Below are 107,399 nucleotides of genomic sequence, written 5' to 3'. Positions count from 1 at the left end.
CGGTCGACGGCGGTGACCGCGGTGCCGAACTGGATGCCGCCGGCGACGACGTCGGCGGGCAGCAGGTTCATCGCGGGGGAGCCGATGAAGCCGGCGACGAAGACGTTCTGCGGCTTCTCGTACAGGTCGCGGGGGGTGCCGACCTGCTGGAGGACGCCGTCCTTGAGGACCGCGATGCGGTCGCCCATGGTCAGGGCCTCGGTCTGGTCGTGCGTGACGTAGACCGTGGTGACGCCGAGACGACGCTGGAGCGAGGCGATCTGGGTGCGGGTCTGCACGCGCAGCTTGGCGTCGAGGTTCGACAGCGGCTCGTCCATGAGGAACACCTGCGGCTGGCGCACGATGGCGCGGCCCATGGCGACGCGCTGACGCTGACCACCGGAGAGGGCCTTGGGCTTGCGCGAGAGGTAGGGCTCGAGGTCGAGCAGCTTGGCCGCCTCGAGGACGCGGGTGGCGCGCTCCTCCTTGCCGACGCCGGCGATCTTGAGCGCGAAGCCCATGTTCTCGGCGACGGTCATGTGCGGGTACAGCGCGTAGTTCTGGAACACCATGGCGATGTCCCTGTCCTTCGGGGGCACGTCGGTGACGTTGCGGTCGCCGATGAAGATGTCGCCGCTGTTGACCTCTTCGAGGCCGGCGAGCATGCGCAGGGTGGTGGACTTGCCGCAGCCCGAGGGGCCCACGAGGACGAGGAACTCGCCGTCGGCGACCTCGAGGTCGATCGCGTCGACCGCGGGACGGGTCGAGCCGGGGTAGAGACGGGTTGCCTTGCTGAACGTCACGGACGCCATGATTCATTTCTCCTTCACCGGCAGGTACGTGCCGGACGATCCTTCGTGAACGGATTGGTGATCACCCTGGGTCAGCGGTGACCACTCCCCCCAGCATGCCACAGGAGGTGACTCATCCCCACCTCTCCGGGGGCCACGGAGTCACGATCCGGCCACGGGTTGTTTGGACTTTTCCCAGTCCGCGCTCGTACCATCGACCGGGCCCTCCACCTCCCCGGGCCCGTTCAGCCCCCTACGACGCGACCGCGACCTCGTCGCGCATCGGAGAACCGTTCCATGACTGACACCGGCCCCTCAGGCTCCGAGCCGCTGAGCAAGAACGCGACCAAGAACCAGCGCCGCGCAGCCGCCCGCGAGCGCGCCCAGCTCGCCCGCAAGAAGCAGAAGCGCCGCCAGAAGACGAGCCGCTGGCTGCTGCAGGGCGGCCTCGTCGTCGTGGTGCTCGCCATCGTCGTGGCCGTCGTCGTCGTGATCACCAACAGCATCCGTCCCGCTGGCCCCGGCCCCGCCAACATGGCCAGCGACGGCATCCGCATCGGCCAGGACTTCGTGGCCGAGACGACCCCGGCCCTCGGCGCCGACGACGAGCCCACGGCGACCGAGACGACCGCGTCGTCCGACACCGTCGACATCGTCATCTACCTCGACTACCTGTGCCCGATCTGCGGCGGCTTCGAGGAGGCGAACAACGAGTACATCGCCGGCCTCGTCTCGTCGGGCGCGGCCACGGTCGAGTATCACCCGGTGGCGATCCTCACGAACAGCTCGCTCGGCACGAAGTACTCGAACCGAGCCGCCAACGCGGCGGCGTGCGTCGCGAACTACTCGCCGAACTCGTTCTTCGACTTCAACACCGCCATGTTCGAGAACCAGCCCGAAGAAGGCACGCGCGGTCTCGACGACGCCCGCCTCGCCGAGATCGCGACCGGCGTCGACGGGGTCACGTCGGCGTCGCAGATCACGCAGTGCATCGACGACCAGGAGTTCGCGTCGTGGGTGGGCGCCGCCACCGAGCGCGCGCTCGACGGCCCGCTGCCCAACAGCAACGTCCAGTCGTTCCGCGGCACCCCTACCGTGCTCGTCAACGGCCAGCAGTACGAGTTCAGCCAGCCGTTCACGAACGAGGAGTTCCGCAACTTCGTCGTGACCGCCGCCGGCAACAGCTACGCGGACGCCGCGACCGCGACGCCCACGCCCGCGCCGACCGAGGCACCCGCCGAGGTGGCGCCGGCCGAGACACCCGCCGGCTAGGTCGTCATGCGGGGGTGCGGCAGCACCCCGTCGAGCGCGTCGGTGCGCAGCGGCAGCTCGTGCAGCGCGACGTCCCGCACCGCGCCGGCGTCGAGCACGAGCGTCAGGTAGGTGGCCCGCGGCTGGCGCCGACGGTCGGTCGGCGAGCCGGGGTTCAGCAGCCGCAGGCCGGCCGGGGTGGTCGTGTCCCACGGGATGTGGCTGTGGCCGAAGAGGAGCAGGTCGGTCTCGGGGAAGGCGCGGTCCATCCGGGTCTCGCGCCCCTCCTTCTGTCCCGTCTCGTGGACGACGGCGAGGCGGACGCCGTCGATCGTCGTGCGGGCCACCTCGGGCAGGCGGGCGCGCAGGTCGTCGCCGTCGTTGTTGCCCCAGACGGCCACGAGGAGGCGCGCCCTGGCCTCGAGCTCGTCGAGCAGCGGCACGCCGGTCCAGTCGCCCGCGTGGACGACGACGTCGGCCCTCTCGACCGCGCTCCACACGGCCACGGGCACGGCCTTCGCCTTCTGCGGGACGTGGGTGTCGGACACGACGACGACGGAGGTGCTCATGGCGCCCAGGGTAGGCGGGCAGGATGGGGGCGTGCGTGTCTCCGTCGTGATCCCGGTCCGTGACGACGCGCGTCACCTCGAGGTCTGCCTGCGGTCGCTGGCACGCCAGACCGTGCTGCCCGACGAGGTCGTCGTCGTCGACAACGGCAGCTCGGACGACAGCGTCGCCGTCGCGCTGGCCGCGGGCGCCCGCGTGCTGCACCAGCCCGTCGTCGGCATCGCCGCCGCGGCCTCGACCGGCTACGACGGTGCGCTGGGCGACCTCGTCGGGCGCTGCGACGCCGACAGCGTGCTGCCGCGCACCTGGGTCGCCGAGCTGTCGCGCACCTTCGACGAGCGACCCGAGGCCGTCGCGGTGAGCACCGGAGCCCGCTTCTACGACGCCCCCGTGGGCCTGCAGCGGATCCTCTCGATCGGCTACGTCGGGGCGTACCACGTCCTCGTCGGGGCCGGCCTCGCGCACTGGCCCCTCTTCGGCTCGACGATGATGATGCGGCGCTCGGCCTGGGTGGCGGTGCGGGACGAGGTGCACCGGCGCGACGCCGGGCTGCACGACGACATGGACCTCGCGGTGCACCTGGGCGACCTCGTGCTCGGGCAGCCGGGGCGCATCGTGTGGCGCCGCGACGTCGTCGCGGCGATCTCGGCCCGCCCCTTCGCGCGCGGCGGCCGGCAGTGGCTCCGCAGCACGCGTGCCGTCCGGTCGTTCGCGGTGCACGGGCGGGACGGGATCCCGTTCGTCCGCTGGTGGCGCCGCGACCCGTTCTCGCTGCGCGCGGGGCTGACGGGCGGCGGGTCGGCCGGGGCACGCCGGGCGAGATCCGGCCCTCGGGCACGCTGACGCGGTTCGATGGGTCCTGTCGGCCGACCGGTCCGGCGATCCGTGCCGCCCCGATCGGCCCCCGAGACGAACAGGACACCACGTGGCCCTCTTCCGCAGCCGCGCGAGCGACGCGACGGCCGACGCCGCCGAGGCCGTCGCCACCCAGGCGAACCAGTGGGGCGACCCGTTCGGCCGCCTCGCCACGCGCTCGATCCAGATCATCGTCGTCGTGGTGGTCGCCGCCGGCCTCATCTACTCGTTCAGGACCCTGAGCCTCGTCACCATCCCGGTGCTGCTCGCCCTCATCTTCGCGTCGGCCATGCACCCGGTGGTGTCGTGGCTGCGGCACCACCGCGTGCCCTCGCTGCTCGCCACGTTGATCGCCCTCGTCGGCATCCTCGGCGTGCTCGGACTCGTCGGCTGGCTCGTCGTCTGGGCCGTCGAGAACCAGGCCTCGTCGCTCGTCTCGTCCGCGCAGAAGGGCATCGGTCAGCTGCAGGACTTCATCACGACGCTGCCGTTCTCGATCACCGACGAGCAGGTCGAGAACGTCCGCGACACGGTCGTCGACTTCCTGACGAGCGCCTCCTTCGGCTCGGGCGCTCTCGCCGGCGCGAGCGCGGTGGGCAGCTTCGCCACGGGCCTCGTGCTGATGATCGTGGTGCTGTTCTTCTTCCTGAAGGACGGGCCGGCCATCTGGGAGTTCATGCTCCGCCCGTTCCGCGGCCAGCAGTACGCCCGTGCCCGCCGCATCGGCGACAAGACCGTGCAGACGCTCGGCGGCTACGTGCGCGGCACGGCCACCGTCGCTGCCGTCGACGCGATCGGGATCGGTGTCGGCCTCTGGATCATCGGCGTGCCCCTCGCGCTGCCGCTCGCCGTCGTCGTGTTCCTCACCGCGTTCATCCCGCTCGTCGGCGCGACCGCGGCCGGCATCCTCGCCGCGCTCGTGGCCCTCGTCGCCAACGGGCCGATCGACGCCATCTGGGTCATCGCCGTCGTGGTGCTCGTCAACCAGCTCGAGGGCAACCTGCTGCAGCCCGTGCTGATGGGCCACACGCTGCGCCTGCACGGCCTCGTCATCCTCGTCGCGCTGACCGCGGGCACCGTGCTCGGCGGCATCGTCGGCGCCGTGATCGCCGTGCCGCTGACGGCCGTCGCCTGGGGCATCGTCGGCGTCTGGAAGGGCCCGGACCAGCCGGCCGAGATGTTCCGGCAGAAGCGGCCCGAAGAGGTCCGCTAGCCCACCGCTGATGAGCGCAGGAGGCGCGGTGTCCGTTCGTCGGGCACCGCGCCTCCTTCATGTGGCCGCTCGGAAAGAAAAGTGCGTGATCTGCACGGAAATGGTTGCGGATCGTCAACTGAGGCGTATGGTTGTGGTTCTACAACTACCTGGCCGACGACGTCCGGGCCCCCATCTCAGAGTCACCACGGAGCCGACCTTGTCGCAGACCACCACCACCGCCGCCGCGGGCGCGGGCACGACGCCCACAGTGCCGCACGAGCCGGGCGAAGCGCCCGGCATGAGCCACCGCGAAGTCCTGACGGCCCTGTCGGGCCTGCTGATGGGCATGCTCGTGGCGATCCTCTCGTCGACCGTCGTGTCGACCTCGCTGCCGCGCATCGTCAGCGACCTGAACGGCAGCCAGACCTCGTACACCTGGGTCATCACGGCGACGCTGCTCGCGACCACCGTGAGCACGCCGCTGTGGGGCAAGTTCTCCGACCTCACGAACCGCAAGGTGCTGCTGCAGGTGGCGCTCGTGCTCTTCGTGCTCGCCTCCGTCGCGGCCGGCTTCTCGCAGAACACCGCGACGCTGATCACGTTCCGCGTGTTCCAGGGCCTCGGCGCCGGCGGCCTCACGGCCCTGGTGCAGGTCGTCATGAGCGACATCATCAGCCCGCGTGAGCGCGGCCGGTATATGGGCTACCTCGGCGCCGTGATGAGCGTCGGCACCATCGGCGGCCCGCTGCTCGGCGGCGTCCTGACCGACTCGATCGGCTGGCGCTGGAACTTCTTCGTCGGCGTGCCCGTCGGCGTCGCCGCGCTCATCGTCATCCAGCGCACCCTGCACCTGCCCCCGAAGCCCAAGAAGGCCGTCGTCGTCGACTACTGGGGCGCCGGCCTGATCGCCGGCGGCGTCTCGCTGCTGCTCGTCTGGGTGTCGCTCGGCGGCAAGCAGTTCGAGTGGGCCTCGACCACCAGCTGGCTGATGGGCGTCGGCGCGGCCGTGCTGCTCGCGCTGGCCGTCGTCGTGGAGTTCCGCTCGAAGGAGCCGATCATCCCCCTGACGCTCTTCAAGAACCGCACCTTCACCTTCGCGGTCGTCGCCTCGCTCAGCGTGGGCGTCGCGATGTTCGGCACCAGCGTGTTCCTCGGCCAGTACATGCAGCTGGCCCGCGGCCAGTCGCCCACCATGGCGGGCATCCTGACCCTGCCGATGGTGCTCGGCCTGCTCATCTCGTCGATGGTCGCCGGTGCGCTCATCTCGAAGTACGGCAAGTGGAAGCCCTACATGATCGTCGGCTCGATCCTGCTGGCGGCCGGCCTGTTCCTCATGTCGACCATCGAGTACGACACGAACTTCGCGATCGTCTCCGTCTTCATGGCGATGATGGGCCTCGGCATCGGCATGGTGATGCAGAACCTCGTGCTCGTCGTGCAGAACTCGGTCGACGTCAGCGTCGTGGGCGCCGCCTCCTCGAGCGTCGCGTTCTTCCGCAGCCTCGGCGGCACCATCGGCGTCTCGGTGATGGGGGCCGTGCTCGGCACCAAGGTCTCCGGCTACATCACGGACGGCCTCACCGACGCGGGCGTCGACCCCAGCGCCCTCGGCAGCGGCGGCTCGACGAGCATCCCCGACCTCAGCACCGTTCCCGGCCCGATCCGGACCATCATCGAGTCGGCCTACGGCCAGGGCGTCGCCGACGTGTTCCTCATCGCGGCACCGCTCGCGGTCATCACCATCGTGTTCGTCTGCCTGCTGCCGAACGTCGAGCTCGGGACGAAGACGGGCATCCAGCGGGCTGCCGCGTCGGGTGACGGATCGGGTGCTGGTGCTGCTGGCGCCGGTGCGGCTGCTGCCGCGCCTGACGACGCCTCGGCGGTCGAGAAGGGCGTCGCGGCCACGGCAGGGCTCGCCCCGTCCGTGTCGAGTGCGCCCGCCACCACGACCGACGGCGCCTCGACGCCTGCCCCCACGTCGCCTGTCGACCAGGGCGACGACGAGCCCGTGGTCGACCCGGCGGACACGAAGGCGGACACGCCTGCTGCAGCGACCGCGGCCGGGCGACGCCACCACTCCCACGCCACGACGGGCACCGGTACCATCGACACGATCATCGCCACCGGTGCCGCCGAGGTGGCAGGCCACCCCGTGTCGGACGACGAACTGGCCGAGAGCCCGGTGTTCTCGTCCCTGGTCGAGGAGAAAGATGTCGCAGCCGACCGATGACGGCACGCCCGCGGGCGCGGTGCTCGACTCACCGCGCCCGGTCGGGCCGCGAGCGCCGGCGGGCTCGCCCGCTGCTCCGCCCGCTCCGGCTGCCCCAGCCGCATCTGCTGCCCCGGCTGCGCCGCCCGCTCCGGCTGCCCAGGCCGGCCCGAGCGGCGGACTGGACGCACCGCGGCTGGCCAGCCCGGACGACGACGGCCGTGAGGGCCTCATGGCGAGCGTCGTCGACGAGATCGGCTCGATGATGGTCGAGGCCAAGCGCACCATCGCCGCGGCGGCCTCTCGGTTCGACCCGGACGTGCCGCCCACCGCGTTCTACGTGCTCCGCTACGTGATGAAGCACCAGCCCTGCACCGCCGGCGACATCGTCAAGGCGATGGCCCTCGACAAGAGCGCCGTCAGCCGCCAGGTCGCGCTGCTGCGCGAGGCAGGGTTCGTCGACGTCGTCCCCGACGCCGCCGACGGCCGCGTGATGACGCTCGGCAGCACCGACCGGGCCGAGGCGCGGATGCTGGAGGTGCGGCACGAGAACCGCGCCGTGTTCCGCAGCCACGTCGAGGGCTGGACCGACGACGAGCTCGCCGAGTTCGCCGGCTGGCTGCACCGCTTCAACACGCCCGCCGACCCGCGGTAGGCGACCCGCGCCTCCTCGGGGCTGCTCTACGGGCGAGTTCGTCCGAGACGGGCGGTCGTGGCCGCCCGCATGCGACGAACTCGCCCGTCCGCGTGCCCGGGGTCGCTGCAGGCGACGACGAAGGCCCCCTCCCGGTGCGGGAGGGGGCCTTCGTCGTGCAGGCGCTAGATCGTGGCTGTGTCGATCACGAAGCGGTAGCGGACCTTGCTGCCGACGACGCGCTCGTAGGCGTCGTCGATGTCGTCGGCGCTGATCGTCTCGATCTCGGCGCCGATGTGGTGCTCGGCGCAGAAGTCGAGCATCTCCTGCGTCTCGGGGATGCCGCCGATGTTCGAGCCGGCGAGGCTGCGGCGACCGCCGATGAGCGAGCCGGCCCCGAACGACTGCGGGTTCTCGGGCAGTCCGACGAACACCATCGTGCCGTTGAGACGGAGGGTGCGGGCGTAGGCGTCGATGTCCATGTCGGCCGAGATCGTGTTGATGATCAGGTCGAACGAGCTGCGAAGCTCCTTGAACGTGGCCGGGTCGCTCGACGCGTAGTAGTGGTCGGCACCGAGCTTCAGGCCGTCCTCCTGCTTGGAGAGCGTCTGGCTGATGACGGTGACCTCGGCGCCCATGGCGTGCGCGATCTTCACGGCCATGTGGCCGAGTCCGCCCATGCCGACGACGGCGACCTTCTTGCCGGGGCCGGCACCCCAGTGCTTCAGGGGCGAGTAGGTCGTGATGCCGGCGCAGAGCAGCGGCGCGGCCTCGTCGAGCGCGATGCCCTCGGGGATCGACAGCACGTAGTTCTCGTCGGCGACGATCTGCTTGGCGTAGCCGCCGTAGGTCTCTTCGCCCGAGTACTGGCGGCCGTTGTAGGTGGGCACGTTGCCCTTGACGCAGAACTGCTGCTCGCCCGCGAGGCAGTTCTCGCACTCGCGGCAGCTGTCGACGAAGCAGCCGATGCCGACGCGGTCGCCGACCTCGTGCTTCGACACGTCGGAGCCGACCTGGGTGACGACGCCGGCGATCTCGTGGCCGGGGACCATCGGGAAGATGGCCTTGCCCCACTCTTCGCGGGCCTGGTGGATGTCGCTGTGGCAGACGCCGGCGAAGGCGATGTCGATCTGGACGTCGTTCGGGCCGACGTCGCGCAGCTGGATGGTCGAGCGCTCGAAGGGCGCGCCGGCCGAGGGGGTCTGGATGACGGGGACGGTGGTGGGCATGGAGATACCTCCGTGTGGTGGCGGGTCGTGCGCACCCGGGTGCGGGCGCGCGGGATCCCGACGTCGTCGTGGGGATGCCTCCAGCCTATGCACGGCCGCCGACACCGGCTCCTGACGGGAACCGTTCTCAGCGCGGCGACGAGGGGGCGCCGTGGGGTGCGGCGGGTTCCTGTGTGATGCGGCGGGTCCGTGCCCCAGGCGGCGGGCGGGCGCCGGCCCGCCGCGGGCGACGGCGACCCGCCGTGGGCGGCGGCGGCCCGCCGCGGGCGACGGCGACCCGCCGTGGGCGGCGCCGGCCCGCCGCGGGCGACGGCGACCCGCCGACTCCCGGACGGACTTGCAGGAGGCGCGGGCTCAGCCGAGCAGGTCGGCCTGCCAGACGAGGGCGGCGGCCCCGACGAGGGGGCTCTCGTCGCTGAGACCGGAGCGGACGACGCGGACGCGACGGGCGTAGCCGTTGACGGGCGCCTCCTCGACGGTGGCCCTGACGAGGTCGAGGTAGTCGTCGCTCACGCGCGAGAAGCCCCCGCCGATCGCGGCGACGTCGAGGTCGAGCAGGGTCGTCACGGACGAGATGGCCTCCCCGACGGCGTTGGCCGAGCGGCGCACGGCTGCGACGGCGATCTCGTCGCCGGCGACGTAGCCGGCTGCCAGGTCTTCGCCGCGCTCGCCCTGCCAGCCCTGCTGCTGCGCCCAGCGCACGACGTTCGGGCCGGAGGCGATGACCTCGAGGGTGGCCGCCCAGGCGCTCTCGCCCGCGGGGCGGTCGGCGATCTGGATCTGCCCGATGTGGCCGGCGTTGCCGGTGCCTCCGGAGAGGAGGCGGCCGTTCACGATCAGGCCGCCCCCGACGCCCGTCGAGACGGTGATCGCGACGGCGTTGTCGACGCCCTGGGTGGCGCCGACCCAGTGCTCGGCGAGGGCGAGGCTCACGCCGTCGAGACGCAGGGTCACGGGCAGGTCGGCGGTGTCTGCGTCGGCGCGGGTCTCGGTGCCGAGGCTCTCGCTCGCCTCCGCCAGCAGCTCGAGGACGAGCGTGCGCAGCGGGAAGCCGCGCCAGGCCGGCAGGTTGATCGGCGAGACGGTGCCCTCGACGAGGTCGACCGGGCCCGCGCTGCCGATGCCGGCACCGACGAGGACGTCGTCGTCGCCGAGCGCCGCGAGGGCGTGGCGGACGACGTCGCGGACGGCGTCGGCCAGCTGGTCGCTCGTCGAGTCGTGGCCGGTCGGACGGCGGTCGCGGCTGCCGGGGGAGAGGACGCCGTCGGCCGCGACGAGCGCGGCCTCGACCTTGGTGCCGCCGACGTCGACGGCCAGAGCGTAGTCAGTCACCGCGCCAGCGTAGTGCGGCGCCCGGCCCGGGTGAGCGAGGGGCGGGGGCCGGCACGACGGGAGGCCGGTGCGGCGACGACGCGCGCCCGGCCGGTGCGGCGACGGCCCGTGCCCGCCCGAGCCGCCCGTAGGGTGTCGACATGGACCAGTCTGCACGCCGCGTCGTCGTCATCGGCGACGCCCTCATCGACGAGCTGCGCACCCCCTCCGGATCGGACGACCACGTCGGCGGCGCCGGCCTCAACGTCGCCGTCGGGCTCGCCCGGCTCGGCGTCGCCACCACGCTGCTCGCCTCGGTCGGCGACGACGCCGACGGGGCGTCGATCCGCTCGTACCTGGCCGAGCACGGCGTCGAGCTCGTCGCCACGACCAACCCGCTCGGAACCGGCCGCGCGGTGAGCGAGCGCGTCGACGGCGAGCCGACCTACGCCTTCAGCGACGCGGCCGTCGCCCGGGCCCTCGACTTCGGCGAGGCCCAGCTCGCCGCGATCGCGGCCGCGCCGCTCGTCGCAGTCAGCTCGTACCCCTTCGACGACGCCCGCCTGACCGAGCGACTGCTCGACGCCGTGGGTGCGGAGCCGCCGCGGCTCGTCGTCGACCCGAACCCGCGCCCCGGGTTCCTGCGCGACCCCGAGGCCTTCGCGACCGGCTTCGCCCGCGCCGCCGCCGCCTCCTTGCTGGTCAAGATCGGCGAGGACGACGCGGCGCTGGTCGCCGGCGGCACGCTCGACGAGTGGCAGGAGGCGCTGCTCGCATCGGGCGCCGGGGCAGTGCTCGCGACCCGCGGCTCCGACGGGGCGAGCCTCACGCGCGCCGGGCACACGCCGCTGCGGCAGGGCATCGCGTCGCTGGACGGCGACGTCGTCGACACGATGGGCGCGGGCGACGCGACCTTCGCCTCCGTGGTGGCGTCGTCGCTGGCGCGGTCGACGGACCCGGGCAGCGTCGACTGGGAGGCGGCGCTCACGGACGCGATGCGGGTCGCGGCCGCGACGGTGCGTGCGCCGGGCGCGCTGCTTCGCCGTCCCTAGCCGCAGGCTCTCCGGCCCTCTCCTCCCCGGCCCCGGCTCGACTCTCAGGCTGCCGCGCCGGCGTCGAGTGGTCAGTTGTCGTCCCTCCCAGCCCGGTGGAGGACCAGAACTGACCACTCGACGGCGGTGAACCGGCCCTAGCCGCGTTGCTCGGCGAGCGTGCGGGCCTTCGCCGACAGGTACCAGTGCGAGCGGGCGCCGGTCTCGACGGGCTGCATGCCGACGACGACCTTGCCGCGGGAGTGGTGCTCGGCCAGGTCCTCGTAGGCCTGCGCGATGTTGTCGAACGGGTAGAAGCCCGAGATCAGGACCCGCACCTTGTTGTCGGCGATCAGCTTCGCGAGCGCCGCCAGGATCATCGACGGCTCCGTGTCGCCGCGCTCCGCGGTGATGAACCGGATCTCGACGTCGAGGCGGTGCTCGCTCGAGCTGAAGCGCGACTCGGGCACGCCGAGCGCGGTGCTGAGCGCGGGGTTGTCGCCGCCGAAGTTGTCGATGAACGCCGTGACCGGGCGGCCCGCGGCCTTCTCGATGCGCTCTTGCAGACCCTCGCCGTAGTCGACGGGAGTGACGCCGATCTGGCGCAGGTAGTCGTGGTTGCCGGGGCTGCAGGTGCCGATCACCTTGGCTCCGGCGGCCAGCGCGAGCTGGCACTCGATGTGGCCCACGCCGCCCGCCGCGGCCGTGATGACGACGACGTCGCCTTCGCCGAGGTGCAGCGAGCGGACGATGTCGTAGGCGGTGGCGCCGGCGAGGTAGAGCCCGCCCGCGACCTCCCACGAGACGCTGCTCGGCTTGCGGACGACCGCGGTCGCCGGGACGGTGACCCACGTGGCGTGCGCGCCTCCGCCCACGGCGTGGCCGATGACCTCGGCGCCGACCGCGAGGTCGCGCACCGCGGAGCCGCGCTTCTTGACGATGCCCGCGAAGCACGAGCCCTGGTGGGCCGGGAACGTCTGCGGGAGGCGGTCCTGGAAGTCGCCCGCGCGGGTGAAGTTCTCGATGTGGTTCAGCCCGGCGCACACGACCTCGACGACGACCTCGTCGTCGGCCGGGACCGGCAGCTGCTGCGGGACGAAGTGCAGCTCGTCGATCTCCCCGTACCGGTCGTACTCCACTGCTCTGCCTGTCTTGACCATGGCGTGCCTCCTCGCGACGTGAGCCGAGTCTGCTCCTGCCGAGGCGCGACGGGTCGTGAACGGGCTGGGAATCCTGCCGCGCGCTCGCGCGGCGGCCCGGCCGCTCGGCGGCCCGGCCGCTCGGCGGCCCGGCAGCCCGGCAGCCCGGCAGCCCGGCAGCCCGGCAGCCCGGCAGCGCGGCGGCCCGGCGGCCCGGCGGCCCGGCAGCCCGGCAGCCCGGCAGCCCGGCAGCGCGGCGGCCCGGCGGCCCGGCAGCCCGGCAGCGCGGCGGCCCGGCGGCCCGGCGGCCCGGCGGCCCGGCGGCGCCGAGCGACCCCCGGTGCGGCTAGAGCTCGCTCGTCGGCACGCTGAACGTGTCGCAGGCCGTCGGGCCCCCGGCGCGACCGGCCTCGAACCACCTCGTGCGCTGCTCGGCCGAGCCGTGGGTCCAGGTGTCCGGGTCCACCCGGCCGCCCGCCGCCTCCTGGATCCGGTCGTCGCCGACGGCCGCGGCGGCGTCGAGCGCATCGGCGACCTGCTCGCGGGTCACGGGCTCGAGGAACGTCTCGCCGTACTCGTTCTGGATCGTCGTCGCGGAGCCCACCCAGGCGCCGGCGTAGCAGTCGGCCTGCACCTCGAGGCGGATCGTGTCGGAGCCGGGGCCCGTCTGGCTGCGGTCGGCGCGGTCGAAGGCGCCGCTGAGCTGCTGGACGTGGTGGCCCCACTCGTGCCCGACGACGTACATCTGGGCGAGGGGCCCGGCCGAGGCGCCGAACTGCTCGCGCAGCTGGTCGAAGAAGTCGGTGTCGACGTAGAGCGCGCGGTCGGGCGGGCAGTAGAAGGGGCCGGTCGCGCTGGTGGCGCCGCCGCAGCCCGTGTCGACGGAGGAGGTGAAGAGGAAGAACTCGGGGCTCGCGTAGCCCTGGATGCCGACCTCGGGCGCAGCGGTCGCCCAGTAGGTGTCGAGCGAGTCGGCGGCCCCCGCCATGCGGCAGTCGATGCTCGCGTTCGCGTCGGCGCCCGTCGAGCAGCCCTCGAGCGATTCGCCCTCGATCTGCTGTGCGGGGCCGACCTGCGCACCGCCGACGAGGCCGGAGAGGTCGACGCCGGTGAACTGGCTGATCAGCGCGACGACGATGACGCCCACGATGCCGACCCCGCCCGCGGCGATGCCGGTCGTGCGGCCGCGGCCCGAGCGCTTGACCTTGCTGCTGTCGATGCGGGTGTCGTCGTTGAAGGACATGGAGCAGACGTTACTGCCCCGGCGGGACCGGGGACCGGAGCAGACGGTGCGGCCCGGGCCGGGACCGGGGCCCGCAGGCGGCTAGAGGCCGCGGCGCTCCTGCTCGGCCTGCTCGGCGGCCTCGCGCTCGGCGCGCAGCACGGCACGGCCGGCGTCGCGTTCCTTGACGCGCAGCTCTTCGTCGCGCACCTCGGTGAGGTTGGCGCGCTCGGTGACCAGCCACTGCGGCATCTCCTCGAGGAGGGCGTGGATCTGGTCGGTGGTGAGCGCGTCGTCGACGCCGGCACGGGCGAGGCCCGAGATCGTGACGCCGAGCTTCTGCGCGACGACGGGCCTCGGGTGCGGGCCGGTGCGACGCAGCTCGGCGAGCCACTCGGGCGGGTTCGCGGTCAGCTCGGCGAACTCCTCGCGGGTGACGGGGCTGGCCTGGAACGACTCGGGGGTCGCCGGCAGGTGCACCCCGAGCTTCTTCGCGGCCGTGAAGGGCTTGAGGGTCTGCGGGCTCTTGCCGCTGGGGGTCTCCGAGGTCATCCCGCAAGGGTACCGCCCGGGCGGGCCGGAGCCGGGGCGTCGCCCACGCCTGTGGACGAGCGACGCGGGCGCCTGACACGGGAGGAGGCGCCGGCCACGGGCCGGGGGACGCAGGCCGCCCGGTAGCCTGGCGCGATGACGACCGAGCCGAGCCGCGCCTCCTTCCGCATCGGCTTCGTGCCCGGCGTGACCCTCTCGAAGTGGTCGCGGCTGTGGGAGGAGCGGCGGGACGACCTGCCCCTCGACGTCGTGGAGGTGACGGGCGACGCGACCGAGGTGCTCGACGTGCTCCGCGGCGACGACCGCGTCGACATGGTGCTGGCGCGGCTGCCGCTGGCGCTCGGCGACGACTTCTCGTCCATCGCGCTCTACGAGGAGCGCGCCGTGGTCTGCTTCGGCAAGGAGCACCCGCTGGCTGCCGCGGGCAAGGACGACGAGCTCTCGCTGGCCGACCTCGCCGGCGAGGTACGGCACGATCTCGACCCGGTCCTCGACGAGGCGCAGGCGATCGAGGTGGTGGCGACCGGCTCCGGCGTCGCCGTGATGCCGCAGTCGCTGGCCCGGCTGCACGGACGCTCGGGCGTGACGCACCGCTTCCTCTCCGACGTGCCGCCGACGACGATCGCGCTCGTCTGGCCGATCGGCGAGCTCGACGACGACATCGACGACTTCATCGGGGTCGTCCGCGGGCGCACCCGCAACAGCAGCCGGTCCAGGAGGCGCGACGACGACGCGCAGGAGGCGCCCGCCGCCAAGGCGAAGGGCCCCGGCAAGGGCGTCGGCACGGGCGGCAAGGGCGCGGCCGGCGGTCGCGGCTCGGGGCCCGGCCAGAAGAAGACGCCGCCCGGCGGTCGCGGCGGGCCGCAGCGGGGCACCGGCCGCAGCCGCCCGCGCCGCGGCCGCTGACCCCCGCCTCCTGCGCTCCCGCACCGCGCCTCCTGCTGCTCTCCTCATTCAGGAAGACGAGTCCTGATCCTCGCGAGAGGGGGACTGGTTCTCCTGATCCGTGCACGGATCAGGACCGGAGCGCCGCAGCTTCCTGAAAGACGAGGAGGCTCGGCCACGAACCCCGAGGGCTGCTCCACCAGCCCGACCGGCCTGGCATGCTGGCGCACATGAGCGAGAGCACCGACGGTGAGAAGCCGGTCCCGAGGCGCTTCAGGCGTCTGCGGTCCAACCCTCTGCGAGACTCCCTGCCGTGGGTGGCGGTGGTGGTCGGCCTTCTCCTGGTCGTCCGGGCGATGCTCGGGCGCAGCCCGGGCGACGACCCCGTCTGGCTCGTGATGGGCATCGTGCTGGCGGTCCTCGGCGTCGTGGTCTTCTTCGTCAACCGCTGGCAGGCGCGACGCGGGCACTAGGGGAGGACGTCGACGACATGAGAGAAGGTGCCCGCCGCCACCGGCAGACCGTCGCGGCGGTCCTGGCCGTCCTCACCGCGGTCGACCCGTGCGGTCTCGAGCCCGGCACGCCGGAGGGGCCTCCGGCAGACGAGTACGAGCCGGAGGCCCTCGACCTGGCCCGTGTGCTCCTCGCAGAGGGGGCCGTGACCGTGCGTGACGTCGAGGACGTCTGGGCGCACTGGTTCTCGGAGTCCCTCGTGCTCAGGCTCGGAGTCGACCGGACGGCCTGGCTGGTCGACGAGCTCAACGCGCTGGTGCCCGCCGCAGCGGCGAGTGGCTTGCCGCTTCGCGGGGCCTGACGGGGTCCAGAGGCCCACGAAGTGGCAACTCGATCGTCGTGGCGGAGCGACGGGCGCGCTGGTACCGTCCCCGCATGACCTGGCCCGCCGTGCACGTCTCCCGTCCGATCGAGCACGACGTCGCCGCCGTGTCGCGGGTCGCGGGCGACCCGGCTCAGCTGCCGTCGTGGGCGGCCGGCCTCAGCAGCGGCGTCCGGCACGAGGCCGGACGGTGGCTCGCCGACTCGCCGATGGGCGTCGTCGAGGTGGCGTTCACCGGGCCCGTGGAGCTCGGCGTCCTCGACCACGACGTGACGCTCCCCGACGGCACCGTCGTGCACAACCCCCTCCGCGTGCTGGCCAACGACCAGGGCAGCGAAGTGGTCTTCACCCTCTTCAGGCGGCCGGGCACCTCCGACGCCGACTTCACGGCCGACGTCGCGGCCGTCGAGCGTGACCTCGACCGGCTCGCCGCCGTGCTCGACGACCTCGCGCCTTGACCTCGGGCGACGAGCCCCCGCGCTGACTTCGCTCGACGAGCCGGGCGACTTGCCCCTTCATGCTGCCTCGCGCGGCGTGAGGCAGCAGAAAGAGGCAACTCGATCGTGGATCACAGCAAGCGAGCGCGAGGGCGAAGGAGGACGTGAACGTCGCGCGAGGCAGCCAGCCCCCTACGCTGGCCCCATGTCGATGAAGACCTGCCTCCTGACCGGCGCCGGACGGCGCGAGAGCATCGGGCGGGCCGTCGCCCGCGACCTCGCGGCCGACGGCTGGGACCTCGCCCTCGCGACCTGGGACCCGTACGACGACTCCATGAGCTGGGGCGCCCGCCCGGGCGACCTCTCCGAGCTGGTCGCCGAGGTCGAGGGCCTCGGGCAGAGGGCCCGCGTCTACCAGGCCGACCTCTCCGACGCGGCGACCCCCGCCCATCTCTTCGCGCAGGTGAACGCCGACCTCGGGCCCGTCTCCGGCCTGGTCCTGTCGCACTCGCAGAGCGTCGACTCGTCGATCCTCGACACCTCGGTCGAGGCCTTCGACCTGCACTTCGCCGTCAACACCCGCGCCGCCTGGCTGAGCATCAAGGGGCTGGCCGAGCAGCTGCCTCCCCTCGACGAGCTGCCCGACGGGGCCCGCGTCGTGGCGCTCACGAGCGACCACACCGTGCACAACCTTCCCTACGGCGCGAGCAAGGGGGCCCTCGACCGCATCGTGATCGCGGCCGCCCGCGAGCTGGCGCACCTCGGCATCTCGTCGAACGCCGTCAACCCCGGACCGGTCGACACGGGCTGGATGGACGACGACACCCGCCGCACGCTGACCGCGATGCAGCCGACGGGCCGCCTCGGCACCCCCGAGGACGTCTCGCGCACCGTCCGGTTCCTCATGTCGCCCGAGGGTCGCTGGGTCACCGGCCAGCTGATCACGACCGACGGCGGCATCTCCGTCTGAGCCGCCCTGCCTGTGCCCCGCCCGGGAAGGCCCGAGGAGGCGCGGGTACCGTCCAGCGCATCCGACAGCCTGAGGAGGCACGATGACGTTCAGCAAGGGCGACCACGTGACGTGGAACACGCCGCAGGGAGAGACCCACGGCACCGTGGTGGACAAGCGCGTGAAGGAGTTCCAGTTCGACGGCCAGAAGTTCAAGGCCTCCGACGACGAGCCGTACTTCATCGTGAAGAGCGACAAGACCGACGCGGAGGCGGCTCACAAGGAGTCGGCCCTCTCGAAGAAGAAGTAGGGGACAGCACCATGGCAGATCTGACCGACGTGACCTGGAACCAGGAAGCTCGCGACAAGATGCTCACCGACGCCGACCGCGTGCTGCAGGACGCCGTCCGCGAGGTCGCGGCCGAGCACGAGGGCGACGACTGGGAGCCCGCCTTCGCCGCGCTGAACGAGCGTCTCAAGGGCCGCTTCATCGACTACGAGCCCGGCCCGGACGTGCGCAAGTACGCCGAGGCGATCGCACGCGGCGACTACCGCTGATCGAACGGCTCCTGACCGACCCGCTCGTCCGCTGACAGGACCGCGGGTGCGTCGATCCGGCGCACCCGCGGACTGACGGCCACCGCGACGGCCACGACGGCGATCAGGCCGGCCAGCACCAGCAGGGCCGTCGGCGTGCCGAAGCGGCCGGCCAGGGGTCCGACCACGAGTTCCCCCACCGGGATGCCGGCCAGCGTCGCGAGCGTCAGGGCCCCGAAGACCCGGCCGAGGTAGGCGCGCGGCACGAGGGTCTGGATCGCCACGTCGAGCGGGACCGTGAACAGCTCGAGGCCGACGCTCGACACGAAGAGGCCGAGGCAGAGCCAGAACGCCCAGTGCAGCGGGTCCACGTACGGCGCGTCCAGCACCTCCGGCTGGTCGACGTGCGCACCGGCGAGCAGCACCAGGGGCAGCACCAGCGCCGACGTCGCCAGGCACGCGACCGCGAGGCGCAGCCGCCCGCGCAGCCGGCCCGCCCAGACGGCCCCGACGACGAGGCCGAGGGTCTGCACCGCCCCGGCGAAGCCCCAGAGCACGCGGCCGAACGACTCGTCCGCCACGAGCGGCCCGATCACCTGCACGCCGCCCGCGAAGCTGAGCTGGTGCACGAACGCCAGCGCCAGGGTCGCTCGGAGCCACGGCGACCGAGCGACGAAGCCGATCCCCGAGCCCAGGTCGCGCAGCAGCGACCCCGAGCCGGAGGCGCCGGTCACCGACCGCGGGACGCGCCCAAACGCCAGCGCCGCCGCCACCGACAGCCCGGCGCCGACGAGCAGCGCGCTGCCCGTCCCCGCGACGCCCACGAGCGCGCCGCCGAGGGCCGTGCCGACGATCAGGCCGACGTTCATGCTGATCCGTGCGAGCACGGTGCCGTCGCGCACGAGGGGCTCGACGAGCACGTCGCGGAGCATCGCGCTCGAGGCAGGGCCGAAGAACGCCGCGGCCGCGCCCGTCAGGGCAGCCGCGACGGCCAGCGTCACGAGGGTCTCGTTCCCCGTCAGCAGGAGCACCCCCGCAGCGACCAGGGAGGCGGCCGAGACCACCGAGGAGGCGGTGGCCACCAGGCGCCGCGGCAGCCGGTCCGCGAGGGCGCCGCCCACGAGGACGAGCACGACGTTCGGCACCGCACGGGCCGCCACGACGAGGCCGAGCTGCGTCGCGTCCGCGCCGAGGTCGACGGCCGCGAAGACCAGTGAGAGGGGAGCCAGCCCGCCGACCACCCACGACAGCAGACGTCCGACCCACAGGGCGCGGAACGCCGGGATGCGCAGCAGCGACCACCTCACGCGGCGAGCCTACGCTCGGCGCATGGGGGACCAGGAGGCGGTGCGATCGTCCGCCGCCCGCCTTAGGCTGGCCCCGATGTCCGCACTCGACGAGCCCGCCGCCCCGCCCGGCCGCTACCGCAAGGGCGTCGCCAAGCGCGAGGCGATCCTCGAGGCGGCCCTGCCCGTCTTCGGCAAGGTCGGCTTCCACGGGGCCTCGCTGCGCGAGATCGCCCGCAGCTGCGGAGTCTCGCACCAGTCGCTGATGCACTACTTCGCGACCAAGGACGAGCTCCTCATGGCCGTCCTCCGTCGACGCGACGAGCGCCTGCGACAGCACTTCGACGACGAGGGCGGCATGCGCCTGGCCGAGCTGGTCGCGCTCGCCGAGTACAACGTCGACGTGCCCGCCGTCATCTCGCTGTTCATCACGGCGTCGGCCGAGGCGACGTCGAGCGACCACCCGGCCCACGACTACTACGCCGACCACTACGACCGCATCATCGGCTCGACCTCGGCGTACCTCGCGGTCGCGCAGGCGCGCGGCTGGCTGCGGGAGGGGTTCACCGCCGAGTCGGCGGCCCGCGTCGTGCTGGCCGTGCAGGACGGCCTGCAGCTGCAGTGGCTGTACCGACGCGACGAGGTGCAGGTGGCCGACCTGATGCGGCTCGTCATCGGCACGGTCGTGACCGTGCCGACCGAGCAGCTCGACGACGCCGTGCGCGACGAGGTGGCGGCTACTTCGAGCTGATCCGCTGGAACTTGCGGATGCTCAGCGGCACGAACACGACGAGCATGACCGCGAGGCCGACGAGCACGGTGACGTACGGGTGCTGCAGCGTCCAGATGTCGGGCACGGGGGTCTCGCCGAGGTTGCCGAACGACGTGCGGGCGGCCTGCACGAGCGACGACACCGGGTTCCACTCGGCGAAGACGCGCAGCACCGTCGGCAGGGTGTCGCTCGGCACGAAGGCGTTCGAGATGAACGTCAGGGGGAACAGGATCATGAACGAGGCGTTGTTGATCGTCTCGGGCGTCTTCACGCTCATGCCGAGCAGCGCCATCACCCAGCTGAACGAGTAGCTGAACAGCAGCAGCAGCGCGATGCCCCCGAGGAACATCAGCGGCGGCGTGTTCACCCGCCAGCCGACGGCGAGCCCGGTGAGCATCATGATCACCATCGAGATCGAGTTGAGCACCAGGTCGCTGTTCGTCCGGCCGATCAGCACCGCCGACGGGCTCATCGGCAAGGTGCGGAACCGGTCGATGATGCCCTCCTTCAGATCTTGCGCCATGGCGGCGCCCGAGAAGGTGGACCCGAAGACGACGGTCTGGGCGAAGATGCCGGCCATCAGGAACTGCGTGTAGTCGGTGCCCTGCACGGCGATCGCGCCGCCGTAGACCTGGCTGAAGAGCAGCACGAACATGATCGGCTGCAGCACCGCGAAGATCAGCATGTCGGGCGAGCGCTTGACCTTGATCAGGTTGCGCTTCGTCACGGTCCAGCCGTCGGAGGCCCAGGTGCCGACCCCCGAGGGGCCCAGGGGCGTGAGGGTCTGCGCGAGCGCGCTCGTCGTCGTGGTCATCGCCGCGCCTCCTTCTTCTCGTCGGGCTTCTTCTCGTCACGACGGGCGGCGCGGCCTGCCCGGCCCCCGGTGGGCACGGAGCCCGTGTCGGGATCGGCGTCGTCGTCAGGGCCCGCCTTGCGCCCGGTGAGCTGCAGGAACACGTCGTCGAGGGTGGGGCGGCGCATGCCGGCGTCGTGCAGCTCGATGCCCGCGGCGCCGAGGTCGGCCAGGGTGCGCTGGAGCGCGGTCGGGCCGTCCGTGACGGCGACCTCGACCTGACGGCCGTCGCTGCCGAGCGACGGCTCGGCGTCGCCGTGCCGTCGCAGCACCTCGAGCGCCTGGGCCGCGCGGGCCTCGTCGACGAGCGCGACGACGAGACGGTGCCCGCCCACCTGCGCCTTGAGGTGGTCGGCGGTGCCCTCGGCGATGACGCGCCCGCCGTCGATGACGGCGATGTCGTCGGCCAGCCGGTCCGCCTCCTCCAGGTACTGGGTCGTCAGCAGCACCGTGGTGCCGCCGGCGACGAGGGAGGTGATGATGTCCCACAGGGCGAGGCGGCTGCGGGGGTCGAGCCCGGTCGTCGGCTCGTCGAGGAACAGCACGCGGGGGTTCGTCACGAGGGCGCCCGCGAGGTCGATGCGTCGGCGCATGCCGCCCGAGAAGCCCTTGACCGGGCGGTCGCCGGCGGCCGAGAGGTCGAACACGTCGATCAGCTCACGGGCTCGCTCGCGCGACACCTTGGCGCCGAGGTGGTAGAGCCGGCCGATCATGTCGAGGTTCTCGAAGCCCGTGAGGTTCTCGTCGACCGCCGCGTACTGGCCCGAGACGCCGATGGTGCGCCGCGTGGACTGCGGGTCGGCGACGACGTCGATCCCGGCGATGTGCGCCGTGCCCGAGTCGGGCACCTCGAGCGTCGTCAGCATCTTGACCACGGTCGTCTTGCCGGCGCCGTTGGGCCCGAGCAGCGCCTTGACGGTGCCCTCGGGCACGGTCAGGTCGAAGCCCGTCAGCGCGTGCACCGGGCCCGACTTCGAGCGGTACGTCTTCGTCAGGCCCGAGGCCTCGATCATCGCCATCTGCGCGCCTCCGACGTGGGGTGAGGTCACCGGACCCCTTGGTTCGGCGACGAGGTGAAAATACCAGCCGGGAGGGCCGCCCACCAGAGGACGGGTCGGTCCCGGTCGGGGCCGAGGAGGCGCCGGTCGCCTGGGCAGGAGGCGCCGGCCGACCGCCACGTTACGGTCGTGTGTCAAACCTTGCCACCTGGCAAGTTCCGGTCTTATCGTGACCGCATGACCACCATCGACCAGCCGGCCCGGCCGGCAGCTGCAGCCCTCCCCGAGTCGATCGGCGACGACGCCGTCGCCTTGGCCCGTCGCTGGGCGCACGAGGCGTCGTCGGCGCCCAGCACCGACTCGGCCCACCTGCTCGCCCAGGTGCTCAAGGACGAGTCGGGCCTCGCCTTCACGATCGGGTTCGTGGACCGCGTCGTCCGCCCCGAGGACCTCAGCGTCGCCGCCCGCAACCTGTCGCGCCTGGCCTCGCAGGTGCCCGCGTTCTTGCCCTGGTACATGCGGGGAGCCGTCCGGGTCGGCGGCGTCGTCGCCCCCGTGCTGCCCGGCGTCGTCGTGCCCGTCGCCCGACGCGTGCTGCGCGGCATGGTCGGCCACCTCATCGCCGACGCCCGGCCCGCGAAGCTCGGCGCGGCCATCAGCAGCATCAAGGCGGAGGGCACGCGCCTCAACCTCAACCTGCTCGGCGAGGCCGTGCTCGGAGACGCCGAGGCCGAGCACCGCCTCGCGGGCACCCGGGCGCTGCTCGAGCGCGATGACGTCGACTACGTGTCGATCAAGGTGTCGTCGATCGTCAGCCAGCTGTCGATGTGGGCCTTCGACGAGACCGTCGAGCGCGTCGTCGAGAAGCTCACGCCCCTCTACGAGCTCGCCGCCCGCTCGCGGGAGCCGAAGTTCATCAACCTCGACATGGAGGAGTACCGCGACCTCGACCTGACGATCGCGGTCTTCACGCGCCTCCTCGACCAGCCCCAGCTGCAGGGCCTCGAGGCCGGCATCGTGCTGCAGACGTACCTGCCCGACGCCCTCGGCGCCCTGCAGGGGCTGACCGAGTGGGCGACCCGACGGGTCGACGCGGGCGGTGCGTCGATCAAGGTCCGCGTGGTCAAGGGCGCGAACCTCGCCATGGAGACCGTCGACGCCGTCGTGCACGAGTGGCCGCTCGCCACCTACGACACGAAGCAGGCCAGCGACACGAACTACAAGCGCGTGCTCGCCTGGGCCCTGACGCCCGAGCGCACGCGTGCGGTCAAGATCGGCGTCGCGGGCCACAACCTCTTCGACATCGCCTTCGCGCACCTCCTCGCCGAGGCGCGCGGCGTCGGCGGCCGCGTCGAGTTCGAGATGCTGCTCGGCATGGCCGAGGGCCAGGCCGAGCTCGTCAAGGCCGACGTCGGCGGGCTGCTGCTCTACACGCCGGTCGTGCACCCACGCGAGTTCGACGTCGCCATCAGCTACCTGATCCGCCGCCTCGAGGAGAACGCCTCGAGCGAGAACTTCATGTCGGCCGTCTTCGAGCTCGCCTCGAACGAGGCGATGTTCGAGCGCGAGAAGGGCCGGTTCCTCGCCTCGCTCGCCGACGTCGACGTCGAGGCGCCCGCCCCGCACCGCGTGCAGAGCCGGCTCGACGACGCCCAGGCACTCCGGCCGCGCGAGGCCGGCAGCGGCTTCGACAACGAGCCCGACACCGATCCCGCCAAGGCCGACAACCGCGCCTGGGGCCGCGAGATCCAGCGTCGCTCGGCCGACTCGGTGCTCGGCGTCGACCTCATCGAGCAGGCGCGGGTGACCGACGCCTCCGTGCTCGACGAGATCGTCGCCGGCGCGGTCGCGGCACAGCCCGCGTGGGCGGCACGAGGAGGCGCGGGCCGGGCCGAGGTGCTCCGTGCCGCCGCCGTCACGCTGGCCGCCCGACGGGCCGACCTGATGGAGGTCGCCGCGAGCGAGACCGGCAAGACCGTCGCCGAGGGCGACGTCGAGGTCAGCGAGGCGATCGACTTCGCCAACTGGTACGCCCACCTCGCCGAGGAGCTCGACGTCGTCGACGGCGCCGACTTCGTGCCCGAGCGCCTGACGCTCGTGACCCCGCCGTGGAACTTCCCCGTCGCGATCCCCGCCGGCTCGACGCTCGCGGCGCTCGCCGCGGGCAGCAGCGTCGTCGTCAAGCCGGCCGGCCAGGCGAAGCGCTGCGGCGCCGTCATGGTCGAGGCGCTGTGGGAGGCCGGCGTGCCCCGCGACGTCCTCCGGCTCGTCGACGTGGACGAGGGCGACCTCGGCCGCCACCTCGTCTCGCACCCCTCCGTCGACCGCGTGATCCTCACCGGTGCCTTCGAGACGGCCGCGCTGTTCACGAGCTGGCGCACCGACCTGCCGCTGCTCGCCGAGACGAGCGGCAAGAACGCCATCATCGTCACGCCGAGCGCCGACCTCGACCTCGCGGCCGCCGACGTGATCAAGTCGGCGTTCGGCCACGCCGGGCAGAAGTGCTCGGCCGCGAGCCTCGTGATCCTGGTCGGCTCGGTCGGCCGCTCCGAGCGGTTCCGCCGCCAGCTGGTCGATGCGGCGTCCACCATGCGCGTCGGGTGGCCGTCCGAGCCCACGACGCAGATGGGCCCGATCATCGAGCCGGCCTCGGGCAAGCTCGAGCGCGCGCTCACGACGCTGGGCACCGGGGAGTCGTGGCTGGTCGAGCCCCGTCAGCTCGACGACACCGGCCGCCTCTGGTCGCCCGGCGTGCGCGCGGGCGTGGCCGCGGGGAGCGAGTTCCACCTGACCGAGTACTTCGGGCCGGTGCTCGGCGTCATGACGGCCGCGACCCTCGACGAGGCGATCGCCCTGCAGAACGCCACCGACTACGGCCTCACCGCCGGGCTGCACACCCTCGACCCGGCCGAGCTGTCGACCTGGCTCGACGGCGTCGAGGCCGGCAACCTCTACGTCAACCGCGGCATCACCGGCGCGGTCGTCCGGCGTCAGCCGTTCGGCGGCTGGAAGAAGTCGTCGGTCGGCGCCGGAGCCAAGGCCGGCGGCCCGAACTACCTCGTGCACCTCGGGTCGTGGACGCCCACGACCCTCGTCGGTGCTGCGGCGAAGGAGGCGCGGCCCTCGGAGGCCGTCGCCGCCGCCCTCCGCGCCGCGACCCCGTCGCTCGGAGCCGACGCCGACCTGGTCGCCGCGGCCGTCGCCACCGACGAGCACTTCTGGGCCTCCGAGTTCGGCGTCGCCCGCGACGTCAGCCAGCTCGGCCTCGAGCGCGACCTGCTGCGCTACCGCCCGCTCGCGGTGACGGTGCGCGCCGCCGAGGGCGCCTCCCTCGCCGACGTGGTGCGCGTGCTGCTCGCCGCCCTCCGCTCGGGCTCGCCCTTCACGGCCTCCGTCGCCTCCGCCCTGCCCGAGCCGTTCGTCGCGGGCCTCGGCCTCGGCGTGGGCGCGATCCGGGTCGAGAGCGACGACGCCTGGCACGACCGCGTCCGGGCGGGCGGGCTGCGGACCGAGCGCGTGCGCCTCGTGACCGCTGCTGACGACGGGGGTGCCGCCTCCTCGGCCCTCGCCGACGCGCTCGGCGGCGACCCGGCCGTCGCGGTCTTCGCCGCGCCGGTCACGCCGACCGGACGTCTCGAGCTGCTGCCGTTCCTGCGCGAGCAGGCCGTGTCGATCACGGCGCACCGCTTCGGCAACCCCGACGGCTGGAGCAACGCGGTCATCTAGCCCGTCGACACCCGTGAGTTGCCCTTTCGCGGGGCTCGCGAACGCGCATGGCCCCGCGAACCGGCAACTCGTGCAGAGTCGGGCCCGACCCCGGCTCAGACGGCGGGGCTGCCCGCGTCGTACCAGGCGGCCAGGCGGCGGAGGCCCTCTTCGACCGAGACCTCGGGCGTCCACCGGAGGTCGTGCTGCGTGCGTCGCTGATCGAACCAGTGCGCCGTCGAGAGCTGCTCCGCGAGGAACCGCGTCATGGGCGGCTCGTCGGCGCCGGGCCGCACGGTCCAGACGCGCTCGACGAGCGATCCCGCGACGCGGGCGAGCCCGGCGGGCACGCGGAGGCGCGGCACCGGCGCGCCGCCCGCGGCGCAGATCCCCGCCATCAGGTCGGCGACCGTGCGGGGCTCCCCGTTGGTGATCACGTAGGCGCGGCCCGAGAGGGCGTCGACCCGCTCGAGCGCGGCGGCGATGCCCGAGGCGGCGTTGTCGACGTAGGTCGAGTCGATCAGGGCGGCCCCGTGGTCGAGCAGCGGCAGCCGCCCCTGTCGGGCCCGCTCGACGATGCGCTCGACGAGCTGCGTGTCGCCGGGGCCCCAGACCAGGTGCGGGCGCACGGCGACGACGCGCAGGTCGTCCGTCGCGGCGGCGAGGGCGAGCAGCTCGGCCGCGGCCTTCGTGCGGGCGTAGTCGCCGCGTGCCCGCGAGGGGGCCGCCGACGCGGCGTCCTCGCCGACGATCGAGGCGCCTCCGTGGGCCACCGAGGGCGACGAGACGAAGACGAGGCGGGCCACGCCGGAGGCGCGCATCGCGTCGAGCAGGGAGCTCGTGCCCCCGACGTTGACCGCCTCGAAGTCGGCCGGGTCGCCGGCCAGCGAGACCTTGGCGGCCAGGTGGACCACCGCCTCCTGCCCGTCCACCGCCGCCGCGACGGCCGCGGCGTCGGTCATCGATCCGGCGACGTCGCGCACCCCGGCGACGCCCGACGGTCGACGCTGGAACGTCGTGACCTCGTGCCCCGCGGCCGCGACGGCCCGGGCGACCGCACCGCCGAGCAGGCCGCTCGCGCCCGTGACGAGCACCCTCACGGGCGCGCCTCCCCGGCAGGTGCTGCAGGTGCGGAGGCTGCGTGCACGGGCGTGTTCGTCGAGCACGGGCGGCGGCGACGGCCCGCCGACGACGAACCCGCCCGCCCGACGTGTGCGGGTGCGGCGGGCGCGGAGGCGGGCGCGAGCACCCTCACGGGCGGCGCATCCGTCCGCCCGAGAGCACGGACGCCGCCCACGTCGCGAGGCGCGCGCGGTCGATCTTGCTGTTGTGGCGCACGTCGGTCGGCAGCACCGGCACGACGAGCACGGCGGCGACGCGGTGGCCGACGGCGCCGAGCACGGCCGCGCGCACGTCGGCGGCGAGGTCGCCGGCCGCGAGTCCGGGACGCCGCACGGCGGGGGACCCCTCGCAGACGACGACGACCTGCTGCGTGCCGGCCGGTCCGACGCCGACGACGGCCGCCCGGGCCACGCCGGCGAGCGACTCGACGGCCTGTTCGGCGGCCACCGGGGTCAGGGGTCCGGAGGCGGTGGTCACGACGTGCGGCAGGCGCCCCTCGACCCAGAGCCGGCCCTGCTCGTCGAGGTGCCCGACGTCGCCGGTGCGGTGCCACCGACCGGACGACCCGGCCGAGGAGGCGTCGCTGTCGACGGGAGCACCGCCCACGCCGGTCGTGTCGCCCACGCCGCGCACGCTGGCCCGGTCGGTCAGCCACAGCCGGTCGTACCCGTGCTTGAGGTGCGGCGCGGACACGACGATCTCGCCCGTGACGCCGGCGGCGTCGGAGAAGGCGTCGGAGGCGCGCCCCGCCTCGTCGAGCGGAGCGACGCGCACCTGCACGGTCGGCGCAGGTCGTCCCACGCAGACCCCGTTCGCCGACGGGTCGCTCGCGGCCTCGCGGACCTCGTCGAGCGTGACGTCTGTCATCAGCAGACCCTCGGTCATGCCGTAGGGGGTGTGCGGCACCGCCCCGGGCATCAGGTCGCCCGCGGCGGCGAGCAGCGTCGCCGAGACGGGGGCGCCGGCCGACAGGAACGTCGACACGCCGGCGAGTGCCCGGCGACCGGCGTCGTCGAGCTCGTCCGCGGTCGCGACCACGTTCGTCAGCGCGGCGGGGGAGAGGAACACGACCGTCGCGTCGACCGCCCCGGCCGCCGCCGCGACGGCGCGAGCGGTCAGCGTGCGGGGCGAGGTGACGTCCATATCGGGCGTCACGCTCGTCGAGCCGAGCGCGGGGCCGAGCAGCGCGAAGGGGGCGAAGCCGGCGACCAGGCCGGTGCCGGGCCCGACGCCGTACCGGTCCGCGAGTGCGTCGCGCAGCGCGGTCAGCTGGCCGTGCCGGTAGACGACGCCCTTGGCGGGCCCGGTCGAGCCTGACGTGAAGAGGATCGCGGCGGGCGCCTCGGCCACGGGCGGCTCCGGCAGCTCGGCCATCGCGTCGTGCGCACGACGGCCGAGGGCGGCGATCTCGGGCAGCGAGGTCTCGACGCCGAGCGAGCGCGCCAGCACGGGCGAGAGGCGCTGGGTCGAGACGACGCGTCCCGGCCAGCCGAGGGCACGCGCCGCCGTCAGGCCGGGCAGCTGGCCGATGACGTGGTCGGGCCAGGCGCCGCGCACGGCGCGGGTGAGCCCGCGGACGCCGAGCCCGGCGTCGGCGACGACGACCACGGCCCCGATCCGAACGCAGGCGTAGAGCACGGCGGTGAGGTCGGCCCCGGGCTGCACGAGCAGCGACACCCGGTCGCCCGGGCGCACGCCGTGCTTGCGGAGGCCGAGCGCGATCTCGTGCACGCGTCGGCTGAGCAGCTGCCAGCTGACCCGGCGGGGGCCGGAGCCGCGCGCGGCGCCGTGCGGCACCATCTCGATCAGGGCGGCCTCCGGGCTGTCGGCCAGGGAGTCGAGGTACGACCAGAGCGGGCGGTCCTGGACGGTGCCCCGCACCTCCTCGGCGGTCGTCGCCGCCGTCCCCGTCAGGTCTGCGGCTGACGACGCGGCACCGCCGCCGGTCGAGGAGGCACGGCCGTCAGCGGACGAGGAGGCGCGCGTCGGCCCCTCGGGGAACCGGTCGCCCAGCCAGGTCAGCACGGCGGCCGCGTAGTCGACGTCCTCGGCGATCATGTGCCCGGCGCCCTCGAAGCGGTGAACGTCGGCGTGCGGGAGGCGGTCGGCGAGGTCGTCGAGGTAGCGGTCGCCGAAGATCGGGTCGCGCGGGCCCCAGAGCATCAGGCTCGACACGGTGAGGTCGCGCAGGGCGGCCGCTATCCGGTCGAGCTCGGCACGGCTCGGGTGCTGCTGGTCGACGGGGATGTCGGCCACGAACCCGCCGACGCCGCCGCGTCGCGCCGCCGACAGGTAGGGCGCGCGGTAACCGGCACGGACGGTGTCCATGAGCCGCGGGTGGGCGAGTCCCAGCGTCACGTCGATGAACCCGGACGTCGCGACGGTCGCGCGTCCGAGGACGCCGCGGGCGAGCGTCAGGCGGAGGGGCGCCGGGATCGGCTCGTCGGCCGGCTGGTGGATCGCCGTGTTGAGCATCGTGACCGCGGCGAGCTGGCCTGGGTGGTCGACCGCCCAGCCCATCGAGACCACTCCGCCCCAGTCGTGGCCGAGCGTGACGACGGGGCCGTCGAGGCCGAGCTCGTCGGTGAGCGCGGCGAGGTCGGCGACCCGCTGCGGCAGGCCCCGCTCGACGCCGGTCCGCTCGGAGAAGCCCATGTCGAGCTGGTCGACGGCGACGACGCGCCACGCAGGCCGGCCAGCTGAGGCGGCCTCGGTGGACTGCGCCACGAGGCGTCGCCAGAGGTAGGACCACGTCGGGTTGCCGTGCACGCAGAGGACGGTCCCGACGGGCTCCGCCCCGAGTGCCTCGAGAGCGGCGGCGTTGTCGAGGAGGTGCCAGGTGCGCTCGACGCGCTCGGCGCCTCCTGCGGGCACGGTCACCAGCCGCGACCACGACGGGTCGAGGCCGTCGAGCCCGGCCGGGGGGAGCGTCGCGGGCGACGTCGCCCGCGCGGCCGAGGGCAGGCGACTCACCAGGCGAGCTCCATCATCGCGGTGTTGATGCCCGAGCCGACGCCCATCAGCAGCACGCGGTCGCCCTTGGTGAGGGTCCGCGACTCCTCGACGAGGGTGATCGGGATCGACGCCGGGCCGACGTTGCCGAGGGTGGGGTAGGTGAGCGGGACGCGCTTGCGGTCGATGCCCGCGGCCTTGACGAAGGCGCCGGTGTGGACGTCGCTGACCTGGTGCATGATGTAGCGGTCCATGCGCTGCCAGTTCCAGTCGCGGGCCGCCTCCTTCCAGGCCGACACGACGAGCTCCATGCCGCGCTTGAGCAGGGCCTTCGCGTCGGTGAACATGCCGTCGACGCTGCCGACGCAGAGGTCGTAGTTCTCTGTCGCCGCTCGGGTGACGCCGCCGAGGATGCGGTGCCCCTCGGGGTGGCGGTCGGCGCGGCCGATCACGGCCGCCGCGGCGCCGGAGCCGAGCGTCAGGCTCGCGAACTCGCTCATGAAGTCGTCGCGCTCGTAGCCCTTGGTCAGGAGGCGGTCGATCGTGTTGACCTGGACGTCGTCCGCGTCCTCGCCGTCGATGATCACGGCGTAGTCGATCTGGCCGGCGTCGATCAGCTGCGCTGCCAGGGTCATGCCGTTGACGAAGCCCAGGCACGCGTTCGCGATGTCGAAGTTCGTGGCGGACGAGGGCAGCCCCAGGCCGTGGTGCAGCCGGACGGCCACCGAGGGCTCGAGGTGCGGCCGCGTCACGGACGTGTTGATGAGCAGGCCGACCTGGTCGGGTCGGACGCCGGCCTCGGCCAGCGCCCGCTTGCCGGCGTCGATCGCGGCCTCGTCGAAGCTCTGGCCCTCGGCCCAGTTGCGGCGCTCGTCGACGCCGGCGACGCGCTGCAGCAGGCCGGTCGGCAGCTTGAGGCGCTTGAGCACCGGGCGCAGCTTCTCGTCGATGCTGGCGGACGTGGTGACGCGGGTCGCCATGGTGCTCGCGACGCTGAGCAGCGCGACGTTGCGGTGGCGCGTGGTGGCGTTGCCTGCCCCGACCGCGGGGACCGCGGCGTCGTCGTCGCGGGCGGCCGCGGAGGCGGCTCCCGCCTCGCGCTCGGCGGCGTCGGCCTCGAGGGTCGCGGCGTCGGCTCCGAAGAAGGCGGCGTCGGTGGGCGCCGCGCCTGTCGTGGCGTGTCCTGTCAACGGGACTCCCTGTCGAATTGTCTCGGGCGTGTGCACCGGCTCGGGCGACGAACGGTGGTCGTCGGCAGCCGGAGAGATCGTGAGCACCGGTCGGGTGCATCGGTCGAGTTTACGGCGCAGTTCTCTGTGCGGTTGCCAGGATCGCGGGGCACGAACATGCCCTCGGCAGCATGTGTCGTCGGGCGGAGAGGCCTCAGCTGCCCGGGTCGCGCGGCAGGCGGACGATGCGGCGACGGCCGCCGAGGGTCCACCAGACGACGTCGATGACGGCCCAGGCCGTCGCCGCGACGGCGACGACGAGCAGCAGCACGGCGACGAGGGTGAGGCTGCCGCCCCCGACGAGCAGGCTCGTGAGGATGCTGGCCGCGAGCAGCCCGGCGGAGAGGACGGTCACGACCGGCCGCACGAGGCCGCCGTCCTTCGTCAGCAGCCAGTTCGGGACGTCGGGGTCGACGCGCACCTGCCTGGTCCTCACGATGGCCTCCTGTGTCGTGCCGCGCGGCGGCGGCGTGCCGTGTCGCCGTCCGGGGCGCCCCGGACGAGGATACGTCCTCCCTAGACTCGGGCCATGAGCGAACTCCGCCGCCCCTGGTTCACGCTGACGAAGACCGGCACCGTCCTGCCTCCCGTCTTCGAGATCGTCCTCGGCGTGCTCGGACTCGTCGTGCAGCTGTTGACCCTCACCTCCGGCGGGCCGGTCGAGACGATCACGCTGATCGTGTCCGTCGTCGCCGTGCTGCTGATCGCGCAGGGCGTCGCGGACCTCGTCTGGTGGTCCCGGGGCGACCGTCGGGCGCGCGCGCAGGCCGACGCCTCCTAGGCGACCCGGGCCCGCCCGGCCCGGTCTCACGCGGGCGCGCTGCGCAGCCGGTGCGTGGCGAGGAGCACCAGCACGACGACGCCCACCCCGATCGCGGTGTCGGCGCCGCGGGCCGCGATCAGGGCCCCGACGTCGACGGGGCCGCCCCCGATCGCGGGCATGCCGAGCGCCATCGGCGTGATGAACACGAGCGCCAGGCCGTAGTTCCGCGCGACGACGAGCTCGGTGGCGAACTGCAGCACCCCGAAGGCGACGACGAGCGCGACGGCGCTCGGCTGCAGCACCAGCAGCAGGGCCGCGAGGCCCAGCCCCACGACCGTGCCGAGGAGGCGGTGGCCGGCTCGCAGCAACTGGCCCGACGTCGCGCGCCCCACGACGGGCACCACGGCGGAGACCATCGCCCAGTACGGGTTCTGCAGCCCGAGCCCGACGCTGACGAGACCGGCCGCGAGCGAGGCCACCAGGCAGACGCCGGCGTGCAGGAGGACGCGGCGCAGGTCGACGGGGACGACCGGACGACCGACGACCCGGGCGCCGGGCTCGGCGAGGGCCCGACGCCCGGAGCGGCGGACCAGGCCGACGAGCGAGGTCGCGAGGGCGAGCAGCACGCTCAGCGACGACACGACGGCCGCGACCCCGATGCTCGCCGGCACCGCCGGCACGAAGGCGCAGACGCCGAGCCCGAAGACCGGGAAGAGGGGGCCGGGCGGGTTCCAGCCGCGCACGTCCGCGACCACGGAGGCCGCCCCCGCCACGAGCGCCACGACCGGCACCAGGGCCACGGCGGGCAGCGACGCCGCCGAGAGCACCGTGCCGAGCACGACGACCACGACCAGCAGCGCGCCCGCCTCGAGCTGCATGCCGAGTCGCTGCACGCGTCCGAGTCCTCGGCCGAACGCCGACGCGAACGCGCCGAACGTCGCGTAGGGCGCCCACTCGGCGTGCCCGATCGCGACGAGCACGGCGAGCGGCAGCACGACCGAGACGGCCACGCGCAGCGCGGGCAGGTGGGCACCGTCGTGCGGCCCTACGCGCAGCAGGTCTCGGGGCCGGGGAAGGGGCTGCCGGAGGCGGCGGGCGGGCGGGACGGCACGGTCGAGAGGTCCTCTCGTCGGGAGCGCACGTCGTCGGGTGCTGCGGGGCGGGGCGGGGCGGTGTGGCGGGGGCAGGGCTGCGGCCGACACGGGGAAGGCCCCGCCTCGCCGAGGGGCGGGACGGGGCCGGGGGAGCCGCCTGTCGGATTCGAACCGACGACCTTCGCTTTACAAGAGCACTGCGCTACCGGACTGCGCCAAGGCGGCGGGCAGGACCATCTTACCGACCCGACGTCGCACGGACGACGGGCAGGTGAGGAGGGCGACGGGCACGGGCGGGGGTGCGGCTGACGGCCTGCACGCCACGCAGGATTGGCGCAGACCCGGCGCAAGTGGTGAAGTAGGAGCTGCAGCGACCCGTGCGGTCGCGCCCGGTCGCCCCGGGCACCGACCACGAGGAGCTCCCATGACCAACGTCCTGACCGCCATCGGCTCGATCATCCTGCTGCTCGCGAGCTTCGCGCTCTTCGCGTACTCGTTCGGCCAGGACGAGCCCAACGCCTTCGTCTTCTTCGCGGGAATCGTGCTGATGACCGGCTCCTTCTGGCTGCCGATCACCGTCGTGGGGCAGAGCCGCAAGTCCTGGTAGTGGCGGCCTGGTAGCCGCGGCCTGGGAGGCACGGCCTGCCAGGCGCAGCCTCCCCGCCGAGGCCGAGGCCGAGGCTCAGGCCTAGGCCTAGGCCTAGGCCTTCGCCGAGCCCGGTGCGCTGACGAAGCGCCCGGGCTCGAGCAGCTTGCGGGGCTTCTCGTCGCGCTCGGTCCGCCCGCCGACGTAGAGCCAGCCGAGCAGCTTCTCGTGCGACGCCAGCCCGTGGGCCCGGTGCACAGCCTCGTGGCGCGTGTCGGTGCCCGTGCGCCAGAACACGCCCCAGCCCTCGTCGTCGAGCACGAGCGACAGCAGGTGGGCGACGCCCGAGGCGACGCTCTCCTGTTCCCACTCGGGCACCTTGCGGCTCTCGACCGGCGAGAGCACGACGGCGAGGACGAGCGGCGCCCGGAGCGACTTCTGCTCGAGCTTCTCGGCCGACTTCCCGTCGGCACCGCTCGCCTCGGCGAGCCCTCGACCGATCAGCAGCCGGTCGTCGCCGCGCAGCTCGATCAGGCGCCACGGCCGCAGCGACGAGTGGTCGGCCACCGTCGCGGCCGCCTGCACGAGCTCGAGGAGCTGCTCGTGCCCGGGCGCCTCGTCGGTCACCTTCGAGCGGGACCGTCGCCGGCGGGCAGCGTCGGCGACGGTGCCCATCAGGCCCGGGCCTGGTCGCCGGTCGAGGTGCCCTCGGCCTTGAAGTCGAGCGAGATCGAGTTCATGCAGTAGCGGTCGCCGGTCGGGGTGCCGAAGCCGTCGGGGAACACGTGGCCGAGGTGCGACCCGCAGGTGGCACAGCGGACCTCGGTGCGGACCATGCCGAGCGAGTCGTCCTCGATCAGCTGGACGGCCTCCGGGTCGACCGACTCGTAGAAGCTCGGCCAGCCGCAGCCGCTGTCGAACTTGGTGCCGCTCTTGAAGAGCTCGGCGCCGCAGGCGGCGCAGGCGTAGATGCCGGCACGGCTCTCGTCGAGCAGCTCGCCCGTCCACGGGCGCTCGGTCGCCGCCTGGCGGAGCACCTGGTAGGCCTGGGGGTCGAGCTCACGACGCCACTCTTCGTCGGACTTCTCGACCTGGTACGACACGGGCTCGTTCGCCATGGTGCACTCCTCTGCGTCAGGGGGACTCGCAGGCGTCGGGGCCTGCTCGTCGGGGACTCTCCATTGAACACCGCGCCGCCGACGCCCATTCCGCGCCGCCGCCTCCTCGGGGCTGCCTCCCAGGGGTGCGAGACTCGGCCGGTGACACCGCCGCCGACCCTCTCCGACCGCTTCGCCGCCTACGCGGACGCCGTCCTGCTCGAGGGCTCGCCGACCTGGGCCGCCGCCGCCCGGGGCGTCGCCGCCGACGCCGAGGTGCTCGCGCTGGTCGAGCGAGCCGAGGAGGCGCGGCGCCAGCCGGTGCTCGTGCTCGCCGTCGCGAGGTGGCTGGGTGCGCCCCTCGGCCCCTGGCCCGAGCTGCGTCGCTGGCTGCTCGACCACCCCGACCGGTTCCTCGACGAGCTCGGCCGGCGGCTCACGCAGACCAACGACGTGCGGCGCACCAGCCCCGTGTCGCTCGCCCTCGCCCGGGTGGAGGGGCCGGTGGCCCTGCTCGAGGTCGGCGCCTCGGCCGGCCTCGGCCTGCTGCCCGACCGCTACGGGCACCGTGCGGGCGACGACCGCTGGGGCGCACCGGACAGCGCCGTCCAGCTCGAGGTCGTCGTGCACGGCGACCTGGGCGAGGTGCGGCTGCCCGAGGTCGTCTGGCGCGCGGGACTCGACCTCGACCCGCTCGACGTGCTCTCCGCCGCGGACGTGGGCTGGCTCGAGGCGCTGCTCCCGCCCGGGGCGACGGGGCGGGCCGCGCTGCTGTCGCAGGCCGTCTCGGTGGCCGCCGCCGCGCCTCCTCGGGTCGAGCGGGGCGACGCCGTCGACGACCTCGCGCGGCTCGCGGCCGAGGCGCCCCCGGACGCGACCCTCGTCGTCGTCTCGACCGGCACGCTCGTCTACCTGCCCGGACGCCGTCGGCAGGAGTTCGTCGACCTGGTGCGCGGCCTGGGCGCGCGGTGGATCTCGTACGAGCGGCGGGGCCTGCTGCACGAGGTGCCGGTCGTCGTGCCCGACGGCGTGCCCCCGGACGAGTCGTTCGCCGTGCTCGCCCTCGACGGGCGTGCGCTGGCGGTGGGGGACGCCCACGGCACCCGCCTGTGGACGACCGGCTGACGGCGACGAGCCGACCGGCCGAACCGCCCCGCGCCTCCCCGGCTGCTCCGCCGCCCGCCCCTAAGCTGGCCGGGACCGAGAGGGCGGGCAGTGAGCGACGAGGGCAGCGGCAGCGGGGACGTGCGCACGAGCGCGCTGTCCGAGCGCGACCGTGCCCTGCTCGACTTCGAGCAGCGTGCCCCGTCCTCGCCCGGACAGAAGGAGGCGGCGCTGCGTCGCGAGCTCGGCCTCACGACCGCGCGCTATCAGCAGATGCTCGGCTCCCTCCTCGACAGACCTGCTGCACTTGCCTACTCGCCCATGCTCGTGGGGAGGCTCCTGCGACTGCGCGAGGAGCGCTCGCGGGCGAGGGCCGCCCGCTCGTTCGGGCCGACCGACCGCTGACCCACACGGAAGACCGACACCACACCATGGCGAAACACCCCCGCGACCGATTCGACGAGGTGCCCGGCGACCTGCAGAGGGTCGGGGCCCACCGAGCCGTGGCGCGGCGAGGTCGCGGCTGGGTCGTCTTCGCGTGGTGCGCCCTCGCGGTCGGCGTCTTCGTCGGCGCGGGCGTCGTGTACCTCGGCGTCGCGAACGACAGCTTCCAGTTCGTCTCGCCGACCTCCGACGAGACGGCCGAGGCCGGGTCGGAGACGCCGGCCGACGACGCGACGGACGGGACCGCCGCCCCGACGACGCCGGCCGAGACCGTCGCCCCCGCCGACCCGGCGTCCGTCGACCCCGACGTCACCACGATCACCGTGCTCAACGGCACGACGACGAGCGGGCTCGCGAGCCGCGCGTCGCTGGCCCTCGCCGAGACCGGCTGGACCGTGGCCGGTCAGGGCAACGCCGACGGCACCGTGCCCACGACGATCGTCTACTACGCCGACGCGGCCGACGAGGCCGTGGCCCTCGGCGTGGCCCGCGACCTCGGCACGACCACGGTCGAGCTGAGCGACGCGTTCCCCGACTCGTCGGTGACCGCGGTGCTGGGGGCGGACTACACGCCCTGAGGCGCGCCTCCTCGTTGCCGTCCCGTTGCGGTCGTGTTGCCGCCCCGTTGCGGAACGTGTGAATTCGTCACTTCTGGCGGGTTAACCCTGCGCCGAGGCCTTCTGCGGGCCGGTGCGCCCTGGCTAGCATCTGGTCCCGGCACTGGCACCACCGCACGCGCCGCACGAGAGCACAGCAAGGGGAACGACACCATGGCACAGGGCACCGTCAAGTGGTTCAACGCGGAGAAGGGCTACGGCTTCATCACCGTGACGGACGGCGGACAGGACGTCTTCGTCCACTACTCCGCCATCGACATGAACGGCTACAAGGTCCTCGAGGAGGGCCAGGCGGTCGTCTTCGAGGTCGGCACGGGCGACAAGGGGCCGCAGGCGGAGAGCGTCCGTCCGGCCTGACCCCTGCAGGGCGTCACGAGGTGCGGGGCTCACTTGCACTCCATAGGTGAGAGTGCCAGAATCGTCCTTGGCACTCGCCGTTGGTGAGTGCCAATGCTTCTGCTTCATGACGTCCGGGAGGGACGAGGAAACACATGGCTAAGATCATTGCTTTTGACGAAGAGGCCCGTCGTGGCCTCGAGCGCGGCCTGAACATCCTGGCCGACGCGGTGAAGGTCACGCTCGGCCCGCGCGGCCGCAACGTCGTGCTCGAGAAGAAGTGGGGCGCCCCCACCATCACGAACGACGGCGTCTCCATCGCCAAGGAGATCGAGCTCGACGACCCGTTCGAGAAGATCGGTGCCGAGCTCGTCAAGGAGGTCGCCAAGAAGACGGACGACGTCGCCGGCGACGGCACCACCACCGCCACCGTGCTCGCCCAGGCGCTCGTCCGTGAGGGCCTCCGCAACGTCGCCGCAGGCGCCGACCCCATCTCGCTGAAGCGCGGCATCGAGAAGGCCGCCGCCGCCGTCTCGGCCCAGCTCCTCGCCGACGCGAAGGACATCGAGACCAAGGAGCAGATTGCGGCCACCGCCTCGATCTCCGCCGCCGACCCCACCATCGGCGCGCTCATCGCCGAGGCCATCGACAAGGTCGGCAAGGAGGGCGTCGTCACCGTTGAGGAGTCGAACACCTTCGGCACCGAGCTCGAGCTGACCGAGGGCATGCGCTTCGACAAGGGCTACCTGTCGCAGTACTTCGTGACCGACCCCGAGCGCCAGGAGGCCGTCTTCGAGGACGCCTACGTGCTCATCGTCAACTCGAAGATCTCGAACATCAAGGACCTCCTCCCCGTCGTCGACAAGGTGATCCAGAGCGGCAAGCAGCTGCTCATCATCGCCGAGGACGTCGACGGCGAGGCGCTGGCGACCCTGGTCGTCAACAAGATCCGCGGCATCTTCAAGTCGGTCGCCGTCAAGGCCCCCGGCTTCGGCGACCGTCGCAAGGCCCAGCTGCAGGACATCGCCATCCTCACCGGTGGCCAGGTCATCGCCGAGGAGGTCGGCCTCAAGCTCGAGAACGCGACGCTCGACCTGCTCGGCCGTGCTCGCAAGGTCGTCATCACCAAGGACGAGACGACCATCGTCGAGGGCGCCGGCGACCCCGAGCAGATCGCGGGCCGCGTCCGTCAGATCCGCTCCGAGATTGAGGCGACCGACAGCGACTACGACCGCGAGAAGCTCCAGGAGCGCCTCGCCAAGCTCGCCGGCGGCGTCGCCGTCATCAAGGCCGGCGCGGCCACGGAGGTCGAGCTCAAGGAGCGCAAGCACCGCATCGAGGACGCCGTCCGCAACGCGAAGGCAGCCGTCGAGGAGGGCATCGTCGCCGGTGGTGGCGTGGCCCTCATCCAGGCCGGCAAGACCGCTCTCGCCGAGCTGCACCTCGAGGGCGACGAGGCGACCGGTGCGAACATCGTGCGCGTCGCCATCGACGCTCCGCTGAAGCAGATCGCCTTCAACGCGGGCATGGAGCCCGGCGTCGTCGCCGACAAGGTCCGCAGCCTGCCCGTCGGACACGGCCTGAACGCCGCGACCGGCGAGTACGTCGACATGATCGCCGCCGGCATCATCGACCCGGCCAAGGTGACCCGCTCTGCCCTGCAGAACGCCGCCTCCATCGCTGGTCTGTTCCTCACCACCGAGGCCGTCGTCGCCGACAAGCCCGAGCGCAACCCGGCCCCGGCCGGCGACCCCTCGGGCGGCATGGACTTCTAGTCCGCGACCGCGCCAGCCACACCGCAAGGGCGGCTCTCCTCCGGGGGAGCCGCCCTTCGGCGTTCGTGCGTTCGTGCGTGCGCGCGTGTGTGCGTGCGTGCTCTTCTGCAAATGCCGACCAGACGGCGTCCTCGCGCTTCGCAAAAGTCGGAAAACCCGTTGTTGCATGCGAGCAGGTCGGGTTGTGGGGGCTGCGGGTCACGCACGCGTGCGGGGGAGCCGCAGAACCCGACCGGAGCGTGCTCGCGGGCCCTGCAGTACCCGGATTCTCGGGGACAGCAGGCTCGCCGGTCGGCATGTGCGGATCCCCCCGTAATTTGAGAGTGATCCGCGTGCTGCGTCGGTGTCCGAGCAGGAGGCGCGGCTCGGATCGTGCGGATCACGCGCACATGACGGGTTGGACGCGTGAGCGGAGAGGGGCCGCGGCTGCGCCGCACCGCTGTGGGGGCGGTCGGTCGCAAAGCGAGAGTGATCCGCGCGGCGCGAGACTCGGCGACCGGCCTCTGCGGTGCCCCGACGACGGATCGCTCGCGGATCACGGGTGGGCGCGTGAGCGGAGAGGGGCCGCGGCTGCGCCGCACCGCTCTGAGGGTCGTGGGACCGCACAGCGAGAGTGATCCGTGCGCCGCAGGCCTCGGTGAACGGCCTCTGCGGCGTTCGGACGACGGATCACGCGCAAATTACGGGTACGACCCCGGCAGAGCGGCTAGGAGGCGGGCGTCGTGGGCGGCTGGTCGGCGGCAGGGGCGGCCGTAGCGGCAACTCCAGCAGCCCCGGCGGCACTGCCGGCACCCCCGACCTCGGGGAACAGCGGCAGCGCGACCCGGAAGGTCGCACCGCCTCCGGGGGTGTCGAAGACGTCGACGCTGCCGCCGTGGGCCGACACGATGCCGGAGACGATGGCCAGGCCGAGGCCCGAGCCGCCCGTGTCGCGGGTGCGCGACGAGTCAGCACGCCAGAAGCGCTGGAAGATCTTCTCCCGGATCTGCGGCGGGATGCCCTCGCCGTGGTCGACGATGTCGATCGTCGCGACGCCACGGCCCGGGTCGGACTGCACGGCGAGCTCGATCGGGCTGTCGTGCTCCGTGAAGCGCATCGCGTTGCCCATCAGGTTCGTGATCACCTGGCGCAGCTTGTTCTCCTCGCCGAGCACCACGGCCGGCGCCTGCGGGCCGTGGCCGGACGCGTCGCCGGACTGCTCGTCGCCGACCGGCTCGCCTGCCCGCACGGCGCGGGCCCGCAAGCCACGGAGGCGCGCGAGGGTGGCACCCGCGAACGAGATCGCCCCCGTCGACCCGGGCGGCACGGCGACCGCGTCGTCCGGCACGGCCGACAGGTCGGCCACGGGCAGCTCGTCGGCCCCGTCGCTGACGACAGGGTCGTGCACGACCACGGCGATGTCGCGGTCCGGGTTGGACGCCATCGTGTCGAGGGCCGAGTCGCGGGCGATGGCGACCAGGTCGACCGGGCCGAGCTCCAGCGGCTTCGACTCGTCGAGACGGGCCAGCGCGAGGAGGTCCTGCACGAGGACGCCCATCCGGATCGCCTCCTTCTCGATGCGGTCCATGGCCTGGGCGACGTCCTCCGGCTTGGTCAGCGCGCCCATCCGGTAGAGCTCGGCGTAGCCGCGCAGGCTGACGAGCGGGGTGCGGAGCTCGTGGCTGGCGTCGCCGACGAAGCGCCGCATCTGGTCGATGGTCCGCGACCGGTCGTCGAAGGCCGAGTCGATCCGGCTCAGCATCGTGTTGAGCGAGCGGTTCAGCCTGCCGACCTCGGTGTTGGGCGTCGTCGAGTCGAGGCGTTGGCTGAAGTCGCCGTCCGCGAAGCGCGCCGCCGTGGCCTCGACGTCGCGCAGGGGGAGAAGGTCGACGTGACGAGCAGGCGCGTCAGGGCGGCGCCGAGCACGATGACCGAGACGCCGAAGCCCAGGAAGATGCCGCTGAAGCGCCCGATGACGGCGTTCGTGCTGGCGAGGTTGGTGCCGGTGACGATGGTGGCGTCGATCTGCTCGACCATGCCGGTCGTCTGGTCGCGCTGCGTCAGCGTCTTGTCGAACGCGTAGATGCGCCACTGCTGGTCGTGGTCGGAGTTGTACACGCTCATCGGCTCGGCAGTGGTGCCGGCCTTGGGGAGGTCGACGGCCGAGAGGTCGGGCCCCGTGCCGCCCTGCAGCTCGTCGGCGTTGTCGCAGATGCGCGTGCCGTCCTCGCGGAAGAGCGCGACGAAGCTGCTGCTCGTCGCCCCGAAGGTGACGGTGCACGACTGCGCGTTCGTGGCGCTCTGCGACGCCCCGGAGAACGTCTCGGCGGCCGACTTGAGCGACAGGTCGACCTGGCCGTAGAGGTACGTGCTGAGCACCGTCATGGTGCCGAGGCCCGCCACGAGCAGACCGAGGGTCACGAGGGTGACCGTGATCCCGGTGATCTTGGTGCGGATGGAGATCTCGTTCCACCACTGCGACAGGCGTTCGTGCATGAGAAGCGAAGATACCGGTGGCGCCTGGGAGCCGAGGCCCCCGGGCGCCACCGGTGATCGTTGCGCGTCAGGCCTTGGCGGCCTTGAGCATGTAGCCGAAGCCGCGCTTCGTCTGGATGATCGGCTCGGCCGAGAACTGGTCGAGCTTGCGACGCAGGTACGAGATGTAGCTCTCGACGATGCCGGCGTCGCCGTTGAAGTCGTACTCCCACACGTGGTCGAGGATCTGGGCCTTCGACAGCACGCGGTTGGGGTTCAGCATGAGGTAGCGGAGCAGCTTGAACTCGGTCGGGCTCAGCTCGATCGCGGTCTCGCCGATGGTGACCTCGTGGGTGTCCTGGTCCATGGTGAGCTCGCCGGCGCGGATGATCGCGTCCTCGTCCTCGTTCATGGTGCGGCGGAGGATCGCCTTGATCCGGGCGACGATCTCGTCGAGGCTGAACGGCTTCGTCACGTAGTCGTCGCCGCCGACGGTGAGGCCCGTGATCTTGTCCTCGGTGTCGTCCTTCGCCGTCAGGAACAGGATGGGCGACGTGTAGCCCGACGACCGGAGGCGCTTGGTGACGCCGAACCCGTTCATGTCGGGCAGCATGACGTCGAGGATGATCAGGTCGGGCTCTTCTTCGAGGACCGCGGAGATCGCCTGCGCGCCGTTGCCGACCGCTCGCACGGCGAAGCCGGCGAACCGGAGGCTGGTCGTCAGCAGGTCGCGGATGTTGGGCTCGTCATCGACGATGAGAATCTTGGGGCCGTCGCTCATGCCCCCAGTATCTGTCCGCGCCCTCGGTGTTGCCTGTGAGTCGTGAGTGCGCCGACCGCGTGCGAGCAGCGAGCGCGCCGTCAGCGAGCCGTCAGTCGACCGTCAGTGGCCCGCGTCGTCCCACTCGGTGTTCGGCACGAGCGCGATGCGCGTCGTGAGCTCGAGCAGCTCGTCCGGCACCGCGAGCGTGAAGGCGACGCCGTCGCGCTGCTCGAGCACGGCCGTGTAGCCGGAGGCGCGGGCGATCTCCCATCCCGGGAACCGCTCGACCGGGGCCGTGACGACCCGCGCCTCCTCGGCGTCGTCCAGCTCGCCGAGCGCGCTGAGGCCCGCGTAGAGGTGGTCGACGACGGGGGAGCCCGCGAGCAGGTCGCTGCGCTCGAGGACCTCGGGGTCGCGGGTCCAGGTCACGACGCTCAGGCTCGCGCCCGCGTGCAGGCCGCCCTGCACCTCGTACGTGCGCTCGACCGAGACGACGACCGTGTCGTCCCACGGCGCGGTCCGCGAGCGCTGGCCCCGGTACTCGACGGCCTCGTGGTCGAGGGAGGCGACCAACGGCCCGAAGGCCGCCCACGGCGACTGGTCGGCCAGGAACACGCGGCGCAGGCCGTCGCGCCAGAGCTCGTCGTCGCCGAGGGGGACGTCGCCGGGCCCGAGCTCGGGCCCGCTCACGCGGCCAGCACCGGGGAGTCGAGGATCGTGTAGCTGTAGCCCTGCTCGGCGAGGAACCGCTGACGGTTCTGGGCGAAGTCCTGGTCGACCGTGTCGCGGCTGACGAGCGTGTAGAACGACGCGGGCAGGCCCGACTTCTTCGGCCGCAGCAGGCGCCCGAGCCGCTGCGCCTCTTCTTGCCGCGAGCCGAACGAGCCGCTGACCTGGACCGCGACCGTCGCCTCCGGCAGGTCGACCGAGAAGTTGGCCACCTTCGAGACGACCAGCACCTTGATCTCGCCCGAGCGGAAGGCCTGGAACAGGCGCTCGCGCTCGTCGATAGGCGTCGCGCCCGTCAGGGTCGGGGCGTCGAGCACCTCGGCGAGCTGGTCGAGCTGGTCGAGGTACTGGCCGATCACGAGGATCTGCTCGCCCTCGTGCCGCTCGACGAGGTGCTTGACCACGTCGAGCTTGGCCGGCGCCGTGGCGGCGAGGCGATAGCGCTCGTCGTCGGGGGCGGCCGCGTACTCGAGCCTGTCCTGCTGCGGCAGGTCGACCCGGACCTCGAAGCAGCTCGCGGGCGAGATGTAGCCCTGCGCCTCGATCTCCTTCCAGGGGGCGTCGAACCGCTTGGGCCCGATCAGGCTGAACACGTCGCCCTCGCGGCCGTCCTCGCGCACGAGGGTGGCGGTGAGGCCGAGGCGGCGGCGCGCCTGCAGCTCGGCGGTGAGCTTGAAGACGGGGGCCGGCAGGAGGTGCACCTCGTCATAGACGACGAGGCCCCAGTCGAGGGCGTCCAGCAGCGACAGGTGGGTGTACTTGCCTGCTCGGCGGGCGGTGAGGATCTGGTACGTCGCGATGGTGACCGGCTTGACCTCCTTGACGGAGCCCGAGTACTCGCCGATCTCGTCCTCGGTCAGGGAGGTGCGCTTCAGCAGCTCGTCGCGCCACTGCCGTGCGCTCACCGTGTTCGTGACGAGGATCAACGTGGTCGTGCCGGCGGCGGCCATCGCCCCGGCGCCCACGAGCGTCTTGCCGGCGCCGCAGGGCAGCACGACCACGCCGGAGCCGCCCGAGAAGAACTCGTCGATGGCCTGCTGCTGGTAGCCGCGCAGCTGCCAGTCGGTCTGGTCGAGCTCGATGGCGTGCGGGGTGCCGGGCGTGTAGCCGGCGTGGTCCTCGGCGGGCCAGCCGAGCTTGACCAGCTGCTGCTTGATCTCGCCGCGAGCCCAGGGGAGCAGCTCCCATACGGTGTCGCTCCGCCGCACGCCGAGCAGCTCGCCGATCTTCTTGACGCGCGTGACCTCGCGCAGCACGGCGTCGTCGGTGCCGCGCAGCACGAGGGTCTCGCCGTCGCGCTCGATCACGATGCGCCCGTAGCGGGCGACCGTCTCGGCCACGTCGACCGTGACGCTCTGCGGCACGGGGAACTTGCTGTACTTCTCGAGCGTGCCGAGCATGTCGTCGGCGGTGTGGCCCGCGGCGCGCGCGTTCCAGAGGCCGAGGCGCGTGATGCGGTACGTGTGCACGTGCTCGGGGGCGCGCTCGAGCTCGGCGAACACGCTCAGGTCGTGGCGCGCGTCCTCAGCCTGAGGGTGCGCCACCTCGAGCAGGACGGTGCGGTCGCTCTGCACGATCAGGGGGCCGGTCATGAGGGTCGAGTCTAGGCGCGCCCTGCCTGGGTGCGACTCAGGCCGAGCTCGACACCGAGACGACGTGCGACAGCGGCAGCGTGCGCTCGACGTCCGACTTCTTGTCGCGTCCGCGCACCCGTCCGCCGCCGACGCCCGTGGGCTCCATCTCGAGCTGGCTCGTGCTGCCGTCGGGCATCGCGATCGCGATGGTGACGGTCAGGCGGCCCTTGACCGCGGCGTCGAGCTGACGGGTGATCCAGGCGCGGTCGGTGGTCTCGCTGCTGGCCTCGCTCCCCGCGGTGAGCCGCTCGACCATGTCGCGCACCGCGTCGCGCGGCGGCACGGGCGTCGGCCGGTGCAGGCGGCGTCGCGCCGGGGGAGTCGCCTCGCCGCCGTCGTCGACCACGACGACCGGGTACCGCTCGTCGCTGAGGGCCCAGAAGACGGTGTCGCGGTCGAACGTCGTGGCGACGCGCCCGGCGTCCACCCGCTGCAGCGCGAGGGGCGCGAGGGCGTGGTCGACCTCGAGGGTGTCGACGCTCGCCCGCTCGTCGGAGCTGACGACCGTGACCGCTCCGGCAGGCAGGTCGGCACTGCCCACCACGCGCTCGACCCGGTACCGCCCGTGCCGCTCGGCGGACTGCTGGAGGAGGTAGTCGAGCGGCTGCGGGACGCCGGTGAGGCTGATGCCCTCGAGGAACGACCGCAGGCTGTCGGCCGTCTCGCCGGCGGTGAGGGCGCGCTGGATGCCGCCCTCGGTGATGCGGTAGGTGGCGGCGAGGCCGGCGCTCTCGACGTCGGCGATGACCCGGAGGCGGGCGTCCAGCCCCGGGGCCAGCGGGCCGGGCGCGACGACGGTGAGGTCGTGCTGCAGGTAGACCTGCTCGATGGCGTCGGGCAGCAGGTCGGCGACGCGGGCCCTGGCCGCCTCCGGCCCCTCGCGCAGCAGCGAGACGGCCGCGCGGGTCGGGGCCTGGCCGCTCGTCAGCCCGAGCAGCTCGGCCGCCCGGGCGAAGACCGCGAGGCGCTCGGGGATCCACGCGTCGCCGGCCGGGTAGGCCCAGCGCGCGTACTCGGACAGCGGCTCGCCCCACGAGGTCTCGACGCGCTCGTGCAGCACCGCGAGGATCTCGGCCGGCAGCGAGGCGAGCCACGCGCGGGTCAGCGACTCCCAGCGGTCGGGCCACGAGGAGGCGAGCCAGGCCGCCGCCTCCTGCGTGCTGGCCACGCCGTCCGGGCCGGCGGCCGCGAGGCCGGCGCGGGAGGCGATGGCCACGACGGTCGGGACGTCGTCGACGTCGAGACGGGCGGCCTCGGCCAGGCGCCGCACCTCGGGCAGGGCGAGCCCGCCCTTGGCCAGCTCACGGGCCGGCGACCTGTCGAGAGCGCGGAGGATCTCGGCGACCTCGATCACGACGGCGTAGAGACGCTCGGCCGACCGCGCGTCGGTTGCGTCGCGGTCGACGTCGGCCACGGCCTCGAGCACGACGGGCGGGTGCTCGGCGCCCAGCCGGCCGGGCGAGAGCGCCGGGTCGTCGTCGAGTCGGTCGCCGACGCCGTCGAGGGTGCTGACGCTCGCGGTCGGCCCGTCGCCCTGGCGCACGACGAGGAACAGCTCGACGAGGTGGTCGACCGCGACGGCGACCGCGCCCCGACCGATGTCGAAGACCGCGTCGAGGCGGCCGACGAGGGCGTCGAGGTCGCCCGGCGTGCGGGCGGCGTGCAGCACGAGCAGCTCGGTGCGGTCGAGGTGCGACAGCGCGTCGCGCACCGACGAGGGGTCGAGCAGCGTGTCGGCGAGGTCGAAGGCGTCGTTCACCGAGGAGGCGCGGAGCAGCCGGGCGGAGAGCAGCCGGACGAGGTCGTCGGGCGCGGAGGAGCGGAGCACGCCCGCGAGGTCGAGTGCACTGGACATGGGCATGGCCTCCTGGTGGTGAGCAGCGCGGTGCTGCGTCTACCGTGTGGTGTCGCGACTCGCCCTGCTGCGACGGACGACCCCGACCACCACCGAGGCGATGATGAGCAGGATCGCGAGCGGCAGCCCGATCAAGGGGAGGATCGTGACCATCGGCCACGCCCCGCCCGAGTAGTCGTCGACGCCGACGACCTGGCCCACGAGCCGCGCGACGAACGCGGCGATCGAGAGCCCGACGATCGTGACCATCATGACGATCAGCACGCGTTCAGTACGATGGACGCCCTGAGGTGCGTTCTGCTCGTTCTTGTCTGCCACCTCCACAGGATAGTGGCTGACCGCCGGGCAGGGCGGTCCCGCACCTCGCGTCCTGGCTCAGGACGCACCCCCACACCACGAGGAGTCACATCGTGCCCACCGGCAAGGTCAAGTTCTACGACGACGAGAAGGGCTTCGGCTTCATCAGCAGCGATGACGGCCAAGAGGTCTTCCTCCACGCGTCCGCGCTGCCCGCCGGCACCGTCGGCGTCAAGGCGGGCACCCGCCTCGAGTACGGCATCGCCGACGGCAAGCGCGGTGCGCAGGCGCTCTCCGTGCGCGTGCTGGAGGCCGCCCCGAGCCTCGTCAAGCGCAGCCGACGCAGCGCCGACGACATGGCCGTCATCGTCGAGGACCTCGTGAAGGTGCTCGACCAGGCCGGCGGCGACCTGCGCCACGGCCGCTACCCGCAGAACGGCGCCAAGCTCGCCGTGCTGCTGCGCACCGTCGCGGACCAGTTCGATGCCTGACGCCGCCTCGATGCCCGACGTCGCCTCGATGCCCGACGTCGCCTCGACGCCCGACGCCGCCTCGACGCCCGACGGCGCCGCGACTCCGGACGCCGCCTCCACGCCCGCCGCGGCGACGGACGCGCCCCGCACGTCGCCCTTCGCCGGGCTGGCGCGCACCGCCCTGCTCGAGATCACCCCCGACGAGACGATCGGCGCCGAGGCGCCCCCGGTCGACGAGGTCGACGGAGTCGTCTCGGTCCGTTTCGCCACCCTGCTGCCCGGCTACCCCGGCTGGTTCTGGACGGTCAGCGTCGCCCAGGTCGAGGGCTCCGACCCCACCGTCCTCGAGGTCGAGCTGCTGCCCGGCGACCACGCCCTGATCGCGCCCGACTGGGTGCCGTGGGCCGACCGCCTCGCCGAGATGAAGGCGCAGGAGGCGGGCGACGCGGACTCCGAGGACGACGACGAGTCGGACGACGACGACGACGACCCTGACGAGGACGACGGGTCGGACGACGACGATTCGGACGACGACGACGACGAGGACGACGACGAGTCCGACGAGGACGACGACTCCGACGAGGACGACGGCCCTCGGCCTGTCCACGGCGGCGACGTCGACGGCGTCGACATCGACGACCTGGACGACGAGGACGACGACGAGGACGACGACGACTCGGACGACGACGACTCGGACGACGAGCCCGTCGTGCCGCCCGCGCACCCCGAGGCGGACGCCGACGACGACTCGCACGTCGGCGACTGGGACGGCGAGGACGAGGACCCGCTGCCCCGTCGACGACGCTGACCTGCCCGACGCGGCCCGCGCCTCCTCGGCTCGGTCCTGCTGACGCTCGGTCCTGCTGACGCACGGAGGCCCCGACACCTGCTGGTGTCGGGGCCTCTCGCGTTCGGGGACGGCGCCTAGAGGGCGCCGACCACGTGCTCGATCGAGCGGATCAGCTGGCGGACGTCGTCGGGCTCGATGGCCGTGAAGGTGGCGACCCGCAGCTGGTTGCGGCCGAGCTTGCGGTACGGCTCGGTGTCGACGATGCCGTTGGCGCGGAGGGTCGCGGCGATCGCCGCGGCGTCGATCGACTCGGCGAAGTCGATCGTCGCGACCACCTGCGAGCGGTGGGTCGGGTCGACGACGAAGGGCGTCGCGTACTCGGAGGCGGTGGCCCAGTCGTAGAGCGCCGACGACGACTCGCGGGTGCGGGCGTCGGCCCACGAGAGGCCGCCGTTCTCGAGCATCCAGCGGGTCTGGTCCTCGAGCAGCAGCAGCGTCGTGAGGGCCGGGGTGTTCAGCGTCTGGTCGAGCCGGGAGTTGTCGACGGCGTTCTTGAGGCTGAGGAACTCGGGGATGTACCGACCGCTCGCGGCGATCCGCTCGATCCGCTCGATCGCCGCCGGCGACATGAGGGCGAGCCAGAGGCCGCCGTCGGAGGCGAAGTTCTTCTGCGGCGCGAAGTAGTAGACGTCGGCCTGCGAGGCGTCGAAGTCGATGCCGCCCGCGGCGCTCGTGGCGTCGACGACGGTGAGGGCGCCGGGGTCGCCGTCGACTCGGGTGACCGGGGCCATGACCCCGGTCGAGGTCTCGTTGTGCGGCCAGGCGTAGACGTCGACCCCCTCGACGACCTCGATCTGGCTGAGCGAGCCGCCCTCCGCGGTGCGGACGACGGGAGCCTCGAGCCAGGGGGCGGCGACCGCCTTCGCGAACTTGGAGCCGAACTCGCCGAACGACAGGTTCTCGGCGCGCTTCTCGACGAGCCCGAACGCCGCGGCGTCCCAGAACGCCGTCGACCCGCCGTTGCCGAGCACGACCTCGTAGCCGTCGGGCAGGCGGAAGAGGTCGGCGAGGTCGGCACGGACGCGGCCGACGAGCTGCTTCACGGGGGGCTGACGGTGCGAGGTGCCGAGGATCGTGGCGCCGGCGGTGACGAGGTGCTCGAGCTGGGCGCCCCGGATCTTGGACGGGCCGCAGCCGAAGCGTCCGTCGCGGGGGAGGAGGTCAGTGGGAATCGAGAGGTCCGCCATGGCACGATCCTAGTGACGCGGCACGGGCGGACCCGCGCAGCCGGTAAGCTGACGAGGTAGTCCACGCGTTCCACCGGGAGGCCCCTGTTGACCGATCTCGTCGACACCACTGAGATGTACCTGCGCACGATCCTCGATCTCGAAGAAGAGAACATCGTGCCCCTGCGGGCCCGCATCTCCGAGCGACTCGGCCACTCCGGCCCGACGGTGTCGCAGACGATCGCGCGCATGGAGCGCGACGGGCTCGTCGTCGTCTCGGGCGACCGCCACCTCGAGCTCACGCACGACGGCCGGTCGAAGGCGACCCACGTCATGCGCAAGCACCGCCTGGCCGAGCGCCTGCTCGCCGACGTCATCGGGCTCGACTGGGCCTACGTGCACGACGAGGCCTGCCGGTGGGAGCACGTGATGAGCGAGCAGGTCGAGCGCCGTCTGCTCGAGATGCTCGACCACCCGACCGAGTCGCCCTACGGCAACCCGATCCCTGGTCTCGACGAGCTGGGCGACTCGCCCGCGGGCCGGTTCCTCGACGGGGTCGTCAACCTCGTGCAGGTGCTCGCCGAGAACCCCGAGGGCGTCACGCGTCCCGTGCGTCGCCTCGCCGAGCCCGTGCAGTTCGAGCCCGAGCTGCTCCAGCAGCTGCAGGACGCCGGGGTCACTCCCGGCGGCGTCGCGACCGTCACCGCAGCCGGCGCGTACGTGCTCGTGAAGGTCGAGGGGCACGACGACGGCCTTGAGCTGCCGACCGAGGTCGCGCAGCACATCTACGTCTCTGCATAGCTGATCCACAGGCCTCTCGACGACGCCTCGAGGGAGGCGCTCGGCGGCCTGCCAGGGTAAGCCAAGGCCTGAACATGAGGCGTCGTTACCGATTCGTGATCTGAGTCGGAGGCGATTACAGTCGCAGGGTCCCCGAGCCGTGAAGCAGTCGTCGGGGCCCGTGGCAGGACGTCTCGTGCATCCGTCTCCTGCCTCGCGTCGACGATCTGACGTCGGACGGAGCACCTCCCTAGGGTGACGAGGCGCAGGAGACCCGACCTCTTGACCACTCCCGTTCTTCCCCCCGAAGGAGGCGGCAGCGCAGCCCAGCGCGCCGACTCCGCCGAGTTCCCCACCCGCTCCTCCCTCCGCCGTGCCGAGGCCGCTGCCGCAGCTGCCGCCTCCGGGCGCCGCGGCTCGGCGTCGACCGTCCCCGCGGCGCGACGTGTGCTGCGCTCCGAGCTCGTCGCGCGCCGTGCCGCCGAGCACCACGCCTCGACGACCGCCGCCACCGTGCCCGCGACCCGGTCGCGCCTGTCCGTCCGTCGCAGCGTCGTCAGCGTGACGGTCATGACCGTCACCGCGGGGCTCTTCGGCACGGTGGCCCTGCCCGCCTTCGCCCTCGACCAGGACGACCCGGCCACGAGCGAGGCGGCCGCAGCCGCCGCCGTCACCGACGCCCGGGTCGCCGGAGGGCAGACGCTCGCCGTCGACGCCACGGCGGTCGAGACGGACGCCACGCGCGCCGACTGGTCGGCGACGTCGCAGGCCACGCTCGACGCGGCGGCGGCCGCCCAGGCGCTCGCCGCCCAGCAGCAGGCCGAGCAGGCCAGCGCGGCTGCTGCCGCAGCGTCGTCGGCCTCGTCGTCCGCCAGCTCGGCGGGCACCGGCTCCGGGTCGTCGCGCTCGATGGCCACCGAGGCCATCGCCTCGTCCGGCTCGACGGGCCAGGCCGCCGTGTACCAGGCGGCCCTGCAGTACGTCGGCACGCCCTACGTCTTCGGCGGCGCGACGCCCGCCGGCTTCGACTGCTCCGGATTCATCATGTACGTCTACGCGAAGTTCGGCGTCTCGCTGCCGCACTCCGTGGGCAGCCAGGCCGCCCTGGGCACGACGATCTCGGCCTCGGAGGCGCGCCCCGGCGACGTCGTCGTCTTCAACGACGGCTCGCACGACGGCTTCTACGCGGGGAACGGGATGATCCTCGACGCGCCGAAGCCCGGCGGCTCCGTCAGCGTGCGCCCGCTCTGGAGCAGCGCGGTGCACTACGTGCGCTACGCCGTCTAGGGGACGGTCGCCCGCCTCCTCGGCTCGGCTGTCGGTCGAGCAGCAGTGAACGAGCAGTGAAGAGCCGCCCCGCCCCTAGGCAGGGCGGCTCTTGCGGGTTAACCTGGCGATCTCGGAGTTCCGCTGAGACCAGGAGCGTCACATGAGCCGCACGACAGCCACCCGCACCATGGGCGAGCTGTCGCACGAGCACATACGACACACCGCCGTTCGATAGAGCACCGTCATCCGTGACGGTGCTTTTTTCGTCCCGTCGGCCTGCTGGCCCCCGCTGCCCCGAGAGCAGTCGAATCCCTGGAAGCCGTCCAGGGTGCTTCGAAAGGGAAAGCATGCGCACTCTCGTCCTCAACGCCGGCTTCGAGCCCCTCGCCGTCGTGTCGTTCCGTCGGGCCCTCGTGCTCGTCATGACCCAGAAGGCGACGGTCGTCTCGGCCGACGCCGACCACCCCGTGCTCGGCGCCGGGTTCGCCTACGACCGCCCGTCGGTCATCGTGCTGACGCGCTACGTCCGCATCCCGCACGGCCGCACCGTGCCCGTCTCGCGCCGCGGAGTGCTGCGCCGCGACGCGCACCACTGCGCCTACTGCGGCCGGTCGGCGTCGACGATCGACCACGTGCAGCCGCGGTCGCGAGGAGGCGCGGACAGCTGGGAGAACCTGGTCGCGTGCTGCCTCCGCTGCAACAACGTGAAGAGCGACCGGACGCCGACCGAGATGGGCTGGACCCTGCGCTGGCAGCCGAAGGCGCCGCACGGCGTCGGCTGGGTCGTGCGCGGCACCGACCGGCCGCAGGCGGAGTGGGACGAGTACCTCGCGGCGGCGTGAGCTCGTGCGCCGCAGGTCGGTCTCGCGTCGGTGCAGGCGCCGGTGCCTGCACCTGCACCTGCACCTGCACCTGCATGGACTTCGCGCCGGGTTTCGTGCAGTGCACCGCGTCCAGTCCCGGTGCAGTGCACGAGACCCGGTGCGGTGACCCTGAGGTGCGGTGCCGCGACGAGGAGGTGCGGGTTCGGTAGACTCGCCCGGTCAGCCTCTGTAGCTCAATGGAAGAGCAGTTCCGTCCTAAGGAAAGGGTTGGGGGTTCGAGTCCCTCCAGGGGCACCAATTCATGCGCAGTCCACGCTTGAACGCGCAACTGCAAGGCCCTTTCCCACGTTTACCCCACGCCATGGTCGGCGTGGTGTGGAACTCGAATTGTCGACGGCTGTTCATCCCCGGCGGCTAAGGTGACGTCATGCAGTTGCGATGCGGGTTGGCCCTGCCGTGAGTACAAGATTTATGTCTCCACCACTTCTCGAGCTCATTGCCGAGGTTCGCTGGGACGTCTCCGACGGGTCCACCAGTGTCGGCGTGCCAGGTGCTCCAGTTCAGTTCCAGGTCGTCACGGCCGACCACGAGCCGTTCCTTCAGCGGTTTGGAGACGCCTGTCGACGCCTTGGTTTCACTTACACGGAGCGTCTATTGCCTCCCGGTATGCCGTCAATGCCCGGACAGCCTGCATACAAGTTCAGCCAGGGCCAAGAGTCCATCATCGTCCAGGCGGGTGCAGGACTTGTGACCGTGCATGCCCTTCCGCCTTACAAATCTTGGCTCGACTTCTCTCCGTTTGTAGAGAAGGTTCTTAGGGCCGTCGTCGATGCGCGGCAGGAGGGCGCAGGCGCAACCTTTGCAGCCGTGAGTGTTCGCTACATCGACGCTTTTGGTGAGCGCTTTCTTCGGGGGAGCAATCCCGCCGCCTTCGCCCAGGATGTGTTGGGCTTCCGGTTGGAAACGCCTACTGCTATCTCCTCGTCCCGGGATGAGTCGAGGCCTACGCGATTGGCTTTGTCCTACGGGTACGGCACGCCTGACGGTCTTAATGCTCAGATCACTGTGTCCGAGGCGATTGTGCAAGATGGCGAAGTTGCCTTGGTGCTAGACATGACCGTGGGTGCTGAAGGCCATGTATCAGCCGAGATGGAGACGACGATGGACGTGCTGAACCGCTCCAGAGCCGTGATTCACAATGTCTTTATCGAGTCGACTCAGACCTTGCACGACGTCATGATTCCGCAGAGCGACGATGATGAGTAGCCAGTTGAACAGTTCCTTGGCTGGCGGGCTTTCGGGGGGAGCAACTCAGGCGATGTCAGCCCTCTCATCCGTCTTTGCCGTGACATCAGGCATGGCCAGCCTTCCCATCAGCCTCATGGGAAGTGCGCTGCAAGCAGCAGGAGCGACAATGCGAGAGGCTGTGAGCCTTGCTGAGGTTGCTAGTCACGCGGGAGCTCCCTTTCAAGACGAACTCGCTGAGGTCAGCGAACTGCAGGACGGCTGGAACGGCGAGGGCAGCTTGGCGCCGAGTCACGTCGTCTTGGCGAACGTAGTCCGCGTTCTGTCCGCGATGCCCGTGCCCTTGTCGACTCTTGATTTGACTCCTAACGACAACGGCACCGTCTCTCTTGAATGGGAAACTGAATTCGGTTACGCCTTCTTGGAAATCGGTGAGCGTAAGTACGGACTCACCCTGAGCGGAGTCGGGCACGATCCGTCGTTCCACAATGGGGCCGTGGAAGCTCTTGTCCCTCAGGACCTTGTTGGACTCATTCAACGTACTGTTTCTGGTGTCAGGCAAGTTGTCGTCGACCGGCCCAATGTACGAATCGTGCGCACACCGGCTCTATCAGAGCTTCGCCCTACCTTCGACGTTAGTTTTGCTTGACAGCGTAGCTCCGGCTCTTGCTGAGTTGCCTCAGGTACTTGGGCCAGAGGAATGCGTGGAAAGGGCTGTGGGCCGGGGTCACTTTCGAAAGGCCGATTCCTCGCTCAAGTGGCAGGCGCTGAGGCCGCGCCCTTCCGAAGAGGGTGCCTCAGTCATCCGCCAGATTGTTGGTGACTCCGAGGTTAAGCGTCTAGCCAAGATCATCAAAAGTGACTACGTCGGACTGGCAGAGACGAAGGTGCAACGACTCCGGGATGCTGGCCTAGACGCCATCGACAAGCGCAGAGAAGGGGAGTTTCGTGGTCACGCCGAGATTCCGTTTACGACATATCCGTCGATTCTCGAGCCTTTCGAGCCACAGCTTGCAGGTGAAGGAAATCTGGAGGACATCAACTACTACCGAAGTCTCGTGGTGCTCTTCAAGTTCCGTCTTGATCCCGACGTAGAAGCCGCCCCGTGGGTCGCTGAGCCGCTCTGCACCTAGTAGGTGTTTGGGGCGAGCCTGTCCAAGGCTCGGCGGACGTCCGGCGCTGCTTCCTTGAGCTCGTGGATGTAGTGCGTCTCAGTGGTGGTCACGTCCTTGTGGTCGACGAACAGCGACGCGGTCTGGACGTCGAAGACGCGGGCGATGGTGGTGAGAGAAGTCTTTCGCAGGTGGTGAGGCGTGACGAAGTCCAGGTCGAAGCGGCTCCGGATGTTGCGCCAGGAGGACCGCACGTTCCGCGGGGCGAGAAGGGTGTCGTTCCGGCTGACGAACAGGTAGCCCTCGGCGTTCGTCGTCTGGGCAGCGCGACGCCGCAGCACATCTGCAGCGAAGGCGGGGACAGTCACCGTGCGCTGGCCCTCGGGCCCGTCCTTGGTGTGCTCCTGACGGAATGGGCTCTGGTTCGCAATGGAGATGAGAGTGGATTGGATGTGGACTCGAGGCCCGGCCTCATTGTCGAGGTCTAAGTCGGCGGCCTTAAGACTGAGTACTTCACCGATGCGACCGGCAATGCCGAGTTGCACCTCCACGATGTCGGCGAGCCAACGATTCTGGCGCATGCTCGCCACTGCTTCCCTCATCCGGGACAGTTCCTCGATTGTCAGTGCCCTTGGTTTGAGCTTCGCTCGAGCCGGGAGTTTCGTACCGGCAGCGGGGTTTGCAAGAACCGCGTCGTGCATCACTGCGTACGCAAAGGCCTGCTTGAGAATCGTGCGAGCCAGTTCCGCCTGAGACGCCCGCTCCTTAGCCTCACCCAGGAGGAAGTCTTGAAGGATTCCTGCGGAGACTTCGCGCAACCGGAGGCTGCCTACCTTCGGCACGATGACGCGGGCCATGACGTCGCTGTAGCTGGCTTCGGTGCTTCGAGCCAAGTGGACCAGGGTTCGCTTGTTGTCCCACCACTTCTCCAGAAGCGTCGTGACGCGTGTTTCTCCACTCACGACTGAGAGTGAGGAGGCAGCAGTCCGCGCCTGGAGAGCGACCTTCAACGCAGTCTTTGCCGCGCCCTTGTTGCCGGCGACTCGCTCCACGGACCGGACGACGCCGTCGTTATCGCGGAAGCGGCAGCGGGCTCGGAAGCCGCCGGCCACCTCGGTGACTGTGATGTTGCCGAAGGTGCCGATGGGAAGCGGAGGGCGGGCCATCAGATGCTCTCGATCGTGTTCGCGGCGCCGACCTCGGGGCTGAGGACGGCAACGGCCTGACTGCGAGCCCAATCGTCGAGTACATCCGTCTCGTAGAGGACAGACCCACCGACCTTCAGGTAGGCCGGTCCCACCGAGCGGCAACGCCAGTTGCGGAGCGTCTTGGAGGAGCGACGGATACGGTGGGCGGCCTCTGCTTCAGTGAGAAAGGGACCGACTGCCACGAGGCCGGAAGGGGTTGTGGTGGTGGACATGTTGGCTTTCTCGGTGATGACACGAGCCCTGTGCGCGGTCATCAACTCCATGCGCGGCACGCGTCACCGCTCTGTCCCAGGTCGTCCCGCAAGTGCCCAAAGGGCTCTTCGCCGTGTGGCGCCTTGGTGGCAGCCGCGGTCGACGGCGCCCGCTTGCAAAAGCCGTCGAAGCTCTCAACGGCCCGGCCGCGCATGACGTGCCCATGCAGAAGTCATTCCTCCATGCCAGTGGTCCTGGCTCCCGTGGTGAAGTTCTCACCGGTACGTCCGAACAGATCATCGAGGCACTCATCGACCTGCACTTCGGTGAAGGCGTCGACCGGCCGACCGCGATGCGAGCGATCGCCGTCGTCGCAGCAACCGAGTTCCAGGCAGAGGTGATGCAGCGGGCGTCGACCGCGGGCACTTTCTCGCTCGACGGGTGCACGATGACGGAAATCGACCGCCTCACCAGAGACCGGACCATCACCGACCGTGACCTGACTCCCTGGCTCCGCCGCGACGTGCCCCTCGTCCTCGTCCACCCGGGCACCAACGGGTGGCACCCTCCTCAGGGCAACGTCATGACTCTCGAGCATCAGACCGCTTCTGGCCTGTTGTTGAGCCTCGCCCGAAGTGGCTACCTCCGGGTGGGTGCCATCTCCGTCTGAGGTCTGGCGCCCACCACGGGTCAACCGCGCGTGCTGGCCTGACGACGCCGGGCCGTGCGCTCCGCTCGGGCTGCCTCCTCGCGGTCCTCGCGTCGGTCTGCCCGGATCCGGTTGATGCTCGTGGTTCCGAGCTCGAGGCCGTTGCTGCTGAGGGTGAGCTGCAGATCAGCGGCCGTGAGGTCTTCGTCGTCGAGGAGCCGGGCGAGGTTCTGGCGCGACACCGGGTCCAGGGTCCTGACGAACTCCTGGAACTTGCCGGCGTAGCGGGGGCGGCGGATGGGCTGTTCGAACATGGCGTTCTCTTCCTACGTGTTGCGCCATCGAGGGCGCGGATGAGTCTCCTGCGGAGACGAGGGGCTTCTTCTCCCTCACCCATCAGATGGGGCACGATCGGGAAAAAGTTAAGCCGCCGCCCGAGATTTGTTGGCTCGCATTTGAAGAGGCCAGCGGTCCAGGGGTGGGGCACAACTTGGCCAGCACCTGGGGCAGCACAAAACCCCCGAGGATGCAGGCCTGTTAGCTCTTCTCTTCTCTCCAGACCAGCAGATCTAGAAGCAAGAGCCGGCCCCCACGGTTCGCGGGTTCCTGCCCGCCAGTCGATGTTGTTCCGGTCACCTGCCCCAGGCGCTCGACAGCTGGCTGCCCAACCCCCGTCTGCCGTGTTGGGTTCGGCCCCCGAAAGAAAGATGAGTCCGGCCCTTAACTTTCCGTCGTTCTTGCCCCCTTTCCATTGTGTGCCGCCGAGTGGCGGTGCCCCGGAGACGGGATCACAAGGGATCGACCATGGGGGAAACCACCACCGAGAGCATGGCTCTTGACCAGCAGGACTGGGCAGCGCAGCACGCTGCGATCTGGGGCAGCCACGAGTGGCCCGCAGGCACGGTCATGAGCATCTGCAGCCAGGCCGTCGACAAGCTCACCGGCGTCAAGGGCGCCTTCCGAGGAATCGCGGCCGTCCCCATCAGCGACGCATCAGCTGCCTGGGACGTCCTGGCATCGGCAGCGAGGAAGGGCGACAACGTCTGGGTCGGAGTCGGGGGACTCCGACCCAGTTACGGGCCGGGACGGGGCAAGAAGGCCGACGTTGTTGCCTTGCCTGCGTTGTTCGTCGACATCGACTTCAACTCGGGCAGCCACTCCGCCGGCGACAGGAACCCGACGAAGGACCAGGCGCAGCGATGGATCGATGCTGCTCCGCCGGCAACCGTCAAGGTCTTTACCGGAGGCGGTGTCCACCTTTACTTCGTCCTCGACGACCTCCTCGACCCGCACACCCCCGACGGGGCCGCCTTGCTGGACGCCCACAAGAAGTTCTGGATGCAGCTCGCCGCGGAGGACGTCCTCAACATCGACGCGGGAGTCCTGGCCGATGCCGTCCGCATCCTGCGCCCCGCCGGCACCTGGAACGCGAACCAGAGCCGGCGAACCCGGCTCGAGTTCGCGGACGGCCCCCGCTACTCCGCAAACGAACTTCTGACCCGCTACCCGGAGGCGTCGACGCCCGAGCCTCGACGGACGCAGACCCAGGGCACTGGGCCGCTGCCCCCAGCGGCCGGTTCGGCTCCCGGGACGTCCGAGCGCATCGGTGACCGCTTCGCGCTGACCGTGCCGGTGAGCGTCTTCGCCGAAGCAGTCTTCGGCGCTGAGGAGCGCCCCCAGAACGGACTCACCTTCCCCGGCTCCGACGGGGATCTCGGCCCGCTGGACTCAGCCCGCATCTACCGGGCCACGAACGGTGAGCCGGAGCGGCTGACCATCTTCGACACGACGGTCCAGAGCGTCTTCGGGCTCGACGGGCAGAACCACTCCTGGTCGTCCTTCGACCTCCTCGCCCACGCCTTCGGCGGCCCCACGGGGTATCGGAGGGCGGCGCGCCTGGTCGCGGACGGCGAACGCGGCGGGACCTGGCCGCTGCCGTTCTTCACCAGCCTCGCCGCGGTGCTCGACCCCGACGTCCTCCGCGCGTTCGGCATCGCGCCAGTGCCGCAGACAGTCTCGCTCGCGCCACCGCCAGTGACGCCCGTCATGGCCGTCACCGAGCCGCAGGCCGTAGTTCTGGCACCCGTGGGGCCCAGGGGTGACGATGCTGCTGAAGACGCCGACGAGGCTGCGCTGCTGGACCTCCTCGACCCGACCTCCACGTCGACGCCGGTGGCCGCGGCGGAGGCACCTTTGACCATCGCTCGGGCCGTGGCCGACCGTGTTCCCGCGCGGTTCGAGCTCGAGGACGGACTGCGCGCCTACGTCTGGGACGAGACCGCCTCAGGAGAGACCCGGCACGGCATCTACAAGACCGTCCGCTTCCAGCTGCCCGACCTGTCGCACGGGGAACGCCTTGAGCGCATCAGCAGCTGGGTCGCGTTCAAGAGCCGCAAGACCGAGCAGCTCACCGTCGACACGCAGGGCCGGAAGGTCATCGCCGCCGAGGCCAAGGTCACCGTCACCCTCGCGAGGTCCGATGGACGGGTGCGCACCCAGGCGGGCTTCACCACTGCAGAAGCCCACTCCGCCAAGACGGTCGTGGACCGCCTCGACGTCGGCGTCAGCCTGCCGATCAGCACCGTCGCTCGAGAGCAGGTTAGCAACGCCCTGCGTGAGCTCGGCACCGACGGTGGCACCGACGTCGTCGAGGCGTACGGCACTCTCGGCTGGCTGAAGCCCGACGTCGGGGGATGGACCTACCTCGCGCCTGCCGGATCGGTCAACGCCCAGGGAACCGTCCCGGGCTTTACCGTCGGCAGCCCACCCCGAAGCGAGGAGGATTCCCTCCTCGAAGCGCAGCTCGCCTACGGCTTCCCGGAACTCCCCTCAGACGCCACCGCCATCCGGACGGCGGCGTCGGCGATCCCGGCGTTCCTCGCCATCACGCCCACGAGCCACGCCGCGTTCGCGATGCTGGGCCTCGCCTTCGCCGCCCCGCTGGCACTCTCCGAGCGGACCAGCGTGTTCCTGGTCAGCCCGCCAGACGCCGGCAAGACGCAGCTGCTGCGCGCCTTCCAGGCGTTCCTTACGGGCAACGCCTACCTCTCCTCGTGGACGGGTTCTTCCCTGCCGAGCGCCACTGCGCTCGGAGCATCCATCACCGCCAAATGGGCGCGTCACGCCGTCAGCATCCACGACGATTTCAGGGTCCCCCAGGACCGCCGCAAGGCCGACGTCGTCAACCTCGCCGTCGCGAACGTGGTCCAGGCCAGCTACGGAGGTGCTGGCTCCGGGGCGAAGTCCACCGTCGACGGCGGACTCAAGACCGCCTCCGAAGCCGAGACTTGCGCCATCATCTCCGGTGAAGCCCTGCCCGGCGGAGGAGTCGGTGTACTCTCCCGCATCCTCGCCATCGACCTCCCACCCGGAGCCGTCGCGATGACGCCCCGAGACGCATCCCCCTTCGACACCTTCCGCGAGGCGCACCCGGCTGCTGCTCAAGCGCTCTACGGCGCCTACATCCGCTTCCTCGCCAGCCGCCTCGACACCGCCGGCACCCTCCGCCAGTTCCGAACCACGAACGAGCGTCTCCGAGCTGAGAACGCACCCAGGGCGGGCCGCTCCGCGAGCAACGCCTCCGTCGTCGGCGCCGGCTGGACGATGCTCCGCCTCTTCGCCGAGACCGCCGGCTTCGCCGACCTCATCCCCACCCAGGAAGACGTCGTCAAGGCGCTCGACGACCTCGCCGGGGCCAACACAGCCCTCGTGCTGGAAGCGAACCCCGCGCAGGCCATCGTCAACGCCGCACGCGACACCATCGCCTCGAAGACCGGTCACATCGCCCTGCACGATGGCAGCATGCCCACCGGGGAGGAAGCAACGCGTCTCGGATGGCAGTGGACGGCCCGTACGGCGACCGCCGGCGTCTACGAGCCCACCCGTTTCGAAGTCGGCGTGCTCTCCGAGGACCGCCAGTACGTCGTCCTCCGCAACCAGGCAGTCACGGACCTCAAGCGACGAAACCCCGCCCTGGAAGGCCTGCCGATGGGGCAGCTCAACGCCGGCTTCCTCAGCCTCGTCAAGGACGGCACGACCCCGGGAAGCAAGGCCCCCCGCACCATCGCGGGCGAGACCCGCCCCCGCGGCTACGTGCTGCCCGCCAGCGCCTTTGATCTCTGACACCCAACCTGCCGCATGCCCAACTGGTAGGAGCACCCGCGTCCTACCGCTGGAGGGAACACCTCATGACCTGTCACCTCAACTGGGGCCAGCCGGGTCCGAGGCCGCCTCCCGGAACCACTTTTTCCGCCGCATGTCTTCCAGGCGCAGGCCACAAAGCGACCGCCACCCGGCGAATCGTCCGGCCGGTAGAGCGAACGCTCGCCCACCTCAGGACGCATCGTGGCCACCACTTTCCTCTCCACCGCCCGAACCCTCACAAGCCAGCAAGAAATGGACCTGGCCAGGCGCATCGCCGCCGGCTCACGGCAGGCGGCCTCTGAGCTTGCCGGTTCAGTCGGCCCGCTCATCCGCTCGCAGGCACGTCGAGTCGCGGCTTCGCACCCGACACTCGATGCCGACGACCTGAACATGCGCGGCTGGCTGGGAGCGGCGAAAGCAGTGGCCCACTTCGCGCCCCAGCAGCACGGCACGAGCGAAGAAGAGGTGCGCCACCCCCAGTTCCCTGCATTCGCCGCGCCCTACGTCCACGCCGAGCTGATGGACGAGGTGCGTCGCTATGCAACCCCCGTCGTCATCCCTGAGCACGTCTTCAAGGCCCGAAAGGGACGCGACGCCGCCTCGGCCGTCATCCTGCCGTGGCTCCGTGCCATCTCGCTCGACGGGGCCAAAAGCACCACGGAGCTTGCCGCCGAGGACCAGGCTCAAGTCATCAGCAGCATCGATGTGCGGCGGGCCATCGGGCAGCTCCCCGACAAGCAGCGCTACGTGATGCTCCGCATCCTGGAAGACGCCCCCGCCACGGACATCGCAGTGGAGTTGGGCGTCGGTACTGCACGCGTCTCCCAGCTCCGCAGTAGCGCCGCGGACTTCCTGCGGGAATCTCTCGCAACATATCGAGCCGCGGCCTAAACATTGTCGCCTCCTTGCCCCATCTACCCATCAGACGCCCCAGTAAGGGGTGCTCGACACCCACCGGCAAAACGCCAGAAAGAGGTAACCATGAACATCACTCGAGCGACCTGCATCTACTGCGACATCCTGCTCGCCACCGTCGAGGCCGACGACGAGCTCGAGGCCGAGGGGCACACCCCACAGCTCGACGGAGCAGCAGGAGACGAGGTCCGTGCAGCAGCGGTGATCATCCGAACGTCTCGGACCTACCTCGCGACGGACCACGAAGGCGCCGACTGCCCCCACCGCGAACTCATCGGCGAATGACGACGCACGCCGAACCGAACCAGTCCCCAAGTCCCGCTTCCCGCTCTGGGACCTGGCGTCACAGGGAACTCGTCCTCGCCGCCGCCGCCGACATCCTCGACCACCGCAGGAGCAGCGACTACGCCTGCCGGTGCAGCACATGCGACGCCATCGTCGCTGCAGCAAACCAGCTCATCTAGACCGCGCAACACCACAACCAACAGGAGAACCACATGCCCACAAAGACCAAGGCCGACATCAAGGCCGAAGCTGCACTGTTCAAGTACGAGCGACAGATCCACCTCCGCCGGAGGCTCGGTGACTACACCTACCCCGGGCTCACCCCCAAGCGGATCGAGGAGCTCCTGGACGCGGCCCACATCGTCCGTCAGCTGAACGCGGAGGATGCCTTCAGAGCTGAGCGCCGAGCGGCTCGGCGGGACCTGGCCCGAGCGCGGGCCGCGATGGCCTCGTAGCCGCTCGGCCAGCTGTCGTCAGTCCACCTGGTCGGACACCCGGCGACCCCGCTCGTAACGACGCCGTCCCGTTTCAACTACCGAAATAAGGGGCGGCGTCGTCGCGTCGTTGAAGGACTGCGCTAGCGCTCAAGTCGCCCGCCGACGACGCCGTGACGAGAGGGAGGCTGTCACACACCTGGACCGGACTTCCGGCCCGCATGAACCCGTCTTATGCACCTTGGGTTCCGCAGCGCGGGGACGACGATCTCCTCGAGTGCTTGCCCAGGATCACGACGCGAACCAGCCGGTTGCGCAACAGCCGAGAAGCACCTTTGTCGGACACTCGTCCAACGCGCACGAGACCATCCGTCCACCGCCTCCGAGGTGACGCAAACGTCAGAAGAGACTCCGCCGGCAAAGTGTGACTCCGGATGAGCTCGACAGACACGAGAATCGCCCACCGGCTCTGGGGTGCTGGCAGCCCCTTCACTCTGCCTTATGCCCTCCTCAGCTCGCGCGTCTCCGTCAAGAGAGAACAGGCAAGCTGTAGCCGTCCACGGGACGCATCTTCAAGCCTGCGGGTAGGCGTCCCCAGGTGAGCCACGAGAAGAACACGTCTACGCACGTCGCGGGGTCCAACAGCACGTTCGGGTCGGCAACCGACGCGTGCGGCCAGACGTCACCCGCACGCGTCACGACAACCGGTTCGGCAGACGGTGCGCCAGCCGGGGCGACGATCCCCACACCGCTGTCGAAGCCCACCTCGACGAGGAGCGGGGTGCGGCTGCCGCCCGTGCATTGAGCCCACCGATACGTGTCGCTCACCTTGATGGCGGGTTCCACGATGAGGTAGCCGGCACGCGCTGAACCGACCCGGTTGACCAAGTCGCGCACGTTTGGCCAGTCCGTGCGTCCCGATGACCCCGGCAGCTGCCACAGGACTTCGGCCTCGGCTGACTCGAGGAGGGCGACAAACTCCATGCTCAGTTTTGGGACGTCTACGAGGGTCTGCATCTCAGACCATGCGCGGACTGCCTCTCGAACTTCTCCTCCCGCTCACGTCTTTAAGCACCTCTTGGAGCGCCCAAAGTCCTCGGCGACCGCCGAATGGACAAGGCCGAGCCGGTCTTCGATCGAGCGTCTTGCCTCGGTCTCTTCCACAAGACGGGCAACGAGCAACCTTTGGCGGCGAGCGATCCAAATGATCAGGCGGCGCTCGGACGAGTTGGTCGGCACCTACTGCGGACAAGTGCCACTGCCACGCGTTATCGTCTGTAACGCCCCCTCAATCCATCGAAGCCAGGATGCCTCCCGATAGGCGGTCGTTCATCGGGACACCTTCTCGAGCTGTAACGGACCGGCTGAGGTCAAGTAGCGCCTGGCCTGCAAATTCCCGTATGCCTGTCCCGCAAAAATGCCCGGTGACGGGGGTTTAAACGCTACAGTCGTCGGATGCTCATCGGATACGCCCGCGTCTCTACCTCGGGGCAGGATCTCGCAGCACAACGTGATGGTCTCGCAGCACTCGGTGTTGACGAGCAACACGTGCATGTTGACCACGGCCTCTCGGGGACGACTCGAGCTCGGCCAGGCCTTCGCGAAGCTCTGGCCGCGTGCCGCGCCGGCGACGTCCTAGTGGTGACGAAGCTCGACCGTCTCGCCCGATCGCTGCGAGACGCGACGGACATTGCCGACGAGCTGACAACGAAGGGTGTCGCGCTGAACCTCGGGGGAGCGGTCTACGACCCCACCGACCCCGTGGGCCGGCTGCTCTTCAACGTCCTCGGGATGGTGGCCGAGTTCGAGGCGGACCTCATCCGTGCCCGCACTCGTGAGGGCATGGCGATCGCGAAGGCGGCCGGGAAGCTCCGCGGCCGGAAGCCGAAACTGACTGCCTCGCAGGAAAGGCACCTCGTGCAATTGCACCGCACCGGCGGGCACACCACGAGCGAGATCGCCGAGCTGTTCGGCGTGGCGCGATCGACGGTCTACCGAGCAATCCAGCGCGCTGAGCAGGTGTGACTTCGAGGTGATCGCGGTCTGGGACACTCAGGGCATGGACCCGAGAACCAGCACGGACTATCTCGATTTTCTCTCCGAGCGGCTCAGACAGTTCATAGGGGCGTTCGACGAGTTCATGACCCACCACGTCGAGAACGTCGGGCCCGGTTCCTTCACGCGAGGGCTTGCGCCAGCTGTTTTTCCGAAAGAGGGCGCGGATGAAGAGCGGGTGCGAGTACTCACTACGGATCTGAATCGGCTCGCCGGCTCCCTCATGGACCTGAGCTCGGTAACGGGTGTGCGCATGATGGTGGAAGGCAGGGGCGTCATCGACCCATTCGTCAATTGGGAGCGCATAACCGAGCCAAAGCCTGTGCTTGAGGCATCTACGGTTCGCGGATGTTGCCTCCAGGCCGCAGGGCGACTCGACGGGCTCCGGGCGCGAGCCGACGCCTTGTCCTCGCCAACTATCCAGCCATCACTTCTGCACCCGCTCGTGTGGTCAACAGCACAACGGCTATGGAACGACGGGCACCTGCGCCAGGCTGTATCTGCGGCCGCCGAAGCCGTCAGCGGCCAGATGAAGGAGCTGACCAATCGGCGCGATGCGTCGGATACGTCCCTTTGGCAGCAAGCGTTCGCCCAGGACGCCCCGCGACCCGATAAATTGCGTCTCCGGTGGCCTGGAGATCAGGCCGATCAAGACGTGAAGACGATGCAGGATGGCCTACGCCAATTCGCGCCTGGCGTGAACATGGTGATCCGGAACCCTGCAACACATGCGGATGAGCCGCTGTCGGAACAAGCAGCTTTAGAACGACTGGCGACCCTAAGCGTGCTTGCTCACTTCGTGGATCAGTGCGAGGTCGGGCGTCCTCCCGAGTGAGCTCTAGCGAACCGCTACGACAGCGCCGATCTGCACTCAGACGATCTAGACGAGGTGCTTGAACTGTTTCGAAAGCCGATCGCCCACTGGATCACTTGCTGTGGGGCGAGCGCACTCGGAGAGGACGCCGTCGTGGTCGTTCCGTGTCGTCGGTGAGCGTGGGCGGAAACGGTCCTCAACGTCGTAGCGTCTAGGGATGCAGCAGCCGAGGGGCCTCGATCAGCTCGTATCGGAATGGCGGAGCTCCGGACCAGGACGTGCGCGCTTCGTGCCGGGCTTCGACCCATCAGGTGGAGGAGCAGCGGCGACAGTTCTCGTGCTGATGGAATCACCCGGTCCTGCCACGATCAGGCAGGGCGAGGACGCGATCAGCAGTGAGGACAACCCGGGGCCGACGGCGTCTGCGTTCAGGCGAGCACGGATCGAGTCGGGGCTGGGCAGGAACGTCTACCTGCGATGGAACATCGTCCCGTGGGCCCTTGGTCGGGCGCCGACCGTCACCGATCTCGACGAGGCACGCCCTGCCCTGGCTCAGCTGCTCGTTTCTCTGCCGCAGCTGCGGGCGATCGTGACCTTCGGAACTCCGGCCCTGACGGGCGTGATGAGGTACTTCACCCTGGAACCGCGTGCGAGGGTCGTGCCCGTGCTCGCGGCACCCCATCTGTCGCCGGCGAACGCCACCCGCGCCGGCGAGAAGCACCTGCGGGCCGTCACGGCCCTACGGCACGCTTCGCTTCTCTGATCATCTCGGCGAGGAGTCGGGGCTGTGCTGCGACGCGGCGATCACGGCCAGGAGATCCTGCGCCCCGGCGCTCAGACCGGCCGACCACACGGCGCGAAACGGTCGTCTCAGGTCGACGGCTGCCGGGACGGTGACGAGGCGCCCGGCGCGGAGGTCGTCCTCGACCAGCAGCGAGCTGATGACTCCCGGACCCACACCGCCGGCGATGGCCGCCCGGATGGCGCCCGTCGACGACAACTGCGCAGCGGGTTCTGCCATCCGGGCAGGGTCGATCCCCAGGGCGAGCTCGAGGGTCCGGCGGGTGCCCGAGCCCGACTCCCGAGACACGAGCGGTGTGGATGCGAGATGGGCTGCCGTCACGGGTTCGGACTTCGATGCCCATGCGTGCCTGGGCGAGACGACGATGAGCAGTTCGTCGACACCCAGGACGGTCGTGGCGAGCCCGTCGGCCTCATCAGGGGTCTCCGTGAACCCGAGGTGCGCGCGCCCCGAACGGACCTCGTCGACGACCCAGTCGCTGTTGCCCGATTCCAGGCGTACCCGGACACGATCCGCTGCCGCTGTCATCCAGCGTGGCATCAGCGCCTCTGACACCGTCTGACTCGCCGCGACGAGGAGAGCGTCGGAGGCGCCGGTCATCAGGGTGTGCAGCGATCGTTCGAAGGTGGTCGCCGCCTCGAGCAGGGGTCGGCCCCACTCGCACACCAGGAGTCCGTGCTCGGTCAGCGCCGAGCCCGCCCGAGAGCGGACGAGCAACGTGCGACCCAGCCGCCGCTCGGCGCCCGTGATGCGAGACGACGCCGCCTGCTGGCTGATGCCCACCGATGTCGCGGCCCGGCCCAGACTGCCCGATCTCGAGATCGCCTCCAGCAGTCGGAGCGTCTCGAGATCAACAGGGAGTCCGGTCACAAGGATCGATTGTGACACCACAAGCATCCGCCCGTATCGGCAGCCGGACGCACGTACGAAGATCGAGGCATGCCTGCCGCGATCACACCGACTGTCGCCCCTCCCCGCACGCACGGTCTGTTCCGCCAGCTCGAGCACCGCGGGCAGATCGTGTCGAACCTGACCCCGAACTGGTTCGCGTCGATCATGGGGACCGGCATCGTCGCCAACGCCGCGGCGACCCTGCCGTTGCAGTTCCCGGGGCTGCGCCCTGCCGCGACCATCGTCTGGGCACTGGCCAGCGTGTTGTTGGTCGCTCTCAGCACGGCGACCGTCATGCACTGGGTGCGTTACCGAGCCACCGCGCGGGGGCATCGACTCAATCCGGTGATGGCGCACTTCTACGGGGCACCGCCCATGGCGCTGCTGACCGTCGGCGCGGGCACCCTGCTCTTGGGCAGAGACGTCCTCGGTACGCCCCTGGCGGTCGGCATCGACTGGGTGTTGTGGACCATCGGTACGGTGCTCGGCCTCGTCAGCGCGATCGCGGTCCCGTACCTGACGTTCACCCGGCACGACACGGCCCCCGACAGTGCGTTCGGCGGCTGGCTCATGCCCGTGGTTCCCCCGATGGTGTCTGCCTCGACCGGTGCGCTGCTGCTGCCCTTCCTGCCCGCGGGGCAGGCCAGGCAGAACATGCTCTGGGGGTGCTACGCGATGTTCGGGTTGTCGTTGCTGGCGTCGATCGTGATCATCACGCTGATCTGGTCACGCCTGGCCCAGCACAAGATCGGCCCGGCCGGCATGGTCCCGACCCTCTGGATCGTCCTCGGCCCCCTGGGGCAGTCGATCACCGCGGCCAACCTGCTCGGTGGCAACGCCCACCTCGCCGTCGACCAGGGAACCTCGCACGCCCTGTTCGTCTTCGGGCTCGTCTACGGTGTGCCCACTCTGGGATTCGCCCTGATGTGGGCGGCACTGGCGTCGGCCATCACCCGCCGCACCATCCGCCAGGGGCTCCCGTTCTCACTCACCTGGTGGTCGTTCACCTTCCCCGTCGGCACCTGCGTGACAGGCCTGAACGGTCTGGCCCTGCACACGGGACTCGTCGCGCTGCAGGTACTGGCGGTCGTGTTCTACGTCGGGCTCGTCGGGGCCTGGGTCACGGTCGCCGTGCGCACCTTCCACGGCAGCGTCATACGCGGAACGCTCCTCGCGCCTCCCCGTCCCCTGCCCTGACCGCGGACGACGAGGGTGCGTGGGGGAGTGGCTCAGATCGAACAGGCGTCGTTCCAGTCACGGCGATAGGCCTCGGGGTCACTGACGTCGACGATGGCCGAGGCGGCGCCCTTGGGCTCGTCACGCGACCGGTAGCTCTCGAACGCCACCGCACTGCGGTCGTTGCTCGCCGGATCACGCACCCCGGAGGCTTCGACCCACAGAGTCCAGTTCCACCGCGTCCGGACGTCAGGCTGCAACGCGCCTTCGCCGACGACCAACACCACGTCCGCGTCGGCGGGTGAGGCCTCGAAGTCCGTGCCCGTGAATGCTCGGACGGACGACGTGAGGCCTCTCGCGCTGATCTCCCGAGCCAACTCACTGCCCATGTCCGAGAGTCGCTCGCCAGCATCGCCGTCCACAGCCACGACGCCTCGACCGGACGGAAGCCGACTCAGCATCTCGGAAACCAAGTCATGGATGACGGTGTTGCTCATGATGCTTTCTCCTGCTCACTCGTTCGTCGAAACGGAAAAGGGAGTCGGCGGCCGCCGACTGATGCGGCTGCACGAAGCGGTCGCGAACCTGATGCAACCACGAGCATGCCCCGACGTTCAGCCCTCACGAAAATCCGCGACTCGTCAGCATGACGATCCCGACATGGACTAGCGCCCGATAGCCGATCGTTCACCGAGATCAGTTTCGGACTGACCTATCGAGACAGCCGGTGCCCCGTAGCTGCGAGGGAGTGGCTAGCGTCCGCCGGTGGTCGGTGACTGATCGTCTACTGAGACGCTTGGCGAAGGAGTCTGCGGAAAGAAATGGTTTGTCTTGGCCGCCTCACGGTCGAATCGCCATGTTGGAAACTAATCGATGTACACCGATATGATCGGCGTGTGCCGATCATTCAAGAACTCACCGCAGCCGTTTCGCTGTTCCATTCGCTGGCGGACCCGAGTCGACTACTGATCCTGCGCCGACTCAGCCAGAGCGAAGCGCGTGTGCGGGATCTCACTGACGAACTCGACCTAGCCCAGTCCACTGTTTCTGAGCATGTCGCCTGCCTTCGAGACTGTGGACTTATCACCGCTCGCACTGAGGGTCGGCAGAACTTCTACTCAGTGGCCACACCGGAAGTTCTAGACGTCCTCGAATCCGCCGAGCAGCTCCTTGCTTCTACCGGGCACAAGGTCGACTTGTGCGCGACTTACGGAAGCCAGAACCGATGATCGGCACCGTCTTTGCTGCAGTCGGTCTCTTCGCGGCCACCAACATCGACGACATTGTCGTCCTAACCGTCCTTTTCGTTGCCTCAGCACGAGGAGCTCTGCCTGGATGGAAAGTCGTCGCAGGCCAGTACGCCGGGTTTGTGACCCTCGTCGCCATCAGCGTGGTGGCCGCCGCGGGGCTCACCATCATCCCGGATAAGTGGGTCGGATTCCTAGGCCTGATTCCGCTTGCCATCGGCATTTACGGTCTCGTTCGTACCCTGCGGCGCCAAGATGACGATGATGAGGACGACGCAATTTCCGCAGTTGGTCTCCTAGGAGTTGCCGGCATCACAATCGCCAACGGTGCCGACAACATCTCGCTGTACACACCCGTGTTCCGGACGAGTCCCGTTCAGGACACTGTCGTCACGATCATCGTGTTCCTCGTGCTGGTGGCAGCGTGGTGCCTCATCGCTCGTTTTATTGGAACAAGCAAAACCGTCAGTGAGCTGCTTGAAAGAGTCGAACATTGGCTCGTGCCCGCAGTCTTCATCGGCCTCGGGCTTTACATTCTGATCGAGTCCGGTGTCCTCGTCCGGCTCGTCGAGGCCCTCTCGTGACGGCAGGGGGACGCGTCATCGGTGCACTGGTAGTCGTTGCGGTCGCGTTCGCTCTTGATCAGTTGTCAAAGGCGTGGGCCTTGTCGTATCTCGGCACGGAGCGTCAAATCGAGTTGGGCCTCGGAGCGACTTTCCGGCTCGTATTTAACCCCGGTGTGGCGTTTGGTCTCGGGGCCGAGCTTGGTCCAGTGCTGACCATTGGCATCATCGCGATCGTTGTGGCTCTTGCCAGCTGGGTCATCACTAGGGCTGTCAAAGGCAGCGGAACACTCGCCACGTTCCTGCTCGCGGTCGTTCTTGGTGGCGCCACGGGCAACGTTTGGGACCGCATCTTGCGAGCTGAAAACGGCCCCCTGTCCGGCGAGGTAGTCGATTTCATCGCGATCGACTGGTTTGCCATCTTCAACGTCGCCGACATCTTCACCACTGTCGGTCTCATCAGCTTCGCCGTCGTATCCGCTATGTCTGGTTCAAAGCCCATCTCTCGTCGAGCGTCTGGCACACCTCCGACTGCCTGAGAGGCAGGCGAGCACACGGTGATTTTTCTGGAACGCGCGAAGAGCAGCACGAGCCGCCTATCGAGGTTTAGTCGTGATTACGCGCCAGCCTTGGCGTCCAGGCGTCGCTGTACCGTTCGGGACCTTCCTTGAGGCAGGTCCCAGATGCCAGCTCAGGGCCAGGACAAACCTCGGAGACTGCCACCAAGAGGGTCAAGCGTTCCGAGTTCTCCGAAGCAGGGAGCACACGACTTGTACACTCGCGAGCGACCTAACCCCAGGAGATCGCATGCCCGCCATCCACGCTCGATCCCAGCTGGGTCTTGGGCGTTTGGGCATGGCTGTCCTCTTGATCCTTGTGCTCATCGGCAGCGCGTTGCTGATGCATACGCTCGCGGGCCCTGCCGAGGGGTGCCCTGCTTCCATGGCCGGACATCACACCGAAACCGAGAGCGCGAGCACTGCTTCAGCAGACACGGTCCCCGTCGCATCTTCTGCGATGCAGGACGACTCCGCGATGCTCTGCGCAATCATGGGCATGGCCTGTCTCATGGTCCTCGTCCTGTTCGCTTGGTCAGCAACCTGGCGACGTCAGACACGTGCGTTGTTCACCCTGTCCAAGACCCTAAACACACGCCCGGTTGCCCCGTCCTTCACGCTTCCCCGTCTGACACCAGACTTGACACAGTTGAGCATTCTCCGCATCTAAAAGGCCCTTGGGGATCGCTCCCCGCATGAGACCCGCGATCGTTTCACCGCGTCGCCTTCTTTCTCACCCCAAGGGACAACTATGAACCGCACCAGAACTCTGTTCAGTAGCGCCACGGCACTCGTCGTCGCCCTCACTTTGGCCGGTTGCGCCGGCACTTCCAGTAACACCGCCTCCGACACGGCCGCGTCGTCGGAGTCGGCGGTCTTCAACGACCGGGACGTCATGTTCGCCCAGATGATGCTCCCTCACCACAAGCAGGCCGTCGAGATGAGCGACATGTTCATCGCTAAGGGCGACAGCGTCGACTCGGACGTTCTTGCTCTGGCGGAAACCATCAAGAACGAGCAGGGCCCCGAGATTGACCAGCTCACCACGTGGCTGGATGACTGGGGTCAGGACACGTCGGCGTCGATGGATCACTCCATGGACGGCATGATGAGCGAATCCGACATGACGGGCCTGGACGATGCCCAGGGCGCGGAGGCGGCACGGCTGTTCCTCGGGCAGATGACCGAGCATCACAAGGGCGCCGTGGACATGGCGCAGAAGGAAGTCGACGGCGGGGAGAACCCCGACGCAGTTGAGATGGCGAAGAACATCGTCGAGTCCCAGACAGCGCAGCTCGCGCAGATGGACGCCCTCCTCAACTCCCTTTAAGCCCGGCAGAAATATGGCGCACTAGGCGCCTCCCGTTGCCACCGCACATGTGGCCTACGAGCCTCCGAAAAGCGGTTCGTTGAATTCGTGCCGATTCGACAAAGCCCTCTTTGGGTTGCGCCCTGGCACGCAATTTTTTGAGCGACCCCTGACCCTTACGCCCTCTTACAAGAAAGACCTCTAGTCATGACTGGTGACATGTCCTCAATGGATCCCCTTTTCCCCGCCTGGGTTACACCCGTCTCCTGGTTTTTTGTTGGCCTCGGGGTGATCAGCGCAGCCGTTGTATTGCTGCAGATCATCACCCGAGGGCGCCACCAGCGAAAGCAAGATCTAGCCATGAACGTCGTCTGGCCGGTAGCTGCTCTGTTCCTGGGCCCAGTGGCAATCTGGGCCTACAACCGAGGGGGTATGACCGACCCTGCGCGGCCGAACTCTGGGCCGAGTGATCACGGAGAGGCCGCACAGACAATCGCAGGGGGTGCACCTGGGGGAGCAGCAGCAACTGTCGGTCACTTCATCGGCGTGCCACTCGTGGTCGCAAGCGGCCTCACCATCGCCGGCACCAATCTCTGGGTGCTCATCATCGTCATCGCCGCCCTAGCGATCGGCCTCCTCTTTGTCTTCGAATACGTCGCCGTGTCCGGCACCCCTCGACGCGTCGGAAAGAGAAATGTCGGCGTCATGCTCATCACCGCCACCCTTACCGTTTTGGCATTCGACATCGGAATGGGGGGATGGATGCTCCTCATGCACTTCGGAAACTTCATGCCCTCTCCGACCGACGTCCGGTTCTTTTTCCTTATGCAGGTCGGTTTGGTCCTCGGACTTGTGACTGCCTACCCGATGGTCAAAGCACTCCTTCGCCGACGGACCGCAACCACCTGATAACTCCGGGACGGAACTGACGGCCCACCAGGAGCTGTCACAGAAAAACGCAACCGTTGCTCACGAACAAGCATCTCGCTGTGTTTAGGGCGCGTTTCTGTGGCAGCTCCACGAGGTCGTGCGTGCTCTACGGAGCACGACAAACGCGGTGATAAGTGACCCAAGGCCCAGAGCGGCAAGGGCCGATTCGATTTCTCCACCCCAACGGACAGCGGGTGTTATCGAGTTTGCAAGCGGCACATCAGCGATCAGTGCGCCAGGGGCGTGCCACGGCAACTCCTTCGAGATCGAGCCGTCGGGAGCGATCACGGCGCTGCGCCCCACGGTGGAAATATTGATGACGCTTCGCCCCAGTTCGATGGCACGGATCTGGGCGATGGCGAGCTGTTGGGCGCTCTGGTCGGAGCGTCCGAAGTCGGCGTTGTTGGACGACGAGAACAGCACCTGGGCCCCTTCGGTGACGGACCGACGGAGCACGTCGTCGTCGACGATGTCGAAGCAGATGCTGATGCCGACTGGGATCCCGGAGATGTCGAAGATGGGATCGGTTGTCCCTGGGGTGTAGTCGCGAGCGACCATGTCGACCAGGTCAGGTGCCAGGGATCGCCAGAACGCGCGGTCGGGGACATACTCCCCGAACGGGACGGGGTGCTTCTTGTCGTAGAAGTCGACAGGGCCACGGCCTGGCTCCCACTGGATCTCTGTGTTGTAGGTCCGGCCGTCACGTTCCGTGATGGCCCACCCGATCAGGGGTGCAGCGGCCGCCTGAGCGATCGCATCAAACGTTGCAGCCGTGTCGTTGTCATCGAGGGGGCTTCGGTCCGTGGCGCCTTCGGGCCAGAGAACAGCATCGAGACGTTCATCGAGAAGGGGCGTGGTGGCGTCGACTTGGGCCTGGGTGAGGTCCCCGGGGTTGCTGTCGTCGAAGTAGGCCGCTGGACCATTCCCTTGTACAGCGCCCACCCGCATCGTCCCTGTCTGGGTGATCGGCCATGCCGGGAGAGCGACGAGCAGTGTCGCGGCGGCCACCGGTGCGATCCAACGGCCGGGTCGTTGCAGCGCCTGGGTGCTGACGATGTGCAAAATCATCGCGACAACGAGGACCATGACGAACCCGACACCAGATATCCCTAGCCACGCGAAGGCTTCTCGGAGGGGGCTGGTGGATTGTGACATCGCGGCCCGGCCCCAGGAGAACCCGCCGTACGGCCAGGTGCTCGACACCGCCTCACGCGCGCACCACACTGCCGCCACCACGGCCGGGACCCCGAGGCAGGCTCCCCACGGGCCTGGCCACAGCTGGGGGAGCCACCGATACGCCAGGGTGATTGCCGTGCATCCCGCCGCGAACAGCAATGCCTGCAAGAGAACTAGTGCTGCGATCGGGACGGGCCCGAGGAAGAGCGCTACCCACTGAATGTGGAAGGCGTAGAACGAAACGCCTGCGACAAGCCCGACAGCGAACGCTGCCCCTGCGCGTCGTCCGGGGAGGGTTGCCAGGATCAACCCGATCCCGAGGAAGGCTAAAGGCCACCAGTTCTTGTCGGGAAAGGCGCCATCGAGAACGGCTCCCCCTGCTGCCGCGGCCGCGAAAGCAGCAGGCAGTGGCATGACCGCGGGAGCCGTCGATACCTCGACTGGCGGCCTCATGGGCCGTCGGGGTTCTCTGGCGCGTCGCCAGGTTGGTGAGCGGCCCGCTCGCGTTCTTCTTTCTCGATCGCGGCGTAGGCCTGCCGTTCGTTGCGGTCGGCGCGCATGAGCGCCCGGACGACGAACCAGAAGATGAGCCCCACAACTAGGCTCGGAACAACGGAGAAGATAGCTGAGCCCCAGAACGATTCAGGCATGGGTGGCGTCCTTCGTTGTGACGGGTGGCTGAGGGAGACCTGTAGCCCGTGCCGGTGGCCGACGTGTCCTAGTCATTTCGGCCGCCACGGTTGATGTTCCTGAGGTAGTTGTTGTAGTCGTCGAGCTCGGTGTCGCCCTCAACGTCGGCCCGTCTCGCCGCTCTTGCGGCTTTTCGGGTGTCCTGTCGCTGCCAGCGGGCGAGGCTGACGAGGAGGATCACCACGACGGGGAGTTCCCCGTACGTCCACACCAGGGCACCGGCGAGCTGCTGATCGCGGAGGGCATCGATGCCAAGGCGGGGTGAAGGGGAGCTGAAGGCTGCAACGAGAGGGGCGCTGCTGAAGATCAGGGTGAGGCCGAAGGCGGCGTGGATCTGCATCTCGAGGAACGCGTCGAAGACCCGAATGACGTAGGACGTCTGTCGAGGCAGCGGGTCTGTGGACACCAGGGGCACCATGACCACCACCCCGACAGCGACGAAGCCGATTTGCAGGGCCGCTCGTCCTGTTTCCGTGGCGAGGAGCGCGTCGATGGCGCCGGTCAGGTAGAGCCCGAACAGCGGAACCAGCAGCAGAGGGAACACGGCGATCGGGTTCACGACCGCACGGGCGAAGCTCGATCGGAGCGCCCCGACAGCTGCCCGAAGTGCGATAAGTCCTACGCCGTGCCGGGGCAGGCCCCGCAGCAGCACTGTTCCTGGTCGTCCGAGGATGAGCAGCGGCGGCACGATCATCAGCAGCGTCAGCTGCTGGAACATGAACGCCGAGAACAGCTCTCGGCTGTACGTCTGCACCCCCGTTGCCGTGACCAGGACGATGAGTACGCAACCGAAAACGAACACCGTCGCCTGCCCGACACCAGGGCCACGGCGGCCAGGAGTAAGGGCCCGGTCTCGGCGGCGCGCTCGGCGAAACAGGAGCACGTAGCTGGCTGCTAACAGGGTGGCGCCGATCGCGACAGGGGACACCGGCCCCTGGGCCCAGCCCAGCAGAACGGCGAGGTCAAGTGCCGGCATCTCAGGCGCCCTCGTTCGAGCGGGTCACCGTGGCCAGGGCTGCCGCGAGTTCGTCGGGGTGCCGGGTGGACACGAGCCAGTACGGTGCCGGGTCTGTCTCGTCGAGAAGCTCGATCTTCACCACGGGATGCACCCACCCCCGGAACAGCGTCCACGCGCGGGCGTCCAAGCGGGGCCCGCGTTGCTGTGTGGCGTCTCCGCCGGTGTAGGTGGTGACTGTCCCGATCTCGTCAGGTGTGAGCCGGGCGGCACCGGCAAAAAACCCGTCAGGGGTGACCTGGACGACGGGCGAGGTGCCGATGAAGGCTGCGACAGAGCCGAGGTAGAGCACGGCCGCGACGATGATCCCGGCGGTGACGTTGATGGGCAGGAACACCAAGAAGGTGGCGGGGATGACGAGCACGATCGCGAGGTAGAACGCCGGCGAGGGGGTGAGTCGTTCGCGGTGCAGAGGGAGGGAGGTCATGGGTTCCTGGTCGGTCAGAGGGGGAGGACGAAGCCGTTGATGAGGCCCTGGAGCTGGTAGATCAGAGCCGTCCAGATGCCGGTGGCCATGGCGGTGCCGACGGCGATGAGGACGGCGCCGCCGGCGAGGTTGATGGTCCGGATGTGGCGTTTGACGAACGCCACAGATCCGGTCACCCAAGACAGGCCCAGGGCGACCAGCACGAAGGGCAGCCCGAGACCTATGCAGTACGCCAAGCCGAGGAGGGCCCCGCGTCCTGCGGAGCCGCTGCTGAGGCTGAGAGCGGAGATCGCGGCAAGGGTCGGCCCGAAGCAGGGGGTCCATCCCAGGCCGAAGACCACTCCGAGAAGAGGTGCGCCGGCAAGGCCGGTGACGGGCCGCCACCGCGGAGTGAGGGAGCGTTGCAAGAAGCTGATCTGCCCGATGAACACCAGCCCCATCACGATCACGACGATTCCGAGGACGCGGGTGACGAGGCCCTGCCACTGGATCAGCCACACGCTCAGCGCCCCGAACAGCGCCCCGTAAGCGATGAACACCGCAGCGAACCCCGCCACGAACAAGCCCACTCCGATCAGGAGCCGTCTCCTGCCTGCCTTTGCGGTGGGGTCGGCGAGTCCCCCGACGTAGCCGAGGTAGCCGGGGACCAGAGGCAGAACGCAGGGGCTCACGAAAGAGACGAGCCCGGCCAGGAGGGCGATCGGGACGGCAAGGAGGAGCTGGCCGTCGAAGACGGTGTCGGCGAGGTTCACGGGGTCTCGGCGAGAACGGTGGTGATGAGGGAGTTGAGGATGGATTTCTCGGCTCGGCCGGTGATCCGGGCTGCTGCTCGGCCCTCTCGGTCGACGACGATCGTGGTGGGAACGGCGTTCGGGGACACCTGGCCGGCGAAGGCCAGCTGTACGGCGCTGTCGGTGATGTCGATGACGGAGGGGTAGGTGACGTCGAACCGTTCAGCGAAAGCGACCGCAGTGCTCGCCTGGTCGCGGACGTTCACTCCGATGAAGGACACGCCCTGGTCTTGGTACTGCTGGTGGAGGGCTTCGAGGTCAGGAGCTTCCGCTCGGCACGGGGGGCAAGCGGCGTACCAGAAGTTGACCACCATCACGTCGCCGTCGTAGTCGGCTGAGTCCAGCGGTTCGCCGAGGTCTGTGGTGCTGGTGAAGGAGATCGGTTCACCCCTGTTGGCCGGAGGGATCTCCACCACGGTGCCGTCGCCGCCGATGTAGTTCTTTGTGGACCCGTCCGCGTACTGTTCCGCGACAGAATCGCTCGAGCCGCAACCCGACGTGACGATGGCCACCGTGGCGACCAGTGCAGCGGCGACAAGGGTTCGGATGGTGGGGCGTGTCATGAACGTGAGTCCTCCAAGGCAATGGACGGGGTGGCGGCACGGGGCCCGGTGAGCGCACGGAGGGCCAGGACTGCTGCGGTGAGAGCTGTGGCGGCGGCGCTGATGAGGAGGATGACGCTCCCGAGGCGCTGATCGGCGTCGGCGGCGGGGTGTCCGCCGGGGTTCATCGTCTTGAACCAGTCGAGCATCACGGTCGGCCCGAAAAGGGTCACCGCGGTACTCGCAAGAGCACAGGCGGCGAGGCCGCCGATCAGGGCGATGTCGGCAGCTCTGTGGTCGGTCAGTGCCCGTCGGAGAGCGGACCCCATCACGGCGCCGGCGACAACGACAGCGGTGAGAACGACGACACGTCCGAGGGGCTCAGTCACCGCCCAGCGCATGCCCGCCGGGATCATGGCCAGCACGACGGTCACCAGCACGACCAAGCCGACCCCGAGCGGGCTGTCGTCGAACAGACCCAGGGGCCGGCGAAGGAGAGACGTCGCCCACTCCCGGGGGCCCCTCGTCCCGTCTTCTCTGAGCCTGAGGGTCGCTCGAGCAAGATTCCCCGGGCGTCCCTGAGCGATGCAGGCCCCCGCGAGCAGAAGCGCCACGATCGTCACCACGTAGGAGCTGAGGAGGTACGTGGCGTAGATCGACAGTGGACCACACGTCACCCACAGGACGACGAGCAGGCCTGCCAAGAAGGCCGCACTGCGATGCCACGGCCAAGGCGTCCCGGCCCGGCGTTGCGCACGCGTAGCGAGGAGGTAGGTCGCTGCGGAGAAGAGGATGAGGAGGAGCCAGAAGGGATCTGGTTGACCCTGGAACACGGTGACCCAGCTCGGTGGTTCGGGGAAGAGAGAACCGGTGAGGGATTCAGCCGCGGTGACCGGACCTGTTTCGTAGATCTCTTGCTCAGCGCCAGGAGGCGCGGTGCGGGCGAGTACTCCGGCAAGACCGGACGCGACACCCATGAACGTGACCTCCACGGCGGCCATAGCCCAGAAGAGACGCGTTCGACCGGTGTGGATGTGCGGCAGCAGCCATGTGCGGAAGACGGCAGCGAGGACTCCGACGAGGACCAACACGACGACCTTGCCGAGGACGATGAGACCGTAGGAGGAGGTGGTGAGCGTTGCGGGGTCGGTGATGCGGATGGTGGCACTGACGAGGCCCGAGAGTGCCACGGCGACGAAGGCCGCGAACGCGATTGCTGAGTAGCGGCGGAGGACGACGGGGAACAGGTGCCCGGGGAGGGTTCGTCTGAGCCAGACGAGGGCGACGAGCCCGCCGACCCAGATCGATGCGAATAGGACGTGCATCAGGATCGACACAACCGCGAGGTTGTGGGACGCCGAACCCGCTGCATGCCCTTGCTGAGCCAGAGGTATCAGGGCCAAAGCGCTCACACCCGCGAGGGCTGCTGCGTGTCCGGGGGAGTGGGTGAGTGACGCCCACACGGTGACGAGGACGGCTGCGGCAATGGTGGTCGTCCACGCCTGGCCGAGCTCGATTCCGGTGCTGAAGAAGGAGAATTGCGACCAGAAAGCGGCAGTTCCTGCTTCGTTGAGGGGAACGCCGCTGATGTTGGCGAACGTGAACACGCTGGCAACGAAGCCCGCGATGGCCCAGACAGCGGCTGAGCTGCGCAGCAGGTGGAACAGGCTTCGCTGTGCGGGCTGGTGGACGGGGACGGCGGTGGCCAGGAGGAAAGCGGTACCGAGGGCGATCGCGGCCGCACTGTTGCTGATGGTCTTGCTGACCGCGTACCCAGACCTGACGATTTCTCCGGGGTCCACGATCAGCACGATCTCGCTCGATTTCACCGCCACCAGCAGAACCACGACGGTCGCCAGGGCCGCAATCGCGGCCACAACCAGAGTGATTCCTGGTCGGGGATTGCTCGTGATGCGGCGAGCGTGAAGTGGCGTGCTCACTCCTCAGGGCCTGCTGTCTCCGCAGGGTCCGCCGTCTCGGCCTTCTTCCGGCGGCGGGCGCGGAGAGCGAGGATCACGATGACAGGAATCAGGATCAACACCGCGAGAGCCGTCGCGCCCGCGATCCAGGGGATGAGGTTGCTCGAAGCAGGCTCGGTGGCAGAGTGCGTCGCGGCCGACGTCGGCGCTTCTTCCTCCGCCGGGGCGGAGGCCGAGGCGCCCGGTGTGCTCGCGGCGGGGGCCGGTGTCGTAGGGGCAGCTGCGGCGATGGGGCCGGCGTAGGTGAAGGTGTAGGTGCCGGAGATGGTGTGTCCGTCACTCGACACGCTCTGCCACGTCACGGTGTGCAGACCTGCCTCGGTGACCTCGACGGGAACAGAAAGGGTTGTTCCTTCCGCCACGGGGGCGCCTGTGGTGATGGAAGTCCCGGCGGGGTCGGTGACGTTCAACGCGATGGCGTTCGCGAACTCAGCCAACGGTGTTTCCGAGAACGTCAGGGTCACCGAGGACAGTTCGGTCGTCACTGTCTCATCAGCCGCGGGAACTGCTTGGGCGAGGGCGTCATGGGCGGCGGCGGGCCGAGCGTCCATGACGGCGAGGCCAGCAGCCAGGGCGAGCATGACGAACAGTGCCGTCGCGAGGTTTCGAAGAGGGGGAAGGTCATGGGCTTTCTCAGTTCTCTGGGCAGGTGAAGGTGCCGAAGGCGCCGTCGTGGTCGCCGGGGCCGAGTTCGGCGCAGACACCGGTCTGGCCGGCGAAGACGGCTTGGAAGTAGATGACCCCGGCGACGAACGCCGCCGTCGTGGCGAGGCCGACGATCATCCCGACCAGGGCGACCGTGTTCTTCTCGCCTGCTCGACGCGAGCGGATGAAGGCGACGAGGCTGACGACGAATCCGACCGGGCCGGCGATGCAGGCCAGCAGCAGTCCAAGGACGGCCAGTGTGCGGAGGTTCGGCGGGGGAGCAGCGACGGGTTGCGCTTTCCGGGCGCGCCCGCGGTTCCTAGCCACCGGCGACTGCGCTTTCCACGGCTTTGTCGAGGTCGTCGACGGCGGTGAGTTCGATCATCTGCCCGTCGACGAAGAACGTCGGGGTGCCGGTGACGCCGAGGGCTGTGCCCTCCGCCCGGTCGGCGACCACGCGCTCGAGGGTCGCCGGGTCGGCCACAGCGTCGTCGAACGCCGCCATGTCGAGCCCAAGGTCCTCGGCGAACGTGCGGAACAGGGCCGCTTCTGACTCTTGCTTCTCGCCCCACTCGGCCTGGGTCTCGTACATGCGTGCGTACATCGCCTCGAGCTGGCCCTGCTCGGCAGCCGCCTCGACGGCCACGGCCGCGTTCTCGGAGTTTCGATGCGACGGGATCGGGAAGTAGCGGACCGCGACGTTGATCTGCCCGGCGTACTTCTCCCGGACCTGCTCCACGTACGGGTACATCGCCGCGCACGACTCGCACTCGAAGTCCAGGAACTCCACGACGGTGACGGCGTCGCCCTCGACCTGGTCGAGGTAGCGGGTGTCGTCGCGAACGACCTCGGCACTGGTCGGTGCGATCGTGGGGTCGGCGGCGAGGGGCTGGGCGGTGTCGGTGCGGGTGCCGTTGTAGATGATGACCGCGACGACGACGGCGGCGGTGACGATCAGCGCGATGACGGCGACGATGAACTGGTTCTTGACCATGGTCAGACTCCCTTGGTTCTGAGGTAAGCGATGGGGTCGGTGGCAGCTCCGCCCTGGCGGAGTTCGAAGTGGAGGTGGCAGCCCGTCGACAGGCCGGCGTTGCCGACCACGGCGATCTGCTGACCGGCGGTGACCTGCTGGCCGACACGGACTTGAACGCCGGCGGCATACATGTGGGCGTAGTTGGTCGAGACCCCGCCGGCGGACGTGACGGTGATGAGGTTCCCGTACCCGCCGTAGGCGCCGGCGTAGGTGACGGTGCCTGCGGTGGCGGCGTAGATCGCGTTTCCGCAGGAGGCCCCGAAGTCAGCCCCAGCGTGCAGTTTCTGGTAGCCCAGGACCGGGTGGATGCGCATGCCGTAGGCCTGATAGCTCGAGTACGCCGTGATCGGCATCGTCCACCCTGACGGCGACACGGCGGAGGATGTGGGAGCCGCGGGGGTCGAGGTTGCCGCGGCTGCTGCGCGGGCGGCTGCGGCGCGAGCTGCCGCCTCGGCGGCCGCCTTGGCTCGCGCGGCTTCGGCCTCTGCGTACCCCTGTTCCGCGGTGGCAGTCTCTTGCTTCAACACGGCGAGTTGGGCCTCGAGCTCGATGCTCCGTGTTTCTTGTTCGGTGACGGCTTCCTGCGCGGTCGTCGCCGCGGCAAGCGCGTCGTCGCGGGCTGTCTGCGCGAGACCTTGGAGGCGGTCTCGTTCGGTCGTTGCGACTTGAGCTTGATCGCGGAGGCTGCCGACGGTGTTCGCTGCGGTGGTCGCGTCTTCCAGCATTCGGTTCGAGGTCTCCGAGAGCTGCGAGGCCGTTCCGAGCCGGGAGAGAAGATCACCAGCTTCGGCGCCGGCGACGGCGATGTTCATCGACACGTCAGTCCCACCGGCGCGGCTCAGCGACGCAGCCCACTGGCTGATCTGCCGTTCCGCGTCGTCGGCGTCCCGCTCGGCGCGGGCGACGTCGTCAGCCAAGGCACGAAGGCTCTGCGTGGCGGCGTCAGCGGCATCTTGGGCCTCTTGAAGCTCAAGACCCCGCTGGTCAGCGACAGTGGCCAGCGTCTCGGCTTGCTGCCGGAGGGCATCGAGCAGGCCGGTCAATTCGGTGATCTTCTCGGCGGTCGCCGCCTCGCTTGTCCGGGCGGCGATGACGTCGTCCCAGGTTGGGTAGGCCGCAGCGTGAGAAGGGGTGGCGGTAAGAAAGGTGGCGGCGAGCACGGCTACAAGGGCCGGCGCAGTCACCCTGACGATGCGAAGCATGTAAGGGGTGTCCTCGGTCTCGAAGGAGCACGCCGAACGCCTGATGACTGGTCGTCATCGTCCGCCGACGCGCAGGTCGCGATCGGGGAGTGTCTAGATGCGGGAGATACCTAGGACCGTCAGGCTCACGGCACTGGGTCGCCGCCATACGGAGACGGGTGTCGCTGATGGGTCGGGACCCGCGAGTGGATCTAGCGTCAGAGCGGCCCTCCCGCGCATGCGCACAAGAGCAGCTGCGAGAGTCACGACGCACAACAGGGCAAGGATGGTGCAGGCCAAAGTCCCACCGTCTCCAGCGAGCCCCGTGACGGCCGCGTCGCCCACAGACAATGCGGCAGGGGGAAGCATCTGGGAGGTCGAGTCGCCGGCCGTCACAGTCTGCGTCACGCTCGAGGCCGCTTGAACCCCACCCGGAAAAGCATTGTCGCCAAGGGTGTGGATGCCGAGGACAGCGGCAAGGGTTGCTGCGGTGATGGACAACAGCAATGCCCAGATTCCGACAGACCACCGTGAACGGGAGGCAGAGGACATTGTTCTAAACATCGTGCCTCCTTCCAGGTCAGGGCCGATCACAGGGTAATCAAGATCAGCGGCGGCGGCCTGATGAACCGCCCCAAGCCACTAGACATCGAGGCAACCGTGTGTGACTATCTTCGCATGCACGAAGATACGCATCAAGAGGAGCTTCACCCAGATGACGCGTTCGTCGAACTCGCCGTCGAAGTGTTCTCCATGCTTGCCGACGCCACCCGCGTCCGGATGATCCTTGCTCTCCGCGACGAAGAGCTATCGGTGAACCACCTCGCCGACATCGTCGACAAGTCGCCGACGGCAGTCTCTCAGCACCTGGCGAAGCTTCGGATGGCCCGGATGGTCTCGACGCGCCAGGCGGGCAATCGCGTCTTCTACCGCCTCGTCAACGACCACGCCAGCAAGCTCGTCCAAGACGCCATCTTCCAAGCCGAGCACTCCGTCGGCGCCGCATACCGTCACCACCACGAAGGACACTGACATGGGCGCAGGACACGACCACGCGGCACCCGGCGGAACCGACCACCGCCGCCGCCTCGCCATCGCCTTCGGCATCACCACCTCGATCCTGGTCGTCGAGGTCATCGGAGCCGTCATCACGGGGAGCCTCTCGCTGCTCGTCGACGCCGCCCACATGCTCACCGACGCCGGCGGCCTCTTCATGGCGCTGCTGGCAGCGACCCTCATGAAACGGGCCGCGACCGCGAAAAGAACATGGGGATTCCAGCGAGCAGAGGTCCTCGCCGCCACGGCCCAAGCCACGGTGCTTCTTGCAGTCGGCCTCTTCGCTCTCGTCGAAGGCATCCGACGCCTCTTCGAACCTCCAGCTGTTCCCTCTTCTGAGCTGCTGATCTTCGGCATCATCGGACTCGTGGGCAACATCGTGTCCATCACTGTTCTCACTGCCGGTCGCTCGGCCAACATGAACATGCGAGCAGCGTTCCTCGAAGTCGTCAACGACGCCCTCGGCTCAGTGGCCGTCATCGTCAGCGCCCTGATCATCATGACCACCGGATGGGGCCAAGCCGACGCAGTCGCCGGGATGCTGATTGCCGTGCTCATCATTCCCCGCACCATCAAGCTGCTCCGCGAGACAACAGGAGTGCTGATGGAATCGACTCCCGCCGGCCTTGATCTCGACGACGTTCGGGCCCACATGCTCGAGCTGCCACACGTCACTGAGGTCCACGACCTTCACGCCTCGCTCGTGGCGACGGGGCTGCCTATCCTGAGTGCGCACGTCACGGTCGAGGATTCCTGCTTCCAAGACGGGCACGCTCCCCAGATCCTCGACGACCTCCAGAAGTGCGTCGCCGAACACTTCTCCATCAAGGTCGAGCACTCAACTTTCCAGATCGAGCCAGCTCAGCACGCTCAGCACGAGCACCACACTCACGTCTGAGTTCCCAGGGTCAGCAGCAGTCGCAGGCCTCGACCTCCCGCTCACCCGTCAGTGCTGACACGGGTGTCTTGCAGGCGTCGCCGCGCCAGGCCTCGAGGCCCTCGCGCACGGCGAAGACGACGATGATGAGCCCGGCGACGGGGTCGGCCCAGGTCCAGCCGAGGGCGAGGTTGAGGACGAGGCCGACGAGCACCGCGGCCGACAGGTACGAGCAGATGAGCGTCTGCTTCGAGTCCGCCACGGCGGACGCCGAGCCCAGCTCGGTGCCGGTGCGGCGCTCGACCAGGCTGAGGAACGGCATGATCGCGAGACTGACCGCGGCGAGCACGATGCCAACGGGGGAGTGGTCGGGCTCGCGGATGCCCGTCAGGGCCAGCACCGCGTCGACGGACACATAGGCGGCTAGGCCGAAGAACGAGATGGCGATGACGCGCAGCGCGACCCGTTCGCGCTTCTCCGGGTCAGGGGCGGCGAACTGCCACGCGATCGCGGCGGCGGAGAGCACCTCCACGATCGAGTCGAGGCCGAAGCCGATCAGGGCGGTCGAGGAGGCGACGGTGCCGGCTGCGATCGCGACGATCGCCTCGATCACGTTGTAGGTGATTGTGATGGCGACGATGATCCGGATGCGGCGCTGCAGGAGTAGTCGGCGGGCCGGCGCGAGCGGGGCGGGAAGCGCAGTCGTGCTCATGCGCCGGTTCCGCAGCAGAGGGGGACGTCGCAGCTGTCGTCGGTGCAGGGCTCCCCGTCATCGACGGCAAGCACGACGTCGACCAGGGCGGTGAGGGCCTTTGTGAGGTGGGCGTCAGCGATCTCGTAGCGGGTCGACCGGCCCTCGGGGACCGCGACCACGATGCCGCAGCCGCGGAGGCACGAGAGATGGTTCGACACGTTCGAGCGCGTGAGGCCTAGCTGGTCGGCCAGGACGCCGGGGTAGCCAGGTTCGTTGAGCAGGTGCAGCAGGATGCGCGATCGGGTGGGATCGGCCATGGCACGCCCGAGGCGGTTCATGACGTCAACGCGCGACGAAAGAGTCAGCATGTGCTGACTATACAGTCGGCGCTGACGCGACGCGACTGGCTAATGAGGCGTCGGCCTCGCTGCCGCCGGTGCAATTCGCCTATCTAAGCTCGGGACAAGACGGGGGATGAGTCGAACGAAGATCACCATGCCGATGAGTTCAACAAGCGTCTGGGTCACGACGACTGGGGCGAGGGACAGTGACGCCGGCAGGGCGAGTGCGAGAGGCAAGACCACGAGCGAGTTCCTGGTCGCGCCACTGAACACAAGGGCCCGTGTTGCTGGCACGTCGAGTCGGAAGATACGGCCGGCGCCGATGCCGAGCGCTGTCATCACGACGAGAAACCCGGCGTAGATCGGAACCAGCACGAGCAGCTGCCCCAGGGAGTCCCCGACAGCTCCCGCTTGCGAGGCCACGACAGTGAACAGGGTCGCCATCATCAGCGGCACCATCAGGCCCAGCATCGTCCGCTCGATCACGACACCGGATCGGTGCCGCCGGGCGAGGGCCTGCACGAGCGCGGCCGCGGTGAGCGGGACGACAATCAGGAGGAGGAACGCCCGGGCGAAGGGGCCGACCTCGACCACGGCGACGCCCTCGGGGCCGATGAATAGCAGCAGGTAGAGCGGCGGGAGCAGGATCTGCGCCAGCATCAGCAGCGGTGCCGCAGCGAGGAGCCGTTCTGACGCGCCGCCGGCAAGGCCGGCGAACACGATCACGTAGTCGATGCACGGGGTCAGCAGCACCAGCAGCACCCCGAACAGCAGCGCCGGCTCGTCCGCGACGAACCGGGACAGCCCATAGGCGACGAGGGGGACGACGACGAAGTTCAGCACCCCGACCGCGGCGAGAAACCGGCCGTCTCGGAGGGACTTCCCGATCGCGGCGAACGGGACACCCAGGAACGTCGCGAACAACAGCAGCGCGAGCACAGGCTCGATTGCGCCCTCTAGGTGGTGCGCTCCTGGCACGGAGAGCCCGATCACGCCGGCAGCCACGATCGCTACCAGGTAGAGGCCGATCTGCCGGTGTTCGAACCAGGAAACGACCGCGTTCACGACTGGACCGGTGTGGATGAGGAGGGCACGTCAGTGACGGTAGAGGTTCGAGCCGCTTGAAGGTCAAGCGGGGCCGGCGGCTCTAGGGTCGCGGTGTGCGAATCTCCGAGGTCAGCAAGCGCAGCGGTGTCTCCGCCACGGCGCTCCGGTATTACGAGTCCATCGGGCTCCTGACCCCGGCCAGGGCCCACAACGGGTACCGCGACTACAGCCCAGACGTTCTCAACCGCCTCGACCTGATCGAGGCCAGCAAGGAACTCGGTCTGCCCCTCGACCAGATCGGCGCACACCTCAGCACCATGGAATCGACGTCTTGCACCGACGTCCGGGAGGCGCTGCGCCCACTCTTGGCAGAGCAGGTGCGCCAGATCGAGGAGAAGCAGGCGCGCCTCGACCGGCTCCGGTCCAGGCTCGCTCGTGCTGAGCGCGACTTGGCCGAATGCCCCGACCGTGCCGAGCGCTGCTCGACCGACTGCGTGTTGCGTGCCTAGTTACTCGGTCGCCCCGCACCAAGAAATTCAGTCCCGGGACGCTGAGGCCTTAGCGTCGGCGGCGCTTCTTCGGACGTACTTTCTCCGCGATTCCGAGGGCGATGCCGATGGGGATCAGCCAGAGGATGGGCTGATCGTGTGCCCATTGAGGAAAGAGCGTCATCGTCGTAGCTAGCTGCTCGACAATGCCGCTGACGAGCATCTCGCCAAATTGACCTGAATCCATAACGGGAAGATAGGGCGTGCCACCGTCATTCATGAGGCTTAGCCAACTTCGACCCGGCTAGCCCACCTACGATTTGACTATGGCTACTGACCCAGAGCGCGGCGAGAACGAGATGACCCGGGCCACCTGGCAGTTCGTTGAGGCCCTGGGCATAGCCGACACCCCGGTCCGGCGTGTGTTGTTCGACCTGGCCAACATCATCGCTGCGCCCGGCGGAGACGAAATTGGGCTCGCGAGTGCTGGATACAGGATTCTGACGAAGGAGTTCGAGGAGCAGTACAGCCCGAAGTCACCGCTTCGCCAGCAGCTCGAATACATCCAGCAGAGCAAGGAACTATTCGAGCTGACGGGCGTGACCCTCCGGGAAGTCTCTGGTGACCGGTTCGAGTTGGACGAGGTCCCCGAGACGCCGTCTGAGCTAGGCGCGCAGCTCGGCTATGACGATGATGGGCGAGCCGTGCGTCGGGTGCTCCGACGCAAGTACACGGACCATCTCCCGCATGAGTCGTGGTCTGCGCTGACCCAGGAGCAGATCAACTACGTACGTGCCCACTTGGCCCCACGGCCGAAGTCGAGCACATAGAGGCTTTGCACAGCCCTAAGGCGTGGCTGCCCGGCGTTCGATGAAAACAGTGTCGCGCCATACCCCGGCATACGGCCCCGCGTCGGATCGCGCGATCCGTTCCCGCGTTCCGACCCGACGGAACCCCGCCCGATCGTGGAGAGCCAGGCTGGCCTCGTTTTCGGGAAAGATCGACGACTGAACGGTCCAGATGCCCGCGGCATCCACCGAATCAAGGCACGCCCCCAGTAGCGCTCGTCCGACCCCGTGCCCCTGGGCCGCGGCGGCGACGTAGACGGAGTGCTCGACGACACCGGCATAGGCCGGCCTGGCCGACGTCGCGGACGCCGCCACCCAGCCGAGCACGCCGTCCGTGGTGTCGTCGACGGCGACGAACCGGTGCGCGGCGAGCTTGCCGGCATCGAACGCGTCCCAGGTGGGGGTGCGGGTCTCGAAGGTGGCGTTACCGGTGTCGATGCCCTCTTGGTAGATCCGCTCGACGGCGGGCCAGTCGTCCGGGGTCATGGCCCGGACGGTGACGCTCACGAGCAGCACCCACCTGCTGCCGGTCCGTCGACGGCGCACCCGGAGGCGTCCGGGAGGTTCGTCGAGCAGACACCCGTCTCGGGCAGTTCGAGCTGCACCAGGCGGGCGGCTTCGTGGTTGCCGGCGAGTTCGTCCGCGATGGAGCGGACCTGCTCGTAGCCGGTGAGTAGCAGGAACGTCGGGGCCCGGCCGTAGGACTTCATGCCGGCGATGTAGAAGTTCGGCTCCGGGTGCCCCAGCTCCGCGACCCCGTGCGGGTAGACCGTGCCGCAGGAGTGCACGTTCGGGTCGATCAGCGGCGCGAGCTGCCGGGGCGCTTCGACGATCTCGTCCAGGGACACCCGAACCTCACGGAGCATGTCGAGGTCGGGGCGGAACCCGGTCGCATTCACGACCACGTCCGCAGCGACCGTCAGGGGCTCACCGCGGCGACGCCCGACGAGCTGCACGCCGTCCTCCGTCTTGGTGACGTCATCGACCTCGAACCGGTCGAGCAGGGCGATCGCGCCGGCATGGACGAGGTCGCGGACGGCGCTGCCGAGGTCCCCGCGGCCTTCGAGCTGGTCAGCGGCGGACCCGTAGACCCGAGCGGGGGTGCTGCTGCGGATCGCCCACGTGATCGTCGTCCCGGGCGTCTCCTTTGCGAGGGTGGCGAGCTTGATGAGGGTGTTCGCGGCCGAGTGTCCGGCGCCGACGACGACCGTGTGACGGCCGGCGAACCGGTCCCGGTCGCGGCCGAGGACGTCGGGCAGGGCGTGGCTGATACTTGCCGCGACGTCGTTGCTGTGGGAGAGGCCGACCCCGGAGGAGGTGAGGGTGTTGGGGGTCGTGTAGGTGCCGGAGGTGTCGATGACGGCGCGGGCGAGTTCGTCGCGCGCCTCGCCGTCGTGGTCGAGGCGCAGCAGGAACGGCGTCTCGGCCCGCCCGGTGGAGCGGGTGCGGTCCATGCCCTGCCGGGACACCGCGGCAACTCGGTGGCCGTACCGGATGCGGCCGAACAGCTCGGGGGTGGCGGCGAGGGGTTCGAGGTAGTCGCGGACGAAGTCGGCACCGTAGGGGAGCTTCTTCGCTGCCGGGGCTTCCCAGTCGGTGGTGTCGAGGAGCCGGGCGGCGGCCGGGTCGACGAGGTGCTCCCACGGGGTGAACAGGCGCGTGTGCCCCCACGCGCGGACCGCCGTGGCGGCGCTCGGGCCGGCTTCGTAGATGACGACGTCGACGCCACGTTCGAGGAGCTGCGCGGCAGCGGCGAGCCCGACCGGGCCGGCGCCAATGACGGCGACGGGGAGCCCGGCGAGGGTGGGGGCGTCGGTGCGGGGCGGGACAGAGAGAGTGAGGCTCATGCGGGGAGGCCCTTCGATTCGATGCCGAGTTCGGTGAGGAGCGATTCGACGAGCTTCTGGACGTCGTCGCGGATGAGGCGCACCTTCTCGAGGGGGAGCCCTGCGGGGTCGGTGAGGTGCCAGTCGCGGTAGGTCTTGCTGGGGTAGATCGGGCAGGCGTCGCCGCAGCCCATCGTGATCACGACGTCGGCTGCCTGCACGACGTCGTCGGTCAGCGGCTTCGGGAACGCCTCGTCAAGGTCGAGGCCCAGTTCCCGCATCGCTTCCGCGACGACGGGGTGGAGGTCCCGGGCGGGCAGGGACCCGGCGGAGCGGACGTGGACGGCACCGCCGGAGAGGACGTTGGTGAACACGGCTGCCATCTGGGAGCGTCCGGCGTTCTGCTCGCAGACGAACAGCACCTCCGGCACCGTCCGCTCGATCACCCCGGTGGCCTGCCCGAGGGCGGTCAGCCGGTCGACGGCGAACCGGGTCGCGTTGGTGGCCAGGTGCGCCCGGACCTGCGCTGTGCGAAGAAGTGCCGTGTAGGACTCGAGCACGTACCGCTCGATCGTCTCGGGGCCGAAGATGCCCTCGAACCGGGTGGCGAGGTCGCCCGCGGCACGCTTGAGTGCGTCCTCGGGGAAGGCAAGGCCCGGCAGGCCGCGCCTCGTGGTCAGGTCCGTCATCGTCGTCTCCTCGCAGCTCAGGGTCAGGCGGTCGCGGGTGCGATCTCGGCCAGGAGGGCCTGGATGCGGCCCTTGATGTCGTCGCGGATGGGGCGGACGTCCTCGATGCCGCGGCCGGCAGGGTCGGTCAGCTCCCAGTCCTCGTAGCGCTTGCCGGGGAAGATCGGGCACGCGTCGCCGCAACCCATCGTGATCACGACGTCGCTGTCCCGGACGGCCTCGGTGGTGAGGACCTTGGGCTGGTTCCCGGCGATGTCGATGCCCTCCTCGGCCATGGCCTGGATCGCGACAGGGTTGATCTGGTCCTTGGGCTCGCTGCCGGCGGAGAGGACGTCGACGCGGTCGCCGGCGAGGGCCTGCATGTAGCCGGCGGCCATCTGGGAACGGCCGGCGTTGTGGACGCAGACGAACAGGACGGTGGGCTTGGTGCTCATAACGGGTTCCTTCGGGTAAGGGGTCAAACCCGTTCAGCGACGCGCGCTGCCGGGGCGGGGGAGGGGAACAGGCGTGGCCGCAGCCACAGGGACAGGTACACCAGCGCCACCAGCGCCGGGACCTCGATCAAGGGGCCGACGATGCCGGCGAGGGCCTGGCCGGAGGTCGCCCCGAACGTGCCGACCGCGACCGCGATCGCCAGCTCGAAGTTGTTCCCCGCAGCGGTGAACGCCAGCGTCGCCGTCCGCTCGTAGGCCAGGCCGATCGCCCGTCCGGTGAAGAACGCGACGAGGAACGTGACGGCGAAGTACACCAGCAGCGGCAGGGCGATGCGGACGACGTCGAGGGGGCGGTCGACGACCTGTTGCCCTTGGAGGGCGAAGAGCATGACGATCGTGAACAGCAGCCCGTAGAGGGCGAAGGGTCCGATCTTCGGCAGGAACCGTGTCTCGTACCAGGTGCGCCCTTTGGTCGCTTCCCCGATGCGGCGGGACAGGTAGCCGGCGAGGAGGGGGATGCCGAGGAACACCAGGACGCTGAGGGTGATCGACCAGATGCTGAACGACGCGCTCGTTGTGGGGAGTCCGAGCCAGGCGGGGAGGATCTGGAGGTAGAACCAGCCGAGCCCCGCGAACGCGACGACCTGGAATACCGAGTTCAGGGCCACGAGGAACGCGGCTGCCTCTCGGTCGCCGCAGGCGAGGTCGTTCCAGATCAGCACCATGGCGATGCACCGGGCGAGCCCCACGATGATCAGGCCCGTGCGGTACTCCGGCAGGTCGGGCAGGAACACCCACGCCAGGGCGAACATCAGCGCCGGTCCCACGACCCAGTTCATCACCAGTGACGACACCAGCAGGCGCCGGTCGCCCGCTATGGCGCGGGTGTCGGAGTAGCGAACCTTGGCCAGCACCGGGTACATCATCACCAGCAGCCCGACCGCGATCGGGACGCTCACCTGCCCCACCTGGAACGAGTGCAGCAGCTCACCTAACGCCGGCACGAACACCGCCAGCAGCAGCCCCGCGCCCATGGCGGCGAGGATCCACACGGGGAGGAAGCGGTCAGCGGTCCCGAGCCGGGCAGGCGCGGTGATGGTGGTCGTCATGCAGCTCCGTAGATCGATGAGTGTCGATGTGTTGAGCCTGCCCCAATCCATCGACGGCTGTCAATCTGTGTGGAAGAGTGTTCACATGCCCGTCGCCGAACTCCTGCCCCTCACGGACGTGACCGCGTGCTGCGCACCGCTGGCCCGCGAGGCGATGGACGCGGAGAACGCCGAGAAGCTGGCCCGCAGCCTTAAGGCGATCGCCGATCCGGCCCGATTGCGACTCATCTCGATGGTCGCCGCGCACGACGGGGCCGAGGCGTGCGTCTGCGACCTCACCGAGCCTCTCGGGCTCAGCCAGCCGACCGTCTCGCATCACTTGAAGGTCCTCGTCGACGCGGGCATCCTCACCCGCGACAAACGTGGAATCTGGGCCTACTACGCCCTCGTCCCCGGGGCCCTTGACTCCCTCGGGAAGCTCCTAGTCACGGCATAGGCCTTGGCGCTTCTGCACGTCCGGTAGCCAATCGTCTATCGGACGCCTGTAGGTCGTTCTGGTCAGCTATCAACTGTCCGTAGCGGCTTCGGTGCCGGGAGTGTCCTCGTCCTCTCGAGCGCGAATGTTAAGAGGCAGGATCAGCTCGTCGGACAGCCGGTCAAGCTCAGCGAGGCCCGGCGTGCCTGTTCGGAGCGATTCAAGGACCCACGAGGCGAACATCGTGGCCATTGCCGTGTACTGCACTGTCTGAGTCGGATAGGGGTCGTCTGCTTCGCTCAGAAGGTCGAGCTGTCCCTCTTCGTTGATGTCCATGAACGCCGTGACGGTCTCACTGGTCACGTGAACGATCTGCGATTGCTGCAGATACGTGGTGTGGAACATCCCCCGGTAGTCAATGGCCTTAATCATGCCCGTGACCCGAGGAAGCCTTCGACCCTCAGTCGTCATCGACCGAAGGGCTTCTTCGACCTCCTCCCGAGGGGTCCCGAGGTATTCAGTGACCGCGCGAAATGTCCGATCCCGGGTGTGGTGGTAGCTGTCGATGAGCTGCTCTGGGCCTGTTGCTTCGAAATGAGCCCACTGTGCAGTTAATGCATGCTCAAGGGCCTGCCGGGCGAGTGCGACTGCTTCGCGCGACCGGCCGGCTCGATACAGGACGGCATATGAGCCGGCGTAACGAATGGCCTGGACACAGATCCCGTAGACGGCTTGAAACTCCTTCTGGTGCTTGCTCTTGACGTCGAACGAGTCCAAGCCGTGCAGATGCCTTTCCCGGTCTTCGATGAATTTCAGCCACGCCTCGATGCGCGGTGACATTCGGGAGGAATCAGTCATGGAAGCAGCGTGCCATTCGCGCCCGATCTCACAAAGATCTCGCTGACCTAGGGAGAAGGCGGGCGGCGAGTGAGGAACGCCAGTACGGCAAGCGCCCGTTTGCTTCGTGCGCCTGAGGCGTAGACAGCGATCAGGCTCACAAGCCCGAGGAGGGCGAGCCTGCCGAAGCCAAGCGCGCCTGCAATGACGGCGATGAGCGCAGAAGGAGCAATCGACAAAAGGAGGTCCAGCACCGTGTCTCCGAGAACTGACGCAAGCCCCCCACCCGCATAGCGCCGGTCTAGATGACAGGTCCATGAGCGTGTTCGGCACGGCCGGAGCCGCATGTTCCGCCTGTGTCAACGATGGTCCAATCCAGGCTGTGGGGAGGCCTGGGCGATCGTCGACGAAAGGTCGAAACTGCCGAGATGCTGCCGACCCGAATCGCTCGGTGCCGCCAACCATCATTGAGCCCACGGCGCCGCCGTGAGCGACATCAGTCACCACGCTCCGCGTGACAACTGGTGCCGACTCGGACACTTGCTATGAGTGTGCTCCCGGGGCTATCTGACCGGCTTGGCCTATTACCCGGGCAACGACTCCATCTGAGAGGTGCCTTGCCTGTTCAGAGAATATCATGAGACCGGTTCATATCCGCGGGGCGGTGTCGTGGTCGATCATGAGAGAGGGCCCCTACCGAAGCAGGGGCCCCGCCGCCCTTGACGCGTCAAGAGCGGACCTGGCCTAGTTGGGCCAGTTGCTCAGCAGCCACCGGACGAAACCGGCGACGATGCCCCGAAGGAGCACCTCGCCGATCCACATCAGGACTGCTCGGATTCGAGGATGCTTGCGCATTTGCTCGTCACCGCCTTCCCGCGACTCGCGTCTCGGGAGGGCTTGTACTGCTACCTGCTCAGGTCACCGCGTTGCGGGGGCAACGCGACAGGCGTAACATCGACCGGGTAAAGCATCCCGGGTGATGTATCCACCCACAGCCGCCCAACCGGTGGCCAGTAACGAGTCCAGACCCGATTGCCGTCGGGTCTTTTCTCGTTAAAGACCAGACGAGTTGCCTCGTCGAGCCGCCCACGAGCTGCGGCCTACTTCAATGATCCCAGACGCGACCGACGTCGACGGCGGGGGAGTGTGGGACTGAACCACCCGTCAATGGCGCTCAGGATGCTCAAAACGCCCGCAAAGTGCTGTATGGGCCAATTGGGCCTTGAAACCCGGGCAAAATTGCCACACAAATCCGAGAAGCGCTTGGCGTGTCGTGCGCCGAAAGGTGGTCCTAGGTCAGCCTCTCGTCGTTGAATCCAGGCACGTGCCGTAGGTGGAAGGCGTGTCGGAGGTCAGTTGTAGTGTCTGCCGGCATGGGGGTGCGAGGGTCTGGCGAGGCTGCGGCGAAAATTCTGCGCCGCCCGATTCCGACACACCCATTCGCGGTCCCGCCGATCCCTGGCACGTTCGGTGTTTGGCAGGTCCGCCGAGTGCGCTCTGCGCCCCTTGGCTACGTCCTCTCGCGCCACGAGCTGGGCGGCATCGCCTACCACTGCTACGCCCACGGGCGAGACGATGCCGGCGGTAGGCCCTGGCTACGGCGAGAGGACAGCCTGAACAGCGCCGTCGCGTGGATGATCCAGCACGAGGCCGAGCTGTCGGCCCTGACGGGGCGGCTGCACCCCGAGCTGGACGAGTGGCCGTCGTGACCGCGGGTAGCGCCCAGTCATGAGCTGGTTCGTCAGGCACCGCCCCAAGGGCGACACGAGCGCCGACGCCGTGGGCGTCGAGGTCAACGCCCCGACACCGGCCGACGCGATCGACCAGGCGCGCGCCACGCTGCCCGAGGATCGCATCGTGACCTCGGTCGCTCCCTACTGAGCCCGAGATAGCCGTCAGGGACCGCGCGTAGCTTGGCTCCGGTCAGCTTCCCCCCGAGCTGGCCGAGAGCTGCCGGGCGGTTTCTAACCCGCTAGGCAGCAGCAGCCCCCGCATTCCGGCTCCCCCAGCCGGGCGGGGGCTTCTTCGGGCGCGCAGACCCGTCTCGAGTCCGTGCCGGCCCAGGGGCACGGCCCGCTGCGCGGTCCGGGGGAGTCGCTGCGCTCCCGGGGAGCCGCGGCGCGGCGCTGGGTGCCCTTCGGGCACGTCTTTTTGCCGTGAAGCCTTCGGCGGCGCATTGGAGCAGCGGGCGATCACCGGCCGATACAAGGTCCGATATGGGCTTGCTGGTACGACGCGCCAAACGTGCCGAAACTAGTCAAGGGGCCGCCCTAAGGCGGCCCCTCTACGGCAGCAGTAGGTTTACAACTAGAAGCTGGAACACCCCCGCTTTGGCGGGGAAGTACCGTTGCCGATGAGTTAAATCTACTGGAGCACCATTTCGCGGTGATTCGATTTACTACCCCAGTTCGGGCAGATCTGGCCCGTGCTTCCCCTCCAAGTACGCGTATCTCTGCAGTAGACCCATGACAATTCGTTCAAGAAGGCGAAGCGCGAAGGCAGGTTGCGCCATCCGGAAGGGGCTGAATCCCACGTTTACCCCACGTAATGCCTGGGACACGGTGGGACACAGTGGGTCATGGTGGGCGGCACCCATGCGGAAGTTCCCGTCCGAGACCAGCTTGTTTCCAAAGAGGCCGGCCGCGGGCAATGGCCGCTGCTGGAGCTAGCCCTAAGGAAAGGGTTGGGGGTTCGAGTCCCTCCAGGGGCACTCACTCCCTCGCTGACGCTCGCGGAGCCCCTTCCGGGACTCGAACCCCCGCGGCCCGATGACGCTTCGCGTCATCCCCGTCCAGGGGCACTCCCTCGCTGACGGTGAACCCGCGGCAGATCGGCGGCTACCGGCTCGGCGAGTCCGGCAGGGTCACGGCGTACTTGAAGCCGACGTGCGAGTCGACGAAGCCGAGCCTCAGGTAGAAGCGGTGAGCATCGATGCGCGCAGCGTCCGAGGTCAGCTGCACCAGGGGCGTGCGGAGCTCGACGGCGGCTCCGTCGACCACCCACCGCATCATCGCGCTGCCGATGCCGGACGAGCGCTCCGTGCTCGCGACGCGGACCGCCTCGACGAGCAGCCGGGTGCTGCCGCGGCGGGCCATGCCGGGGATGACCGTCAGCTGCAGCGTGCCCACGACCGCCCCGTCCCGATCCTCGGCGACGACGAGGTCGTTGCTCGGGTCGTCGACGATGCGACCGAGCGCCGACGCGTACGCGTCCACGTCCTCTTCGCGGGCGACGTCGCCTCGGCCTGCGCTGACCGGGTCGTCGGCCAGCAGCTGCATGACGGCGTGGAGGTCGTCCGGCACCGCTCGTCGGACGAGCACGTCGACGCCACGGGCCGAGACGACGACGGGGAGGCTCAGGTCGCTGATCATGGTCCATTCTCGCTGCACGCGCCCGCGGCGGAGGGGGAGCGGCGCGGCGCGCTCAGGCCCGGTCCGCGAGCCAGTCCCTGATCGTGCCGACGACCTCGTCAAAGTGCGACTCGAGGAGGAAGTGGCCGCCGTCGACGAGCTCTACCCGAGCCTCAGGGGAGTGCTCGAGGAACGCGCTCGCGCCGGCGGCGGCGAAGATCTCGTCGTTGCGTCCCCAGATGGCCAGGACGGGGACGCCGGAGGTGCGGAGCCACTCGTGCACCGCCGGGTACAGGACGCGGTTGGTCGCGTAGTCGCGGAAGAGGTCGAGCTGGACGTCGTCCTGTCCTGGGCGGGCGAGGAGCGCGAGGTCGTGCTCCCAGGCGTCGGGGTCGACGGTCGTGGGGTCGGGCACGCCGTGGGTGTACTGCCACTCGACGGCCTCCCGTCCGAGCGCGGGGCGGAGCGCGTCGCGGGTCTCGCCGGTCCGCTCGGCGGCGTCGGCCCAGATCGCTTCCCAGAAGCTGGGCACGAAGCCGTCCTCGTAGGCGTTGCCGTTCTGGGTGACGACGCCGGTGATCGCCGCAGGATCGGCGAGGGCGAGGCGCCAGCCGATCGGGGCGCCGTAGTCCTGCACGTAGACCGTGTACCGCTCGATCCCGAGCGTGGAGAGGAACCGTCCGGTCACGGCGGCGAGGGCCTCGAAGGTGTAGTCGAACTCGTCGGTCGACGGGGCGGACGAGCGGCCGAAGCCGAGGTGGTCGGGTGCCACCACGCGGTAGCGGTCGGCCAGGGCCGGGATGAGGTGGCGGAACATGTGGGAGCTCGACGGGTAGCCGTGCAGCAGGAGCAGCACGGGGGCGTCGGCGGGCCCGGCCTCCCGGTAGAACACGTCGTGCCCGTCGACGGAGACGGTGCGGTGGTGGACGGCGACCATGAGTAACCCCTTAAGATTGTTTTACTGGTTAGGCGACGGTAGCATGGGTCAGGTCGCGCCGGACAGGTGCGAGGAGACGAGGACCGATGCTGACTGACGAAGAGCTGCTGCTGGCCGTGCTCAACAGCGCCCCGGTGGTGGACGGGCACCCGACGGACGACCTCGAGGGCGACCCCGGTCGAGAGCTCGCCCTCAGCTGGGGAGGCGTCGGCTCGGTCGACGAGGCCGCTCAGCTCCGCCGGGCTCGAGGAGCCCTCCAGGCCGTCATCCGCGGGGCCGGGCCGAAGGCGGTCGACGAGCTCGCGCGCGTGGTCGAGGGGGCAGTGCGCACACCTCGCGTCACGTCCGAGGGCGTGGTCTGGGACCTCGTCGCGGCGGACGACGACCGCCTCGCGACCACGGCCGTCCTGGCGTGGTCACGCGTCGCCGAGCAGTTCCCGGGCCGCGTCCGCGCCTGCGCGAACGACGAGTGCAACTTGTTCCTCGTCGACCACAGCCGCCCCGGCACCGCGAAGTGGTGCTCCATGGCGACCTGCGGCAACCGGATGAAGGCACGAGCGCACGCCAGCCGTTCCAGGTCCTGACCGGGTCCGGGTCATCGGGACCCGGCCCGCACCTCCTCGGCACCGCAGCGACGCCGAGGGCCAGACTGGGCAGATGACCCGCCCCACGAACTCGGCCCCCGCACGTCCGCCCGCTGCCGGAGGCTCCCGGGCGGACCGGCGGATCGGGCAGCGCGACCTCACCGAGTGGCGCAGCCCGGCGGGGCGACGGCTCGCCTCGCAGCACCGCGAGATCGCCAAGCGCGTCGGTGCCCGCCGCGCGCTCGTCGGCACGCTCGCCGTCGGGGGGAGCGTCCTCGCCGCGGCGACGGCCGGAGCCGCCTACATCTACGACGGCGTCACCGACCGCGACGGCATCGGCCGCCTCGACCGGCCGGCGCTCGAGAAGGCCAAGGCGCTGCGCTCGCCCGTCGTCAACGGAGCGGCCGCGACCATCGCCCACGTCTTCGGCCCGATCGCCATGCCGCTGCTCACCGTCAGCGCGGCGGTGGCCTTCGGGGTGCGCGACCGGCGGGCCAACCCCGTGACGCTGATCGTGGCCGCCGGTGCCGGGTCGCTGGCGATGACGCTGATCGGCAAGAAGCTGATCGCGCGCAACCGTCCCCCTCAGCACGAGGCGATCCCGCCCTTCGAGAAGTCGCCGTCGTTCCCCTCGGGGCACACGCTCAACACGACGACGATCCTCGGCGTGCTCGCGTACCTCGTCGCCCTGCGGCAGGAGAGGAACGGCCCCCAGGTCGCCGTCATCGGCGGGGCCGCCGCCGCTGCGGTCACCGTCGGCCTCTCGCGGGTGCTGCTCGGCGCGCACTGGTTCACCGACGTCGCCGTCGGCTGGGTGACCGGCACCGGCTGGCTCTCGCTGATCATCACGAGCCACCGCCTCTACCTCAGCGCCCAGGACGACGCGGAGATCTTCGAGTAGCAGCTCTCCTCAGGCACCGCAGAGTGGACGGAACACCGCCGAGCAGCGGGAGACGGCCACCAGCGGGGTACGGGCTGGACGCTCACCGTGAGCGGGGCGGGCACCTCCTCGTCAGCATGGACTGATGGCCACCGTGTTCCCGTCCCTGCTCGCCGACGACTCGCTGTCGCTCCTGACCCGCGGCTACGGCTTCGGCGCCCGCATCTGGGGTCGTGCCCGCGAGGGCGCGCGTGCCGTGCCCATGCGGCTGCTGGGCGACGAGACCCTGCTCGTGCGCGGCGCCGACGCGGTCGCGCTGTTCTACGACGAGTCGACGATCCGTCGTCACGGGGCGATGCCCGGCATCGTCCAGCAGACGCTCTTCGGCACCGACTCGGTGCACAGCCTCGACGGGGACGAGCACCGGCACCGCAAGGCGACGTTCCTCGACGTCGCCTACGAGGACGCTCAGGTCGAACGGCTGACGCCCCTGCTCGAGCGGGAGTGGCGGCACGAGCTCGACGCCTGGCTCACCGGCGGCGAGCGCTCGGCCTACGACGCCGCCGTCGGCGCCTTCGGCCGGGCGAGCATGACCTGGGCCGGCCTGCCGGGCACCCGGGCGGCGAAGACCCACTGGTCGGAGCGGCTGGCACAGATCGTCGACGGCTTCGGCGTGCCCTACTCGCCTGAGTACGTGCTCGCGGCGGTGAACCGCGCCTGGTCGGACCGGCACGCGACGCGCCTGGTCGAGGCAGCCCGCTCCGGTCGCCTCAGCCCGGCCGAGGGCACCGCCCTGCACGAGTGGGCGCACCACCGCGACCCTCGCGGCGAGCTGCTGCCCGCACGACTCGCGGGCATCGAGCTGCAGAACAGCATCCGGCCGATGATCGCCGTCGCCCGCTTCGTCGCCTTCGCCGCCGTCGAGCTGCACGACCGTCCCGAGTGGCGCCGCCGCATCGCCGCCGAGACGGCCGAGCGAGGCTCGCTCGTCGGCGGGCCGCTCGCGACGGCGTTCGCCCAGGAGATCCGCCGCACCGCGCCCTTCGTCCCGATGCTGCCCGGCTGGGCCGTGACGGACGTCGAGCACGACGGCGAGCGGGTCCCCGCCGGCGGACGCGTCGTGCTCGACATCCTCGGCACCGACACCGACGACGCGTCCTGGGAGCGGGCCGGCGAGTTCGACCCCGAGCGCTTCGTCGGGGTCGACGACCACGAGGCCGTCGAGGCGTTCGTCCCGCACGGCGGGGGCGACCCGGCCCACGGCCACCGTTGCCCGGGCGAGAAGCTGGCGATCGCCGGGCTCGCCGCCGCGGTCGCCGCCCTGAGCGACCCGCGCGTGACCGTGCTCGACGAGGGGCTCGAGGTGAACAGACGGCGACTGCCCACGAAGCCGGCCTCCGGCGGTCGCGTGCGTGCCGCCTCCTCGTCTCGGGGCAGCGCCGCTGAGGGGGCCGCCGCCGGTGCGGACGCGCCGCGGTGCCCCTTCCACCGCCGCTGAGGCGTCGGGGGAGCCGGGGCCCAGGCGGCGCGGTCCGGACCCGGGGGAGGACCTCTGGTCGGAAGGCCTAGAAGACCGCGGTGACGGCCAGGGCCAGCACCGCCACCAGGGCGATCGCCGCGACGACCCGCGACGTGCCCATGACCAGGCGCCGGCGGCGACCGGGGACCCAGTCGTCGTCGTCCGCGTCGCGCAGCTCCGGCGGCAGCTCGGCGTCGCGCAGCCGGGCGGCGCGCTCCCGGCGCTGCCGCTCGGCGGCCTCGAGCTCGCGTCGTCGCAGCGCCTCGACCTCGCGGTCGTGCTCGAGGTAGAGCTCGAGCTCCCGGTGCCGCTCCTCGGACCAGGCGTCCAGGTCGGACGCAGGAGGCGCCTCCCGGGCGACCGCGTCGGTCACCGGGCGTTCCCGCACCGCCTCGTGCGCCTCCTCGGCCGGTCCCGTCGCCGGGCCGCCCTCGGGCAGGTCGGCAGGCAGGTCGTCGGGGTGACCGTCGTGTCGCATGGGGGTCCTTCGCGCCGGGGGACGTGCACGGGGCAGCGTGCACCGACAGCGTACGTCGCGGCTCCTCCGCACGGGTGCCGGGACCGTAGGCGATGCTCGACAGGCTCGTGGGAGACGCACCCGGCTGGGAACGGTCTCCGAGGTCCCGCGTCGGGAGCCGTGCATCCGGGGCGCCCGGGGGAGCAGTGTGGGCGGAGCACCACCCCCGCTCGACTCGTGTCGGCCCAGGCCGACGGACGGAAGGAGCCACTCGTGGCCGACAGCACCAGCACCACCCATCACGACGACGTCGCCAAGCTCGCGAAGCTGCTCGGCGACTTCGACTTCGCGATGCTCACGACCATCGACGAGAAGGGGGCCCTCGTCGGGCACCCGATGACCCTGCAGGAGACGGAGTTCGACGGCGACCTCTGGTTCATCGTCGGCCTCGGCTCGACGGCCGTCGCGCACCTCCGGCGCAAGGACACCGTCGGCGTCACCCTCAGCGCCCGCGACTCGTGGGTCTCGCTCGCCGGCACCGCAGCCGTCGTCGACGACCACGCGAAGCTCGAGCAGCTGTGGAACAGCCGCGTCGAGGCGTGGTTCCCCGAGGGCCCGTCCGACCCGACCGTCGGACTCGTCAAGTTCTCCGCCGACAGCGCCGAGTACTGGGACAGCCCCGGCGGCAAGGTCGCCTCGGCCCTCTCGTTCGTCAAGTCGAAGGTGACCGGCGACGCCCTGGACGCCGACAACCAGAAGATCGAGCTCTAGGCGCACTCGATCGTGCAGGGCCCCGGGTCGTCGCCGACCCGGGGCCTTCGTGCGTGGTCAGGGCAGCGCGTGCGGACCGCCCCAGGCGGCGGGCCAGGTGCCCGGATCGATCTCGGTGCGCGGCGGGTACGGGCTGTGCGCCCAGGCATCGGCCCACAGCTCGGCGAGCAGCGAGTCCCTCGCGGGACCGAGGGCGACGTCCTGCTCGTGCTCGTCGAGCAGGCCGGCCTCTGCCAGCGTGCTCACCCCGTCCAGGACGTGGACGAGCGAGGGCGCCACCACCCGCGGAAGGTCGGGCCAGCTCGCGTCGACGACGACGCCGCCCTGCGGGGAGGACAGGTCGAGCACGGACTGCCACCAGCCCTCGCGCGAGATCGACAGCCACGCCCGGCTCCACTGCCACGGCTCGACGTGCTCGCGTAGCTGCAGCTGCCCCTCCGCCATGACCCGTGCGGGGAGCAGCGGACCCATGTCCATCGAGGGCCACCAGGGCAGCCGGGTGCCCTGGTGCTCGGGCTGCCCGTCATGGGTGCGGAGCAACAGCACGAGCTCGGCCGGCAGCACGAACGGGGCGACGGCGCCCCGGAGGGCCTCCAGGTCGTCGTCGCTGACCGGCCCGCCGAGGCTCGCCCACAGCTCGGGGCCGCACCGGGGCAGCACGTCGGCGAGCCGGGCGAGCGCGCGGGCCATGTCGTCGGTGAGAGGATCCATCCGCGCATCATGGCAGCGACCGGGGCCGGACCGGGGGCGTTCGACGTGCTTGACTCTCGACGGTGCCCCTGACCGGGGGCGCGACCCCGAGGAGGCGCCCGTGACGACACCTGCGCCCGGCGTTGACCCCGAGGAGGCGGCGGCCCGGCCCGTGCACCTGCGCTGGCGGTCGCTCGGCCTGGTCTTCGTCGGGGGGAGCCTCGGCACGGGGACCCGGGAAGCGCTGGCGCTGACCTTCCCTGCGGCGCCCGGCACGCTGCCCGTCACGATCGCCCTCATCAACGTCGTGGGCTCGTTCGCGCTGGGGCTGCTGCTCGAGTCGCTGCTGCGCCGCGGGCCCGACCGCGGACGACGGCGCGACCTGCGCTTGCTCGTCGGCACGGGGGTGCTCGGGGGCTTCACGACGTACAGCGCACTCGCCGTCGACACGGGGCTGCTGCTCGACGGACACGCCGGCGTCGCCCTCGCGTACGCGCTCGGGTCCGTCGTCGCCGGGGTGCTCGCCGCGGCCGGCGGCGTCGCCCTCGGAGCTGCGCTCTCCCGAGGTCGCGATCGCTCCCGCGCGCGCCCGGACCGGCGGCACGACTCGTGATCGCCCCCTGGCTCTTCGCCGCAGCGGCGCTCGCAGGAGGCGTCGGTGCCGCGCTGCGGCTCCTCGTCGACGGGGTCGTCCGCGCGGCCGTGTCGACGCGCCTGCCGCTCGCCACGGCGGTGATCAACGTGGGGGGCTCGTTCGTGCTCGGCCTGCTCACCGGGCTCGCCGCCTCCTCGGCTCTCGCACCCGGGTGGCTGCTCGTGCTCGGCGGCGGCCTGATGGGCGGCTACACGACCTTCAGCACGGCCAGCGTCGAGACCGTGCGGCTGCTCGCCGAGCGACGCTGGGGGCCGGGGCTGGGCTACGGACTCGGCGTGCTCGTGCTGGCCGTCGCGGCCGGCGTGCTCGGCGTCCTGCTCGGCTCGGCCTGAGCGTCGCGCGCCCTCAGCTTCGGGACCGATGCCTCCGGCAGGATGACCACATGAGCCCGAAGCCCGTCGTCCTGTTCGTCTGCGTCCACAACGCGGGGAGGTCGCAGATGGCCGCCGGCTTCATGCGGTCGCTCTCCGACGGCACCGTCGAGGTGCGGTCGGGCGGCAGCGAGCCCGGCGAGAGCATCAACCCGGTCGCCGTCCAGGCGATGGCCGAGGTCGGCATCGACATCTCGACGGCGGTGCCGCAGCTGATGACGACCGAGCAGGTGCACGCCTCCGACGCCGTCGTGACGATGGGCTGCGGCGACGTCTGCCCGATCTTCCCCGGCAAGCGCTACGAGGACTGGGAGCTCGCCGACCCGGCCGGCCAGGGCATCGACGCCGTCCGGCCGATCCGCGACGACATCCGCGGCCGCGTCGAGCGGCTGCTCGCCGAGCTGCGGAGCTGACTCCCGCCCTGACGACGTCGAGGGCGGGTCAGCTGAACCGCTGGAGGAGCTCCTGGATGAAGGGGCCGACGTCGCGCGCCTGGTCGACACCGGCCAGCGCGGTCGCGAGCAGGGGCCAGAGCGACACGAGCAGCGTCGAGATGACGGCGGCGACTCCGAGCACCCAGGCGAGCGCCCCGTTGCGGACCACGAGGATGAGCGCCAGCAGCACGACGGCGAGCAGGTAGCCGATCACGGCGGCCGCGGCGATGGAGCCGACCGGCACGTCGAGTGCGCCTGCGGTGCCGCCGTCGGCGGCCCCGATGAGACCGAGGACGGGAACGAAGACGCCCACCACGATCAGGAAGCAGAGCACCGCGGAGGTGACGAGCGCTGCCCAGACAGCGCGGGGCCGGGCCCGTCGGGTGGACATGGTCGTGCGTCCGAACATCGTCGTCGCCTCTCGCGGTCAGGTGGTGGTGGAGGAGGTGCGGGTCAGCGGGCGGAGGTGCCCTGGTCGTCCGTGTCGCCGTCGCGGCGAGCGTCGTCCGCCGTGTCGACGACGACGGTGGTGTCGCCGTCCTCGACGGTGACCGTCACGGTCGTGCCGTCGGGCACGTCGGTGACGACGTCGTCGGAGCCCGGCGAGGAGGCGCGGGTGGACGAGGAGGCGTCGCTCACGGTCTCGGCACGGTCGCGGTCCTGCTCGTCGCCGGCCCGGTCGGAGGCGTCCGAGAGGGAGTCGAGAGCATCGGCGGCGCGGGTGCGGGCGGCGTCCAGCAGGTCGCCGGCGGCGTCCCCCGCGTCGGAGGCGGCGCCTCCTGCGCTCGCTGCGGCGTCGTCGCCGCGACGGCTCGCCTCGTCGCGGAGGTCACGGGCCTGGTCGCCGAGCTCGTCGGCCTTGCGGCTCGCCTGCTGACCGAGCTCGTCGGCCTTGTCGGACGCGGCCTCGCGGACCTCGTCGGCCTTGTCGGCGACCTGGGCGGCCTTCTCCTGGATCGTGTCGGAGGCCTTGTCGGCCCCCTCCTTCAGGGCCTCGCCCACCTGGCCGGCGCGGTCGGCGACGGTGTCGCGGACCTGCCCGGCCTTGGCCTTCGCCGAGTCGCGGGCGTCGGCGAGGGCGGCCCCGCGCTTCTCGGCGGCGGCCTGACGGCGGGCCTCGTCGGCCTCGTCGAACGGGCCGTGCACGTCGGTGACGGCCACGTCGACCGTGACGGCCTCGTCGCCGACCTGGCCGACGGCGTGCTGCACCGCGGTGCGGACGTGGTCGGCCACGTCGGTCACCTTCGCGGGGTACTCGGCCACGACCGACACCTCGACCAGCAGGCCGGCGTCGGTGGTGCTCGTGCGGATGCCGGGGGTGGAGGTGGCGCCGACGGCGGTGCGGAGGGCGCCGGCGACGCGGGCGGCCGTGGTGCCCAGCTTGTGCACGCCCGTCGTGCCGAGCGCGGTCACGGCGATCATGCGGTGCAGGGCCTGCTCGGGCGACTCCGCCTCGGCGGGGCCTGCGTCGTCGAGGTCGATGGGGGTCACGTGGTGCGCGGAGTCGGTCACGGGGGGCCGTCCTTCCTGGAGGGTGCGGACCGTGGGGGTCCGGAGTCTGGGGGGAGCGGCGGTGGCTGCTCCCGGGCGTCGAGGTCGACGTGGTCGTCGAGGTCGGCCTGGCGGTCGAGTCGACGCGGGCGTCCCTGGCGGGACGCGGACGGCCCCCGCCCTCGTGCGAGAGCGAGGGCCGTCCGGGGTGGTGCGGGGTGCTGCAGCGTCAGTCGAGGCGCGTGGCCGACGACATCTGCGTGCGGAGGCCGCCGTTGATCTGCACGACCACCGGGGTGACCGTGCCGAGCAGCTCGTCCCAGCGGACGACCGCCTCGTCGACGGCGCGACGCAGGTCGACCGGCGAAGCGCCCCGACGGGCGTCCACCGTGACGCGGAGGACGTTCTCGCCCTTGACGCGGAACGCGACGACGTCGGCGGCGAGGACGCCCGGCGTGTTCGACAGGGCCTCCTCGAGCACGTTCGCCGCGACCTTCGCGTCGACGACGACGTGGCCGCCGGTCGGCGAGTGGCTGTCGTCCGACTCCGAGAGGTCGATCAGCGTGCTCGTGCGGCCGCCGCCCTGACGGACGATGAACGCGACGAGCAGGACGATCAGCACGGCGCACACGGCGGCCGTCACCCAGAGGATCCAGACCTGGCCGCCCGAGAGGGCGTCGGTCACCTGGCCGGTCGCGTCGGACGCACCGTCCGAGACCGTCTGCTGCACGTCGGGCCAGAGGGCGCCCACCGCGACGGCAGCACCGGCGAGGAGGAGCACGAGGCCCACGAGGAACACGACGAAGCGGTTGAGACCGCGGTTGGTGTCGTTCATCGACCGACCTTGCCCTTCTTCTTGGACAGCTTCACGCGGGGGTGGAGCGCCGGGGTGTAGTCGTAGCCGGAGATCTCGTCGCGGACCGCCTCCTCGATGCTGCGGAGGTCGGCGGTGCGACCCGTGACGGGGTCGATCTCGACCAGCGCGACCTTCTTGCCGACGCTGACGTTCACCCGGTCGGGGTGGACGTCGCCGGCGAAGCTGGCCGTGCGGGCGAGCGAGCGGGCGATGACCCGGTCGTCGACGACGGCTGCGGTGCGGTCGGCACCGGCGGCACGGCGTCCACGGCGACCGGGGGCGAGCGACACGACGATCAGCACGAGGCCGATGATCGCGACGACGACGCCGATCGCGGTGAGGGCGCCGACGGGGGCCCCGGCTGCTCCGAGCACGGCCGAGGCGGCGTCGGCGGGAGCGACCAGGAGGGGCGCGGTGCCGACGGCGGCCAGGACGGACTCGGTGCCGATCCAGGCGAACACCAGGATGAGCAGCACGGCGAGGGTGACGGCGACGCCGGACCTCGACGAGTGCGTCTCCCGGCGGAGGATGCGGCGGTAGGTGGTGCTGGTGCTCATGAGACCCGCCTCCTCTGGCTGAGCTCGGCGCCGGTGATCTGCAGGTCGACGCGTTCTACCTCGGTGCCGGTGAGCTGGCGGACCCGCTCCCGGATGGTGGTCTGGGCCGACGTGAGCCGGTCCAGCAGGGTGCCCGACGCGCGGTTCGGCAGGCCGAGCGGCGTGATGCGCACGGGTGCCTTGGCGACGAGGGTGAGCCCGCCGTCACGGTCGGTCAGCTCCACGGACACGTCGGACGACTTGGCGTCCAGTGCCTCCGCGGTGACGGCCGACACCACACGGCGCACGGCGCGCGACGTGATCACGGTGCGGCCGTGGGAGGCCTGGTCGGCCGTCACCGCCGCGGTCACGAGGACCGCCGCCCGCGGAGGGCGTCCGCGACACCGCGGACGTCCAGCTTGCCCTCGGTGAAGCGACCGACGAAGTAGCCGATCACGATCGCCAGGGCGACCAGGAGGAGGCCTCCGAAGCCGAACTGCAGGGCTGCCAGCGCGAGGACCGCGCCGACGAGCATGCCTCTGTTCGTCGCAGTCATTACTGGACGCGGCTGTCGTCGGAGTCGTTGTCGTCCTCGGAGGGGATGTACACGTCGGAGACGGTGACGTTGACCTCGGTGACCTCCATGCCGACGACCTGCGAGATGGCGTCGGTGACGGACGAGCGGACCTCGTCGGCGACCTGCTGGAGGTCGACGGGGTACTCGGCGACGATCACGATGTCGGCAGCGACCTGCTTCTCGCCGACCTCGACCGAGACGCCCTGGCCGCGGTCCTGCTGGTTGATGGCGTTGCGGATCGCGCCGATGGCACGGGCGGCGCCGTTGCCCAGGTCGTGCACGCCGGGGACCTGGCGGGCGGCGATGCCGGCGACCTTCGAGACGACGCCGTCGGCGATCGTGTTCTTGCCCGCGGCGTCGGAGGTGTGCTTCGCGACGGAGTTGGTGGCGGGGGCGACGTTGGTCATGTGGTGCTCCTCAGTTCGTGGTGTGCGTGGGTTGTTCGTGTGGACGACCGGGTGGTCGTCCGGGGCCCCGGTGTGGGACTCATCATTCAGACGCATCGAGGGCTGGCGGTGTCACGGTCGGTCAGCTTGCTCTCAGCATCCGGGGAGGCGGGGCTCGTTTTCTGGACGAGGGCCGTCGCCTCCCTGGCTGGGGGAGGCCCTAGCGGGCCAGGGTGTCGCGGGGGTACTCGCCGAAGCGGGCGAGGTAGGCCGCCGAGAAGCGGCCCAGGTTGCCGAAGCCCCAGCGACGGGCGACCTCGGAGACGAGCGCCTCCCGGGGGACGCGTCGAGCAGCTCCCGGTGGGCGCGGTCGAGCCGCACCTGCCGGAGGTAGCTGGTCGGCGACATCCCGAGGTGCGTGCTCATGGCCTGCTGCAGCGTCCGCGTGTGCATGCCGACGGCGTTCGCCACGTCCGCCGGCGTGATGGCCTGGTCGGCGTACGCGTGGACGTACTCGGCCGCCTCGCGGAGCCGGGCCGTGCGCGGCGTGCGGATGCTGCGCGGCACGTCGACGGCGCGCCACGGGAACAGGTCGAGCATCGCCCGCGCGAACGTGAGCTGCCCCTCGAGGCGGGTCAGCGGGGGGACGTCCTCGTCGACGACGGCCGCCGTGGCCCCCGAGACGCTGATCCGCCAGGCCGTGAGGGCCTCGGCCGACAGCGTCGGCCCGGGCTGGAAGAGGACGCGCTGCGGCGGACCGCCGTGCCGCTCGGTCGCGACCTGTTCGAGGAACTCCGCCG

At 70.1% G+C, this 107,399-nt stretch carries 122 protein-coding genes and 2 tRNA genes (2 of these 124 running past the window's edge); 59 read left to right on the top strand and 65 right to left on the bottom strand.

The window, feature by feature from the left end; genetic code table 11:
• Positions 1-791 carry the 5' portion of an ABC transporter ATP-binding protein gene (locus ACZZ97_RS11490; RefSeq protein ID WP_123547868.1) on the bottom strand. The gene continues 310 nt to the left of window position 1, outside the view, so only the first 791 of its 1,101 coding nucleotides appear in the window; the start codon lies at positions 789-791; its stop codon lies off the left edge, out of view.
• A 276-nt stretch (positions 792-1,067) separates the two neighbouring features.
• On the opposite strand from ACZZ97_RS11490, the gene ACZZ97_RS11485 reads away from it, so the two are divergent.
• Positions 1,068-2,042 carry a DsbA family protein gene (locus ACZZ97_RS11485; protein ID WP_463473246.1) on the top strand — a complete coding sequence of 325 codons (975 nt, stop codon included), beginning with the start codon at positions 1,068-1,070 and terminating at the stop codon, positions 2,040-2,042.
• Here the strand turns inward: ACZZ97_RS11485 and ACZZ97_RS11480 are convergent.
• Positions 2,039-2,590, bottom strand: a complete 552-nt coding sequence (locus ACZZ97_RS11480; protein WP_463473245.1) for a metallophosphoesterase family protein — start codon at positions 2,588-2,590, stop codon at positions 2,039-2,041. The two genes, ACZZ97_RS11485 and ACZZ97_RS11480, sit on opposite strands and share 4 nt — an antisense overlap.
• Positions 2,591-2,621: 31 nt before the next feature.
• Between ACZZ97_RS11480 and ACZZ97_RS11475 the strand changes: the two genes are divergently transcribed.
• The 4 genes from ACZZ97_RS11475 (at position 2,622) to ACZZ97_RS11460 (ending at position 7,502) form a co-directional block, all read left to right on the top strand.
• Entirely contained in the window at positions 2,622-3,431 is an 810-nt protein-coding gene (locus ACZZ97_RS11475; RefSeq protein ID WP_463473244.1) for a glycosyltransferase family A protein, read from the top strand.
• An 82-nt stretch (positions 3,432-3,513) separates the two neighbouring features.
• Positions 3,514-4,656, top strand: coding sequence for an AI-2E family transporter (locus ACZZ97_RS11470; protein ID WP_463473243.1), 1,143 nt, complete (start codon positions 3,514-3,516; stop codon positions 4,654-4,656).
• 280 nt (positions 4,657-4,936) lie between these two features.
• Positions 4,937-6,868, top strand: a complete 1,932-nt coding sequence (locus tag ACZZ97_RS11465) for an MDR family MFS transporter (RefSeq protein WP_463473801.1) — start codon at positions 4,937-4,939, stop codon at positions 6,866-6,868.
• Positions 6,849-7,502: a MarR family winged helix-turn-helix transcriptional regulator gene (locus ACZZ97_RS11460; RefSeq protein WP_463473242.1), complete on the top strand. Its 654-nt coding sequence runs from the start codon at positions 6,849-6,851 to the stop codon at positions 7,500-7,502. The genes ACZZ97_RS11465 and ACZZ97_RS11460 overlap by 20 nt, the downstream gene beginning before the upstream one ends.
• A 164-nt stretch (positions 7,503-7,666) precedes the next feature.
• Here the strand turns inward: ACZZ97_RS11460 and ACZZ97_RS11455 are convergent, their stop codons facing one another.
• Both ACZZ97_RS11455 and ACZZ97_RS11450 read right to left on the bottom strand, forming a co-directional pair.
• The gene (locus tag ACZZ97_RS11455; protein WP_314103030.1) at positions 7,667-8,710 is read right to left on the bottom strand and encodes an NAD(P)-dependent alcohol dehydrogenase; all 1,044 of its coding nucleotides are present in this window, start codon (positions 8,708-8,710) and stop codon (positions 7,667-7,669) included.
• A gap of 354 nt (positions 8,711-9,064) precedes the next feature.
• The gene (locus tag ACZZ97_RS11450; RefSeq protein WP_463473241.1) at positions 9,065-10,042 is read right to left on the bottom strand and encodes an ROK family protein; all 978 of its coding nucleotides are present in this window, start codon (positions 10,040-10,042) and stop codon (positions 9,065-9,067) included.
• Positions 10,043-10,182: 140 nt separating this feature from the next.
• Here ACZZ97_RS11450 and ACZZ97_RS11445 point away from each other — a divergent pair, with 140 nt between their 5' ends.
• Positions 10,183-11,073, top strand: coding sequence for a carbohydrate kinase family protein (locus tag ACZZ97_RS11445; protein WP_463473240.1), 891 nt, complete (start codon positions 10,183-10,185; stop codon positions 11,071-11,073).
• A gap of 137 nt (positions 11,074-11,210) precedes the next feature.
• Here ACZZ97_RS11445 and ACZZ97_RS11440 read toward each other — a convergent pair whose 3' ends face one another.
• The 3 genes from ACZZ97_RS11440 to ACZZ97_RS11430 form a co-directional block, all read right to left on the bottom strand.
• Entirely contained in the window at positions 11,211-12,212 is a 1,002-nt protein-coding gene (locus ACZZ97_RS11440; protein ID WP_463473239.1) for an NADP-dependent oxidoreductase, read from the bottom strand.
• Between the two features lie 325 nt (positions 12,213-12,537).
• Positions 12,538-13,434 carry a KPN_02809 family neutral zinc metallopeptidase gene (gene ypfJ / locus ACZZ97_RS11435; protein ID WP_463473238.1) on the bottom strand — a complete coding sequence of 299 codons (897 nt, stop codon included), beginning with the start codon at positions 13,432-13,434 and terminating at the stop codon, positions 12,538-12,540.
• A gap of 81 nt (positions 13,435-13,515) precedes the next feature.
• On the bottom strand, positions 13,516-13,965 hold the full coding sequence (locus ACZZ97_RS11430; protein WP_463473237.1) for a DUF5997 family protein: 450 nt from the start codon (positions 13,963-13,965) through the stop codon (positions 13,516-13,518).
• Between the two features lie 135 nt (positions 13,966-14,100).
• Here ACZZ97_RS11430 and ACZZ97_RS11425 point away from each other — a divergent pair, with 135 nt between their 5' ends.
• From ACZZ97_RS11425 to ACZZ97_RS11395, 7 genes are all read left to right on the top strand, one after another.
• The gene (locus tag ACZZ97_RS11425; RefSeq protein ID WP_463473236.1) at positions 14,101-14,871 is read left to right on the top strand and encodes a LysR family transcriptional regulator substrate-binding protein; all 771 of its coding nucleotides are present in this window, start codon (positions 14,101-14,103) and stop codon (positions 14,869-14,871) included.
• Positions 14,872-15,080: 209 nt separating this feature from the next.
• Positions 15,081-15,323, top strand: a complete 243-nt coding sequence (locus ACZZ97_RS11420) for a hypothetical protein (RefSeq protein WP_314102770.1) — start codon at positions 15,081-15,083, stop codon at positions 15,321-15,323.
• Positions 15,324-15,340: 17 nt separating this feature from the next.
• Positions 15,341-15,664: a hypothetical protein gene (locus tag ACZZ97_RS11415; protein ID WP_463473235.1), complete on the top strand. Its 324-nt coding sequence runs from the start codon at positions 15,341-15,343 to the stop codon at positions 15,662-15,664.
• 74 nt (positions 15,665-15,738) lie between these two features.
• Complete coding sequence (locus ACZZ97_RS11410) at positions 15,739-16,143, top strand: SRPBCC family protein (protein ID WP_463473234.1); 405 nt, start codon at positions 15,739-15,741, stop codon at positions 16,141-16,143.
• Between the two features lie 184 nt (positions 16,144-16,327).
• Positions 16,328-17,092 (top strand): SDR family oxidoreductase, encoded by a 765-nt coding sequence (locus ACZZ97_RS11405; RefSeq protein WP_463473233.1) that lies wholly within the window; start codon positions 16,328-16,330, stop codon positions 17,090-17,092.
• An 82-nt stretch (positions 17,093-17,174) separates the two neighbouring features.
• The gene (locus tag ACZZ97_RS11400) at positions 17,175-17,381 is read left to right on the top strand and encodes a hypervirulence associated TUDOR domain-containing protein (protein ID WP_463473232.1); all 207 of its coding nucleotides are present in this window, start codon (positions 17,175-17,177) and stop codon (positions 17,379-17,381) included.
• Between the two features lie 11 nt (positions 17,382-17,392).
• Complete coding sequence (locus ACZZ97_RS11395; protein ID WP_123547884.1) at positions 17,393-17,629, top strand: hypothetical protein; 237 nt, start codon at positions 17,393-17,395, stop codon at positions 17,627-17,629.
• On the opposite strand, the gene ACZZ97_RS11390 is transcribed toward ACZZ97_RS11395, so the two are convergent.
• Positions 17,620-18,915 carry an MFS transporter gene (locus ACZZ97_RS11390; RefSeq protein ID WP_463473231.1) on the bottom strand — a complete coding sequence of 432 codons (1,296 nt, stop codon included), beginning with the start codon at positions 18,913-18,915 and terminating at the stop codon, positions 17,620-17,622. The two genes, ACZZ97_RS11395 and ACZZ97_RS11390, sit on opposite strands and share 10 nt — an antisense overlap.
• A 76-nt stretch (positions 18,916-18,991) precedes the next feature.
• Here ACZZ97_RS11390 and ACZZ97_RS11385 point away from each other — a divergent pair, with 76 nt between their 5' ends.
• The gene (locus ACZZ97_RS11385; protein WP_463473230.1) at positions 18,992-19,645 is read left to right on the top strand and encodes a TetR/AcrR family transcriptional regulator; all 654 of its coding nucleotides are present in this window, start codon (positions 18,992-18,994) and stop codon (positions 19,643-19,645) included.
• On the opposite strand, the gene ACZZ97_RS11380 is transcribed toward ACZZ97_RS11385, so the two are convergent.
• The gene (locus ACZZ97_RS11380; protein WP_463473229.1) at positions 19,632-20,480 is read right to left on the bottom strand and encodes an ABC transporter permease; all 849 of its coding nucleotides are present in this window, start codon (positions 20,478-20,480) and stop codon (positions 19,632-19,634) included. The two genes, ACZZ97_RS11385 and ACZZ97_RS11380, sit on opposite strands and share 14 nt — an antisense overlap.
• Positions 20,477-21,538 carry an ATP-binding cassette domain-containing protein gene (locus ACZZ97_RS11375; RefSeq protein ID WP_463473800.1) on the bottom strand — a complete coding sequence of 354 codons (1,062 nt, stop codon included), beginning with the start codon at positions 21,536-21,538 and terminating at the stop codon, positions 20,477-20,479. Before ACZZ97_RS11375 ends, ACZZ97_RS11380 begins: the two co-directional genes overlap by 4 nt.
• A gap of 216 nt (positions 21,539-21,754) precedes the next feature.
• Here ACZZ97_RS11375 and ACZZ97_RS11370 point away from each other — a divergent pair, with 216 nt between their 5' ends.
• Entirely contained in the window at positions 21,755-25,243 is a 3,489-nt protein-coding gene (locus ACZZ97_RS11370; protein ID WP_463473228.1) for a bifunctional proline dehydrogenase/L-glutamate gamma-semialdehyde dehydrogenase, read from the top strand.
• Positions 25,244-25,338: 95 nt separating this feature from the next.
• On the opposite strand, the gene ACZZ97_RS11365 is transcribed toward ACZZ97_RS11370, so the two are convergent.
• The 4 genes from ACZZ97_RS11365 to ACZZ97_RS11350 form a co-directional block, all read right to left on the bottom strand.
• A complete protein-coding gene (locus tag ACZZ97_RS11365) occupies positions 25,339-26,322 on the bottom strand; it encodes an NAD-dependent epimerase/dehydratase family protein (RefSeq protein WP_463473227.1) in 984 nt (327 codons plus the stop codon).
• Between the two features lie 151 nt (positions 26,323-26,473).
• Positions 26,474-29,308, bottom strand: coding sequence for an alpha/beta fold hydrolase (locus ACZZ97_RS11360; protein WP_463473799.1), 2,835 nt, complete (start codon positions 29,306-29,308; stop codon positions 26,474-26,476).
• Between the two features lie 5 nt (positions 29,309-29,313).
• Positions 29,314-30,276, bottom strand: a complete 963-nt coding sequence (locus tag ACZZ97_RS11355; protein WP_314104249.1) for a 3-oxoacyl-ACP synthase III — start codon at positions 30,274-30,276, stop codon at positions 29,314-29,316.
• A 403-nt stretch (positions 30,277-30,679) separates the two neighbouring features.
• Positions 30,680-30,961, bottom strand: coding sequence for a hypothetical protein (locus ACZZ97_RS11350; RefSeq protein ID WP_463473226.1), 282 nt, complete (start codon positions 30,959-30,961; stop codon positions 30,680-30,682).
• 93 nt (positions 30,962-31,054) lie between these two features.
• On the opposite strand from ACZZ97_RS11350, the gene ACZZ97_RS11345 reads away from it, so the two are divergent.
• Complete coding sequence (locus tag ACZZ97_RS11345; RefSeq protein ID WP_123547892.1) at positions 31,055-31,306, top strand: hypothetical protein; 252 nt, start codon at positions 31,055-31,057, stop codon at positions 31,304-31,306.
• A 26-nt stretch (positions 31,307-31,332) separates the two neighbouring features.
• On the opposite strand, the gene ACZZ97_RS11340 is transcribed toward ACZZ97_RS11345, so the two are convergent.
• Both ACZZ97_RS11340 and ACZZ97_RS11335 read right to left on the bottom strand, forming a co-directional pair.
• Complete coding sequence (locus tag ACZZ97_RS11340; protein WP_463473225.1) at positions 31,333-32,298, bottom strand: FUSC family protein; 966 nt, start codon at positions 32,296-32,298, stop codon at positions 31,333-31,335.
• A 235-nt stretch (positions 32,299-32,533) separates the two neighbouring features.
• Positions 32,534-32,607 (bottom strand) — tRNA-Thr (locus tag ACZZ97_RS11335).
• 199 nt (positions 32,608-32,806) lie between these two features.
• Between ACZZ97_RS11335 and ACZZ97_RS11330 the strand changes: the two genes are divergently transcribed.
• Positions 32,807-32,989 (top strand): hypothetical protein, encoded by a 183-nt coding sequence (locus ACZZ97_RS11330; RefSeq protein WP_123547894.1) that lies wholly within the window; start codon positions 32,807-32,809, stop codon positions 32,987-32,989.
• A gap of 93 nt (positions 32,990-33,082) precedes the next feature.
• On the opposite strand, the gene ACZZ97_RS11325 is transcribed toward ACZZ97_RS11330, so the two are convergent.
• Both ACZZ97_RS11325 and msrB read right to left on the bottom strand, forming a co-directional pair.
• The gene (locus ACZZ97_RS11325; RefSeq protein WP_463473224.1) at positions 33,083-33,643 is read right to left on the bottom strand and encodes a nitroreductase family protein; all 561 of its coding nucleotides are present in this window, start codon (positions 33,641-33,643) and stop codon (positions 33,083-33,085) included.
• Complete coding sequence (gene msrB / locus ACZZ97_RS11320; RefSeq protein WP_314104601.1) at positions 33,643-34,071, bottom strand: peptide-methionine (R)-S-oxide reductase MsrB; 429 nt, start codon at positions 34,069-34,071, stop codon at positions 33,643-33,645. The genes ACZZ97_RS11325 and msrB overlap by 1 nt, the downstream gene beginning before the upstream one ends.
• Before the next feature lie 156 nt (positions 34,072-34,227).
• Between msrB and ACZZ97_RS11315 the strand changes: the two genes are divergently transcribed.
• The 5 genes from ACZZ97_RS11315 (at position 34,228) to groL (ending at position 38,341) form a co-directional block, all read left to right on the top strand.
• On the top strand, positions 34,228-35,190 hold the full coding sequence (locus ACZZ97_RS11315; RefSeq protein WP_463473223.1) for a DUF2332 family protein: 963 nt from the start codon (positions 34,228-34,230) through the stop codon (positions 35,188-35,190).
• Positions 35,191-35,280: 90 nt separating this feature from the next.
• Entirely contained in the window at positions 35,281-35,574 is a 294-nt protein-coding gene (locus ACZZ97_RS11310; protein WP_463473222.1) for a DUF3263 domain-containing protein, read from the top strand.
• A 26-nt stretch (positions 35,575-35,600) separates the two neighbouring features.
• Positions 35,601-36,191 carry a LytR C-terminal domain-containing protein gene (locus tag ACZZ97_RS11305; RefSeq protein WP_314102720.1) on the top strand — a complete coding sequence of 197 codons (591 nt, stop codon included), beginning with the start codon at positions 35,601-35,603 and terminating at the stop codon, positions 36,189-36,191.
• 192 nt (positions 36,192-36,383) lie between these two features.
• The gene (locus ACZZ97_RS11300) at positions 36,384-36,587 is read left to right on the top strand and encodes a cold-shock protein (RefSeq protein ID WP_314102722.1); all 204 of its coding nucleotides are present in this window, start codon (positions 36,384-36,386) and stop codon (positions 36,585-36,587) included.
• 134 nt (positions 36,588-36,721) lie between these two features.
• Positions 36,722-38,341, top strand: coding sequence for a chaperonin GroEL (gene groL / locus ACZZ97_RS11295; RefSeq protein WP_192040916.1), 1,620 nt, complete (start codon positions 36,722-36,724; stop codon positions 38,339-38,341).
• A gap of 706 nt (positions 38,342-39,047) precedes the next feature.
• Here the strand turns inward: groL and ACZZ97_RS11290 are convergent.
• From ACZZ97_RS11290 to ACZZ97_RS11260, 7 genes are all read right to left on the bottom strand, one after another.
• Entirely contained in the window at positions 39,048-40,196 is a 1,149-nt protein-coding gene (locus ACZZ97_RS11290; protein ID WP_463473798.1) for a sensor histidine kinase, read from the bottom strand.
• The gene (locus ACZZ97_RS11285; protein ID WP_463473221.1) at positions 40,100-40,816 is read right to left on the bottom strand and encodes a hypothetical protein; all 717 of its coding nucleotides are present in this window, start codon (positions 40,814-40,816) and stop codon (positions 40,100-40,102) included. Before ACZZ97_RS11285 ends, ACZZ97_RS11290 begins: the two co-directional genes overlap by 97 nt.
• Before the next feature lie 67 nt (positions 40,817-40,883).
• On the bottom strand, positions 40,884-41,576 hold the full coding sequence (locus ACZZ97_RS11280; protein WP_123355366.1) for a response regulator transcription factor: 693 nt from the start codon (positions 41,574-41,576) through the stop codon (positions 40,884-40,886).
• Between the two features lie 102 nt (positions 41,577-41,678).
• Positions 41,679-42,248 (bottom strand): hypothetical protein, encoded by a 570-nt coding sequence (locus ACZZ97_RS11275; protein ID WP_314102730.1) that lies wholly within the window; start codon positions 42,246-42,248, stop codon positions 41,679-41,681.
• Entirely contained in the window at positions 42,245-43,879 is a 1,635-nt protein-coding gene (locus ACZZ97_RS11270; RefSeq protein ID WP_314102732.1) for a DNA repair helicase XPB, read from the bottom strand. Before ACZZ97_RS11270 ends, ACZZ97_RS11275 begins: the two co-directional genes overlap by 4 nt.
• Before the next feature lie 37 nt (positions 43,880-43,916).
• Positions 43,917-45,776: a helicase-associated domain-containing protein gene (locus ACZZ97_RS11265; RefSeq protein ID WP_463473220.1), complete on the bottom strand. Its 1,860-nt coding sequence runs from the start codon at positions 45,774-45,776 to the stop codon at positions 43,917-43,919.
• A 39-nt stretch (positions 45,777-45,815) separates the two neighbouring features.
• The gene (locus ACZZ97_RS11260) at positions 45,816-46,094 is read right to left on the bottom strand and encodes a hypothetical protein (protein WP_133738369.1); all 279 of its coding nucleotides are present in this window, start codon (positions 46,092-46,094) and stop codon (positions 45,816-45,818) included.
• A 92-nt stretch (positions 46,095-46,186) separates the two neighbouring features.
• On the opposite strand from ACZZ97_RS11260, the gene ACZZ97_RS11255 reads away from it, so the two are divergent.
• Positions 46,187-46,564, top strand: coding sequence for a cold-shock protein (locus ACZZ97_RS11255; protein ID WP_123547905.1), 378 nt, complete (start codon positions 46,187-46,189; stop codon positions 46,562-46,564).
• The gene (locus ACZZ97_RS11250; protein WP_463473219.1) at positions 46,557-47,354 is read left to right on the top strand and encodes a DUF3027 domain-containing protein; all 798 of its coding nucleotides are present in this window, start codon (positions 46,557-46,559) and stop codon (positions 47,352-47,354) included. Before ACZZ97_RS11255 ends, ACZZ97_RS11250 begins: the two co-directional genes overlap by 8 nt.
• A gap of 116 nt (positions 47,355-47,470) precedes the next feature.
• On the opposite strand, the gene serC is transcribed toward ACZZ97_RS11250, so the two are convergent.
• Positions 47,471-48,583, bottom strand: a complete 1,113-nt coding sequence (serC, locus tag ACZZ97_RS11245; protein WP_463473218.1) for a phosphoserine transaminase — start codon at positions 48,581-48,583, stop codon at positions 47,471-47,473.
• 87 nt (positions 48,584-48,670) lie between these two features.
• Between serC and ACZZ97_RS11240 the strand changes: the two genes are divergently transcribed.
• The 7 genes from ACZZ97_RS11240 to ACZZ97_RS11210 all read left to right on the top strand — a co-directional run bounded on the left by ACZZ97_RS11240 (position 48,671) and on the right by ACZZ97_RS11210 (position 53,813).
• Entirely contained in the window at positions 48,671-49,363 is a 693-nt protein-coding gene (locus ACZZ97_RS11240) for a metal-dependent transcriptional regulator (protein ID WP_463473217.1), read from the top strand.
• Positions 49,364-49,624: 261 nt separating this feature from the next.
• The gene (locus tag ACZZ97_RS11235; protein WP_463473216.1) at positions 49,625-50,629 is read left to right on the top strand and encodes a C40 family peptidase; all 1,005 of its coding nucleotides are present in this window, start codon (positions 49,625-49,627) and stop codon (positions 50,627-50,629) included.
• 329 nt (positions 50,630-50,958) lie between these two features.
• On the top strand, positions 50,959-51,453 hold the full coding sequence (locus ACZZ97_RS11230) for an HNH endonuclease (protein ID WP_463473215.1): 495 nt from the start codon (positions 50,959-50,961) through the stop codon (positions 51,451-51,453).
• A 204-nt stretch (positions 51,454-51,657) separates the two neighbouring features.
• Positions 51,658-51,732 (top strand) — tRNA-Arg (locus ACZZ97_RS11225).
• A gap of 174 nt (positions 51,733-51,906) precedes the next feature.
• A complete protein-coding gene (locus tag ACZZ97_RS11220; protein ID WP_463473214.1) occupies positions 51,907-52,701 on the top strand; it encodes a TIGR04255 family protein in 795 nt (264 codons plus the stop codon).
• Between the two features lie 52 nt (positions 52,702-52,753).
• Positions 52,754-53,329 (top strand): hypothetical protein, encoded by a 576-nt coding sequence (locus tag ACZZ97_RS11215; RefSeq protein ID WP_463473213.1) that lies wholly within the window; start codon positions 52,754-52,756, stop codon positions 53,327-53,329.
• A 55-nt stretch (positions 53,330-53,384) separates the two neighbouring features.
• On the top strand, positions 53,385-53,813 hold the full coding sequence (locus ACZZ97_RS11210; RefSeq protein ID WP_463473212.1) for a hypothetical protein: 429 nt from the start codon (positions 53,385-53,387) through the stop codon (positions 53,811-53,813).
• On the opposite strand, the gene ACZZ97_RS11205 is transcribed toward ACZZ97_RS11210, so the two are convergent.
• Together ACZZ97_RS11205 and ACZZ97_RS11200 are read right to left on the bottom strand one after the other, a co-directional pair.
• On the bottom strand, positions 53,810-54,958 hold the full coding sequence (locus ACZZ97_RS11205; protein WP_463473211.1) for a tyrosine-type recombinase/integrase: 1,149 nt from the start codon (positions 54,956-54,958) through the stop codon (positions 53,810-53,812). The genes ACZZ97_RS11210 and ACZZ97_RS11205 overlap by 4 nt on opposite strands.
• Positions 54,958-55,212: a helix-turn-helix domain-containing protein gene (locus ACZZ97_RS11200; RefSeq protein WP_463473210.1), complete on the bottom strand. Its 255-nt coding sequence runs from the start codon at positions 55,210-55,212 to the stop codon at positions 54,958-54,960. The genes ACZZ97_RS11205 and ACZZ97_RS11200 overlap by 1 nt, the downstream gene beginning before the upstream one ends.
• Positions 55,213-55,304: 92 nt before the next feature.
• On the opposite strand from ACZZ97_RS11200, the gene ACZZ97_RS11195 reads away from it, so the two are divergent.
• A complete protein-coding gene (locus ACZZ97_RS11195) occupies positions 55,305-55,862 on the top strand; it encodes a hypothetical protein (RefSeq protein ID WP_463473209.1) in 558 nt (185 codons plus the stop codon).
• Between the two features lie 20 nt (positions 55,863-55,882).
• Here the strand turns inward: ACZZ97_RS11195 and ACZZ97_RS11190 are convergent, their stop codons facing one another.
• Positions 55,883-56,155: a hypothetical protein gene (locus tag ACZZ97_RS11190; protein ID WP_463473208.1), complete on the bottom strand. Its 273-nt coding sequence runs from the start codon at positions 56,153-56,155 to the stop codon at positions 55,883-55,885.
• Between the two features lie 490 nt (positions 56,156-56,645).
• Here ACZZ97_RS11190 and ACZZ97_RS11185 point away from each other — a divergent pair, with 490 nt between their 5' ends.
• The 4 genes from ACZZ97_RS11185 (at position 56,646) to ACZZ97_RS11170 (ending at position 61,639) form a co-directional block, all read left to right on the top strand.
• Positions 56,646-59,963: a hypothetical protein gene (locus ACZZ97_RS11185; protein WP_463473207.1), complete on the top strand. Its 3,318-nt coding sequence runs from the start codon at positions 56,646-56,648 to the stop codon at positions 59,961-59,963.
• A 222-nt stretch (positions 59,964-60,185) separates the two neighbouring features.
• Entirely contained in the window at positions 60,186-60,875 is a 690-nt protein-coding gene (locus tag ACZZ97_RS11180; protein ID WP_463473206.1) for a sigma-70 family RNA polymerase sigma factor, read from the top strand.
• Positions 60,876-60,965: 90 nt separating this feature from the next.
• Entirely contained in the window at positions 60,966-61,184 is a 219-nt protein-coding gene (locus ACZZ97_RS11175; RefSeq protein WP_463473205.1) for a hypothetical protein, read from the top strand.
• A gap of 212 nt (positions 61,185-61,396) precedes the next feature.
• Complete coding sequence (locus ACZZ97_RS11170; protein ID WP_463473204.1) at positions 61,397-61,639, top strand: hypothetical protein; 243 nt, start codon at positions 61,397-61,399, stop codon at positions 61,637-61,639.
• A 507-nt stretch (positions 61,640-62,146) separates the two neighbouring features.
• Here ACZZ97_RS11170 and ACZZ97_RS11165 read toward each other — a convergent pair.
• Positions 62,147-62,602 (bottom strand): hypothetical protein, encoded by a 456-nt coding sequence (locus ACZZ97_RS11165; RefSeq protein ID WP_463473203.1) that lies wholly within the window; start codon positions 62,600-62,602, stop codon positions 62,147-62,149.
• Positions 62,603-63,073: 471 nt separating this feature from the next.
• Here ACZZ97_RS11165 and ACZZ97_RS11160 point away from each other — a divergent pair, with 471 nt between their 5' ends.
• From ACZZ97_RS11160 to ACZZ97_RS11150, 3 genes are all read left to right on the top strand, one after another.
• Entirely contained in the window at positions 63,074-63,643 is a 570-nt protein-coding gene (locus ACZZ97_RS11160) for a recombinase family protein (protein ID WP_463473202.1), read from the top strand.
• Positions 63,644-63,677: 34 nt separating this feature from the next.
• Positions 63,678-64,508 (top strand): TIGR02391 family protein, encoded by an 831-nt coding sequence (locus tag ACZZ97_RS11155; RefSeq protein ID WP_463473201.1) that lies wholly within the window; start codon positions 63,678-63,680, stop codon positions 64,506-64,508.
• Positions 64,509-64,830: 322 nt separating this feature from the next.
• Complete coding sequence (locus tag ACZZ97_RS11150; RefSeq protein ID WP_463473200.1) at positions 64,831-65,250, top strand: uracil-DNA glycosylase family protein; 420 nt, start codon at positions 64,831-64,833, stop codon at positions 65,248-65,250.
• Here ACZZ97_RS11150 and ACZZ97_RS11145 read toward each other — a convergent pair whose 3' ends face one another.
• Positions 65,251-66,177, bottom strand: a complete 927-nt coding sequence (locus ACZZ97_RS11145; RefSeq protein ID WP_463473199.1) for a LysR family transcriptional regulator — start codon at positions 66,175-66,177, stop codon at positions 65,251-65,253. It lies immediately after the preceding gene.
• A 51-nt stretch (positions 66,178-66,228) separates the two neighbouring features.
• On the opposite strand from ACZZ97_RS11145, the gene ACZZ97_RS11140 reads away from it, so the two are divergent.
• Positions 66,229-67,377 (top strand): TDT family transporter, encoded by a 1,149-nt coding sequence (locus ACZZ97_RS11140; RefSeq protein ID WP_463473198.1) that lies wholly within the window; start codon positions 66,229-66,231, stop codon positions 67,375-67,377.
• Positions 67,378-67,409: 32 nt separating this feature from the next.
• On the opposite strand, the gene ACZZ97_RS11135 is transcribed toward ACZZ97_RS11140, so the two are convergent.
• Positions 67,410-67,853: a hypothetical protein gene (locus ACZZ97_RS11135; RefSeq protein ID WP_463473197.1), complete on the bottom strand. Its 444-nt coding sequence runs from the start codon at positions 67,851-67,853 to the stop codon at positions 67,410-67,412.
• A gap of 324 nt (positions 67,854-68,177) precedes the next feature.
• Here ACZZ97_RS11135 and ACZZ97_RS11130 point away from each other — a divergent pair, with 324 nt between their 5' ends.
• The 5 genes from ACZZ97_RS11130 (at position 68,178) to ACZZ97_RS11110 (ending at position 71,941) form a co-directional block, all read left to right on the top strand.
• The gene (locus tag ACZZ97_RS11130) at positions 68,178-68,585 is read left to right on the top strand and encodes an ArsR/SmtB family transcription factor (protein ID WP_463473196.1); all 408 of its coding nucleotides are present in this window, start codon (positions 68,178-68,180) and stop codon (positions 68,583-68,585) included.
• A complete protein-coding gene (locus tag ACZZ97_RS11125) occupies positions 68,582-69,187 on the top strand; it encodes a cadmium resistance transporter (protein WP_463473195.1) in 606 nt (201 codons plus the stop codon). Before ACZZ97_RS11130 ends, ACZZ97_RS11125 begins: the two co-directional genes overlap by 4 nt.
• Positions 69,184-69,705: a signal peptidase II gene (locus tag ACZZ97_RS11120; protein WP_463473194.1), complete on the top strand. Its 522-nt coding sequence runs from the start codon at positions 69,184-69,186 to the stop codon at positions 69,703-69,705. Before ACZZ97_RS11125 ends, ACZZ97_RS11120 begins: the two co-directional genes overlap by 4 nt.
• Before the next feature lie 769 nt (positions 69,706-70,474).
• Positions 70,475-71,053, top strand: a complete 579-nt coding sequence (locus ACZZ97_RS11115) for a DUF305 domain-containing protein (protein ID WP_463473193.1) — start codon at positions 70,475-70,477, stop codon at positions 71,051-71,053.
• 339 nt (positions 71,054-71,392) lie between these two features.
• Positions 71,393-71,941 carry a DUF4396 domain-containing protein gene (locus ACZZ97_RS11110; protein WP_463473192.1) on the top strand — a complete coding sequence of 183 codons (549 nt, stop codon included), beginning with the start codon at positions 71,393-71,395 and terminating at the stop codon, positions 71,939-71,941.
• 84 nt (positions 71,942-72,025) lie between these two features.
• On the opposite strand, the gene lnt is transcribed toward ACZZ97_RS11110, so the two are convergent.
• The 11 genes from lnt to ACZZ97_RS11055 all read right to left on the bottom strand — a co-directional run bounded on the left by lnt (position 72,026) and on the right by ACZZ97_RS11055 (position 81,465).
• A complete protein-coding gene (gene lnt / locus ACZZ97_RS11105) occupies positions 72,026-73,552 on the bottom strand; it encodes an apolipoprotein N-acyltransferase (RefSeq protein WP_463473191.1) in 1,527 nt (508 codons plus the stop codon).
• A gap of 35 nt (positions 73,553-73,587) precedes the next feature.
• Positions 73,588-73,788: a hypothetical protein gene (locus ACZZ97_RS11100; protein WP_463473190.1), complete on the bottom strand. Its 201-nt coding sequence runs from the start codon at positions 73,786-73,788 to the stop codon at positions 73,588-73,590.
• 68 nt (positions 73,789-73,856) lie between these two features.
• On the bottom strand, positions 73,857-74,804 hold the full coding sequence (locus tag ACZZ97_RS11095; RefSeq protein ID WP_463473189.1) for a cytochrome c oxidase assembly protein: 948 nt from the start codon (positions 74,802-74,804) through the stop codon (positions 73,857-73,859).
• Between the two features lies 1 nt (position 74,805).
• Positions 74,806-75,270: a DUF3093 domain-containing protein gene (locus ACZZ97_RS11090; RefSeq protein WP_146902352.1), complete on the bottom strand. Its 465-nt coding sequence runs from the start codon at positions 75,268-75,270 to the stop codon at positions 74,806-74,808.
• A 14-nt stretch (positions 75,271-75,284) separates the two neighbouring features.
• Complete coding sequence (locus tag ACZZ97_RS11085) at positions 75,285-76,022, bottom strand: cytochrome c biogenesis CcdA family protein (RefSeq protein ID WP_463473188.1); 738 nt, start codon at positions 76,020-76,022, stop codon at positions 75,285-75,287.
• Positions 76,019-76,624 carry a TlpA family protein disulfide reductase gene (locus ACZZ97_RS11080; RefSeq protein ID WP_463473187.1) on the bottom strand — a complete coding sequence of 202 codons (606 nt, stop codon included), beginning with the start codon at positions 76,622-76,624 and terminating at the stop codon, positions 76,019-76,021. Before ACZZ97_RS11080 ends, ACZZ97_RS11085 begins: the two co-directional genes overlap by 4 nt.
• Entirely contained in the window at positions 76,621-78,480 is a 1,860-nt protein-coding gene (locus tag ACZZ97_RS11075; RefSeq protein WP_463473186.1) for a cytochrome c oxidase assembly protein, read from the bottom strand. Before ACZZ97_RS11075 ends, ACZZ97_RS11080 begins: the two co-directional genes overlap by 4 nt.
• 59 nt (positions 78,481-78,539) lie before the next feature.
• A complete protein-coding gene (locus tag ACZZ97_RS11070; protein ID WP_463473797.1) occupies positions 78,540-79,133 on the bottom strand; it encodes a copper resistance CopC family protein in 594 nt (197 codons plus the stop codon).
• An 82-nt stretch (positions 79,134-79,215) separates the two neighbouring features.
• Positions 79,216-79,554: a hypothetical protein gene (locus ACZZ97_RS11065; RefSeq protein ID WP_123571445.1), complete on the bottom strand. Its 339-nt coding sequence runs from the start codon at positions 79,552-79,554 to the stop codon at positions 79,216-79,218.
• A complete protein-coding gene (locus ACZZ97_RS11060; protein WP_463473185.1) occupies positions 79,547-80,221 on the bottom strand; it encodes a DsbA family protein in 675 nt (224 codons plus the stop codon). The genes ACZZ97_RS11065 and ACZZ97_RS11060 overlap by 8 nt, the downstream gene beginning before the upstream one ends.
• 2 nt (positions 80,222-80,223) lie before the next feature.
• The gene (locus tag ACZZ97_RS11055) at positions 80,224-81,465 is read right to left on the bottom strand and encodes a peptidoglycan DD-metalloendopeptidase family protein (protein WP_463473184.1); all 1,242 of its coding nucleotides are present in this window, start codon (positions 81,463-81,465) and stop codon (positions 80,224-80,226) included.
• A gap of 657 nt (positions 81,466-82,122) precedes the next feature.
• Between ACZZ97_RS11055 and ACZZ97_RS11050 the strand changes: the two genes are divergently transcribed.
• Positions 82,123-82,476 carry an ArsR/SmtB family transcription factor gene (locus ACZZ97_RS11050; RefSeq protein WP_191330333.1) on the top strand — a complete coding sequence of 118 codons (354 nt, stop codon included), beginning with the start codon at positions 82,123-82,125 and terminating at the stop codon, positions 82,474-82,476.
• A gap of 1 nt (position 82,477) precedes the next feature.
• Entirely contained in the window at positions 82,478-83,398 is a 921-nt protein-coding gene (locus ACZZ97_RS11045) for a cation diffusion facilitator family transporter (RefSeq protein WP_463473183.1), read from the top strand.
• Positions 83,399-83,408: 10 nt separating this feature from the next.
• On the opposite strand, the gene ACZZ97_RS11040 is transcribed toward ACZZ97_RS11045, so the two are convergent.
• Genes ACZZ97_RS11040 through ACZZ97_RS11030 form a run of 3 tightly spaced genes read right to left on the bottom strand, consistent with a single transcriptional unit; the run spans position 83,409 to position 85,477 of the window.
• Entirely contained in the window at positions 83,409-84,089 is a 681-nt protein-coding gene (locus ACZZ97_RS11040; RefSeq protein WP_463473182.1) for a cation efflux transmembrane domain-containing protein, read from the bottom strand.
• Positions 84,086-84,439, bottom strand: coding sequence for a Cd(II)/Pb(II)-sensing metalloregulatory transcriptional regulator CmtR (gene cmtR, locus ACZZ97_RS11035; RefSeq protein WP_463473181.1), 354 nt, complete (start codon positions 84,437-84,439; stop codon positions 84,086-84,088). Before cmtR ends, ACZZ97_RS11040 begins: the two co-directional genes overlap by 4 nt.
• Positions 84,440-84,478: 39 nt before the next feature.
• A complete protein-coding gene (locus ACZZ97_RS11030) occupies positions 84,479-85,477 on the bottom strand; it encodes an arsenic resistance protein (protein ID WP_463473180.1) in 999 nt (332 codons plus the stop codon).
• A gap of 95 nt (positions 85,478-85,572) precedes the next feature.
• Here ACZZ97_RS11030 and ACZZ97_RS11025 point away from each other — a divergent pair, with 95 nt between their 5' ends.
• A complete protein-coding gene (locus tag ACZZ97_RS11025) occupies positions 85,573-85,968 on the top strand; it encodes a MerR family transcriptional regulator (protein WP_463473179.1) in 396 nt (131 codons plus the stop codon).
• Between the two features lie 49 nt (positions 85,969-86,017).
• On the opposite strand, the gene ACZZ97_RS11020 is transcribed toward ACZZ97_RS11025, so the two are convergent.
• A complete protein-coding gene (locus ACZZ97_RS11020; protein WP_463473178.1) occupies positions 86,018-86,227 on the bottom strand; it encodes a hypothetical protein in 210 nt (69 codons plus the stop codon).
• 46 nt (positions 86,228-86,273) lie between these two features.
• Here ACZZ97_RS11020 and ACZZ97_RS11015 point away from each other — a divergent pair, with 46 nt between their 5' ends.
• On the top strand, positions 86,274-86,777 hold the full coding sequence (locus tag ACZZ97_RS11015) for a hypothetical protein (protein WP_463473177.1): 504 nt from the start codon (positions 86,274-86,276) through the stop codon (positions 86,775-86,777).
• A 15-nt stretch (positions 86,778-86,792) separates the two neighbouring features.
• Here ACZZ97_RS11015 and ACZZ97_RS11010 read toward each other — a convergent pair whose 3' ends face one another.
• Genes ACZZ97_RS11010 through arsB form a run of 5 tightly spaced genes read right to left on the bottom strand, consistent with a single transcriptional unit; the run spans position 86,793 to position 90,853 of the window.
• Positions 86,793-87,302, bottom strand: coding sequence for a GNAT family N-acetyltransferase (locus ACZZ97_RS11010; RefSeq protein ID WP_463473176.1), 510 nt, complete (start codon positions 87,300-87,302; stop codon positions 86,793-86,795).
• Entirely contained in the window at positions 87,299-88,642 is a 1,344-nt protein-coding gene (locus tag ACZZ97_RS11005) for an NAD(P)-binding domain-containing protein (RefSeq protein WP_463473175.1), read from the bottom strand. The genes ACZZ97_RS11010 and ACZZ97_RS11005 overlap by 4 nt, the downstream gene beginning before the upstream one ends.
• Positions 88,639-89,310 carry an arsenate reductase ArsC gene (locus ACZZ97_RS11000; protein ID WP_463473174.1) on the bottom strand — a complete coding sequence of 224 codons (672 nt, stop codon included), beginning with the start codon at positions 89,308-89,310 and terminating at the stop codon, positions 88,639-88,641. The genes ACZZ97_RS11005 and ACZZ97_RS11000 overlap by 4 nt, the downstream gene beginning before the upstream one ends.
• A gap of 23 nt (positions 89,311-89,333) precedes the next feature.
• Positions 89,334-89,744: an arsenate reductase ArsC gene (locus ACZZ97_RS10995; RefSeq protein WP_463473173.1), complete on the bottom strand. Its 411-nt coding sequence runs from the start codon at positions 89,742-89,744 to the stop codon at positions 89,334-89,336.
• Between the two features lie 23 nt (positions 89,745-89,767).
• Positions 89,768-90,853, bottom strand: coding sequence for an ACR3 family arsenite efflux transporter (arsB, locus tag ACZZ97_RS10990; protein WP_463473172.1), 1,086 nt, complete (start codon positions 90,851-90,853; stop codon positions 89,768-89,770).
• 85 nt (positions 90,854-90,938) lie between these two features.
• On the opposite strand from arsB, the gene ACZZ97_RS10985 reads away from it, so the two are divergent.
• Positions 90,939-91,289 (top strand): ArsR/SmtB family transcription factor, encoded by a 351-nt coding sequence (locus ACZZ97_RS10985; RefSeq protein WP_043594596.1) that lies wholly within the window; start codon positions 90,939-90,941, stop codon positions 91,287-91,289.
• A 69-nt stretch (positions 91,290-91,358) separates the two neighbouring features.
• On the opposite strand, the gene ACZZ97_RS10980 is transcribed toward ACZZ97_RS10985, so the two are convergent.
• On the bottom strand, positions 91,359-92,126 hold the full coding sequence (locus tag ACZZ97_RS10980; RefSeq protein WP_463473171.1) for a hypothetical protein: 768 nt from the start codon (positions 92,124-92,126) through the stop codon (positions 91,359-91,361).
• A gap of 1,469 nt (positions 92,127-93,595) precedes the next feature.
• On the opposite strand from ACZZ97_RS10980, the gene ACZZ97_RS10975 reads away from it, so the two are divergent.
• Positions 93,596-93,814, top strand: coding sequence for a hypothetical protein (locus ACZZ97_RS10975; protein ID WP_463473170.1), 219 nt, complete (start codon positions 93,596-93,598; stop codon positions 93,812-93,814).
• 19 nt (positions 93,815-93,833) lie between these two features.
• Positions 93,834-93,986 carry a hypothetical protein gene (locus ACZZ97_RS10970; RefSeq protein WP_463473169.1) on the top strand — a complete coding sequence of 51 codons (153 nt, stop codon included), beginning with the start codon at positions 93,834-93,836 and terminating at the stop codon, positions 93,984-93,986.
• A 956-nt stretch (positions 93,987-94,942) separates the two neighbouring features.
• Here the strand turns inward: ACZZ97_RS10970 and ACZZ97_RS10965 are convergent.
• Both ACZZ97_RS10965 and ACZZ97_RS10960 read right to left on the bottom strand, forming a co-directional pair.
• The gene (locus ACZZ97_RS10965; RefSeq protein ID WP_463473168.1) at positions 94,943-95,476 is read right to left on the bottom strand and encodes a GNAT family N-acetyltransferase; all 534 of its coding nucleotides are present in this window, start codon (positions 95,474-95,476) and stop codon (positions 94,943-94,945) included.
• Positions 95,477-95,528: 52 nt separating this feature from the next.
• Positions 95,529-96,392 (bottom strand): alpha/beta fold hydrolase, encoded by an 864-nt coding sequence (locus tag ACZZ97_RS10960; RefSeq protein WP_463473167.1) that lies wholly within the window; start codon positions 96,390-96,392, stop codon positions 95,529-95,531.
• A gap of 86 nt (positions 96,393-96,478) precedes the next feature.
• Between ACZZ97_RS10960 and ACZZ97_RS10955 the strand changes: the two genes are divergently transcribed.
• The 3 genes from ACZZ97_RS10955 (at position 96,479) to ACZZ97_RS10945 (ending at position 99,354) form a co-directional block, all read left to right on the top strand.
• Positions 96,479-96,976, top strand: coding sequence for a CGNR zinc finger domain-containing protein (locus ACZZ97_RS10955; protein WP_314102091.1), 498 nt, complete (start codon positions 96,479-96,481; stop codon positions 96,974-96,976).
• A 73-nt stretch (positions 96,977-97,049) separates the two neighbouring features.
• Positions 97,050-97,877, top strand: coding sequence for a phosphatase PAP2 family protein (locus tag ACZZ97_RS10950; RefSeq protein WP_463473166.1), 828 nt, complete (start codon positions 97,050-97,052; stop codon positions 97,875-97,877).
• 124 nt (positions 97,878-98,001) lie between these two features.
• A complete protein-coding gene (locus ACZZ97_RS10945) occupies positions 98,002-99,354 on the top strand; it encodes a cytochrome P450 (RefSeq protein WP_463473165.1) in 1,353 nt (450 codons plus the stop codon).
• A gap of 67 nt (positions 99,355-99,421) precedes the next feature.
• Here the strand turns inward: ACZZ97_RS10945 and ACZZ97_RS10940 are convergent, their stop codons facing one another.
• Positions 99,422-99,853: a hypothetical protein gene (locus ACZZ97_RS10940; RefSeq protein ID WP_463473164.1), complete on the bottom strand. Its 432-nt coding sequence runs from the start codon at positions 99,851-99,853 to the stop codon at positions 99,422-99,424.
• A 252-nt stretch (positions 99,854-100,105) separates the two neighbouring features.
• Between ACZZ97_RS10940 and ACZZ97_RS10935 the strand changes: the two genes are divergently transcribed.
• Entirely contained in the window at positions 100,106-100,603 is a 498-nt protein-coding gene (locus tag ACZZ97_RS10935; RefSeq protein ID WP_463473163.1) for a pyridoxamine 5'-phosphate oxidase family protein, read from the top strand.
• Between the two features lie 57 nt (positions 100,604-100,660).
• Here ACZZ97_RS10935 and ACZZ97_RS10930 read toward each other — a convergent pair whose 3' ends face one another.
• The gene (locus ACZZ97_RS10930) at positions 100,661-101,314 is read right to left on the bottom strand and encodes an SMI1/KNR4 family protein (RefSeq protein ID WP_463473162.1); all 654 of its coding nucleotides are present in this window, start codon (positions 101,312-101,314) and stop codon (positions 100,661-100,663) included.
• Positions 101,315-101,414: 100 nt separating this feature from the next.
• Between ACZZ97_RS10930 and ACZZ97_RS10925 the strand changes: the two genes are divergently transcribed.
• From ACZZ97_RS10925 to ACZZ97_RS10915, 3 genes are read left to right on the top strand one after another with little or no spacing between them, the layout of a single operon-like run.
• Positions 101,415-101,906 carry a fluoride efflux transporter FluC gene (locus ACZZ97_RS10925; protein WP_463473161.1) on the top strand — a complete coding sequence of 164 codons (492 nt, stop codon included), beginning with the start codon at positions 101,415-101,417 and terminating at the stop codon, positions 101,904-101,906.
• Positions 101,906-102,280 (top strand): fluoride efflux transporter FluC, encoded by a 375-nt coding sequence (locus tag ACZZ97_RS10920; RefSeq protein ID WP_463473796.1) that lies wholly within the window; start codon positions 101,906-101,908, stop codon positions 102,278-102,280. Before ACZZ97_RS10925 ends, ACZZ97_RS10920 begins: the two co-directional genes overlap by 1 nt.
• Before the next feature lie 50 nt (positions 102,281-102,330).
• Complete coding sequence (locus ACZZ97_RS10915; RefSeq protein ID WP_123547925.1) at positions 102,331-102,732, top strand: arsenate reductase ArsC; 402 nt, start codon at positions 102,331-102,333, stop codon at positions 102,730-102,732.
• 28 nt (positions 102,733-102,760) lie between these two features.
• Here the strand turns inward: ACZZ97_RS10915 and ACZZ97_RS10910 are convergent, their stop codons facing one another.
• From ACZZ97_RS10910 to ACZZ97_RS10875, 8 genes are all read right to left on the bottom strand, one after another.
• Positions 102,761-103,162, bottom strand: coding sequence for a hypothetical protein (locus tag ACZZ97_RS10910; protein WP_209561503.1), 402 nt, complete (start codon positions 103,160-103,162; stop codon positions 102,761-102,763).
• Between the two features lie 44 nt (positions 103,163-103,206).
• Positions 103,207-104,265, bottom strand: a complete 1,059-nt coding sequence (locus ACZZ97_RS10905; RefSeq protein ID WP_314102084.1) for an Asp23/Gls24 family envelope stress response protein — start codon at positions 104,263-104,265, stop codon at positions 103,207-103,209.
• A gap of 208 nt (positions 104,266-104,473) precedes the next feature.
• The gene (locus tag ACZZ97_RS10900) at positions 104,474-105,079 is read right to left on the bottom strand and encodes an RNA polymerase alpha/RpoL/Rpb11 family protein (RefSeq protein ID WP_192040954.1); all 606 of its coding nucleotides are present in this window, start codon (positions 105,077-105,079) and stop codon (positions 104,474-104,476) included.
• A complete protein-coding gene (locus tag ACZZ97_RS10895; RefSeq protein ID WP_463473160.1) occupies positions 105,076-105,657 on the bottom strand; it encodes a hypothetical protein in 582 nt (193 codons plus the stop codon). The genes ACZZ97_RS10900 and ACZZ97_RS10895 overlap by 4 nt, the downstream gene beginning before the upstream one ends.
• Positions 105,654-106,007 carry an Asp23/Gls24 family envelope stress response protein gene (locus ACZZ97_RS10890; protein ID WP_123547930.1) on the bottom strand — a complete coding sequence of 118 codons (354 nt, stop codon included), beginning with the start codon at positions 106,005-106,007 and terminating at the stop codon, positions 105,654-105,656. The genes ACZZ97_RS10895 and ACZZ97_RS10890 overlap by 4 nt, the downstream gene beginning before the upstream one ends.
• On the bottom strand, positions 106,004-106,192 hold the full coding sequence (locus ACZZ97_RS10885) for a DUF2273 domain-containing protein (protein ID WP_123547931.1): 189 nt from the start codon (positions 106,190-106,192) through the stop codon (positions 106,004-106,006). The genes ACZZ97_RS10890 and ACZZ97_RS10885 overlap by 4 nt, the downstream gene beginning before the upstream one ends.
• Positions 106,192-106,620 (bottom strand): Asp23/Gls24 family envelope stress response protein, encoded by a 429-nt coding sequence (locus tag ACZZ97_RS10880; RefSeq protein WP_123547932.1) that lies wholly within the window; start codon positions 106,618-106,620, stop codon positions 106,192-106,194. The genes ACZZ97_RS10885 and ACZZ97_RS10880 overlap by 1 nt, the downstream gene beginning before the upstream one ends.
• Positions 106,621-106,752: 132 nt before the next feature.
• Positions 106,753-107,399, bottom strand: partial view of a helix-turn-helix transcriptional regulator gene (locus tag ACZZ97_RS10875; protein ID WP_463473159.1) — the 3' portion only. It continues 469 nt past the right edge of the window; only the last 647 of its 1,116 coding nucleotides appear in the window; the start codon falls outside the window, past its right edge; the stop codon is at positions 106,753-106,755.

This window comes from Frigoribacterium sp. AC512, assembly GCF_979258295.1.
The sequence above is the reverse complement of the archived record's forward strand: the minus strand, read 5'-3'. Positions and strand labels throughout refer to the sequence as shown.

What these genes read in the sequence shown, in the direction of transcription:
- ACZZ97_RS11485 (WP_463473246.1), top strand. Translation starts at nt 1,068, where the DNA reads ATGACTGACACCGGCCCCTCAGGCTCCGAGCCGCTGAGCAAGAACGCG.
- ACZZ97_RS11480 (WP_463473245.1), bottom strand. Translation starts at nt 2,590, where the DNA reads ATGAGCACCTCCGTCGTCGTCGTGTCCGACACCCACGTCCCGCAGAAG.
- ACZZ97_RS11465 (WP_463473801.1), top strand. Translation starts at nt 4,937, where the DNA reads ATGAGCCACCGCGAAGTCCTGACGGCCCTGTCGGGCCTGCTGATGGGC.
- ACZZ97_RS11460 (WP_463473242.1), top strand. Translation starts at nt 6,849, where the DNA reads ATGTCGCAGCCGACCGATGACGGCACGCCCGCGGGCGCGGTGCTCGAC.
- ACZZ97_RS11455 (WP_314103030.1), bottom strand. Translation starts at nt 8,710, where the DNA reads ATGCCCACCACCGTCCCCGTCATCCAGACCCCCTCGGCCGGCGCGCCC.
- ACZZ97_RS11445 (WP_463473240.1), top strand. Translation starts at nt 10,183, where the DNA reads ATGGACCAGTCTGCACGCCGCGTCGTCGTCATCGGCGACGCCCTCATC.
- ACZZ97_RS11440 (WP_463473239.1), bottom strand. Translation starts at nt 12,212, where the DNA reads ATGGTCAAGACAGGCAGAGCAGTGGAGTACGACCGGTACGGGGAGATC.
- ypfJ (WP_463473238.1), bottom strand. Translation starts at nt 13,434, where the DNA reads ATGTCCTTCAACGACGACACCCGCATCGACAGCAGCAAGGTCAAGCGC.
- ACZZ97_RS11430 (WP_463473237.1), bottom strand. Translation starts at nt 13,965, where the DNA reads ATGACCTCGGAGACCCCCAGCGGCAAGAGCCCGCAGACCCTCAAGCCC.
- ACZZ97_RS11425 (WP_463473236.1), top strand. Translation starts at nt 14,101, where the DNA reads ATGACGACCGAGCCGAGCCGCGCCTCCTTCCGCATCGGCTTCGTGCCC.
- ACZZ97_RS11420 (WP_314102770.1), top strand. Translation starts at nt 15,081, where the DNA reads ATGAGCGAGAGCACCGACGGTGAGAAGCCGGTCCCGAGGCGCTTCAGG.
- ACZZ97_RS11415 (WP_463473235.1), top strand. Translation starts at nt 15,341, where the DNA reads ATGAGAGAAGGTGCCCGCCGCCACCGGCAGACCGTCGCGGCGGTCCTG.
- ACZZ97_RS11410 (WP_463473234.1), top strand. Translation starts at nt 15,739, where the DNA reads ATGACCTGGCCCGCCGTGCACGTCTCCCGTCCGATCGAGCACGACGTC.
- ACZZ97_RS11405 (WP_463473233.1), top strand. Translation starts at nt 16,328, where the DNA reads ATGTCGATGAAGACCTGCCTCCTGACCGGCGCCGGACGGCGCGAGAGC.
- ACZZ97_RS11400 (WP_463473232.1), top strand. Translation starts at nt 17,175, where the DNA reads ATGACGTTCAGCAAGGGCGACCACGTGACGTGGAACACGCCGCAGGGA.
- ACZZ97_RS11395 (WP_123547884.1), top strand. Translation starts at nt 17,393, where the DNA reads ATGGCAGATCTGACCGACGTGACCTGGAACCAGGAAGCTCGCGACAAG.
- ACZZ97_RS11385 (WP_463473230.1), top strand. Translation starts at nt 18,992, where the DNA reads ATGTCCGCACTCGACGAGCCCGCCGCCCCGCCCGGCCGCTACCGCAAG.
- ACZZ97_RS11380 (WP_463473229.1), bottom strand. Translation starts at nt 20,480, where the DNA reads ATGACCACGACGACGAGCGCGCTCGCGCAGACCCTCACGCCCCTGGGC.
- ACZZ97_RS11375 (WP_463473800.1), bottom strand. Translation starts at nt 21,538, where the DNA reads ATGGCGATGATCGAGGCCTCGGGCCTGACGAAGACGTACCGCTCGAAG.
- ACZZ97_RS11370 (WP_463473228.1), top strand. Translation starts at nt 21,755, where the DNA reads ATGACCACCATCGACCAGCCGGCCCGGCCGGCAGCTGCAGCCCTCCCC.
- ACZZ97_RS11355 (WP_314104249.1), bottom strand. Translation starts at nt 30,276, where the DNA reads ATGGCGACCCGCGTCACCACGTCCGCCAGCATCGACGAGAAGCTGCGC.
- ACZZ97_RS11345 (WP_123547892.1), top strand. Translation starts at nt 31,055, where the DNA reads ATGAGCGAACTCCGCCGCCCCTGGTTCACGCTGACGAAGACCGGCACC.
- ACZZ97_RS11330 (WP_123547894.1), top strand. Translation starts at nt 32,807, where the DNA reads ATGACCAACGTCCTGACCGCCATCGGCTCGATCATCCTGCTGCTCGCG.
- ACZZ97_RS11325 (WP_463473224.1), bottom strand. Translation starts at nt 33,643, where the DNA reads ATGGGCACCGTCGCCGACGCTGCCCGCCGGCGACGGTCCCGCTCGAAG.
- ACZZ97_RS11305 (WP_314102720.1), top strand. Translation starts at nt 35,601, where the DNA reads ATGGCGAAACACCCCCGCGACCGATTCGACGAGGTGCCCGGCGACCTG.
- ACZZ97_RS11300 (WP_314102722.1), top strand. Translation starts at nt 36,384, where the DNA reads ATGGCACAGGGCACCGTCAAGTGGTTCAACGCGGAGAAGGGCTACGGC.
- groL (WP_192040916.1), top strand. Translation starts at nt 36,722, where the DNA reads ATGGCTAAGATCATTGCTTTTGACGAAGAGGCCCGTCGTGGCCTCGAG.
- ACZZ97_RS11285 (WP_463473221.1), bottom strand. Translation starts at nt 40,816, where the DNA reads ATGCACGAACGCCTGTCGCAGTGGTGGAACGAGATCTCCATCCGCACC.
- ACZZ97_RS11280 (WP_123355366.1), bottom strand. Translation starts at nt 41,576, where the DNA reads ATGAGCGACGGCCCCAAGATTCTCATCGTCGATGACGAGCCCAACATC.
- ACZZ97_RS11270 (WP_314102732.1), bottom strand. Translation starts at nt 43,879, where the DNA reads ATGACCGGCCCCCTGATCGTGCAGAGCGACCGCACCGTCCTGCTCGAG.
- ACZZ97_RS11265 (WP_463473220.1), bottom strand. Translation starts at nt 45,776, where the DNA reads ATGTCCAGTGCACTCGACCTCGCGGGCGTGCTCCGCTCCTCCGCGCCC.
- ACZZ97_RS11250 (WP_463473219.1), top strand. Translation starts at nt 46,557, where the DNA reads ATGCCTGACGCCGCCTCGATGCCCGACGTCGCCTCGATGCCCGACGTC.
- serC (WP_463473218.1), bottom strand. Translation starts at nt 48,583, where the DNA reads ATGGCGGACCTCTCGATTCCCACTGACCTCCTCCCCCGCGACGGACGC.
- ACZZ97_RS11230 (WP_463473215.1), top strand. Translation starts at nt 50,959, where the DNA reads ATGCGCACTCTCGTCCTCAACGCCGGCTTCGAGCCCCTCGCCGTCGTG.
- ACZZ97_RS11220 (WP_463473214.1), top strand. Translation starts at nt 51,907, where the DNA reads ATGTCTCCACCACTTCTCGAGCTCATTGCCGAGGTTCGCTGGGACGTC.
- ACZZ97_RS11215 (WP_463473213.1), top strand. Translation starts at nt 52,754, where the DNA reads ATGTCAGCCCTCTCATCCGTCTTTGCCGTGACATCAGGCATGGCCAGC.
- ACZZ97_RS11205 (WP_463473211.1), bottom strand. Translation starts at nt 54,958, where the DNA reads ATGGCCCGCCCTCCGCTTCCCATCGGCACCTTCGGCAACATCACAGTC.
- ACZZ97_RS11200 (WP_463473210.1), bottom strand. Translation starts at nt 55,212, where the DNA reads ATGTCCACCACCACAACCCCTTCCGGCCTCGTGGCAGTCGGTCCCTTT.
- ACZZ97_RS11190 (WP_463473208.1), bottom strand. Translation starts at nt 56,155, where the DNA reads ATGTTCGAACAGCCCATCCGCCGCCCCCGCTACGCCGGCAAGTTCCAG.
- ACZZ97_RS11185 (WP_463473207.1), top strand. Translation starts at nt 56,646, where the DNA reads ATGGGGGAAACCACCACCGAGAGCATGGCTCTTGACCAGCAGGACTGG.
- ACZZ97_RS11175 (WP_463473205.1), top strand. Translation starts at nt 60,966, where the DNA reads ATGAACATCACTCGAGCGACCTGCATCTACTGCGACATCCTGCTCGCC.
- ACZZ97_RS11170 (WP_463473204.1), top strand. Translation starts at nt 61,397, where the DNA reads ATGCCCACAAAGACCAAGGCCGACATCAAGGCCGAAGCTGCACTGTTC.
- ACZZ97_RS11165 (WP_463473203.1), bottom strand. Translation starts at nt 62,602, where the DNA reads ATGGAGTTTGTCGCCCTCCTCGAGTCAGCCGAGGCCGAAGTCCTGTGG.
- ACZZ97_RS11160 (WP_463473202.1), top strand. Translation starts at nt 63,074, where the DNA reads ATGCTCATCGGATACGCCCGCGTCTCTACCTCGGGGCAGGATCTCGCA.
- ACZZ97_RS11155 (WP_463473201.1), top strand. Translation starts at nt 63,678, where the DNA reads ATGGACCCGAGAACCAGCACGGACTATCTCGATTTTCTCTCCGAGCGG.
- ACZZ97_RS11150 (WP_463473200.1), top strand. Translation starts at nt 64,831, where the DNA reads ATGGAATCACCCGGTCCTGCCACGATCAGGCAGGGCGAGGACGCGATC.
- ACZZ97_RS11140 (WP_463473198.1), top strand. Translation starts at nt 66,229, where the DNA reads ATGCCTGCCGCGATCACACCGACTGTCGCCCCTCCCCGCACGCACGGT.
- ACZZ97_RS11135 (WP_463473197.1), bottom strand. Translation starts at nt 67,853, where the DNA reads ATGAGCAACACCGTCATCCATGACTTGGTTTCCGAGATGCTGAGTCGG.
- ACZZ97_RS11130 (WP_463473196.1), top strand. Translation starts at nt 68,178, where the DNA reads ATGGTTTGTCTTGGCCGCCTCACGGTCGAATCGCCATGTTGGAAACTA.
- ACZZ97_RS11125 (WP_463473195.1), top strand. Translation starts at nt 68,582, where the DNA reads ATGATCGGCACCGTCTTTGCTGCAGTCGGTCTCTTCGCGGCCACCAAC.
- ACZZ97_RS11115 (WP_463473193.1), top strand. Translation starts at nt 70,475, where the DNA reads ATGAACCGCACCAGAACTCTGTTCAGTAGCGCCACGGCACTCGTCGTC.
- ACZZ97_RS11110 (WP_463473192.1), top strand. Translation starts at nt 71,393, where the DNA reads ATGAACGTCGTCTGGCCGGTAGCTGCTCTGTTCCTGGGCCCAGTGGCA.
- lnt (WP_463473191.1), bottom strand. Translation starts at nt 73,552, where the DNA reads ATGCCACTGCCTGCTGCTTTCGCGGCCGCGGCAGCAGGGGGAGCCGTT.
- ACZZ97_RS11100 (WP_463473190.1), bottom strand. Translation starts at nt 73,788, where the DNA reads ATGCCTGAATCGTTCTGGGGCTCAGCTATCTTCTCCGTTGTTCCGAGC.
- ACZZ97_RS11095 (WP_463473189.1), bottom strand. Translation starts at nt 74,804, where the DNA reads ATGCCGGCACTTGACCTCGCCGTTCTGCTGGGCTGGGCCCAGGGGCCG.
- ACZZ97_RS11090 (WP_146902352.1), bottom strand. Translation starts at nt 75,270, where the DNA reads ATGACCTCCCTCCCTCTGCACCGCGAACGACTCACCCCCTCGCCGGCG.
- ACZZ97_RS11080 (WP_463473187.1), bottom strand. Translation starts at nt 76,624, where the DNA reads ATGACACGCCCCACCATCCGAACCCTTGTCGCCGCTGCACTGGTCGCC.
- ACZZ97_RS11070 (WP_463473797.1), bottom strand. Translation starts at nt 79,133, where the DNA reads ATGGACGCTCGGCCCGCCGCCGCCCATGACGCCCTCGCCCAAGCAGTT.
- ACZZ97_RS11060 (WP_463473185.1), bottom strand. Translation starts at nt 80,221, where the DNA reads ATGGTCAAGAACCAGTTCATCGTCGCCGTCATCGCGCTGATCGTCACC.
- ACZZ97_RS11055 (WP_463473184.1), bottom strand. Translation starts at nt 81,465, where the DNA reads ATGCTTCGCATCGTCAGGGTGACTGCGCCGGCCCTTGTAGCCGTGCTC.
- ACZZ97_RS11050 (WP_191330333.1), top strand. Translation starts at nt 82,123, where the DNA reads ATGCACGAAGATACGCATCAAGAGGAGCTTCACCCAGATGACGCGTTC.
- ACZZ97_RS11045 (WP_463473183.1), top strand. Translation starts at nt 82,478, where the DNA reads ATGGGCGCAGGACACGACCACGCGGCACCCGGCGGAACCGACCACCGC.
- ACZZ97_RS11040 (WP_463473182.1), bottom strand. Translation starts at nt 84,089, where the DNA reads ATGAGCACGACTGCGCTTCCCGCCCCGCTCGCGCCGGCCCGCCGACTA.
- cmtR (WP_463473181.1), bottom strand. Translation starts at nt 84,439, where the DNA reads ATGCTGACTCTTTCGTCGCGCGTTGACGTCATGAACCGCCTCGGGCGT.
- ACZZ97_RS11020 (WP_463473178.1), bottom strand. Translation starts at nt 86,227, where the DNA reads ATGAATGACGGTGGCACGCCCTATCTTCCCGTTATGGATTCAGGTCAA.
- ACZZ97_RS11015 (WP_463473177.1), top strand. Translation starts at nt 86,274, where the DNA reads ATGGCTACTGACCCAGAGCGCGGCGAGAACGAGATGACCCGGGCCACC.
- ACZZ97_RS11005 (WP_463473175.1), bottom strand. Translation starts at nt 88,642, where the DNA reads ATGAGCCTCACTCTCTCTGTCCCGCCCCGCACCGACGCCCCCACCCTC.
- ACZZ97_RS11000 (WP_463473174.1), bottom strand. Translation starts at nt 89,310, where the DNA reads ATGACGGACCTGACCACGAGGCGCGGCCTGCCGGGCCTTGCCTTCCCC.
- ACZZ97_RS10995 (WP_463473173.1), bottom strand. Translation starts at nt 89,744, where the DNA reads ATGAGCACCAAGCCCACCGTCCTGTTCGTCTGCGTCCACAACGCCGGC.
- arsB (WP_463473172.1), bottom strand. Translation starts at nt 90,853, where the DNA reads ATGACGACCACCATCACCGCGCCTGCCCGGCTCGGGACCGCTGACCGC.
- ACZZ97_RS10985 (WP_043594596.1), top strand. Translation starts at nt 90,939, where the DNA reads ATGCCCGTCGCCGAACTCCTGCCCCTCACGGACGTGACCGCGTGCTGC.
- ACZZ97_RS10980 (WP_463473171.1), bottom strand. Translation starts at nt 92,126, where the DNA reads ATGACTGATTCCTCCCGAATGTCACCGCGCATCGAGGCGTGGCTGAAA.
- ACZZ97_RS10970 (WP_463473169.1), top strand. Translation starts at nt 93,834, where the DNA reads ATGAGCTGGTTCGTCAGGCACCGCCCCAAGGGCGACACGAGCGCCGAC.
- ACZZ97_RS10965 (WP_463473168.1), bottom strand. Translation starts at nt 95,476, where the DNA reads ATGATCAGCGACCTGAGCCTCCCCGTCGTCGTCTCGGCCCGTGGCGTC.
- ACZZ97_RS10960 (WP_463473167.1), bottom strand. Translation starts at nt 96,392, where the DNA reads ATGGTCGCCGTCCACCACCGCACCGTCTCCGTCGACGGGCACGACGTG.
- ACZZ97_RS10955 (WP_314102091.1), top strand. Translation starts at nt 96,479, where the DNA reads ATGCTGACTGACGAAGAGCTGCTGCTGGCCGTGCTCAACAGCGCCCCG.
- ACZZ97_RS10950 (WP_463473166.1), top strand. Translation starts at nt 97,050, where the DNA reads ATGACCCGCCCCACGAACTCGGCCCCCGCACGTCCGCCCGCTGCCGGA.
- ACZZ97_RS10945 (WP_463473165.1), top strand. Translation starts at nt 98,002, where the DNA reads ATGGCCACCGTGTTCCCGTCCCTGCTCGCCGACGACTCGCTGTCGCTC.
- ACZZ97_RS10940 (WP_463473164.1), bottom strand. Translation starts at nt 99,853, where the DNA reads ATGCGACACGACGGTCACCCCGACGACCTGCCTGCCGACCTGCCCGAG.
- ACZZ97_RS10930 (WP_463473162.1), bottom strand. Translation starts at nt 101,314, where the DNA reads ATGGATCCTCTCACCGACGACATGGCCCGCGCGCTCGCCCGGCTCGCC.
- ACZZ97_RS10915 (WP_123547925.1), top strand. Translation starts at nt 102,331, where the DNA reads ATGAGCCCGAAGCCCGTCGTCCTGTTCGTCTGCGTCCACAACGCGGGG.
- ACZZ97_RS10910 (WP_209561503.1), bottom strand. Translation starts at nt 103,162, where the DNA reads ATGTTCGGACGCACGACCATGTCCACCCGACGGGCCCGGCCCCGCGCT.
- ACZZ97_RS10900 (WP_192040954.1), bottom strand. Translation starts at nt 105,079, where the DNA reads ATGAACGACACCAACCGCGGTCTCAACCGCTTCGTCGTGTTCCTCGTG.
- ACZZ97_RS10895 (WP_463473160.1), bottom strand. Translation starts at nt 105,657, where the DNA reads ATGAGCACCAGCACCACCTACCGCCGCATCCTCCGCCGGGAGACGCAC.
- ACZZ97_RS10885 (WP_123547931.1), bottom strand. Translation starts at nt 106,192, where the DNA reads ATGACTGCGACGAACAGAGGCATGCTCGTCGGCGCGGTCCTCGCGCTG.
- ACZZ97_RS10880 (WP_123547932.1), bottom strand. Translation starts at nt 106,620, where the DNA reads ATGACCAACGTCGCCCCCGCCACCAACTCCGTCGCGAAGCACACCTCC.